This is a genomic window from Streptomyces sp. NPDC048278, assembly GCF_040652195.1.
Lineage (GTDB): Bacteria > Actinomycetota > Actinomycetes > Streptomycetales > Streptomycetaceae > Streptomyces.
Map to the genome: position 1 here is coordinate 169,346 of NZ_JBEZLP010000002.1, position 115,343 is coordinate 284,688.

Genomic DNA, 115,343 nt, shown 5'->3' on the forward strand with positions numbered 1-115,343 from the left:
GCGTCCTGGAACCACTGCGCCAGGAGGTGGCGGCGGCAAGAGCCATCGCCTCCCCCCACTGATCACTTTCCCTGATCACTTGGCCTGATCACTTAGCCTGATCACTTCCACCGGCCAGTTCCACCGGTCACTGCCGTCACACGCCGATGTCGCACCCGTCCTTGCGCCACACGGCGACGACGGCGGGCCGCACGATCCTGCCGGGTCCGTCGGGCCAGGTGCTCGCGGGGTTCTCCACGCTCGCGCCCGTGATCTCACCGGGGTGCTGCACGGCCACCAGCACCCGCCGGTCCTGCACCAGCGGACCGCAGGTCTCGGCGCCGGTCGGCACGGTCAGGAACTGCTTCAGCTCACCGCGCCTGGACCCCGTGGTCGCCACGCCGAACAGGCCGTCGTGCGAGCCGAGCTGGTTGCCGTCGGTGGAGATCCACAGGTTGCCGTGCGGGTCGAAGGCGACGTTGTCCGGGCAGGAGATCGGGCTGACGTCGTCCTTGGGGAAGCCGGCGAAGTAGGTCGCGGGGTCCTCCGGGTCACCGGCGACGAGGAAGAGCGTCCAGGCGAACCCGGTGCTGTCGGCGCGGTTCCAGCGCTCGGTCAGCTCCAGGATGTGCCCGTGCTTGTTGGCGTTGCGGGGGTTGGCCTCGTCGGCGGCGGCGTTCGCGCCGACCCCCCGGTTGGTGTTGTTGGTGAGGGCGACGTACACCTTGCCGGTGCGCGGGCTGGGCTCGATGTCCTCGGGCCGGTCCATCTTCGTCGCGCCGACCTTGTCACCGGCGAGCCGCGTGAAGACGTACACCTCCTCGGCGCTCATCCCCTCGACGTGCGAGACGGCACCGCCCGCGGTCGCCGTGGCCAGCGGAATCCACTCCCCGCTCCCGTCGAACTCCCCGTCCGCGGGCAGCTTCCCGGTCCCGTCGATCTCGATGGCGGGCGAGTCCCCGGTGAGCCGGGCGACGTACAGCGTCCCCTCGTCGAGCAGGGTGGCGTTGTGCTCCCGCACGCCCCGCCCGTTGCCCCGCTTCATCTTCTTGCTGCCGACGAACTTGTAGAAGTAGTCGAACCGTTCGTCGTCACCGGAGTACACGACGGGCCGCCCGTCGTCGGTCATGCGCACGGTCGCGCCCTCGTGCTTGAACCGGCCGAGCGCGGTCCGCTTGCGCGGCGTGGACTCCGGGTCGTACGGGTCCAGCTCCACCACGTACCCGAACCGGTGCGACTCGTTCGGCTCCTGGGCCACGTCGAACCGCTTGTCGAAGCGTTCCCACTTCCGCTCGGTGGCCCCGGTCCCGAGCCCGTACCGCTTGTCCGTGGCCCGCGTGCCGTTCGCGAAGTACTGGTTGAAGTTCTCCTCGCCGTGCAGGGTCGTCCCCCACGGGGTGGTCCCGCCGGAGCAGTTGTTGAGCGTCCCGAGGACCTTGCGACCGCTCGGGTCGGCGGAGGTCCGGAGCAGACCGCTGCCCGCGGCCGGCCCGGTGAGCCGGAACTCGGTGGTGGCGGTGACCCGCCGGTTGAGCGCGTGCCGTGCCACGGCGGTCAGCGCCCCGGTCCTCCGGTCCTCCTCCACGACCACCACCCCGAGCCCGTGCGCGGCCCAGGCCACCTCGACCTGGTTCCGGGTCGGGTTGGCGGCGTCGTACCCGCGGAACATCAGCACTTCGTCGGTGTACTCGTGGTTGGCGACGAGGATCTGCCGACGCGGCTCGCCGGGCAGCGGCAGCAGCGCGAGGAAGTCGTTGTTGTACCCGAACTGCCCCGCCTGGGAGGCCGCCGTCTGGTTCTCGGGGTCGAACCTGGGCGCCCCGCGCAGGATGGGCTCGCCCCACCGCACGACGACGTTCTGCCCGTAGCCGTCCGGAACGGTGACGGTGTCGGCGGTGTTGGGAGCGACGGACCCGAACCGGAGCCCCCGGGCCCCGGCAACGGGTTTGGAAGCACCGCCGCCGGTCGCGGCGGCGGCGGACGCCGCACCCACACCGCCCACACCGCCCACCGCGACGGCCACGACCGCCGCGGCCCGGACCACGCTCCGACGGCTCACGGCGTCGGCGATGACGTCGCCGACGTAGGCGTTGGAGCTGGTGTTGGGCACCTCGTGGAAGCAGGCGTCACCGCACCGGAACCGGCAGGTGAGGGCGGACCGCCCGCCCGGATGCGAGTGGGCGGGTGTTCCTACGATCGGCAGCAGCTTGCGCACTTTACTCTCCCCTTGCGAACTCTTGGTGTGAGCGTGACGGTAGGGGCGTGGTTGTGCACGCGAACAGCCGCCGAATGAACGGGAGATGAACTGACCTATGCCGACAGGTACTTGGAAACAGTCTGGGACTCGACCGCCGCACGCCCGACAGGAGTCATCGACCCTCCCCAAGATCGCAACCTGGGGCCGCTAACCTTACGTGTCCGTCCTGGCCAGCGATTGACGGGTATCAACTCACGCGAAGGGTTGCGCACATGGGCATTCTCACTCTCCTGCGGAACGCATTCGGCAGGTCGCGAAAGCCGCGCCCTGCCGAGGCAGAGGGTGCGGACCAGCTCCCTTCGCAGTCGAAGCAGCAGGCACCGAAGCCGGAACCGGAAGCCCCGGCGGCAGTCCCGGAGCCCCGCCCTGCATCGACCGACGAACACGATCTGGTCTCAGCAGCTTTCGACAACGTAACGGTTCCGAAGCAGGCAACCCGCCTGATCGAACCTGAAGTAGAAATCCAGCCGGACCCCAAGCCTGCGGCCGAAGCCAAGCCGACGCCCAAGCCTGCGGCAGAGGCCGAGCCGACAACCGAGCCCGAGCCTGCGGCTGAAGCCAAGCCGACGCCCGAGCCTGCGGCTGAGGCCGAGCCTGCGGCTGAGCCGGAGACCCCGGAGCCGGTGGCCGAGGCCGAGCCGGTCATCAAGGTCGAGGCCGAAGTGACGGTGGAGCCGGTCGAGCCGGCGTCGGAAGCCGAGGTTCAGGTCGAGGCTGAGGCTGAGCCCGAAGCGGCAGCCGAGCCAGAGCCGACGACGGCAGCCCCCGAGGAGACGGCTTCTGAGCCGACGGCCACGGCCGAGGCAGAGCCGACGGCGGAGCCGGAGACCGAGCCGACGGCGGCGACCGAGCCCGCGTCCGTGACCGAGCCGGAGGCGGAGCCCGAGCCCGCGACCGAGCCGGAGCCGGTGACCGAGCCGGAGCCGGAGCCGGTGACCGAGCCCGCGTCCGCGACCGAGCCGGAGGCGGCGTCGGAGCCCGCGTCTGTCACCGAGCCGGAGGCGGAGCCCGATTCCGAGCCGGAGCCGGTGGCCGAGGCGGAGCCCGCAGCCGAAGCGGCAGCCGTGCCGGAACCGGTAGCCGAAGCGGCAGTCGAACCGGAGCCCGCAGCCGAAGCCGCTGCCGAACCGGAACTCGCAGCCGAGGCGGCTGCCGAACCGGAGGCCGAAGCCGCCGCAACGCCCGAGCCCGAGCCCGAGCCCGAGTCCGAGCCGGCAGCCGAACCCACCCCGGAACCTGCCGCAGCCACCGCAGCCGCCGCAGCCACCCCTGTCGCCGCAGCCGCCGACGGCGAATCCGCCCCGCAGGGGCCACCCGCACCCGACGACGAAACTGTCACGGGTGGTGCGGGTGGGAACACGGAGGCCGAAGGCGAAGCCGAGGCCACGGCGCCCGGAGACGCCGCGTCCGCCGCCCTCGCGAAGGCCGACCTCACCGGCACCCACGCCGCCACCTACCTCGTCCTCGACCGCTCCGCGAGCATGCGCCCGTACTACAAGGACGGCTCCGCCGCGGCCCTCGCCGACCAGACCCTCGCCCTCGCCACCCGCCTCACCCCGGCCGGCGAGACCCCCACCGTCCACGTCGTCTTCTTCTCGACCGAGGTCGACGGCACCACCGACCTCACCCCCGCCTCCCCCGAGAACGCGATCGACGAGGCGCACGCCGGCCTCGGCCGCATGGGCCGTACCAGCTACCACGCCGCCGTCGAAGCCGTACTCGCGCACTACGACGAGAACGCCGGCGCCAAGGCCCCCGGCACCCCCGCCCTGGTCGTCTTCCAGACGGACGGCGCCCCGGACGCGAAGACCCCGGCCACCCAGTCCCTCACGGACGCGGCGAAGTCCCACCCCACCCTCTTCTTCTCGTTCGTCGCGTTCGGCGAGCACGAGAACAAGGCCTTCGACTACCTCCGCAAGCTGAAGACCGGCAACGCGGCCTTCTTCCACGCGGGCCCGACCCCCCTGGAGCTCACGGACGCCGAGCTCTACGACGGCCTCCTGATCGACTGGCGCCCGTAAGCCCCACCGGCACACCCCCACCGCCCCACCCCATGCCGCCCGCTTCTCACCCAATAAAACGGGAAGCGGGCGGCATACACATGTCGGCTACGATTTCAAGGTTCGCAATAGCAGCAACAGACCGACCTGGGAGCAGCCCCCGATGGCTCGACACCTCATCACCAGCGCCCTTCCGTACATCAACGGGATCAAGCACCTGGGCAACATGGTGGGGTCCATGCTCCCGGCGGACGTGTACTCCCGGTACCTCCGCCAGCGCGGCCACGAGGTCCTCTACATCTGCGCGACGGACGAGCACGGCACCCCCGCCGAGCTCGCGGCGAAGGAGCAGGGCATCCCCGTAGCGGACTTCTGCGCCCAGGCGCACGACGCGCAGAAGGCGGTCTACGACGGCTTCGCGCTCGCGTTCGACTACTTCGGCCGGAGCTCCTCCGCCGAGAACCGCGAGATCACCCAGCACTTCGCCCGCCGCCTGAACGAGAACGGCTTCATCGAGGAGCGGGCGATCCGCCAGGTGTACAGCCCGGTGGACGGCCGTTTCCTCCCGGACCGCTACGTCGAGGGCACCTGCCCGCACTGCGGCTACGACAAGGCCCGCGGCGACCAGTGCGAGAACTGCACCCGCGTCCTGGACCCGACCGACCTGATCAACCCGCGCTCGGCGATCTCCGGCTCCACGGACCTGGAGATCCGCGAGACCAAGCACCTCTTCCTGCTCCAGTCCAAGCTGGAGAACGAGGTCCGCGAGTGGGTCTCGAAGCACGACAAGGACTGGCCGCAGCTGGCCTCCTCCATCGCCCACAAGTGGCTGACCGAGGGCCTGCACGACCGCGCGATCACCCGCGACCTGGACTGGGGCGTGCCCGTCCCGGCCGACACCTGGCCGGAGCTGGCGGCCGAGGGCAAGGTCTTCTACGTCTGGTTCGACGCCCCGATCGAGTACATCGGCGCGACGAAGGAGTGGGCGGACGCGGCGCCCGACGGGGAGACCCGCGACTGGAAGTCGTGGTGGTACGACGTCGACACCGACGTCCGCTACACGGAGTTCATGGCGAAGGACAACGTCCCCTTCCACACGGTGATGTTCCCGGCCACCGAACTCGGCGTCCGCGAGCCGTGGAAGAAGGTCGACTTCGTCAAGGCCTTCAACTGGCTGACGTACTACGGCGGCAAGTTCTCCACCTCGCAGAAGCGCGGCGTCTTCACCGACCAGGCCCTCGACATCCTCCCCGCCGACTACTGGCGCTACTTCCTCATCGCCAACGCCCCGGAGTCGGACGACTCGTCCTTCACCTGGGAGCACTTCACGGCGACGGTGAACAAGGACCTGGCCGACACCCTGGGCAACTTCGTCAACCGCGTCCTGTCCTTCTCCAGGAAGCGCTTCGGCGACGACGTCCCGGCCGGCGGCACCCCCGGCGAGGCGGAGGCGAAGCTCGGCACGGAGATCGCCGCGCTCCTCGCCGAGTACGAGTCCCACATGGAGTCCCTCCAGTTCCGCAAGGCCGCCGCGGCCCTGCGCGCCCTGTGGTCGGCCGGCAACTCCTACCTGGAGGAGAAGGCCCCCTGGCTGGAGATCAAGACGGACAAGGACGGCGCGGCGCTCACCCTCCGCACGGCGATGAACCTGATCCACCTCTACTCGGTGGTCTCGGAGCCCTTCATCCCGGCGACGGCGAAGACGATGCGCGAGGCGTTCGCCCTCGCCGAGGACACCGCGACCTGGGTCACCGCCGACGAGGCGAAGGCGCTGACCGCCGTCCCGGCCGGCACCCCCTTCACCGTGCCCCCGGTCCTGTTCGCGAAGCTCACGGACGAGGACCTGGAGACGTACAAGACCCGCTTCGGCGGCGAGACCACCGCGTAGAGGCACCCCCCGAAGGGCCGGCCGGAGGAGACCCCCTCCGGCCGGCCCTTCGGCGTATGTGAGCCATCTCCCAGGTAAGAGACCGACCAGTCTCTTACTTCTCCTTCACTCTGCGTTTACCTCCGGGATAAGGTGCCGTTCGTGAAACGAATCCTGATCCGCTCCGGGAAGAGCCCGTTCCGTGTCGCCACTCCGGCGGAGTTCATCCACCAGGACCTGATCGGGACCAACACCGGGAACCTGATCTTCAGCGACTCGGCGCACAAGATGCTGACCGCCCCGGACACCGAGGTGACGTCCAACGGCATCCGCACCGACCCCTCGGCCGCCCGCGCCGCGGAGATCAACGAGCGGTACGACGTGTTCGTCGTACCGCTCGCCAACGCCTTCCGCCCGACCTTCCAGGCCTCCCTGGACCGGCTGACGAAGCTGATCGAGCAGCTCACCATCCCGGTCGTGGTGTTCGGCGTCGGCGCCCAGGCCCCCGCGGACTACGACACCGCGTGGCTGAACCCGATGGCCGACTCGGTCCGCCGCTTCGCCCGCGCGGTCCTGGACCGCTCCGCCTCCATCGGCGTACGCGGCGAGCTGACCTCGGACTACCTCAGGAGCCTCGGCTTCCACGACGTCGACATCATCGGCTGCCCGTCGATGTTCCTGTACGGCGACACCTTCCCGGAGATCCGGGCCACGGAGCTGACCGCCGACTCCCGCATCGCCCTGAACCTGTCCCCGGACGCGATACCCGTCGGCGACATATCGGGCATCGCCCGGCACGCCTGGGAGCGGTACCCCCACCTCACCTACTACGCGCAGAACACCGTCGACGCGGAGCTGCTGCTGTGGGGCGACACCTCCCCGGAGTCCGGCCACACCGACCCCTTCCCGCTCCAGCTCAGCCACGCCCTGCTCCAGGAGAACAAGGTCCGCATGCCGCTGGACCCGGCCACCTGGATCGACGAGCTGCGCGGCTACGACTTCGCGTACGGCACCCGGATCCACGGCAACGTCGCCGCCCTGCTGGCCGGCACCCCGAGCGTCGTCCTCACCCACGACTCGCGCACCCTCGAACTGTGCCGCTACTTCGACATCCCGCACCGCCCGATCACCGAGCTGGACGCCGGCACCGACCCGCGTGACCTGTACGAGGACGCCGACTTCTCCGCCATGGTCAAGGGACACGGCGAGCGCTTCGAGCGCATCATCGCCTTCCTCGACCGCAACGACCTGGAGAACACCTACACCCACGGCGACGGCGGCGCCGCCTTCGACGCCCGGCTGGCCGGCCTCGGCCTGCCGGCGTCGATGCCCGTCTGGGACGGCGGCGACGACGGCCAGCTGCGCTACCGGTTCAGCCGGCTCCGCGAACGGATCACCGCGGCGGACGCGAAGGCCGACCGGCACGCCAAGGAGAACAGGGAGCTGCGCACCCGGCTGACCACCGCCGAGAAGCGCGCCGCCGAGACCACCCGCCAGCTCGAAGCCCTCCGCAAGGAGCTGAAGGCCACCACCCAGCACCTGTCCGCGATGGAGCGCCGCGTCACCGGCATCGACAAACGCCTCCTGGTCCGCCTCGGCCCGGCCCTGCGCCGCCGCGTCCGCCGCTCGAAGCCCCCGACCCCGCAGAACTGAGCCCCGACGGATCCTCAGCTCACCAGCCCCACCGCTCCGGCGGCCTTGGCCAGCCCGAGCGGTGTCCACCAGGCCCGCGCCACCCGGTAGTGGGTCAGCGCCTTGACGATCCACTCGGCCCGCTCAGCACCACGGCGACGACGTCATGGGCGATACGCATGAGAGGCTCCCCTCACCACAAGGTGTCGGACACCTCTCCGACGCGTACGCCGCGGTGTGACAGAGGCAGCAAAGATCGCGCCGACCCCCAGCCTTTTGCCCAGCCCTGAGAGGTCCCAGCACATAGCGCGCACGCTGGGTTTCACCACCCATTCCACACATAGACTCTTACGAACGTAGAGAGCAGCCAGTGGCAGCTGGGGGGACGAGCGTGACGGTCATGCAGCCGACAAGCCCGGAAAACATCAGTGCGCAAGTACCCGCACCGGGCCAACGCGTGACCGTACGGAACCGCCCCTGGGTGGTCACCGACGTCCTCCGTTCGACCGCGGCCAGCGACGACCCGGCACGTGCAGCGGAGGCCGCCCCCAGCCACCTGATCACACTGTCCTCGCTGGAGAGCGACGGACGTGACGAAGAGCTGCGGGTCGTCTGGGAGCTGGAGCAGGCAACGGACGTCCACGACCAGTACGAGCTTCCCTCGCCCCGTGACGGCTTCGACGAACCCGGACGGTTGGACGCCTTCCTGGACGCCGTCCGCTGGGGTGCCATCGCCTCCGCCGACAAGACGGCCCTCCAGGCGCCGTTCCGCTCAGGCGTCGAGATCCAGGACTACCAGCTGGACCCCGTGGTCCGCGCCCTGTCCATGCCCCGTACGAACCTGCTGATCGCGGACGACGTCGGTCTCGGCAAGACGGTCGAGGCCGGTCTGGTGATGCAGGAGCTGATGCTGCGCCACCGCGCCCGTTCCATGCTGATCGTCTGCCCGGCCGGTCTGACGCTTCAGTGGCGGGACGAGATGCGGGACAAGTTCGGCCTGGACTTCCGGATCGTGAACACCAGGATGCTGCGTGATCTGCGCAGGTCGGCCGGACTGTACGCCAACCCGTGGACCCACCACCCCCGGCTGATCGTCTCCATCGACTGGCTGAAGCGCGAGCGCCCGCTACGGATGCTGCGCGAGCTGCTGCCGCCGGTGCCGGAGTACCCGCGCGCCTTCGACCTGCTGGTGGTGGACGAGGTGCACACGTGCGCGCCGTCCGGCACCGGCAGGTATGCGACGGACTCGAACCGCACCCGCGCCGTGAAGCTGCTCGCCCCGCACTGCGAGCACCGTCTCTTCCTCTCCGCGACCCCGCACAACGGCTACCTGGAGTCCTTCACCGCGCTCCTGGAACTCCTCGACGACCACCGGTTCGCTCGTGGCGTCAAGCCGTCCGAGGAGCAGTTGCGCCGGGTGATGGTGCGCCGTATGAAGTCGGACCTGCCACCGCTGTGGAACGGCAAGTCGCGCTTCCCCAAGCGGGTGCCGCACCCCCTGGAGGTCGAGTACAACGACGCGATGCGGGAGGCGTACGCCAAGCTGGCGGAGTACGCGCGCTCGCGCGGCGACGGCCAGGGCGACGGGAAGTCCGGCCGGACGGCCTCCGACTTCGTGACGACCCTGCTCAAGAAGCGTTTCCTGTCGTCGCCGAAGGCGTTCGCGGAGACCATCAGCACCCATCTGAAGACGATGACGACCCGGCCCGCCGACCCCGAGGAGGAGCCGGCCCCGAGCGTCCGAGTGCTGCGCCCCCTGATCGACGGGATCGAGGAGGCCGAGGAGGAGGACGAGCAGGAGCAGGCCGAGGCGGCGACCCGGGCCTTCACCGCCGCGCGCCAGGCCATGCGTCCGCTCTCCGACCGCGAGCACACGCTCCTCAAGGAGTTGGACGCCTGGGCCGTGGACGCGGGCAAGCGGCCGGAGGCCAAGTTCGCCCGTTTCCGGGAGTGGCTGGACGACATCGTCTGCCCGGACGGCCCCCTGGGCGACTGGGAGCCGGAGCGGGTCATCGTCTTCACGGAGTACCGCGACACCCAGCGCTGGCTGTACGGGCAGCTGATCGCCGCCGGCTACCCGGCGGAGCGGATCACTCAGCTGTACGGCGGCCAGGACCCGGAGGAGCGCGAGCGGGTCAAGCAGGTGTTCCAGGAGAGCCCCGACCTGTCTCCGGTCCGCATCCTGCTGGGCACCGACGCGGCCAGCGAGGGCATCAACCTCCAGGCGTACTGCCACCGCGTGCTGCACTGGGAGATCCCCTGGAACCCGAACCGCCTGGAGCAGCGCAACGGCCGTGTGGACCGGCACGGGCAGAAGGCCGAGCAGGTGGACGTGTTCCACTTCGTGCCGAAGGGCTGGCAGGGCTTCGACCCGGCGCACGACCACCAGACGGACTCGGGCTACGAGGACGGCGCGCTGGAGGACGAGATGTACTTCCTCGCCGTGGCCGCCCGCAAGACCGAGCGCATCCGCGAGGACCTGGGCAGCGCGGGCGAGGTGATCGCCGCGCAGGTCGAGCAGAAGATGCTGGGCCGCCGTTCGAACTGGACCACCGCCGACGCCGAGATCACCAAGCGGTCCGGGAAGGCCGTCCTCAAGGTCGAGCGCGACCTGGCCCGCGACCTGGAACGCCTGGTGGACGCCCTGGCCGACAGCCGCCAGCAGCTGCACCTCCACCCGGAGACCGTCGAACGGGTCGTCCGCACAGGCCTGCTGCTGGCGCACCGCAAGGACCTCACAGAAGTCCCCGACCCCAGGCCGGACCGGGCCGCCCGCTGCTTCAAGCTCCCGGAGCTGCCGGGCGCGTGGGCACGGGCCCGCAACGACGGCCTGCGGCACCCGCTCACCGGCAAGGAGCGCCCGGTCGTCTTCGACGAGGCGGAGGCTCGCGACCGTACGGACGTGGTGCACATGCACCTGGGCCATCGCCTGGTGCAGATGTGCCTGCGGCTGCTGCGCGCCGAACTGTGGTCGAGTGGCCCGGGAGCCCACCTCTCCCGGGTGACGGCCCGGGTGGTCCCGGACGGTGTGCTGCGGCAGCCCGCCCTGGTCGCGCACGGCCGGGTCGTCATCACCGGCAGCGGCGGCACCCGGCTGCACGAGGAGGTGATCACCGCGGGCGGCCTCATCGAGGGCGGCAAGTTCGTCGCCGCGAAGATGGAGGAGGTCGACGGCTGGCTGGCCGAGACGACGGAGGAGTTGCCGGCCGATGCCGTACTCGCCGAGTTGACCGCCCTCTGGCCCCAGCTGGAGGATCGCCTGGCCCGCGCCCTGAACACCCGCGCGAACCGGCGCTTCCGTTCCCTGGAGACGCTGCTCGCCGAACGCTGCGAGCAGGAGGTCGACGGCATGCGCGCGATCCTGGAGGACCTGGGCCGCTCGATCCAGGACCGGCTCGACGACACGGGACACTGGCAGCAGGAGTCCCTCTTCGACATCGACGACGAGCGCCGCCAGCTGCGCGCGGACCGGGAAGGGCTGCTGGAGCGGCTCCGCCGGCTCCCGGAGGTGACGGAGACGGAGACGGCCGCGCTGCGCCGCCGCTGGGCCGACCCGTCCCCACGCTGGTTCCCGGTCGCCGTGACCTTCCTCGTCCCCCGTTCCCTCTCGCCCGCCGCAGCCACCGCCGGGACCACCGCCCACCAGGAGCACCGCTGATGCCGCCCGCCACCCGCACCGCCAGGAAGGTCCCGCCGAAGGGCTCGGTCCCCACCCCCACCGAGCAGCACGAGGACTGGCTGCGGCTGCTGCGCCCCGACGGCCCCTTCGTGTCGCTGCCGGTGCTCGTCGGAGCATTCTCGACGGGCCTCGACACGATCCCGCCGGAGACCTGGTCGAGGCTGCGCCAGGCATGGGCCGAGGTTCAGGAAGACCCGGCGCTGCTGCGTCCGGCGTGGGAGAAGTTCGTCCTGACCGAGCTGATCGGCTGGCGGGCGCCCGGTCTGCGCGACGGCGGGCAGATCCCCGAGTCACTCCACGCCGGCGCGAACACACCCGACGCGGTCCTGCTGGGCCCCGGCCGCTCCGGCGGTCTGGCCCCGCGCGCCCTGTTCTTCCGTACGGACGACTGGGCGGCCCCCCTCAACCGCCCGCGCGGCGAACAGCCCGGCCTCGCCGACCGCGCCGCCGACCTCTGCCGCGCCCGCGACGTCCCGCTGGCCCTGCTCACCAACGGCCGCCAATGGGCCCTGGTCCACGCCCGCCCGAAGGAAGCGACGACCATCGCCGTCTTCGACGCGGACCTGTGGACCGAGGAACCGATCCTCGCCCGCGCCTTCGCGAGCCTGCTCACCGCGAGCCGGGTGATCCGCCCTCCGCTGGACGCGCAGGGCAAGCCGACGGACTCGACGGCGGGCCTGTTCGCCCGCACCGCCGAATCCCAGTCCGAAGTCACCGACACCCTCGGCCGCCAGGTGCGCGAGGCGGTGTCGCTGCTGGTCGCGGAGCTGTCCCGCCTGGACCGCGAATCACGCGGCGAACTGCTCCGTGACGTCCCCGCCAAGCAGGTCTACGAGGGCGCGCTCACGGTCATGATGCGCCTGGTCTTCCTCCTCTACGCGGAGGAACAGCGCCTGCTGCCCGCAGGGGACGAGCTGTACGACGCCTCGTACGCCGTCGGCCCTCTGCACGACGAACTGGCCACCGCCCAGAGTCTGCACGGCGACGAACTGGGCGACCGGGTCGAGGCGACCTGGCCCCGTCTGCTTGCCGTCTTCGCCGCGATCCACGGCGGCAGCACCCACGACCGCCTGTGGATCCCGCCGTACGGCGGCTCGCTCTTCGACCCGTCCCGCTTCCCCTGGCTGGTCCCCGCCAAGGTGACGGACCGCGTGGTGTACGAGATCCTCGACGCGCTCCTGACCCTGCGCGCCCGCAAGGGCTTCAAGGGCAAGGAGCGCCTGTCGTACAAGGGCCTGGACGTCGAGCAGATCGGGCACGTCTACGAGGGTCTTCTGGAGTACGGCTGCCACTGGGCGGAGGAGCCGTACGTCGGGGTCTCCTTCGGCCGGGACAAGAAGCAGGAGGCAGTGCTGCCGCTGGCCCGCCTTGAGGAGTGGGCAGCGGCAGGCACGCTCGCGGAGCAGGTCGCGGAGGCGGCGGGCACGAAGCCGGCGACGGTGGAGGCGGCGCAGGCCAAGTCCTCCGGCGCGGTGACGGTCGAGCTGGAGACGGCCTGCGGCAACGACACGGCTCTGGTGGAGCGGGCGGCAGCTTTCTCCGGCCTGTACGGCCTCGACCTGCGCGGCGAGCCGAAGGTCTGGCCGGCGGGCTCGGTCATCGTCGTCCGCTCGGGCAACCGCCGGGACACTGGCACGCACTACACGCCGAAGGCGCTGGCAGAGGAGGTCGTGGAGCACACTCTGGCTCCGCTGTGCTTCTCGCCGGGCCCGGCGGAGGGTGCGGCGCCGGGCGTCTGGCAGCCGAAGAAAGCCGAGGAGCTGCTGAAGCTGCGGATCCTGGACCCGGCGATGGGCTCCGGGGCGTTCCTGGTCTCGGCGTGCCGATACCTCTCGGACCGGGTGGTGGAGGCATGGCTCCGGGAGCCCGACCTCCCGCCGGAGATCGCGCGTGACGTGGACCGCGACGACCACGAGCAACTGCACCAGATCGCACGGCGGTTGGTGGCCGACCAGTGCCTGTACGGCGTCGACCGCGACCCCATGGCCGTGGAGCTGGCCAAGCTGTCGCTGTGGCTGGTCACGCTGGCGAAGGGGCGGCCGTTCTCGTTCCTGGACCATGCGTTGCGGTGCGGGGACTCGCTGATCGGGGTCATCGACGTCCGGCAGGTCAGGCAGTTCCATCTGGACTGGCAGGACCGGCAGCTGAGCGAGGACGTCGAGCGGGCACTGGAGAACACGGAGACGTTGCTGTCACAGGCGGCCGAGCTGCGGCGACAGATCGAGTCGACGGCGGTCACGGACATCCGCGTCGTGCGCGACAAGGCGGAACTCCTGGCGAAGGCGGAAGCGCTGAGCGGCAAGCTGCGGCTCGCCGCGGATGCCGTGGTGGGGGCCGCGCTGGCCGCCGAGGGCATCTCCGACGAGGAAGCGTCCGAGATCTCCGGCGAGGAGAAGGTGGGCGGGGCTCGGGGGGCTGCGCGGTTCCGAGATGCCAAGGAGGACGCGAAGAGCCGGGCGTATCGGTACCGGCTGGAGGCTGTGGCGGGGCTGGTCGCTACGGCTTTGGGGGAGGGTGCAGAGGCCGAGGAGGCGGGTGTTCGGGCTCGGGGGATTGTGGAGGGGTGGCTGAAGGGGCCCCGGGCGGAGGCGGTTCGGCCGTTGCATTGGCCGTTGGAGTTTCCTGAGGTTATGGGGGTGGGGGGCTCAAAGGGGTTTGATGTGGTGGTGGGGAATCCGCCGTTCCTTGGCGGGAAGAAGCTGACGGGTGCGCTGGGCCAAGATTATCGGGAGTACCTGGTTAATCGGCTGGCGGGCGAGACGCGGGGGCACGCGGACCTGTGTGCTTACTTCTTGTTGCGGAACTTGTCGATTGCGCCGGGGCGTCGTACGGGAATCATCGCTACGAACACGATCGCCCAGGGTGACACTCGGGAGGTCGGGCTCGATCGGGCTGCCGCGGATGGCTGGAACGTGTACCGGGCCATCAAATCGCAGCCGTGGCCGGGGACGGCGGCACTGGAGGTTGCACTGCTTTGGCTGGGCGGACGGGTCGGCGAAGGCGAAACTCCCGTATTGGACGGGCGGGAGGTTCACGGGATTACGGCGAACCTGGACCCAAAGTCGCGGATTACAGGCAATCCCTACCATCTGGCAGAAAACGAGGGGCAGTCGTTCGTCGGATCGTACGTGCTGGGCAAAGGTTTCCTCCTTACCCCGGAGGAAGCGCGGGCCCTCATCGCCAAGGATCCCAAGAACGCAGATGTGCTGTTCCCGTACCTCAACGGCGAGGATCTGAATCAGCGCCCTGGAGCAAAGGCCAGCCGCTGGGCGATCAATTTCCACGATTGGCCGGAGGCGCAGGCAGAGCAATACTCAGATGTTTTCGTTATCGCTGAGAGCAAGGTCAAACCTGAACGGCAACGGACGAAACCCGATGGGACGTACGTTCTGCGGAAGCCTCTGCCAGAGCGATGGTGGCAGTACGCCGATAAGCGTCCTGCTCTGGTTGCGGAAATCGCAGAGCTGGAACAGACAATCACACTTGTCCTCCACACGAAGCAGCTCATGCCGATGATGCAACAGACAGGCCAGGTCTTCTCCCACGGACTTTGCGTGATTGCCAGCCAATCCAAGGCGCAACTTGCCACCCTTTCCAGCGCCATGCACGTCGGGTGGACATTGCAGCGGGGTTCCACCTTGGAGACTCGCATCCGTTACACACCCTCGGATGTTTACGAGACCTTTCCCCGCCCCACTGAAACGACCCGCCTCCTCAGTGCTGGCGAATCCTTGGAAACTGCTCGACATGGAGTTATGTCAGGTCACGTCAATCTGGGTCTGACCGATATCTACAATCTCGTGCACTCCGAGTCCGAAACCGGCCTCAATATCGAGACGCTCCGGCAAGCCCACATCGAAGTGGACGAGGCCGTAGCCGATGCCTACGGCTGGACTGATCTCGACCTCAGGCACGGCTTCCACGCCACGCCCCAGGGCGAGCGGTTCACCATCGCCCCTGACGTCCAGACCGAGATCCTGGACCGTCTCCTAGAGTTGAACCACGCTCGCTACAAGGAAGAGGCGGAAAAGGGCCTGCACACCCCAGAAGCCAAGCGCCGCCGTGCTGCTGCCCGCAAGGCCAAGGCGAAGGCTTGGGCTGCTGCGCACACTCCGCAGAGCGACAACAGGCCGGCGGCCTTTGACGACGGGCTCTTCCCTCAGCCGGACGCCCTGTTCTGAGCCGTACAACAACGCCCCGCCCGGTAACAAGCGGGCGGGGCTGTAGGCAGTCGAGGAGTCAGCTCCCCGACGCGTACGCCACGAAGCCCGCCCATACCTCCGGCGCCAGCGCGAAGCGCGGACTGTCATCCCGGTACTTCGAGTCGCGGACATGGATGGCGCCGGGAGCTATCGCAATTTCGACGCAGGACTCGCCGTCGGTGCCACCGCTGTAGCTGCTCTTGAACCACGCCAGTTCGGAGGTGTCCCCGGCGGAGGCCTTGCGGATCATGTTTCTCCCAGCAGTTGCTCGATGAAGGCCAGCGACTCCCGCGATGAGAGAGCCTGCGCCCGGATGGTGCCATACCGCAGCTCAAGGATGCGCAAGTGTTTCGGATCGGTGATCGGCCGCCCGTTGAACGCGCCGTCAGAGCGGCCTGCGGCCGTACCGTCAGGGAACTTCAGCAACTCGATCCTGCCGTCCAGCCCAGGATGGGCCTCAGTGTTCGTCGGCATGACCTGAAGGGTGACGTAGTGCAATCGCCCCACCTCCAGCAGACGATCGAGCTGCCGCCGCCACACCATTGTGCCCCCGACCTGTCGACGCAGCGGCGCCTCTTCCAGGACGAAGTGGATTGACGGAGCTGGGTCGCGGTCGAAGACCGACTGTCGAGCCAGACGGGCCGCCACCATCCGCTCCACGTCGTCGAGCGAGTAAGGCGGCTGCGCTGCTTTGATGACGGCCCGGGCATGGTCAGGTGTCTGCAACAGCCCAGCGATGATGTTGCACTCATACACCCCGATCTCGGCCGCCTTGGCCTCCATCTCCGCCAAGGCCCGCACCTTCTTTGGATACCGGACCTTCTCCACGTCCTCCTTCATCGCGCGGATCAGCCCACCCGCCCCCAACACCTCGTCCGCCCTGTCCAGATACTCAGGCCGGGGGATCCGCTTCCCGCCCTCGATCTTGTACACCAGGTCCTCGCCGTACCCCACCGCCTTCCCGAACTCGCCGGCGCGCATGCCCACCGCCTCCCGCCGCAGCTTCAACTGCCGCCCCACGGTGGTCACAACAGCCACGCCCCACTCGTCGTCCGGATCCACCTCCCACCCCGGCTCGTCCGCCTCGGTAATGAGTCGCTCTGCCTCACCATCCACCGACATGCGCGCCGCCGCCCCTCCGCCGTACCGCCACGTACCGCGACGCCCCTACCCGCACGCACCGCCCCGACAAGCCCGGACACCACCGGACAACGTCAGGACAGTCACCGTACGCAACCGCGTCGTCACTCCCCACGGTAGGCAGATCTGGCCACGCTGAGTGACGTGAATCCGAAATTCGCCGCGCCCACCACCACGCCCGCCCAACCCGACTGCCACATCCGCAACTTCGACGTCTTGCTGTCCCCCAGCCCACGCGGCGCCCGACTCGCCCGCCTGCTCGCCACCGAACAACTGCGCGCCTGGGGATTGCCGCTGGACCCGGCGGCACACATCGTCGCCGAACTCGCGAACAACGCCGCCACCCACGGCCGCGTCCGCGGCCGGAACTTCCAGCTCCTGCTCTACGTTGTCGGCGACACCCTCCGTATCGAGGTCACCGACACCCGCGCCGACCGACTACCGCACCCCCGCCCCTCCATCACCCCCGACAGCGAAACCGGCCGCGGCCTGCTCCTCCTGGACGCCCTCGCCGACCGCTGGGGAGTGAGCCGGGGCCTGCCACCCCGCAAGACGGTCTGGGCCGAACTCGTACGCCCCGCAACGGAATCACCGAAGCCCGACCCTCCACGCTCCGGTCAGACCTGCGCTCCCTATGCACCACCCACCAGGGAGAAAGCACCCCACCAAACCCCACCCCTCCCTCCCGCCGGGCAAACTCACTCCCGCGAGTGAATATGTCCAACTCGGCTGGATTCGGGACCGGTTGCCTGCCTTACGCTCAGCGCAGCGCGGCACAACCCCAGACATGCGACGGCCCCCGCCGGGAGTAGCAATCCCAGTGCGGGGGCCTGACCACCGAGGAAGTTAGGCCCTTCCTGATGGACACCGAAAACACTAGCGCGCCCTCGCGCGCCCAGTCCCGAATCCCGGGCAAAAACCACCCTCACGCGCGGCCGCACTCCGGCGTCGTTCACGACAACGCCCGCCACACCGAGAACTTCGTGGTGATCGGCAACCACCTCGCGCAACACCCGGAGCTGTCGCTGCTCGCCATCGGGCTGGCCACCTACATCCAGTCGGTACGACGGGGCACCGCCGTCGACATCAAGACCCTCGCCGACCGCTTCCCCGAGGGCCCCACCCGTATCGCCGCCGCCCTGAACGAGCTCGAAACCCACGGCTACCTCCGCCGTACCCGCGAGCGCACGTCCACCGGCCGCATCGTCACCCGCACGGTCTCCTGCAACAGGCCGGGGCACCGGTCCACCCCGACCGAACCCCGCACCGCGACCGCCCGACGCGCGGCCACCACGGACAAGCCCCCTCCCCGCAAGCGCCTCCCCGCCGTACCGCAGCCCTCGATCACCTCCCCCGCCCTCCTCCAGGCAGCCCTCGACGTCCTCACCGGCCTCCGTCGCCGCGACCCCCGCCTGCTCCTCTCCGCCACCGACGCCGAACACCTCGCGCCCGGCGTCGCCGCCTGGCTGGAGCGCGACGTCGCCCCGACAGCCTTAGGCCACGTGCTCAGCGAGAACCTGCCGAACGAGCCGCTGATCCGCCCGGCCGCCTTCCTGGCCCACCGCCTGGCCGCACAACTCCCACCGCCGCCCCCGTTTCACGCACCCGCCCAGCCACCGTCCGTCCGCCACCCGCTCCAGAACTGCGACGAATGCGACCACGCCTTCAGGGCTCCGCAGCCGGGCAAGTGCCGGGCGTGCAGTGCGGCGGACGGCCGAATGTCGAGAACTCACGGCTTCAAGAAGACGGACCCGGCAGGATGACCCGCACGGCATTGCGAGGGGACCGCGCACCCACCGCAACGCCCTGCACCACAACGGCATACATCCGTACCCGACAGGACTTCATGTGTTGCCTTCCTTCGCCTTGAATGGATTCCTTCCGCTGGGCCGGTACTCCGTCTCCTTCGACGAGGCGGAGGCCATGCTGGTGAGCGCGCCGGAGTTCCATGCCTCCGACACGCGTACGGGGCTGTGGGACGGGTTGCACGACTATCTGGACCGCTTCTTCACGCTGGAGGACGCGTGCGCGGACGTCATGGACGGGCACACGCTCATCCACAGGCTGTGGCTTGGTGGCAGCTTCGTGAGCATGAAGACCGATCCAGGAAACATCGACGCGACTCTCCTGATCGACATGCGAGCCGAGCGGGCCGTGCGCGGCAGGCCCGGCTCCAAATGGCTGACCACAGCTTTCCAGAGTCGGGACAACATGCTGCGCAGGTTCGGAGTCTCACCGGTCAGAGTCGGGTACCAGCCCGTCAGCCATGTCTTCCGGCCGGAGCGCTTCACCGCCGAGGAGCGGACATACTTCATGGAACGGGGTGTGTGGGACGACTGGTGGCAGCGCTGCCGTCTACCTGGGCAGACAGACCGTTCCCCGTCACAAGAGAGTGCCACCCCGGCACGCGGATACTTGGAGGTGCGACTGTGACGACCGGCGACAGCTGGCGTGAGCGCAGGCGCGCGCTGCTCAGGGATGATCCGGGAGCCGTCGAGATCGCTGCACGCCTGCTCGACGAAATGGGTACAGAAGAGCGGGACGACGACGAGATCGAGGCCGAGCACCGGGCGAGCCGCCTCGCGGCGGTACGCGCGTACGAGCCGGACGCCCGCCTCGACGAGGAGCTGCAGCTCCGCCTGACAGGACCGGACACCGAAGGGGGCGCCCTGCGCTTCCAATGGGGCGACGCTCTACTGAACCCGGTGGAGAACGCGATCTCCATCGCCGCGGGGACTCCGGTTCAGCTTGAGCTCACGGGCATCTCGGCCGGCAGCACCTTGGTGCACGCGCGTCCCGTGCCGTCCGTCGCTGCCTCAGAGCCCCAGGCCATGGATGCTCCCGCTACATCGGCCACGAGCACTGGCATGCAGATGCTCACCAGACTGCTGGCCGCTCTGGAGGCCGAACAGGACGTTCGCGAATGGTCGCGCCTCTTCGACGCGGTGGACACCCTGGCCAGGGCGCTGAGCAAGTACGAGCTCGACTTGGGAGTGACCTGGTACGGCGCCGACGGCGATATGCGCAGGGCCCAGCTCACGGAGCGCGGCAGACGTTATGTCGAGCGGCTTCGTGAGACGAGCCCCCGTGACCAGGAGATCACCATCTCGGGCCGCATCACCGAGCTCCGCGAAAGCGGCTGGGTGAAGGTCAAGACGGGCACAGCCAGGAACGCGCCGGCCTACGACGTCCACTTCGAGGAACCGGAGGCACTCCTCCGCATGCGCCCCGGCCTCGGCGACAACGTGCACTTCCGGGTCCGCTTCCGGCAGCATCTGGACGCGGTGGGAAGCGCCAGGTCGACCGAGTACACGTATCTGGGACCGGCGGCAGAACAGCCTTCACTGCCGCTTGAATCGTGATCAGGGCGCCCGAAGGGCACGATGAACGCTGAGGTCGGACCCGAATGGGAGCTGATCCGCCGCCCTGAGCAGACTCCTGACGCCCTGCGAGCGACTCTCGCCGTCGTGGCCCGGGTCGGGGCCCCGACCCGGTCAACTGCCAGGGCTGCTGCGAAGTCCGACAACCGACGGCTACGGCGGCTTGACGAGCCGACCAGGCCCCAACGCCGTTGAAGATCGGCTCGCCGCGCTGTCCGCGATCACTCACGCCAGGCATCCGGACGCCGGGGCCATACTCAAGTCAATGACGACCGCTCTGCGGGAGACCCCGCAGAGCATCGCCGATCCGATCATCGAACTCATCGCACAAGGCCTGGGCAAGCACCCAGCCGCACAACTGTGGAGGAAACTGGTGGCCGTGGACCTCTCCTTCTACAAGTCATACATCTCCGAGGAAATCCGCGACGAGGGCCGGGCTCAGCGCGCCATCGAGGACATCCTGGACATCCTGGAAGTGCGTGGCATCGACGTCCCTGAAGCGGTCCGGGAACGCATCACCGGCTGTGGCGACCTCGGGATCCTGCGCCGCTGGCACCGGCGGGCCGTCACAGCCCCGACAGCCGAAGACGTCTTCACGGACGAGTAGGCCCCAGACCGTGACCTACAGGCCGACCCGGTACGCGGGTCGGCCTCGGAAGGCAGGACGGTGGACGGCGAGAGCTACCGGGAGCGCAGGCGGGCGCTGCTGAGAGACGACCCGGCGGCTGCCGACAGGGCCGCACGTCTTCTCGCCGAGCCGGGCACGGAGGAACGCGACGACACGGAGATCGAAGCGGAGCACTCGGCGGTCCTTTTCGCCGCGGTACGCGAGTACACCGGTCAGGGACAGGAGCTGATCCCTCGCCCCGAACATTGAGTTCCGCTACTCCGGCTGCACCACGAACACGCTCACCCCTCGCATCCGCACCCCCGTGCCACGCGGCTCCAGGTCCCCGGTCACCGACACCTCCAGGCCGCGCCGCCAGGCATCGGTGGCCTTGTCGAGGTCCTCCGGGCGAAGCTCCACCCGGACGCGGCGCTGCCGTGAGGTGTCCTCGTGCACGAGGTAGCCGTAGATCGTGGCCTCACGGGGGTTCACATCGCGGTGCAGTTTCATCACCACCCCGTGCAGGACCGCCCCCTCCTCCCGCCCCAACCGCTCACGGAGATCCTTCGCCACCGCGTCCAGCGCCACCGCGTGGCGACGGCTGAAGCCGACCGGTGGCGAGGGCTGCTCGACCGGCAGTTCGGACGACCACGCGAAGGACAGCGAGAAGTCCCGGGACTCCTCGCCCGCGATCCTCACCAGCGACTCACAGAGATTCGCGGACAGGCCAGCCCCGGACATGTGCTCGACGTGGGGCACGGAGTCGTCGGCGAGCGTCTGCTCGGCCGCCGCCTGCGCGCAGGTCACTCCCGCATACAGCATGCGGGAGACCCGACGGGCGAAGGGTTCGGACGGCTGGAGGTCCAGCATGCGGCGCCTGACCAGGTCGGTCTCGTGGAAGAGGGACCCCTGTCCCCTGCGGTCGTATCCGCCGTACGGGCCCTCGGGGAGCGGGGTGTGGGCGGCGACGACATAACTGCCGACGCGGGTCTGGTCCAGCCGCACCGCCGCCACATGGTCCTTCACGACCTGCGGCTTCTGCGCGGGCTGCACCGCCAGCGGATTGAGCGCCGAGGACGCCGCCGCGGTGTGCAGATCCTTCAGGCCGGTCAGCGCCGAGACCAGGTCCAGGAGGGGAGCCGTACCGGAAGGGCCCGGGGGTACGAGGCGCAGGAACTGCCAGTCAACCGGCGGCAGCAGCATCTCCCGCAGGATGGCACTGGGGGACCGCGCCTCGACCACGGCCAAGGTCTCCAGGATGTCTGCGACCCGGCCGGCGTAGTCCCGGCGGCGCTGCACCGGTACCAGCAGTTCGTACGGCGGGCCCGGCTCATCCCCGGGACGCCACTCCCACAACTCGGAGCCGGACAGATCGCGTTCCGCGCTCCACCCCTTGCCGCTCAGATAACGGCGTACGACTGCGGGAGCGACGGTCGCGGCCTCCGCGAACTCGGCGTCCGTGATCACCGTCATGACGCTCCCACCAGCTCCCGGTAGTCCTCGGCGAACAGGTCGTGCAAGGAGTCGACGGTCAGCAGATTGGCACGCGGGATGTGGATCGTACGAGTGCCCGTGCTCGACCGGTTGTCCGGCGGAAGGGTCTCGCGATCGTGCAGGCACAACCAGTAGGCGGCATGGCTCAGGCGCAGGTGGTCCTCTTTCGCGTACGACCATGCAAAGGGGTCGGCCGGGGCCAGGACGAGGAACAGGAAGCGGGGCATCTCGTAGTCCGGGCCGGCGAGCTGGTTGTAGTTCTTCAGCTTGAGCGGGTAGCGGATGTGGTCGTCATGGATGTCGGGGGACGACGTGCACTTGACCTGTGCCTCGATGGCCGGAAATCTGCGGGTTCCGCGGCGGCCCGCATACCCCAGCTGCCAGTCCACGCCGACCCGGTCACGCTCCTTGCGGGTCACGTCGAGGTTGGCCGCCGTGGCCAGCATGCGGATGAACTCCTCGCCGAACGCGCCCCGGTGCCCGTTGTCCCCGAAGCCCTTGGAGTCGTTCACCCAACCCGGCGTGTGCTGGGGGCCGGTCGGCGGAACGCCGTTGAGCTGGTGGGGCACGGGAGTCGCAGAGTTCCCGCCGCTCGATGGCTGCTGTGGAACGCCGCCGGTTGCGCTGTCTGTCATCTGCCCCCGCTCACCCTTCGAGCCCCCGCGCGAGAACGCGCTTACAGCTCCCCGTGCGCGTGTCGTACCCCTCGGGCAACGCACCGTAACGAAGGTCAAACCCTCAGCCAAAGCCCTGATCGGAATCAGGCCGAAAGCAGATCGTCGGACGGCGTGGAACAGGCGGCAGGTAGGGCGGTTGATCCGATTCCGCACAGAAGTCCGTGCCGACTGTCAGTGCGCCCGCCTACTCTGAGCCCGTGACCCAGCAGCCTCTCGCCAGTCCAGGTTCCGAGCCGGACCCCGCCCTCGGCGGAACTGTGCTGTCCGCGCCCACTCCACAGGAGCTGCGCGACAAACTCGCCGAGCTTGTCGTCCGCGATCTCCTGGGGCCCACGGGGGATGAGCTGGAGGAACTGGCCGGCAACCCCTTGGACCATTACATCATCGGGCGGCTCGCCCCCGGTGGTGTACGGGACGAGGACGGTGCTCCCCTGCGGACCGTCGGCAAGGTGGTCGAGCCCGAGACGCTGGAAGAGCCGGGCATGGCACCCGAGCAGGAGTCGGAGGCCGGAGATCCCGAGCCTTCCGCACCCGCCATGCCGAGTCTCCACCCGTCGACGCTGGGCCTGACCCTGAGGGTGGAGCGAGAGGTTCCGGAGCTGACGGTCGACTGCGCCTGGGCCCGGTACGAGCGCGGGGAATCGGAGATCGAGGGGAACCCTAAGCGGGTGTGGCACCGGGTGCCCTGCTCGGGCACGGTCAGCGTGAAGCTGGTGGAAGGGAAGCTGGCCGCCCAGCCGGTGCATGCCCGCGACTTCCCGAACATCGCGGTGCGAGGCCGGGCCCGTCTGCACGAGGGGTCATGGCTGGTGTCCCTGTTCCTCGTCAACGGGCAGGAGAACAAGCCGGGTTCCACCCACTGGATGTTCCAGGCCACGATGAGCGTGGCGGGCGCCCCGGACACCGCTCCCTTCCTGCCGCGTCGTTCCGTCGAGCAGCCCGGAAGCGATCAGGACGAGCGGCGCTCGCTTGCCATGACGTACCGCTTCCACCCCGAGTTCGCCGTGGGTCACGGCACCGGTGTGCACGCGGACACCGATCCGGCGAATCCCAGGCGTGCCGTGCGCCTTTCCGCCTCGGCCACACCTTCGTACGAGATCCCGCATACGGACGTGCCCGACCCGCGCCGCGACCGACGGGACTCGGACCTGCCGGAGCTCGCGGAACTCGTGCTGGACATGAGTGAGCTGAGCAGGCTTGAGATCGCTCCGCTGCGGGCCGCGTTGCTGCCGCTCGTGGACGGTTACCGCTCGTGGATCGAGCGGCAGAGGCAATCGGTCGACGATCCGGCCGCCGGGCTCGACGCCTACCGCGCGGAAGCCCTGGAGAACATGCGTCTCGCCGGTGTGGCCGCCAAACGCATCCAGGCCGGCATCGACCTGCTGCAGGACGACCCCGACGCCCTCGACGCCTTCCGGTTCGCCAACCGCGCCATGTGGCACCAGCGCGTGCACACCATCGCCGCGGGCAGTCGCCGCCGCTCTCCCACCATGCCGCTAGAAGAAGCCGTCCAGGCGGTCGACCTGCCGGAGAACCGCAGCTGGCGCCCCTTCCAGCTGGCCTTCCTCCTGCTCAACCTGCCCTCGATCGCCGATCCTGCCCACCACGAGCGGGCCGACGACCAAAGCGCGCTGGCCGATCTTCTGTGGTTCCCCACCGGTGGTGGCAAGACCGAGGCGTACCTCGGCTTGACTGCGTTCACCCTCGCCATCCGACGACGCAAGCCTCACCTCGGCGGCCTCGACGCCGAGCACGGCGTCGCCGTCATCATGCGGTACACGCTGCGTCTGCTCACCATCCAGCAGTTCCAGCGCGCCGCCGCACTGATCTGCGCCTGCGAGGTGATCCGCCGCGAGGAGCCCGACCGCTGGGGCCAGAACCCGTTCCGTATCGGCCTGTGGGTGGGTGGCCGGGTCACCCCGAACACCACCGACCAGGCCTACGACTGGGTCAAGGAACGCAAGAAGGACAAGGGCTTCAGCGGCTTCGGCCGTACGGGCTCGCCCCATCAGCTCACCAGCTGTCCCTGGTGCGGCGCAAAGATGGAGGCAGGGCGTGACATCGCCGTAGAGCCCACTCTGCGCCGGACTCTGATCACCTGCCCCGATGCCTATGAATGCCCGTTCGGCGCCGCCGCCTTCGGTCTGCCCGCCGGCGAGCAGGGACTGCCGATCCTCGTCGTGGACGAGGAGATCTACCGCTACCCGCCCAGCCTCGTCATCGCCACCGTCGACAAGTTCGCTCAGCTGCCGTGGAAGGGCGAGACCCAGGCGCTGTTCGGCCATGTATCCCGCCGCTGCACCCGGCACGGATACGTCACTCCGTCCGCGGTCGACTCCGACTGGGAGTCGTCCAGCCACCCGGCGGGCAACGGCCATGAGGCCGCTTCGACCGTGGATGCGGTACGGGTGCGCCCTCCGGACCTGATCGTCCAGGACGAGTTGCACCTCATCTCCGGTCCCCTCGGCTCCCTCACCGGACTGTACGAGACCGCCGTGGACCGGCTCTCCACCTGGGAACCCGAGCCCGGCCGGACCGTGCGGCCGAAGGTCATCGCCTCCACAGCCACCGTCCGCCGCGCCAACCGGCAGATCCACGACCTGTTCGCGCGCAGAACAGCGGTCTTCCCGCCGCCTGGACTGAGCGCCGACGACACGTTCTTCGCCCGACGCCGGGACCCCGAGGAGACTCCCGGTCGCCGGTACGTGGGCATCTGTGCACAGGGCGTGCGCACCAAGTCCGTGGCCATCCGGGTGTTCGTCGCCCAGCTCGCAGCCGCCCAGTACCTCTACGAGACCTACGGGGCGAGCGAGCTGACCGACCCCTACATGACGCTCGTCGGCTACTTCAACAGCCTGCGCGACCTGGGCGGTATGCGACGGCTCGTGGAGGACGACGTGTCGGCGAGGCTGGTCCGGGCGGACCGCCGGGGTCTCGCGGCACGGCGGATCGGCGAACCCGCCGAGCTGACCAGCCGAATGGCCTCCGATGCCATCCCCGACATCCTGGCCAAGCTCGACATCACCTTCGGCCGCCGGCCCAAGGGATCGCCCCGGCCCATCGACGTCCTGCTCGCCACGAACATGATCGCCGTCGGTGTGGACGTCTCCCGGCTGGGCGTCATGGTGGTCAACAACCAGCCCAAATCGACCGCCGAGTACATCCAGGCCACCAGCCGCGTCGGCCGCCGCGCGCCCGGCCTGGTCTTCACCGTTCTCAACTGGGCCCGTCCGCGGGACCTTTCGCACTACGAGACCTTCGAGTCCTTCCACGCCACCATCTACCAGCACGTCGAAGCACTGTCGGTCACACCGTTCGCGGACCGTGCGGTGGACAGAGGCTTGACCGGGGTCCTGGCATCTCTGGTACGCAACCTCAAGCCGGACTACAACCCCAACCGCGGTGCCCAGTGGGTGGACCGCCGCGGTGAGGTCGTCAGTCACGCGGTGCGCTCTCTTGAGCTGCGCGCCCGCGATGTCCTTGACGACCGGCACGCCGTCGACGAGGTACGTACCCGACTTGACGCCCGCCTCGACTACTGGGAACAGAAGCGCAGGGCCCCCGGAGCCGTCCTCGGCTACCGCGCGGCCCGGCGCCAAGGCGATGTCGCCCCCCTGCTGCTGGAGCCGGACAGCGGACCCTGGCGGCTGATGACCTGTCCGACATCCCTGCGGGAGGTCGAGCCACCGATCAGGCTGATTTTCTCGGGGACGACAGGGCCCGACCCCGCCGACGAGCCGCCCTACGTTCCACGCCCGCAGGACGACGACAGCGCCCCGGCCACAGACGAAGATCCCTGGGAGAGGACATGAGCAGCCCCACCACCGACGCACTGCGCGTGGGCGAACTGCGGCCCAGTCAGCTCCTGCACACCTACGGCATCGGCGCCGTCACCGACCTGCCGAACCTGTCCACCATGGTCATGGGACTCGACGAGTGGGACCCGGTCCGCGCCCGCGTCCTGACCGAGGACCGCCTCCTGGCAGCCGTGCGCCGACGCCTCGGCGGCCAGGTCACCGCGCTGCGCACCCCACCCCACCTGCCGGAGAACCCCGCGGACCCGTACGGGGACTGGACGAGGACAGGCGTACCGGTCGGCTTGTTCCCGCGCTGGCTGCGCTGCTCACGCGAGCGATGCAACCAACTGGCCCCCGCCTCCAGCGGTCTGTTCCAGCTGCGACCGAACCTGTATCGCCCGGAGAAGACCAAGTACGTCCACACCAACTGCGGTGGCCCCGGCAAGGGTCAGCCGACCGCACTGCCCGCCCGGTTCCTGGTCGCCTGTAAAGACGGGCACATGGACGACTTCCCCTGGGTCTACTTCGTACACAGCGGCGGTACGCCGTGCGCGAACCCCACCCTGAGCCTGACCGAGTCGGGCACCACGGGCGAAGCGGCCAATGTCTACGTGCGCTGCACGTGCGGGGTTGTCCGATCCATGGCGGACGCCATCGGCCAGGCCGGGGAGCGGAACCTGCCGGCCTGCCGCGGCCATCACCCGCATCTCGGTACCTTCGCACCGAACGGATGCAGGGAGCACGCACGCGCCATGGTGCTGGGCGCCACCAACAGCTGGTTCGCATCACAACTGAAGGTGTTCAGCATCCCGCGAGCTGAAGAGCCGCTCGCTCAGGCAGTCAAGGAGCACTGGAGCCTGCTGTCTCCGCTGGCCGCCGTACCCGCCGACGCGGCGAAGATGCTGCTTCCCACACAGGCGTGCTGGCCCGAGTTGGAGCAGTACGGGGCGGAGGCGGTCTGGGCGGCAGTCGTCAGGGAGGCTCAGACGGCAGCGGGTGAACAGCACGACGAGGACGAGGAGTTCGACCTCATCACCCCGGAGTGGCGGGCCTTCACACATCCTCGTGACCACACACTGCCGGACTTCACGACCGTACGTGAGCGACGTGTACCCGACGGCACTGCCGAATGGCTCGACAGCGTCGTCCTGGTCCACCGGCTGCGCGAGGTGTCGGCGCTCACCGGCTTCACACGGATCGAGGCACCCGAGTGGCTGCCGGACGAAGAGGTACGAACCCTCTCGGGGGCACCTCTCAGCCGAAACGACCCGACATGGGTTCCGTGTGCCGAACTACGCGGCGAAGGCGTGTTCCTGGCTCTGAAGGAGCGGCAGCTCTCCGAGTGGGAAAGCCGGGAAGCGGTAATCGCCCGCGAGCAGAAACTGAAGTCCGCGCACCGGGACTGGTGCATGGCCCGTGGCGTGGAGCCCCGCTGGCCCGGGATCCGGTACGTGCTGCTGCACACCCTGGCCCACGTGCTCATCCGTCAGTTCGCCCTGGAATGCGGCTATGGCGCCTCGGGCATAGCGGAGCGTATCTACGCCCGGTCCGGTCCCGACCCCATGTCTGGAATCCTGCTCTACACCGCTGCCCCCGACAGCGAGGGAACTCTGGGCGGACTGGTCTCGCTCGGCCGTGGCGACCGACTGGGACCTGCCATCGCCCAGGCCCTTGAGGAAGCCCGGCTGTGCAGCTCCGACCCGATGTGTGCCGAGCACGATCCACGCATCCACGCCCGGCTGCACGGCGCGGCCTGCCATGCGTGCCTGTTCGCCGCGGAGACCTCCTGCGAGCGGGGCAACCACTACCTGGACCGGGCCCTGCTGGTGGAGACGCTGGCCGAGGACAAGTGCGCGTTCCGGCCGTGAACCGGCCAGACGGAGACAGAGGAGGGCCGGGCGGACTGGAGAAGAAGTCCTCCCATACGGCGGACCTGCCCGCAGCCCGGAGTTCCGCCCTCGCGAACCGCCTGCCCCGGCTTCTGGCCGCACTGTGCGATCGGCTGCCTGAGGACCGTCTCACTATCGTGGAGCAAGTTCTCGCTGCGACCGCCAATCCCCAGGACCCCTTGCTGAGCCGCTTCATAGCAGATCAGCCCGCAGCCGGCTTGGCTCCACAGCTCTCGGAGATCATGCGCGCCTGGAGCGCCGAGGCACCGCTCATGACCGGGCAGGGCATAGCCCTCGCTCTTGCCACTGCCCGGTCGTTCCCCCGGCCCAGGCCCGCACAGGTCGCTGTGAGCGGACCGATGAGTGCGTCCACACCGGCACGACTGACGAGTGGCGTCGCCGTCGAGGTCATCCGCTCGGCACGTACCTCACTGCTGATCGCCAGCTTCGCCGCGCACGGTGCTCGGAACGTCGTCGCAGAAATTGAGCGAGCGGTCGACCGAGGGGTGCGCGTGGACCTGCTGCTCGAAGAGTCCACTCAGGCCTCGACGGCGTTCGCCGCGCTTCCCGACCATGTCCACATCTGGCATCGGACCGGGACCGCCGGTGTCCTGCACGCGAAGCTGATCGCCGCCGACCGGCACACGGCGCTTCTGGGGAGCGCCAACCTGACCGACCGGGCCTTGTCCGACAACATCGAACTCGGTGTGGTGCTCCGTGATCCACACGTGGTGGAATCCCTCGTGGACCATTTCCGATGGCTTCTGGTCCCCGAGAACCAGATAATGCGGCCCGCGTGAATCGCCCTGGAGCACACGGCTCCTTGCAATTGCGGACCGGGGGAAGAGCGTACGCCCGAGTCACCGCTGCCCCCGGTCGACAGTCCGCTCAGCTCGCGGTCAGCACCCCCGCCCCCGCCGTCTTCGCCAGCTCCGCCGGCAGGTTCTTCGCGCTGGACTCCAGGCCCGCGGTCAGGGTCGGGCTCCAGTTCACCGTCGTCTTGATCTTCTTGGAGTTCGCGGCGTTGTAGGCGGCGACGAGGTCGGTCGTCGTGCCGTTGACGAGGTTGCCGCTGCCGGCGACCGAGCCGGTGCCGTCGCCGCTGAGGAGCTTGGAGACCTTGATGGAGGCGGGCACGGTCCAGTAGTTGTTCTGCGCCACGACCTGGGCCTTGGCGCGGGAGTTGATGCTGTACTGGAGGCTGTAGCCGTTCAGCGGCGTCACGTCGTAGACGTTGTTGTAGAGGTGCACCTGGCCGACGCGGGTGAGCGGGGCGCGCTGGACGATGCCCTTCCAGACGTTGTGGTGCAGGGTGACGCGCAGCTTGCCGCCGGGCTCGCTGTCGCTGCTGCCGATCAGCATCGTCTTGTCGTGGCTGGTGAACCGGTTCTGCTCGACGGTCACCAGGTCCGAGCTCTTGGTGATGTCGAGTTCGCCGTCGTGGACCTGGTACTCGCGGCCGTAGTACTTGGGGTTGGCGCTGTCGAAGTGCCCGGCGTCGCTGAACGTGTTGTGGTCGGCCCAGACGTGCGTGGCGCCGCGCAGGGTGACCGAGTCGTACTCGGAGTTCCAGTTGCCGCTGTCGCCGTCGGTCGGGTCCCACTGCGGGAAGCAGTCCTCGGTGTCGGAGAACGTCAGGTTGCGCACGATGACGTTGTCGACCTTCTGGATCTGCAGCATGCCGCCGGTGATCCCGGCCTTGGTGCCGGGGACACCGACGATCGTCGTGTTGGCCGGCACCTTGAAGACGACGTTCGCCGCCTGCTTCTTCTGCGCGGCGGCCCGGGCCGACTCCTGGGTGCCGGAGGGCAGCTTGGAACGGCCGTACGTCGACGGGTCGAAGGCCTTCAGGTACGAGGTGAGCGAGTAGCCCGTGCCCGCCGCGTAGTCCGCGCAGGTCAGCTTCTTGCCGCTGTCGTCGGTGTTGGCGTCGATGGTGCCCTTGACCTTGATGATGCGCGCAGCGGTGTCGCTCGCCGACCCCAGCGCCTTCACCAGCTGGGCGCGGGTGGACACCGTGAAGGTGTGCGCGGAGTCGGCCTTCGCACCCCCGGTCGTACCGGAACCGGACGACGCCCAGCCGTCCTTCGCGGCGAGCGTCTGGTGATAGAGGTCGGTACCGGACGCGTTCGCGCTCAGCACGAGCGCCCCGGCCCCGACCCCCGCCGCCACCACGGCAGCGGAGACGACGAGGGCACGACGCTTGCGAAGGGACCGACGGTGAGAGGCAGAGGCCACGGGGGAGTCCTTACGTACTTCCGAAGTGCTGGGGACGGCCCGCCGGGGGCGGGCTTCACTCCTCTGTGGTTGTGGAGATCCGAAAGGTTGCCGTGAATTTTTCCGCCGTACGGTGTCCGTCTCGCGGGCGGGCGGCGAAAGTTGACCCGGGCAGCCGTTCCTGCCGGACAGACCGGAGGCACCGAGCCGCCCCCGATTCCTCCATGCCCACGACACATCCGTATGGTTTCGCCATGGCACCCCCTGAGCTCATCCCGATCGCCTACGAGCCCCACGGCCGTACCGAGGCCATCGGTCACTACACCGGCGGTCAGTTCCTGGCGTCGGTCACCTACGCGTTCCCCGAGGGGTTCCGGCTCGACGAGGGCTGGGAGGAGCAGAAACGGCTCTACGCGGTGCTCCATCTCTTCGACGCCGAGGGCCGCTACCGCGACTCGCAGATCTGGTGCGCGGGCAGCTGGGCCGAGCAGCAACTCGACCCGGAGGGCACCGGTTCGGTGCTGGCACGGGCCCGCGCACACCTGGCGGGCATGCTGCGCAGCCTGCCCCGGCGGACGTACACGGACATAGCGATCCGCCCGTTCCAGCTCACCGTGGACGGTGTGTTCTTCGGGCTGGTGGCGAAGGAGGACGAGGACGGGGGATGGGCCGAGCTCTACCCGGACCACCTGGGCTTCGGCGAGCCCTGGGACGGCCGGTACGACACCTGACGCACCGGCCGTCCCCCGGGGATCAGCTCGCCGAGGCCGACGGTGAGGCCGAGGTGGACGGGGCCGGGCCGCCGCCGTCCTCGCCGTCGTTGGTGGCGTCGGAGTCCACGGTCATGGTGATGGAGCCCAGGACGCCCTTGGCGATGTCGTCCTTGCGGTAGCGGAGCTTGAGGAGACCGCCCTGGGTGCCGGACTGGTCGTAGATCGTGTCCTCGGTGAGCGTGGTGCGCTCGGTGGTGTTGGTGACGTACGGGTCGAGGGTGGTGGTCGCGATGACCGACTCCTCGTCGAAGAAGAACTGGCCGGTGTGGCAGGTGTGGCCGCCCTCGTACCCCGCGTCCGTCCACTCGCCGTCCACGTGCACCTTGACGTGGACGTGCACGCAGCGGCCCCGGTACCAGCCCGGGAAGACGGTCTTGAAGGTGACATGGCCGTGCCGGTCGGTGCGCCAGGTGCCGCGCAGGTAGCGCTTGTCGTCGGTGGGGTCCTGGTGGCCGCCGCCACCGCCGGGCGGGGGTCCGGTCGGGGCGTCCGTGGGCGTACCGGTCGGGGAGCCGGTCGGCGCGGGTCCGCCACCGCCGCCGCCTCCGCTGGACGCCTCGTAGCCCGAGTAGTAGCCGATCGCGTCGCAGTGCCAGATGTCCACCGCCGCGTTGCGCACCGGGCGGCAGGTCTCGGTGTCGATCACCCGCAGCGCGAGGGTCAGCGGGATGCCCGTCCGGTCCTCGGTGATGTCCTGGCGGATCTTGTCCGCGTCGATGTAGTAGGGACCCTCGGTGGTCTCCGAGGTCAGCTGGTAGCAGTCCGCCGGCGGTTCCGGCCGGGGCCCGTGCCCCGGGCCCTTTCTCTCCCCGGCGGCGGCGTTCACGGCGAACGCCCCGCCCAGACCCACGGCCGCGACCGTGCCCGCGCCCACGACGACGACCTTGCGGCGGGTCGGGTCGTCCGGACGCCGCTCATCGAGCTGTTCGTTGTCTGTCATGCGGCTGGAAGCTAGGTAGGAAAGCTGGGAACGAGCTGAGAAAGAGGTGCTCTTTTTCCAGCACGGGGAATTACGGCCGGAAACCACCGCCCGCCCCGTCGGACATGTCTCCGAAAAGCAGCGGAAAAGGCGCCGTAACCGCCGTAACCGAGTACGGCGCCTTTCCGTGAGCCGGGAGCGGTGGGTCAGCCGGACGTGGCCGACGCGGAGGCGCCCGGCTGGACCGAGTCGTCCGTGCCGTCGTGCGTCGCGTCGGGCTCGACGCCGACCGTGAGGGACGCGCGGACGCCCTTCGCGATGTCCTTCTTGTGGTATTCCAGCTTGAGGAGACCGCCCTGGGTGCCGGACTGGTCGTAGATCGTGTCCTCGGTGAGCGTGGTGCGCTCGGTGGTGCTGGTGGAGTACGGCGTGACGGCGGCCGAGGCGATGACCGCCTCCTCCGCGAAGAAGAACTGACCGGTGTGGCAGGTGTGCCCGCCCTCGTAGCCGGCGTCCGTCCACTTGCCGTCGACGTGCACCTTGACGTGGATGTGCACGCAGCGGCCCCGGTACCAGCCGGGGAAGACGGTCTTGAAGCTCACCCGGCCGTGCTGGTCGGTCTTCCAGGTGCCGCGCAGGTAGCGGGTGTCGCTGGTGGGGTCCTCGTGCTGGCCGCCACCGCCGGTGCCGCCGGAGGGCGCGCCGGACGGGGGTTCACCGGTGGGGGTGTCCGTGGGGGTGCCGGAGGGGGCGTCCGAGGGGGCCGAGCCGCCGCCCGTGGACAGGCTCTCGTAGCCCGAGTAGATGCCGAGGGCGTCGCAGTGCCAGATGTCCACCGCCGCGTTGCGCACCGGGCGGCAGGTCTCGGAGTCGATCACCCGCAGGCTCAGGGTGAGCGGGATGCCCTCCTTGTCCTCGGTGATGTCCCGGCGGATCTTGTCCGCGTCGATGTAGTAGGGACCCTCGGTGGTCTCCGAGGTCAGCTTGTAGCAGGTCTCCGCCGCGCTGCCGGTCGCGGTGGCGGTCGTCGTCGTCTCGTCCGCGAAGGCGCTGGCGGCGAGGGTGCCGCCGACGCCCGCGACCGCCACGGCCGCGCCGCCCGCCACGACCACCTTGCGCCGCGTGAGATCCCGTTTGTGTGCCGGCTTCTGTGTTCCCGTCATGACCGGGACGCTAGGTAAGAACACTGTCCGGGCGATGGGAATGACCTGTGGCAGACCAAGAAATCTGAGGACACCGGCGGGCACAAAAGAAGAGGGCCGGAAATCTACGGCGATTTCCGGCCCTCCTCCATAATGCGGCTTACTTCGGCTGCGGCTTCCGGATCGAAAGGTGCAGCTCGCGCAGGCGGGTCTCGTCCAGCTCGGTCGGGGCGCCCATCATCAGGTCCTGGGCGTTGCCGTTGAGCGGGAAGGCGATGGTCTCGCGGATGTTCGGCTCGTCGGCGAGGAGCATGACGATGCGGTCCACGCCCGGGGCGATGCCGCCGTGCGGCGGGGCGCCGAAGCGGAAGGCTCGGAGCATGCCGGCGAACTCGCGCTCGACGGTCTCCTCGTCGTAGCCCGCGATGCCGAAGGCCTTGAGCATGATGTCGGGCTCGTGGTTCCGGATGGCGCCGGAGGACAGCTCGACGCCGTTGCAGACGATGTCGTACTGCCAGGCGAGGATGTCCAGCGGGTCCTGGGTCTCCAGGGCCGCCATGCCGCCCTGGGGCATCGAGAACGGGTTGTGCGAGAAGTCGATCTTCCCGGTCTCCTCGTCCTTCTCGAACATCGGGAAGTCGACGATCCAGCAGAACCGGAAGACGTTCTCCTCGAAGTGCCCGGCGCGCTTGGCGGCCTCGACCCGCACCGCGCCCATGATCTTGGAGACCTCGTCGAACTCGCCGGCGCCGAAGAACACCGCGTGCCCGGCGGCCAGCTGGAGCCGCTTGGTGAGCTCGGCGACGTTGTCCTCGGTGAGGAACTTGGCGATCGGACCGGTCAGCGAGCCGTCCTCGCCGACGCGCACCCAGGCCAGGCCCTTGGCGCCCTGCGAGACGGCGTAGTCGCCGAGCTGGTCGAAGAACTTGCGGGGCTGGTCCTGGACGGCCGGGACCGGCAGCGCGCGCACGTGCTTGCCGGCGAAGGCCTTGAACTCCGAGCCCTCGAAGATGTCGGTGATGTCGACGAGCTCCAGCTGGGCCCGGAGGTCCGGCTTGTCGGAGCCGTACTTCAGCATCGCCTCGCGGAACGGGATCCGCGGGAACGGGGACGTCACGTGCCGGCCGTTGCCGAACTCCTCGAAGAGCTCGGTCATCAGCTGCTCGATCGGGCGGAAGACGTCCTCCTGCTCGACGAAGCTCATCTCGACGTCGAGCTGGTAGAACTCGCCCGGCGAGCGGTCGGCGCGGGCGTCCTCGTCGCGGAAGCAGGGCGCGATCTGGAAGTAGCGGTCGAAGCCGGAGATCATCAGCAGCTGCTTGAACTGCTGCGGGGCCTGCGGCAGGGCGTAGAACTTGCCCGCGTTCAGGCGGGAGGGGACCACGAAGTCACGGGCGCCCTCGGGGGAGGTCGCGGTGAGGATCGGGGTGGCCATCTCGTTGAAGCCGAGGGCGACCATCTTGTGGCGGATGGCGGAGATCACGGCCGTGCGCAGCATGATGTTGCGGTGCATGCGCTCGCGGCGCAGGTCCAGGAAGCGGTACTCCAGACGCCGCTCCTCGTTGACCCCGTCCTCGGTGTTGATCGTGAACGGCAGCGGGGCCGCCGCGCCGAGCAGCTCGACCTCGCCCACCTCGACCTCGACCTCGCCGGTGGGCAGGTCGGCGTTGATGTTCTCGGTTCCACGTGAAACAACGCGGCCGTCGACGCGGACCGTGGACTCCTTGGAGAGCTTGTCCAGGGCCTCGTACGCGGGGGTGCCGGGGCGGGCGACGAGCTGCGTGATGCCGTAGTGGTCGCGCAGATCGATGAAGAGGATGCCGCCCAGGTCGCGCCGATTGTGCAGCCAGCCGCTCAGCCGGACGTCGGTGCCGACGTCAGAGGCGCGGAGCTGGCCGCAGGTGTGGGACCTGTACCGATGCATCGTCGTTCATCGTCCTTCGAGAGAGGTGGTGACTGCCGGGTCTGCCGGCCCGGCGAGAACGGGCACGGGGCCCGGACCCGTCAAGGGTACCGGGCAGGCAAAGATCGGCTCCCCACCATTTATCCCTCCCGAAACAGTGGCAGTCTCCGATCTCATCTTCTTAAAGTGGGGCAATGCGAACTGGCGAGCCCCTGCCCGCCGTGGAGGACGTCCTCGCCGCCCTCGCGACCGGGCTGTGGCACTGGGACACCGCCACCGGGCTGGTCACCGCGGACGCGGAGGCGGCCCGGCTGATCGGGCTGCCGGCCGAACCGTCCGTCCTGTCGGAGGCCCTGGTCCGGTCCCGTTTCCACCCCGTGGACTGGAACGAGAACACCAGCATCACCCGGCTGGCCGCGGTCGAGGGCACCCTCGGGGAGGTCCGGCTGCGGGTCATGGACGAGCGGGGCCGGCTGATCCGGACCGTGCGCAGCCGTTTCCGACCGGTGTACGACTCCGAGGAGCGCGTGTACCGGGTGACCGGCACCATCCAGGAGGTCTCCGAACCCTCCCCCGGCACCGCCGTGCAGCATCCGGTCACCGGTGACTGGCGGCGCTCACGGGAGGCGTTCCTGCTGGACGCGGGCCGGGCGCTGGCCGAGGCACGGTCCACGGAGGAGGTGCTGCGGGTCGCCGCGGGTCTGTCGATGCCGGGGTTCTCCCCGGACGGGCTGGTCGTCTTCGGGGTCAAGGGCGACCGGCTGATGATGATCGGCCACCACGGCCAGGACATCGACGAGAACAGCCCCTTCACCAGCATGCCGCTGGACACGGACTACCCGGCGGCCGAGGTGGCCCGGACCGGCCGGGCGGTCTACCTCTCCTCGGCCGAGCAGTACAGGTCCCGCTACCCGGTGACCTGGCCGCTCGCCGAGCGCTTCGGCCGGCAGTCCTGGGCCTTCCTGCCGCTGACGGTGGCCGGGCGGACCATGGGCGCCTGGATGGCGGGCTTCACCTACCAGGTGTCGTTCACCCCCGACGAGCGGTCCGTGCTCACCACGGTGGCCCGGATGCTGGCGCAGGCCCTGTCCCGGGCCGGGATCGCCGACTCGGAGCGGGAGCTGACGGACGGCCTCCAGCGCTCCATGCTGCCGACGCTGGGCCCCGACATACCCGGCATGGAAACGGCCGCCCGCTACATACCGACCGGCGGCGGGCTCCAGGTGGGCGGCGACTGGTACGACATGATCCCGCTGCCGTCCGGCCGGCACGCCCTGGTCATCGGCGACGTCCAGGGCCATGACGTACGGGCCGCGGGGCTGATGGGCCAGCTGCGGATCGCGCTGCGCGCCTACGCCTCCGAGGGCCACCGCCCGGACGCGGTGCTCTCCCGGGCCTCCCGTTTCCTGCACGGGATCACCTACGCCGAGGACGACGCCGACCTGCGCTTCGCGACCTGCCTGTACGTCGAGGCGGATCCGGCGACGGGGGTGCTGGAGATCGCCCGTGCGGGCCACCTGGACCCGACGATCCGGATGGCCGACGGCACGGTGCTGCGGCGGCCGACGGCGGGCGGGCTGCCGCTCGGCATCGACCCGGACGCCGACTACCCGACGACGCGGTTCGCCCTCGAACCCGGCGAGACCATGATGATCTGCACCGACGGTCTGATCGAGACCGGCGGCCACGACATCGAGAGCGGCTGGCAGCGGATCCGGACGATCATGGAGGAGCACGGCGACGGCAACCTGGAGAAGCTGGCCGACGGGCTGGTCCAGGCCGTGCACGGGCCCTCCTCGCACCACACCACCGGGCCGCTGGCCGACCGCCGCGAGGACGACATAGCGGTGCTGCTGATGTCCCGGCCGGGCGTCGGCCGGGGCGACGAGCCGCTGGCGGTACGGCCGCGGATCCGGCGCACCCTGCTGTCGGTGGCGCAGGACGAGCCCGAGCGGGTCGCCGAGGCCCGCCAGCACGTGCGCGAGCTGCTGCACGACTGGGGCTCGCCCGACCAGGTCGACTCGGCGGTGCTGCTGGTCTCCGAGATGCTCACGAACGTCCTCGTCCACACCGACGCGGACGCGCTGCTGCTCGCCGAGGTCTCCGGCCAGGCCCCCGAACGGCGGCTGCGGGTCGAGGTCACGGACGCGGGCGACGACCTCCCGCACAAGCGCCGCCCGGGCGAGCTGGCCTCCTCCGGCCGCGGCCTGGTCCTGACCGAGATCCTGGCGGACGCCTGGGGCGTCGACCCGCGCGGGCAGGGCAAGAGCATCTGGTTCGAGCTGTACGAGGCCGGCAAGCCGTAGCGGGGGGCTGTGCGGTCGCCGGTGTCAGCCGGTGGTGTACCGGGCGCGCAGTTCGTGGACGACCCCGAAGGCCGCCGCGGTGAGCGGTACCGCCAGCAGCATGCCCAGGATCCCGGCGACGGAGGCACCGGCCGTGATGGTCAGCATCACCACCGCCGGATGCATCTGCACGGTCCGGCTCTGGATCACGGGCTGCAGCACGTGCCCCTCCAGCACCTGCACGGCGAGTACGACGCCCAGCGCCCACAGCGCGATGACGAAGCCGCGGTCGGCGAGGGCGACCAGGACGGCGACGGCGCCGGAGATGAAGGCGCCGAGGTAGGGGATGTAGGCGCCGACGAGGACGAGCGCGCCGAGCCCGACGGCGCCCGGTACGCGCAGGACCAGCAGGCCCACGGTGATGCAGACGGCGTCGATGAACGCGATCACGGTGGTGCCGCGCATGAAGCCCTCGATGCCCTCGAAGGCCCTGCGGGCCATGGCCTCGACCATGTCGGCGCTGGAGCCGGGCGCGACGGACCGGAGGGTGGAGACGACCCGGTCCCCGTCGCGCAGGAAGAAGAAGACGAGCAGCAGCGCGAGAACGGCCATGGCGATGCCCTCGCCGACCACGCTGACTCCGCTGATGACGTTGGAGGCGGCCGTGCCGCCGAACTTCGCGAGCAGTTCCTTGGCGCTGCCGGCCAGGTCGCCGACCGAGGTTCCGGCGGCCCCGAAGTGCTCGGCGACGGACTTCGCGGCGTGCTTGAGGGAGGCGACGATCTCGTCGCCGGTGTCGACGAGGGCCGCGACGACGATGTAGACGGCACCGCCGGCGACGGCGACGACCGCGACGCAGGTGAGCCCGGCGGCGAGGGAGCGGTGCACGCCGACCCGCACGAGTCGTCGGTACAGCGGGCCGAGCAGGGCGGTGCCGAGCAGGGCGAGCAGGACCGGGGTCACCGCGGTGCGGAACTCGGAGCAGAGCCGGATGCCGACGTAGCCGACCCCGGAGGCCAGCAGCAGCACGGCACACCACGCCGCGAAACGGCGCACGGGCTCGGGCAACAGCTGCACGAGTCCAGCGCATCACGCGGGCGCTGCCGATGCCGTACCGGAATCCACCGGCAGGGTGACGCCGGCCAGGAGCGGAGTGGGCGGGTGAGGACCTCCGAAAGGCGGCCGCCGCCGGTCGGCCCGCCCCTAGGATGACGCGCATGGCTATCGACGGGACGCAAACGGCTCCGCTCGTGGTGGAGGACGTGTTCGAGGGGCTCGCCACGGGCATCGAGGTGGAGGACACCGGCGAGGACACGACAAAGATCCAGCGGCCGTGGAACCCGGACCAGATCCGGGTGAACACCAGCCAGTTCTCCCTGCGCAACATCCTCGACCAGATCGACGAGGGATCCATCGAGCTGGCGCCGGACTTCCAGCGACTGCGGGTGTGGCGCGCCGACCAGAAGTCCCTGCTCGTCGAGTCCCTGCTGCTCCAGATCCCGCTGCCCGCGTTCTACTTCGCCGAGGACGCGGACGGCTCGTTCCGAGTGGTAGACGGCCTGCAACGGCTGTCCACGCTCCACGCGTTCGTCCGCGGCGGGGTGGACGGCTTCCCGCTGGGAAAGCTGGAGCACCTGAACAACCTCAAGGATCTGCGCTTCAGTGACCTCCCCATGCCGTTTCAGCGTCGCATCAACAACACGCAGCTGATCGTCAACGTGATCGATCCGACAACCCCGCGTGGGGTGACGTACGAGATCTTCAAGCGGATCAACACAGGTGGCACTCCGCTCAATGCCCAGGAGATCCGGCATTGCATGAGCAGCCCGCGCAGCCGGGACGTCCTGCACCGGATGACCCATACCGCCGCTTTCGCCAAGGCCACGGGGGGCGGGCTCACCGACCATATCCGGATGAACGACCGCGAGATGGCCCTGCGGTTCGCCGCGTTCTGGCTCAAGGGCGTCGAGGCCTACCACGAGCGACCGGTCATGGAGCAGTTCCTGATGGATACCACCGAGATGCTCGACTCGCCGAAGGCCGTCCCGGCCGAGCGGGTGGAGGATCTGGAAGAGGCCTTCGAACGGGCGATGGCCCATGCCTTCCTCGTCTTCGGTGAGCATGCCTTCCGCAAGTGGCCGAAAGGCGACGACTACCGCCGCCCGATCAACCGCGCCCTGTTCGAAACGTGGTCGATGGCCCTGGCCGACCCCCACCACTCCACCGCTGACCTGCGCAGCCGCCGCACGGCGATCGTCGCTGCGGCTCGTGAGCGGATGACTACCGACGTGGGCTATCTCAACGCCATCACGTCCTCGACCGCCGACCGGGGCCGGGTCGACTACCGCTTCAAGGCCGCCAGGGCAGACGCCGGAGCTGGCAAGTGATCACCTCCCTGGAAATCCGGGGCTTCAAGCGATTCGAGTCGGAGTCGTTCGAACTGCGCCCGCTCACCGTGCTGACCGGGGTGAACGGCGGCGGCAAGAGCACCATGATCCAGTCTCTGCTGCTGGCGAGGCTCGCCGAGACCACGCGTGGCACGGCCGGTGACGCGATCCGGCTGAACGGTCCGCTGGGACTGGCTCTCGGCGAGGCCCGGGACGTGCTGAACTGGACGACCGACGCGCGGGAGATCACGGTACGGCTGGGTGGGCCGAACGGTGAGTCCTGGGTGTACGTGCTCGGCCTGCCCGACTCGGAACTGGCACTGCATCTGGAAGCGCGGCGGCGGCCGGTGCAGTCCGTGCCGGGAATCGGGCGGGACGTCAGGGATCCCGCATTCACCTATCTGTGCGCTGAACGGCTCGGCCCGCGGGACACCCTCGAGGTCTCCGCGGAGGAGCCCGACCGGATCGGAGTTGGTGTCCAGGGCGAGTTCACCGCGCAGGTCCTGGCGCTGCGCGACACCCGCGCGGTGACCAGCCGCCGGGCTGTTCGTGAGCCGCTGCGGCATCCCGAGGCCGCCGGGCCCCAACTCAGGCTCCAGGCCGAGGCCTGGGCCTCGCAGATCATCCGTCCGCTGCGGATCACGGCACGAGTGGCCGTCGGCATCCTGGCCGGAACCATCCGGTTCGGCGAGGCCGGGCTGAGCGGCGAGGAGGTCCGCCCGGCCAACACCGGCTTCGGAGTCTCCTACGCACTCCCGGTCATCGTCGCCGGTCTGCTGACGGAGCCCGGCGATCTGCTGATCGTGGAGAACCCGGAGGCCCATCTGCACCCGGCGGGACAGTCCCGGCTCGGCCGCTTCCTCGCACAGGTGGCGGGTAGCGGGGTGCAGGTTCTGGTGGAGACCCACAGCGATCACGTGCTCAACGGGGCCCGGCTCGCCGTGGCGCAGGACCGCTCCCTGGCGGCGAAGGACATGCTCGTGCACTACTTCGATCACGACCGCTCCCTGCCCATCGCCATCGACGACAGGGGCGAACTCAGCCATTGGCCGAGCGGTTTCTTCGACCAGATCGAGACCGACCTGGGGAGGCTGGCCCGTGCCCGACGACGCAGCAGGTGAAGACGACTACCGCGTCGTCGTCGGTGAGGAGTGCTTCGACTGGCGGCAGCTGCCGGACTCCGGGCTGGCCGAGGCCCTCGACACGCTCGCCGAGTTGCTGGAGCCCTTGGCCGACGGCCATCGAGCGGCCTTTCTGGACGCCGCCTACGACACGGAGTGCCGCCCGTCCGTCACCTTGCTCGACGCCCTCTACACCCCGGACGCCGGTCTGCCGACAGACGAGCGCCGTCTCCTGCAACAGCTTCTGCAGAAGTGCCGGATCGTGTCTCCGGGGGAGGCGGATCTCCCGTGTCCGGTCCGTAGAGCCGACGCCCCGGACAGCGACTGGCGGGAATCGTCCTGGGGGATGGCGCATGCCCTCGCGCGCGCCGCGGCCGGCCGGGCCACCTCTTGCCTGTGGCCGTCGTACGCCTCCGCCGCGCAGGACTGGCCCTCCGGCTGGATCACTGTCGCACGGCGCACAGAGGCCGGAGAGGACGCGGTGCGGCTGCATCTCTTACGTCTCCCCGGAGAGACCCCAGGATTCTGGCGTGCGATCTTCACCGCCGAGAGCGTCCCGGCCGAGCGTTTCTTCGACCTCACCCCGGACGCCTTCCCCGACCTGCTGTTCGCGGAGTCTCTCCGGCTGAACCACTTCAAGGGTGCCTACGTCGACGTACTGCCCTGGCTCGTGGCGCTGCTCGGCGCTCTGAACGACCAGTTCACGCAGGCTCTGTCCGCATGCGCGGGCGATCAGAAGCAGGTCATCGCCCGCTTCGCCGCGATGGGTCTGGACATCTCCCCGGAGAGCCCGAACACAAAGCGCAACGCGAAAGCCTGGGAGCAACGCAACGTCGCCTACGAGGACGGCGTCGAGTACCGCTGCGAATGGCACGGCAAGCGCCTGTGGGACCGGGACCGGGTCCACTTCTCGTTGCCGATCCCGGCGCAGGGCAATCGCGTGTTGATCGGGATCTTCGCCGACCATCTGGACACCTGACGGAACGAAATCCCCGGCCTGGGACCATTCCCAGGCCGGGGAGGATTTCCCGGTTTATCCCGTTACGACTGGGGGCCGGTCTCTGTCATGCCGTGGACGGCCGGGATGGTGCCGAGGCGGCCCTTCTGGAAGTCCTCGAAGGCCTGCATGAGCTCGTCCTTGGTGTTCATGACGAACGGGCCGTAGTGGGCCATGGGCTCACGGATCGGCTGCCCGCCGAGCAGCACGACCTCCAGGTCCGGCGTGTTCGAGTCCTGCTTCTCGTCCGCGCGGACGGTGAGCGAGGAGCCCGCGCCGAAGACGGCCGTCTGGCCCAGGTGGATCGGACGGTGCTCGGCGCCCACCGAACCCTTGCCGGCCAGCACGTACGCCAGGCCGTTGAAGTCCTCGCGCCAGGGCAGCGTGACCTCGGCGCCCGGGGCGACGGTCGCGTGGATCATCGTGATCGGGGTGTGGGTGATGCCGGGGCCTGCGTGGCCGTCCAGCTCGCCCGCGATGACGCGCAGCAGCGCACCGCCGTCGGGGGTCGTCAGCAGCTGCACCTGGCCGCCGCGGATGTCCTGGTACCTCGGCGCCATCATCTTGTCCTTGGCCGGCAGGTTCACCCACAGCTGGAGGCCGTGGAAGAGACCGCCGGACACCACGAGGGACTCCGGCGGAGCCTCGATGTGGAGGAGACCGGAGCCGGCCGTCATCCACTGGGTGTCGCCGTTGGTGATGGTGCCGCCGCCGCCCTGGCTGTCCTGGTGGTCGAAGATGCCGTCGATGATGTAGGTGACGGTCTCGAAGCCGCGGTGCGGGTGCCAGGGGGTGCCCTTGGGCTCGCCCGGCGCGTACTCCACCTCACCCATCTGGTCCATCATGATGAACGGGTCGAGGTGGCGGTAGTTGATCCCCGCGAACGCCCGGCGCACCGGGAAACCCTCGCCCTCGAAACCGCTCGGCGCGGTCGTGACGGCGAGCACGGGACGGGCCACGGCGTCGGCCGGTGCGGCCACCCGAGGCAGGGTGAGCGGGTTCTCGACAGTCACTGCAGGCATGTTGGCTCCTCCTTGTGCGCCCACTTTAGTTGAGCGTTGAACTTTCTGCCACCCCTAACGGAGAAGGCCCGGAGGACATTCCCTCCGGGCCCGGTCGTTCTCCGATCGGTGATCGGTGGATCAGTTGCTGAAGTAGAGGTACTTCCACCCGCCGTACGTGGTGGAGTTCACGGTGTCCCCGGACGAGCCGTTGACGTACACCGAGCGCACCCGCGCCCGGATCCCGGACTCACCCGGCGCCCCGATCCGCACGGCCGACTTGCCGTTCGAGGAGACCGGGAAGTACTCGGAGTCCGCGGAGTACCAGGTGCCCTGGTAGTAGACCTGCAGGTCGAGGCGCTGCTGGCGGCCCGGGTAGTAGGTCATCGTCGTGGTGACGACCGGGTCGGTGTTCTTGTGGAACCAGTAGTACGACGTCGAGCCGATCTTCGCCGTCTTGTAGTGCTTGGTGACCGCGGTGGAGATCTTGACCCGCGCGTACGCCGTGGCCTTCACCGTCTTCGGCGCGTAGCGGGCGTCCCCGTCGAAGACCGCGGAGACGGCCGTGTCGCGGGTCATGTCCACCCACGCGGCGATGTTCCCGTGGGAGTCCACCTTGCCGGTCTTGATCAGCTTCTTGCCCTTGTCACCGCCGAAGGGGTCCGCGTAGATCTTGACCGAGCGGTTCTTGTACGTGGTCCCCAGGTGCGCGGTGAACTTCACGTCGGTGCCGTAGTTGTACAGCTTGCCGTTGTTGTTCAGGCTCAGGCTCGTACCCGCGCGGGAGACCGCGACCTTGTCGGAGGCGGTGGCCGTGGTGTGGTCGGCGTCGCCCGCGTAGGTGACCGTGCCGCCGGCCGGCGGGGTGTCGGCGAAGGAGTAGGTGCCGTCCGCCTTGACGGTGACGGCGGCCAGCGCCTTGCCGTTCGGGGACTCCAGGTCGGTCCGGGTGACCGACAGCCGGGTACCCGCCGGGAACGGGACGCCGGCCGTGATCTTTCCGGTGACGGTGAGCTTCTTGGCACGGGACGCGGACGCCGGCGCGTTGACGGTGAGGGTCGGCGCGCTCAGCGCCGGGGACGCGAACGCCTTCAGGGTGTACGTGTTGTCGTAGTTGCCGGCCAGGGCGAACACCCGGGAGGAGTCCGGAGCCCAGGCCGCCGCACCCATGGTGGAGTTGCCGGCGTCGAAGCGGCGCACCGGAGTGTCGGAGCCCGCCTTGTAGATGTTCAGGTGGCGGTCGTAGACCTGGGCGATCAGGCCGTCCGGCGAGACGTCGGCGTACCAGCCGTACTCACTGAGGCTCGTGCCGTCCGTGAAGGCGCCGTCGGCGTAGCCCAGCTTCTGGTGGCCGCTCCACAGCACCTCGGAGGTGCCGGGCACGAGGTCGACGTCGTTGCCGTAGCGCCCGTCGTCCGTCTTGGCGACCAGCTGCGGGGTGGCGCCGGAGACGTCGAGGAGGTTGATCGCGCCCGGGGTGGTCCCGCTGTCGGTGTAGGTCAGCAGGCCGGGGGCGGCCGTGTTCGCGTCGAGCACACCCGAGTTGTAGTAGGGGGCGACCCCCGCCGGCAGCTGCCCCAGGGTCACCGCGGTCGCCGGATCGGCGGCGGCCGGGTCCACGGAGCCCAGGTTGCCGTGCATGCCGTCCGCGTCGTCCGTCCGGTACGAGAACCAGACCCGGCCGCCCGCGAACGCGACCTCGCGCGGGGTGGCCCCGGCGCCGATGTCGTAGGTGGCCTTGATGTCCAGGGTGGCCGCGTCCAGCGCGAGGATCGCGTGACCGGTCGCCTGGGCCGCGTACAGGGTGGCGCCGTCGTCCGACAGGGCCAGGCCGCTGACGTCGCCGAGGCCGGTGTGCACGTCGACGACGGTGCCGTTGTAGTCGGTGGCCACGATGCGGCCGTCGGCCTCGTCGGAGACGAAGACACGCTTCACGGCACCGTCCACGACCAGACCGACGGGCGTGGTGAGAACGGCCGAGGCGGCCGAAGCGGTGCCGGCCGTGGCGAGGCCCAGGGCCGTCGAGCCGAGTACGACCGCGAGCGCCGTCGCGACCGAAGTGCTGCGCATACGCACAGTGCTGAAACCCCCAGTGAGAACCCGGGTTCGCCGGGCGGATGAGAGCGCCGCGCGGCACCCGGACACAACCGCTGAAAAGCGGTTACGCGCGGGGCGCGGCTGCCAGACCGAACCCTATGGCATGCCTGTGACAACCGGGGAGTGAGTTTTCGGGGTGTGAGTTTTCAGCGGCCCGCAGTACAGCGCCCCGCAAGGGGCTCTGGGGGGGTACCCCCGGCCGGAGGCTGGGGGAGGAACTGCGCGACCAGCCCCCACCGGCCCGCAGCCGACACTCGACAGACCGCAGACCACGGCGCTCCCAGCGGAGCGTTACCCGTACATCCGCCGCATCGCGAACTCCACCATCTGCTCGACGGCCTTCGCGTCGAAGACCATCCGGTGCTCGCCCTCCATGTCCAGGACGAATCCGTAACCGGTCGGAAGAAGGTCGATGACCTCCGCGCCGGTGATCACGAAGTACTTGGACTCCTTGCCCGCGTACCGGCGCAGCTCCTTCAGCGAGGTGAACATCGGGATCACCGGCTGCTGGGTGTTGTGCAGGGCCAGGAACCCGGGGTTGTCACCCCGCGGGCAGTACACCTTGGACGTGGCGAAGACCTGCTGGAAGTCCTCGGCGGTCAGCTGACCGGTGGTGAACGCGCGCACCGCGTCCGCCAGCGAGGGCGGCGACGGCTCGGGGTAGAGCGGCGGCTGCTGGCCGTACCCGCCGAGGCCGCCGGCCATCTGCTGCTGCGACGACGCGTACTGCTGCTGCGCGGCCCCACCGTCCATGGGCTGGCCGTATCCATACATGCGCGCAAGCCTACCGAGACACGCGGCGTCCGCGAGAAGGTAGACCCTTCTCACACTTCACCGATGGGGGTTGCGTCTTATTACCGACGGGTAGCATCATCGGAGCTACTCGTTGGTATGTGAAAGCTTGCGCGAGGATTCAGTGCCTCGCCGATCCGGATACGGAGCCGTCACCATGGGGCACTACAAGTCCAACCTCCGCGACATCGAATTCAACCTGTTCGAAGTGCTCGGGCGCGACAAGCTGTACGGCACCGGTCCCTTCGCCGAGATGGACACCGACACCGCGAAGAGCGTCCTGGCGGAGCTGACCCGGCTCGCCGAGAACGAGCTCGCGGAGTCCTTCGCCGACGCCGACCGCAACCCCCCGGTCTTCGACCCGGAGACCAACACCGCCCCGGTCCCCGCGTCCTTCAGGAAGAGCTACAAGGCCTTCATGGACTCGGAGTACTGGCGCCTGGGCCTCCCGGAGGAGATCGGCGGCACCACCGCTCCCCCGTCGCTGATCTGGTCGTACGCGGAGCTGGTGCTCGGCGCCAACCCGGCCGTGTGGATGTACTCCTCCGGCCCGGCGTTCGCCCGGATCCTCTTCGACGAGGGCACCGAGGAGCAGAAGAAGTGGGCGCAGCTCGCCGTGGACCGGACCTGGGGTTCGACCATGGTGCTCACCGAGCCCGACGCGGGTTCGGACGTCGGCGCCGGCCGTACCAAGGCGGTCCGGCAGGAGGACGGCTCCTGGCACATCGAGGGCGTCAAGCGCTTCATCACCTCGGGTGAGCACGACATGGAGGAGAACATCCTCCACTACGTGCTGGCGCGGCCGGAGGGTGCCGGTCCCGGCACCAAGGGCCTGTCCCTCTTCCTCGTCCCGAAGTACCTGTTCGACTTCGAGACCGGCGAGCTGGGCGAGCGCAACGGCGTCTACGCGACCAACGTCGAGCACAAGATGGGCCTCAAGGCCTCCAACACCTGCGAGATGACCTTCGGCGACCGCCACCCGGCCAAGGGCTGGCTGATCGGCGACAAGCACGAGGGCATCCGCCAGATGTTCCGGATCATCGAGTTCGCCCGCATGATGGTCGGCACGAAGGCCATCTCGACGCTGTCCACCGGCTATCTGAACGCCCTGGAGTACGCCAAGGAGCGCGTCCAGGGTCCGGACCTCGCCAACTTCCTGGACAAGTCCGCGCCCAAGGTCACCATCACCCACCACCCCGACGTCCGCCGCTCGCTGATGACGCAGAAGGCGTACGCCGAGGGCATGCGCGCCCTGGTCCTCTACACCGCCTCGGTCCAGGACGCGATCACGGTCAAGGAGGCGAACGGCGAGGACCCGAAGGCCGAGCACGCGCTCAACGACCTGCTCCTGCCGATCGTCAAGGGCTACGGCTCCGAGAAGGGCTACGAGCAGCTCGCCCAGTCGCTGCAGACCTTCGGCGGCTCCGGCTTCCTGCAGGAGTACCCGATCGAGCAGTACATCCGCGACGCCAAGATCGACACCCTGTACGAGGGCACCACCGCCATCCAGGGCCAGGACTTCTTCTTCCGGAAGATCGTCCGCAACCAGGGCGCGGCGCTGAACTCCCTCGCCGAGGACATCAAGAAGTTCCTGGCGCTCGGCACCGGCGGCGAGGAGCTGGCGGGCGCCCGCGAGCACCTCGCGAAGGCCGCCGTCGAGCTGGAGGCGATCGTCGGCCTGATGCTGACCGACCTCGCGGCGACCGAGCAGGACGTCAAGAACATCTACAAGGTGGGCCTCAACACCACCCGCCTGCTGCTCGCCTCCGGCGACGTGATCGTCGGCTACCTGCTCCTCAAGGGCGCCGCGGTCGCCGCCGAGAAGCTGGAGACGGCCTCCGCGAAGGACGTCCCCTTCTACACCGGCAAGATCGCGGCAGCGAAGTTCTTCGCGGCCAACGTGCTGCCGGGTGTCACCCTGGCCCGCAAGATCGCGGCCGACGTCGAACTCGACCTGATGGAGCTGGACGAGGCCGCTTTCTGACCGTTCCTGCCGACCGGTTCCGCCACGGTGGCCCGCTCCCTCTCCGGGGAGCGGGCCACCGAACGTCGTTAAGGTGAAGCACATGAGCGAACCCTCCCGCTTCGATCGCGGTCACACCGACGACCTGATGTCCTTCCTCGCGGCCGGTCCCACGCCGTACCACGCCGTGGCGAACGCCGGCGCCCGCCTGGAGAAGGCCGGTTTCCGGCAGATCGCCGAGACGGACGCCTGGGACGGCACCTCGGGCGGCCGGTACGTGCTGCGCGGTGGCGCGATCATCGCCTGGTACGTCCCGGAGGGCGCCGCGCCGCACACGCCGTTCCGGATCGTCGGCGCCCACACCGACTCCCCGAACCTGCGGGTCAAGCCCCGTCCGGACACCGGGGCGCACGGCTTCCGCCAGGTCGCCGTGGAGATCTACGGCGGACCGCTCATGAACTCCTGGCTCGACCGGGACCTGGGCCTGGCCGGCCGGCTCAGCCTGCGCGACGGCTCCACCCGCCTCGTCGACGTGGACCGGCCGCTGCTGCGGGTGCCCCAGCTCGCCATCCACCTGGACCGTTCGGTCAGCGGCGAGGGCCTCAAGCTGGACAAGCAGCGCCACCTCCAGCCGATCTGGGGCCTCGGCGACGACGTCCGCGACGGCGACCTGATCGCCTTCCTGGAGCAGGAGTCGGGCCTGCCGGCCGGCTCCGTCACCGGCTGGGACCTGATGACCTACGCCGTCGAACCGCCCGCCTACCTGGGCCGCGACCAGGAGCTGATGGCCGGCCCCCGGCTGGACAACCTGCTCTCCGTGCACGCCGGTACGGCAGCGCTGGCGGCCGTGGCGGCGGGCGGCGCCGAGCTGCCGTACATCCCCGTCCTCGCCGCCTTCGACCACGAGGAGACCGGCTCCCAGTCCGACACCGGCGCGGACGGTCCGCTGCTCGGCAGCGTGCTGGAGCGCTCCGTGCTGACCCGCGGCGGGTCGCACGAGGACCGGGCGAGAGCCCTGGCGGGCACCGTCTGTCTCTCCTCCGACATGGGTCACGCCGTCCACCCGAACTACGCCGAGCGCCACGACCCGACGCACCACCCCCGCGCCAACGGCGGCCCGATCCTCAAGGTCAACGTCAACAACCGGTACGCCACGGACGGTTCGGGCCGCGCGGTCTTCGCCGCCGCCTGCGAGAAGGCCGGGGTCCCCTTCCAGACCTTCGTCTCCAACAACTCCATGCCCTGCGGCACCACGATCGGCCCGATCACCGCGGCCCGCCACGGCATCCGGACCGTCGACATCGGCGCGGCCATCCTCTCCATGCACAGCGCCCGCGAACTGTGCGGCGCCGACGACCCGTTCCTGCTGGCCAACGCGTTGGCGGCGTTCCTGGAGGGGTAGTTGCACATGACCCGTCCGACCCTGGGTACCCGACGTGGACCAAAGCCACCGAACCTGAAGGGGAGGCAACGCTCATGGGGCTCGGCGGGTGCATCATCCTCATCGCCGTGGGGGCCATCCTCGCGTTCGCGACCGACTGGCACATGCAGGGCGTCAACCTCGACGTCGTCGGCCTGATCCTGATGGCCGTCGGCATCATCGGGGTCGCCACATTCAGCAGCATCGCCGGCCGCCGGCGGGTCATGGTGCCACCGACGACCGTGGTCGAGGAGGACCGGCACCATCACCACCGTGACGGATACGGCGACGGGTACGGCGCCTGACCGTTTGGCATGTAACGGACACAGCAGCCAGAGCGGTCAGAGCGGTACCCACAGGGTCATCACAGGCAACCGTGAACAATCTGTTACTGCGTTCAACTACCGGAGTTGTACAGATTTCGTGAAGACTCTGGATCACGACGGGTCCGGAACATCGGCTTCCGGACCCACCGAGATCTTCACGACAGGGGGTACCGAGCCGTGCGCCGTCACGCCACGCGCCGTGCCCACGCCGCGCCCGAGGAACCGGGCGACAGACCCAGACTCGCCGTCCTGATCCCGGCCCACAACGAGCAGGAACGTATCTCCGCCGCGATCGACGGCCTCTGGGAGCAGACCCGCCGTCCCGACCTGATCGTCGTCGTCACCGACAACTGCACCGACGACACGGCCGGCGTCGCCACCGCCCACGGCGCCCAGGTCTTCCCGACCCAGGGCAACACCCACAAGAAGGCCGGCGCCCTCAACCAGGCCATCGCATGGGTGCTGCCGCACCTCGACGACCGGGACCTGCTGCTCGTCCAGGACGCCGACACCGTCCTCAACCCCTGGTTCGTCGAGACCGCGCTCGCCACCTTCAACCGCAAGGTCGGCGCGGTCGGCGGCGTCTTCTACGGCGAGGACGGCGGCGGTTTCCTCGGCCTGCTCCAGCGCATGGAGTTCCACCGCTACGCCTGGGAACTGTCCCGCACCGGCGGCCGGGCACAGGTCCTCACCGGCACCGGCACGATGTTCCGCGCCCGCGTGCTGCGCGAGGTCCGCGCGGCCCGCCGCACCGGCGAGCTCGGCGGCGGCACCGGCTACTACAGCCTCGCCTCGCTGACCGAGGACGACGAGATGACCAAGGCGGTCAAGACCCTCGGCTACCGGGCCATGTCCCCGGCGGGCTGCGCGGTCACCACCGAGGTCATGCCGACGCTCCCCAAACTCTGGCACCAGCGGCTGCGCTGGCAGCGCGGTGCGCTGGAGAACCTCCGCGACTACGGCTGGACCCGCGTCACCGCCCGCTACTTCATGCAGCAGTTCCTCATGGGCTTCGGCGCGCTCTCCTTCCTGGTCTACCTGACCTACATGGCCGCGTACACCTCGCTGTACGGCTGGCCGGGCCTGTCCCCGTTCTGGACGGCGATCGGCCTGATCTTCGTCGTCGAGAAGACCGTCTCCGTACGGCGGGCGGGGCCGAAGGCCGTCCTGGTCGCCGCGCTGATGGTCCCGGAGATGCTCTACGACCTCTTCCAGCACGCCGTCTACTTCACCTCGCTGTGGGGGCTGGTGCGCCGCAGCGAGGAGAAGTGGGTGGCCACGTGAGCCCGTTGCCGGGCACCCTCACCGACCCCACCCCCCATATGGCGACCACCCTCAGAGGAGAAGCACGATGTACGGACGAGTGATCGGTGCGGGCACGGCGGGCGCGGGCGGTGCGACGCTGGCCGCCACCGGGCTCTGGATCAACAGCATGGCGATGGTGGTGGCGGCCACGACGCTGGTGGCGGCCGGGGTCGCGGTGTTCAAGCTGGTGCCGCGGAGGCGGTAGCCGGTCCGGCCGTGTTGTGACTGCGGGTGCGTGGGGGCTGGTCGCGCAGTTCCTCCCCCAGCCTCCGGCCGGGGGTACCCCCAGCGCCCCTTTCAGGGGCGCTGATCCATACCGGCGAGGATGAGCGGAAGCCGGTCCGCCCCGCCCTCCGTGATCCGTACCGGAACTCCCCAGTCCTGCTGGTGCACATGGCAGGCCGGGTACTCGTTGGCCTCGTCGTCGTCACAGCTGGCGGCCATCGCCGAGACGTGCAGGACGCCCTCGGTGATCGCCGGGTTCAGGTCCAGCTCCCTCGACAGGTCGGTGTCGGCCCCGTCGCCCTTGAGGAGCAGGTCCGGCGGGGTGGAGGAGACCAGGAGCCGGGTCGACGGGCCGTAGCGGGTGTCCAGCTTCTGGCCGGCCGGGGCCTGGAAGACCACGTCCAGCCGGAGCCTGCCCGGGGCGACCTCGGTCGCCGCGCGCTGGGTGCGGTGGGCGACCGACGCCACCCGGACCGCCTCCTCGGGCAGCCGCAGCCGGGTCAGCCGGTGGCGGGCCGACTCGACGACCACGATCTCGTCGCCGGCCAGCACCGCGTCGCTCGGCTCCCGCAGGTCCGTCGCCAGCGTGGTGACCTCGCCGGTCGCGGGGTCGTAGCGGCGCAGCGCGTGGTTGTAGGTGTCGGAGACCGCGACCGAGCCGTCGGGCAGGGCCGTGACGCCCAGCGGGTGCTGCAGGAGGGCCTGGCCGGCGGCGCCGTCCCGGTGGCCGAAGTCGAAGAGGCCGGTGCCGACGGCCGTGTGGACGTGCCCGTCCGGGTCGACCCAGCGCAGGGCGCTGGTCTCGGAGTCGGCGACCCAGAGACGGTCGGCGGTGGCCGCGAGGCCGGACGGCTGCGCGAACCAGGCCTCGGCCGCGGGCCCGTCGACCAGTCCCTCGTTGGTGGTTCCGGCGGCGACGGCGACCGTCCCGCTCTCCGGGTCGTAGGTCCACAGCTGGTGCACGCCGGCCATGGCGATCCACACCCGGCCGCCGAAGACGGCCACGTCCCAGGGCGAGGACAGGTCGATCCCGCGGGCCGGACCGGAGGTCGGGGAGCCCTGCCACCACTGGCGGCCGGTGCCGGCGAGCGTGCTCACCTCACCGGTGGCCGGGTCGAGCCGCCGCAGCGCGTGGTTGACGGTGTCGGCGACGACCACCGAGCCGTCGTCGAGGAGCGCGAGGCCCTGCGGCTCGTTGAAGGCGGCGGTGTCCGCCGTGCCGTCGGTGAAACCGCGGGTGCCGGAGCCGATCCGCCGTACGACCGTCTCCGCGTCCTCGGCCAGCTCCACCAGCTGGTGCCGGGTGGTGTCGCTGACCAGGAAGTTCCCCGAGGGCAGCAGCAGCGCCTTGCCGGGGAAGCGCAGGGCGGTCGGCTCGGGCTCCGGCGGCACGTACGGCCCGTCGCCGCGACGCAGGGTGCCCTTCGCCTCGTGCTCCGCCTCCAGCTCCTCGACCAGCCGCGCGATGGCATGCGCATGGCCCTCGCCGGCGTGCTGCGCGACGACGTACCCCTCGGGGTCGATCACGACCAGCGTCGGCCAGGCCCGCACCGCGTACTGCTTCCAGGTGGCGAGCTCCGGGTCGTCCAGCACCGGGTGCTCCACGCCGTACCGTTCCACCGCGTCGACGACCGCCCGGTGGTCCGCCTCGTGCACGAACTTCGGCGAGTGCACCCCGACGATCACCACCGTGTCCCGGTGCCGCTCCTCCAGCTCCCGCAGCTCGTCGAGGACGTGCAGACAGTTGATGCAGCAGAAGGTCCAGAAGTCCAGGACGACAATGCGTCCTCGCAGGTCAGCAAGGGTGTACTGCTTGTCACCTGTGTTCAGCCAGCCGCCCTTGCCGACCAGCTCGGGGGCCCGGACACGTACGCGTTTTGCCATGGTTCAAGCCAACCACACGCACCGCCGGCGCTATTCCGTGCGTCCGGTGACAGGTGCGCTGCACCCCCTCGGACCACCGGCGGCGTTTCGGGCCGGTGGGGCGGGAAGGGGTACTGGCATGAGATTCCTGGTACGCGACCGGCTCCTCGGCTTCGGGGAGGACTACTGGATCGAGGACGAGCACGGCGACAAGGTGTTCCTCGTCGACGGCAAGGCGATGCGGCTGCGGGACACGTTCGAGCTGAAGGACCGGCACGGGCGGGTGCTCGTCGACTTCCACCAGAAGATGTTCGCCCTGCGCGACACGATGGTGATCGAACGCGAGGGCGAGCCGCTGGCCACCATCAGGCGCAAGCGGCTGTCGCTGCTGCGCAACCACTACCGGGTGCGCCTGGCCGAGGGCACCGAACTGGACGTCAGCGGGAAGATCCTCGACCGGGAGTTCGCCGTCGAGTACGACGGTGAGCTGCTGGCCGTGGTCTCCCGGCGCTGGCTGCACGTGCGGGAGACCTACGGCCTTGACGTGGTACGGGACGACGCGGACCCGGCGCTGCTGATCGCGGTGGCGGTGTGCGTGATCCACCTCGCCGACCGGGAGCGGGACGGGGACTAGGGAGCGGAGGGCTAGCGGTGGGGCGGCGGGTCCAGGCCGAGCAGGCGGTCCTTGAGGGCCGGGAACTGTTCGCGGGTGGCGGCGACCTTGGCCGGGTCGAGGTCGACGGTGAGGATCTCCTCGCCGGAGCCGGCCTCGGCCAGCACCTCGCCCCACGGATCGACCACGATCGAGTGACCGGCCTGCGGAACTCCGGCATGCGTCCCGGCCGTTCCACAGGCGAGCACGAACGCCTGGTTCTCGACCGCCCGTGCCTGGGCCAGCAGCGTCCAGTGCGCGCGTCGCCGCTCGGGCCAGCCCGCCGAGAGCACCAGCGTCTCGGCTCCGGCGTCGACGAGTCCGCGGAAGAGTTCGGGGAAACGGAGGTCGTAGCAGGTGGCCAGGCCGAGCGTGGTCTCCGGGAGCCGGACGGTCACCAGTTCCTGCCCGGCGCCCATCAGCACCGCCTCGCCCTTGTCGAAGCCGAAGCGGTGGATCTTGCGGTAGGCCACGGCCAGCTCACCGGAGGGGGAGAAGACGAGCGCCGTGTTGTAGAGGGGGCCGTCCGGGTCGCGCTCGGGGATCGAGCCGGCGTGCAGCCAGACGCCCGCGTCACTCGCCGCCTTCGCCATCGCCTCGTACGTCGGGCCTTCGAGCGGTTCGGCCTCCGCGGCGAACTCCTCGTAGGCGAACGCGCCCGTCGTCCACAGCTCGGGGAGGACGACGAGGTCGGCGTCCGTCTGCTCGCGTACCAGTCCGGTCACGCGTTGCCGACGAGATTCGACCGATTCGCCCTCGTTTACATCGATCTGGAGGAGTGAGGCGCGCACAGTACCACCGTCCTGGCATTCGAGTCGTCCACACGGGCCTACGATCGTCACACGAAAGCACTGCCGGGGTGCCTCACAGCAGCGTAACTTAGCGTTTCAAGACACCCGCCGACAGCAGCCACCTCCCGCTGGCAGCGCCGCCATCACCTGCCCGAGTACCGACCGCCGAGGGGTCCCGTTCCGTGAGTCTGCATCCCACCCTCCAGCCCTACGCCGACGCGTGGACCCACTCCATCGAAGCGATATCCGAGCTGGTGACGCCGCTTGTCGAGGGCGAGTGGAACCGGCGGACACCGTGCCCGGGCTGGTCGGTGCGGGACGTGGTCTCCCATGTCATCGGCCTGGACTGCGAGATGCTCGGCGACCCGCGGCCCATCCACACCCTGCCGCGCGACCTCTACCACGTCACCAACGAGCAACAGCGCTACACGGAGATGCAGGTCGACGTACGACGCCACCACACAGCGCCGGAGATGACCTCGGAGCTGGAGTACACGGTCATCCGCCGCAACCGCCAGCTGCGCAACGAGTCGCGGGAGCCGGGGCACCTGGTGCGCGGGCCGATGGGCAAGGAGATCCCGCTCGAAGAGGCCATGCGCAACCACGCGTTCAACGTGTGGGTGCACGAGCAGGACCTGCGGGCGGCGCTGGGCCGGCCCGGCAGCCTCGACTCGCCGGGCGCGCAGGTCGCCCGGGACGTGCTGCTCGGCGCGCTGCCCAAGGTGGTCGCCGGTGACGCGGACGCGCCGCGCAGTTCGGCGGTCATCTTCGACGTGCACGGGCCGGTCGAGTTCCTGCGCACGATCCGGATCGACATCCAGGGCCGCGGCACCCTGGAGACCACGCCTGCCCTCGGCCCCGCCGCCGTCTTCACCCTCGACTGGGAGACCTACGTCCGCCTGGCCTGTGGCCGCACCACCCCGGACGCGGTCGCGGACCGGGTGAAGGCGGAGGGCGACCCCGAACTGACGGCGGCGATCCTGCGGAACTTCGCGGTCACGCCGTAGGAAGCGGCAGCAAGAACCGGTAAGAATCCGTGCGGGAAGCGGTGAGAGCGGGGCGCCGGTAATTCGGTGGGCGACGGTCGCCGTCGGGACCTACCGTGCCCGCCATGACTGTCGCCCCCGCACCGCAGGACGAGCTCCCGCCCCGGCTCACCCGTCTCACCTTCCACGGCCCTCTCTCCGAGGCCCGCGCGACCGGCATGGTCCGGCGCCTCGCCGCGACCCGCCCGGCCACCGTCCTGGACATCGGCTGCGGCTGGGGCGAGCTGCTGCTCCGGCTGCTGGACGCCGTGCCGGCGGCACAGGGGGTCGGGGTGGATCTGCGCGAGGAGGACCTGCGGCGCGGGCGGCGGAACGCGAGGACGCGAGGGCTCACGGACCGCGCGCGGTTCGTGCGGGAGTCGGCGGCGGGGACCCGGCGCGGCCCGGCCGACGTGGTGCTGTGCCTGGGCGCGAGCCAGGCGCTGGGCGACGATCCGGAGACGGTCCTGCGGGAACTGCGGCGGCTGGTGACCGACGGCGGGCGGGTCCTGCTCGGCGAGGGCTTCTGGCAGCGGACCCCGACGGAGGCGGAGCTGGCCCGGATGTGGCCGGACGCCTCGGTCACCGACCACCGCGACCTGGCGGGCCTGGTCGACCTCGCGGTGGCCGCGGGCTTCCGCCCGGAGTGGACCGAGACGGCGAACCTCGACGAGTGGGAGGAGTTCGAGTCGGCCTACCAGGCGGACACCGAGACATGGCTGGCGGCCAACCCCACCCACCCCATGGCCCCGGAAACCCGATCCCGCCTGGACACCCACCGCACAGCCTGGCTCACCTACCGCAACCTCCTCGGCCTCGCCTACCTGACCCTCGTCCCTACGGCGCCTTGACCCGAGGCAGGCAGGACCACGCACGGAACCCCGCCGACGGCGCCCGCCCCCACAGGTCGCCGAGCCTCTCCACCAACGGTGAACGGGCGGTGCGCGGGTGGGAAAAAACCGGACCACGCACGGAAACCCGCCCACGGCGCCCGCCCCCACAGGTCGCCGAGCCTCTCCACCAACGGTGAACGGGCGGTGCGCGGGTGGGAGAAAAAGTCACGCAGGGACGTGCACCGTCTCCACCCGGCTGGCCACCAACCGTTCCCGCTCCCGCCGAACCGCCCGCCCCCGCAACCGCAGGATCTGACTCACCCCCACCCCCTGCAGCACGAACACGCACGAGAAGGCCACCGCGTAGTTGTCACCGGTGGCATCCAGCAGCACCCCCACCACGAACAACGTCGTCATCGACGCCACGAAACCACCCATGTTGGTGATCCCCGACGCGGTCCCCTGCCGCTCGGGCGGATTCGCGGGCCGCGCAAAGTCGAAGCCGATCATCGACGCCGGCCCGCACGCGCCCAGCACCGCGCACAGCACCACCAGCAGCCACATCGGCGCATGGTCGGCCGGATACACCAGCGTCGCCGCCCACACCACGGCCGTCGCCCCCACCGTGCCCAGCGCCAGCGGCAACCGCGCCGTGTGGTGCCGGCCGACGATCTGGCCGTAGACGAGGCCGACCACCATGTTGGAAAGGACCACCAGGGTCAGCAGCTCACCGGCCGTGGCACGGGACAGCCCCTGCGCCTGGACCAGGAACGGCAGCCCCCACAGCAGCAGGAACACCATCGCCGGGAACTGGGTGGTGAAGTGCACCCACAGACCCAGCCGGGTCCCCGGCTCCCGCCAGGACGCGGCGATCTGCTTCCGTACGTAAGCCGCCCCCTGGTGCGGGAACGGCGCCGGCTCCTGCCCCTCGGGATGGTCCTTCAGGAACAGGACCACGAGGACCAGGACGACCACCCCGGCCAGCGCGCTGCCCGCGAACGCCGGCGTCCAGCCGATGCCGTGCAGCAGCCGGGCCAGGACCAGCGTGGAGACGAGGTTGCCGGCCATGCCGACGAGACCGGCGAGCTGGGCGACGAGCGGGCCGCGCCGGGCCGGGAACCAGCGGGTGCCGAGCCGCAGCACGCTGATGAACGTCATCGCGTCACCACAGCCGAGCAGCGCGCGCGAGGCGAGCGCGGTGCCGTACGACGGGGAGAAGGCGAAACCCAGCTGCCCGGCGGTGAACAGCACGGCGCCGATGGACAGCATCCTCTTCGTGCCGAGGCGGTCGACCAGCAGGCCGACGGGTATCTGCATGCCGGCGTAGACCAGCAGCTGGAGTATCGAGAACGTGGACAGGGCCGAGGCGCCGACGTGGAAGCGGTCGGCCGCGTCGAGGCCGGCCACCCCGAGGGACGTGCGGAAGATGACGGCGACGAAGTAGACCGAGACGCCTGTGCCCCAGATCAGCACGGCCCGGCGACCGCCCGGGGGTGCCCCCTTCGGGGGAAGATCACCGGGCAGGGACGCGCTGCCGCGGCTCATCGGACCTCACCCCGCGCCAGGTGCGCGAACCAGTCGACGTGCCGGTGCACCAGCTCGACCGCGCGCTCGGCGTCCCCGGCGCGAAGCGCGTCCAGGATCTCCTCGTGCTCGGTCAGCGACTTGGCGATGCGGTCGGGGTGCGCGTTCATGATCGCGACGCCCATCCGCAGCTGGCGGTCGCGCAGCTGGTCGTAGAGGCGGGAGAGGATCTCGTTGCCGCCGTCGCGGACGATCGCGGCGTGGAAGCAGCGGTCGGTGACGGCCGCGGCGGCGAGGTCACCCGCGGCGGCCTCGGCCTTCTGCCGGTCGAGCAGTTCCTGGAGCCGGGCCACCAGCCCCGCGGACGCCGGTACCGCCTTGCGCATCGCGTGTTCCTCGACCAGCATCCGGGTCTCCACCACGTCGGCGATCTCCTGCGCGGAGACGGGCAGCACCATGGCGCCCTTCTTCGGGTAGAGCTTGATCAGCCCTTCGGCTTCGAGACGCAGCAGTGCTTCCCGTACCGGGGTGCGGGATACTCCCACGGCCTCGGCCAGCTCGCCCTCGGTGAGGAGCGCGCCGCCTTCGTAGTGACGGTCCAGGACGCCTTGCTTGACATGGGAGTAGACGCGGTCGGCGGCGGGGGGCTGCTTGACGGCCAGGCTCATGCCCACAGCTTAGATACAACACGTACGCAAGGGCACGCGCGTCCACCATCCGGACGTGACATAAATCGCCCTCAGCAACCGCACAACCATCTGTGCTACTTACGTGTCACACACGTGCGGCCCCATTCGCTTCGGCACCCCCAACTCGGCCGCACGCCAGGGGCATTACGACTCGACTCGACTCGGGGTATTTCAGTTGATTACCGGTATTAAGGGCACTCGCCTCCGCAAGGCCGCCGCCGTCGCCGTCACGTCCGGCGCGCTGCTGGCGACCGGGGCCCTCACCGCGGCGCCCGCGCAGGCCGTCACGACGCCCAGCATCACCGCCAAGGGCGGATTCCTGATGAACAGCGCCAACGGCAAGACCCTCTTCACCAAGGCCGCCGACACGAAGCGGCTCACGGCCTCCACCACGAAGGTCATGACCGCGAAGGTCGTCCTCTCCCAGTCGAACCTGAACCTGGACACCAAGGTCACGGTCAAGCAGGCGGTCAGCGACTACATCGTCTCCACGGGTGCCTCGTCGGCCGGCCTGATCGTCGGCGACAAGATCAAGGTCCGCGACCTGCTCTACGGGATGATGCTGCCGTCCGGCTGCGACGCAGCGATGGTACTGGCCGACAAGTTCGGCTCAGGATCGACGGTCTCGGCCCGCACCAAGAACTTCATCTCCAAGATGAACACCATGGCCAAGAGCCTGGGCATGACAAACACGCACTTCGATTCCTTCGACGGAATCAGCAACGGCTCCAACTACTCGACCCCGCGCGACCTGACGAAGGTCGCCCAGAGTGTGATGAAGAACTCCACGTTCAAGACCGTCGTGAAGACCAAGTCGTACGCGGCGAAGACGATCACGAAGACCGGCTCCACCCGCACGATGAAGACCTGGACGAACACCAATACGCTGCTCGGCTGGAACGGCACGCTCGGTATCAAGACCGGTTCCGGCACTGAGGCCAAGTACTGCCTCGTCTTTGCCGCCACGAAGAACGGCGAGTCGGTGATCGGCGCCGTCATGACCGCCGCCAACGCGACCAACCGCACGGCAGACGTGAAGAAGCTCATCAACTACGGCTACGCGAAGATCAGCTAACGCACCGCGCACACAGCCGCCGAGGCCCGCCGCTGCTGCGGCGGGCCTTCGCCACTTTCGGGTCTTCGAACCTGATGGGGGTATGGCGGTGACGGGCGGGCCGGACCCTTATGCAGCGCGAAGCGGTTGAGGAACGGGCGCCCCGGACACGAGGAGCCCGCGAGTCTTCTCCATGGTGGCAACGCGGAGCGTCGCGGTGTGGGTCCGGGGAGCCGGATGGTGCAGGACTCAGGTGACATCTCGTACGTATGTTCCTGGCGACAATGGGTGTTCGGGCTCTCTAGCGTGTTCGCCATGCAGCTCCGGTACGCGTTCAGGCTCTACCCGAATACCAGTCAGCGCGCGGCGCTGGCCAGGGCGTTCGGGTGTGCCCGAGTGGTGTTCAACGACGCGGTCCGTGCCCGTGAGGACGCCCTCAAGGCCGGGCAGCCGTTCCCCACGGCCGGGCGCCTCTCCCGGGAGTTGATCACCGAGGCGAAGCGGACCAAGGAGCGATCCTGGCTCGGTGAGGTGTCCGCGGTGGTCCTCCAGCAGTCCCTGCGGGACGCCGAGAGCGCGTACCGCAACTTCTTCGCCTCCCTCAAGGGCACCCGCAAGGGACCAAAAACGAGAGCACCACGGCTCAAGTCCCGCAAGGATGCCCGGCAGTCAATCCGGTTCACCGCCAATGCCCGCTGGAACATCACCGGCAGCGGCCAGCTGAGCCTGCCGAAGATCGGCGCGGTGAAGGTGAAGTGGTCCCGCACCCTTCCAGCCACCCCCACCTCCGTCACCGTCGTCAGGGACGCGGCCGGGAGATATTTCGCCTCCTTCGTCATCGATACCGACCCCGCCAACGACCAGGCGCGGATGCCCCAAACCGACCGCACCATCGGCATCGATCTCGGTCTTACGCATTTCGCGGTCCTCTCGGACGGCACGAAGATCGACTCCCCACGCATTCTGCGGCGCGCGGAGAAGAAACTGAAGAAGGCTCAGCGGGAACTGTCCCGCAAACAGAAGGGATCCAACAACCGAGCCAAGGCCCGCCTCAAAGTTGCCCGCGCCCACGCCAAAGTTGCCGACGCACGCCGTAACTTCCACCACCAGCTCTCCTCAAAGCTGATCTCCGAGAACCAAGGGATCGCCGTGGAGGACCTGCCGGTGGTAAGCCTGGCACGCACGAAGCTGGCCAAGTCCGTTCACGACGCCGGATGGTCCTCGTTCATCAACATGCTGGAATACAAGGCCGAACGGTACGGCCGCACCCTGGTCAAGATCGGCCGGTTCACACCGACCTCCCAGACGTGCTCCACCTGCGGCGCGGTGGACGGCCCCAAACCCCTGAACGTGAGGGAGTGGACTTGTAGCGCCTGCGGCACCGTCCACGACCGGGACCACAACGCCGCGATCAACGTCAAACAGGCCGCCGGACTGGCGGTGTCGGCCTGCGGAGCGCCGGTAAGACCAGGAGTAATCCCGGCACAGCGCGAAGAAACAGGAAGCCACGGATTCTCGACCGGAAACCAGGCCGCGTAGCGGCACACCAATAGGTCGAGAAGGCCAGAATCCTCGGGCTTCATCGCGGGGAGCAAGTCAAGTCATGAACAACGCGAAGATGCTGTACACGAAGGCGGCGGATACCAAGCTGTCCACCGGCTCCACCACGAAGGTCATGACCGCCAAGGTCGTGCTCGCGCAGTCGAACCTGAACCTCGACAAGAAGGTCACGATCCAGTAGGCGTACTGCGATTACGTCGTCGCCAACTTCATCGCCATGATGAACACCGACGCGAAGAGCCTGGGTCTGCCCGACACCCACTTCGACGCCTTCGACGGCGACGGCAACAACTACTCGACGCCGCGCGGTCGTCAAGACGAAGAAGTACACGGCGAAGACGATCACCATGACCGGTTCCCCCCGCACCACGGTAACTGGACCAACATCAACATGCTGCTCAGCAGCTACAGCGACGCCATCAGTATCAAGACCGGCTCCCGCCCCGAGGACAAGTAGTGCCTGGTCTTCGCCATGAACCGCAGCGCCAAGACGGTGATCGGCACCGTCTTCGCTGGATCGCCCAGCACGCGACGAACGCGACAAAGCTCCCGAACTACGGCTTCGCGACCATCTGGCCCGCCTCGAACCAAGCCCACAAGGGCCTGCCGGAACCCGTGTGGCAAGCCTTCGCTACGGCCGCCCCGACCACCCGCAACGCCTGCTCCACGACACCGTGACCCCTGATGTGACGGTCGGTCCACTCCATCCGGCAACTCCCCGCGCTGGCCTGGAGGGGCGAGAAAGTGACTGGAGGTCACGCTCTCGCCCCTCTGTCTGTGCTCGGCAGGGCTCAGCCCCAGGTGATCAACCGCTTCGGCTGCTCCAGGATCGCCGCGATGTCTGCCAGGACCTTGGAGCCCAGCTCGCCGTCGACCAGGCGGTGGTCGAAGGACAGGGCCAGGGTGGTGACCTGACGCGGCTTCACCTTGCCCTTGTGGACCCAGGGCTGGAGCTTGATCGCGCCGACGGCGAGGATCGCCGCCTCGCCCGGGTTGAGGATCGGCGTGCCGGTGTCGATGCCGAAGACGCCGACGTTGGTGATGGTCACCGTGCCGCCCTGCATGGCGCCGGGCGAGGTCTTGCCGTCCCGGGCCGTGGACACCAGCTCGCCGAGGGACTCGGCCAGCTGCGGCAGCGTCTTCGCGTGGGCGTCCTTGATGTTCGGGACGATGAGGCCGCGCGGGGTGGCCGCGGCGATGCCCAGGTTGACGTAGTGCTTGAGCACGATCTCCTGGTTCGCCTCGTCCCAGGACGCGTTGATGTCCGGGTTGCGCTTGATGGCGACCAGCAGCGCCTTGGCGATGAGGAGGAGGGGGTTGACCCGGAGGCCCTGCAGCTCCTTGTCCTGCTTCAGCTCCTCGACCAGCTTCATCGTGCGGGTCACGTCCACCGTCACGAACTCGGTGACGTGGGGTGCGGTGAACGCGGAGCCGACCATCGCCGCCGCCGTCGCCTTGCGCACGCCCTTGATGGGGACGCGGGTCTCGCGCGCGGTGTCGTACGAGGCGACGGGAGCCGCGGCAGGGGCCACCGGTACGGCCGCCGCCACCGGCTCGGGCACGGCAAGCGCCGGCACCGCCGCGTGCACGTCCTCGCGCGTGATGACGCCGTCCGGGCCGGACGGGATCACCGTGGCCAGGTCGACGCCCAGGTCCTTCGCCAGCTTGCGCACCGGCGGCTTCGCCAGCGGGCGGGCGCGCTCCTCCTCCGCGGCCGGGGCGGGAGCGGGGGCGGGGACAGGTGCCGGGCCGTGGCCGTTGAGCTCCTGCTGGACCGCCGCCTGGACCGTCACCTCGGCGGCCGTGGTCTCCGGGCCCTTGCGCGGACGGCGCTTGGTGGAGGAGGCAGCCACGCCGTAGCCGACGAGGACCGGCTGGCGGCCCTCCGGCTTCTTCTCCGGCTCCGGGGAAGGAGACAGGGCCGGGGCCGCGGTCGCGGCGGGCTCCGCGGCCGGCGCGCCGCCCGCCACGTCCACCGCGATGATCGCCGTGCCCACGTCCACCGTGGTGCCCTCGGCGAAGCGCAGCTCGCGGACCACGCCGTCGTAGGGGATCGGGAGTTCGACGGCCGCCTTGGCCGTCTCGACCTCGCACACCACCTGGCCGTCGGTGACCGTGTCGCCGGGCTGGACGTACCACTTGAGGATCTCGGCCTCGGTGAGCCCCTCGCCCACGTCCGGCATCCTGAACTCGCGTACGGACGCTTCCGTCATCGTCGTCACGACCCTCTCCTCAGTACGCCAGGGCACGGTCGACGGCGTCGAGCACCCGGTCAAGGCCCGGAAGGTACTCCTCCTCCAGGCGGGCCGGCGGGTAGGGGGCGTGGTAGCCGCCGACCCTGAGGACCGGGGCCTCCAGGTGGTAGAAGCAGCGCTCGGTGATGCGGGCGGCGATCTCCGCGCCCGAACCGAAGAACACCGGTGCCTCGTGGACCACGACCAGGCGGCGGGTCTTCTCGACCGAGGCCTGGATCGAGTCGAAGTCCAGCGGGGAGACGGACCGCAGGTCCAGGACCTCCAGGGACTTGCCCTCCTCGGCAGCCGCGTCGGCGGCCTCCTGGCAGAGCTTCACCATCGGGCCGTAGGCGGCGAGGGTCAGGTCCGTGCCCTCGCGGACCACGCGGGCCTTGTGCAGCGGACCGGGGATGGCCTCGGCGTTGACCTCGCCCTTGTCCCAGTACCGCCGCTTGGGCTCGAAGAAGATCACCGGGTCGTCGCTCTGGATGGCCTGCTGCATCATCCAGTACGCGTCGGAGGGGTTGGACGGGCTGACGATCTTCAGGCCCGCCACGTGCGCGAAGAGCGACTCGGGGGACTCGGAGTGGTGCTCGACCGCGCCGATGCCGCCGCCGTAGGGGATGCGGACGACGACCGGCATCTTGACCTTGCCCAGCGAGCGGGCGTGCATCTTCGCGAGCTGGGTGACGATCTGGTCGTACGCCGGGAAGACGAAGCCGTCGAACTGGATCTCCACCACCGGGCGGTAGCCGCGCAGCGCGAGGCCGATCGCGGTGCCGACGATGCCGGACTCGGCGAGGGGGGTGTCGATGACGCGGCTCTCGCCGAAGTCCTTCTGCAGGCCGTCGGTGACCCGGAAGACGCCGCCGAGCTTGCCGACGTCCTCGCCCATGACGAGGACCTTGGGGTCCGACTCCAGCGCGCGGCGCAGCGACTCGTTGATCGCCTTGGCGAGTGCCATCTTCTCCGCCATCTCAGTTACCCCCCTCTACGTCCGCGAACGACGCCTGGTAGGCGGCGAACTGGGCTCGCTCCTCGTCGACGAGCGCGTGCCCGTCGGCGTACACGTTCTCGAAGATGGCGAAGTTGTCCGGGTCCGGCATGGCCCGTACCGCTTCGCGCACTCGCCTGCCCAACGCCTCGGACTCGGTCTCGAGTTCCGCGAAAAATCCCTCGTCCGCGTGGTTTGCGGACTCCAGGTAGCGGCGCAGGCGCAGGATCGGGTCCTTGGCCTCCCAGGCCTCGCGCTCCTCGTCGGCCCGGTACTTGGTCGGGTCGTCGGAGGTGGTGTGGGCGCCCATCCGGTAGGTGTACGCCTCGACGAGCGTCGGGCCCTCGCCGCTGCGGGCGCGCTCCAGCGCCCACTTGGTGACCGCGAGGCAGGCCAGCACGTCGTTGCCGTCGACGCGGACGCCGGGGAAGCCGAAGCCCTGGGCACGCTGGTAGAGCGGGACGCGGGTCTGCTTCTCGGTCGGCTCGGAGATCGCCCACTGGTTGTTCTGGCAGAAGAACACCACCGGGGCGTTGTAGACCGCGGCGAAGGTGAACGATTCGGCGACGTCGCCCTGGCTGGAGGCGCCGTCGCCGAAGTAGGCGATGACCGCCGAGTCCGCGCCGTCCTTGGCGACGCCCATCGCGTAGCCGGTGGCGTGCAGCGTCTGGGAGCCGATGACGATCGTGTAGAGGTGGAAGTTGTTGCTGTTGGGGTCCCAGCCGCCGTGGTTGACGCCGCGGAACATGCCCAGCAGGTTGGTCGGGTCGACCCCGCGGCACCAGGCGACGCCGTGCTCGCGGTAGGTCGGGAAGACGTAGTCGTCCTCGCGGGTGGCACGCCCGGAGCCGATCTGGGCGGCCTCCTGGCCGAGCAGGGACGCCCACAGGCCCAGTTCGCCCTGCCGCTGCAGGGCGGTGGCCTCGGCGTCGAAGCGACGGGTGAGCACCATGTCGCGGTAGAGACCGCGCAGCTCCTCGGGGGTGATCCCGGCGACGTACGCGTCGTACTCGGCGTTCTTGACCCGCTTGCCCTCGGGGGTCAGCAACTGCACGAGCTCGGGCTCGGTGCTCTTCTTCGCGGTGGTGCGGCTGGTGGTGCGGCTTGTGGTGCGCTTGGTGCCGGTCTTGCTGCCGGTGGTACCGGCCTTGCCTGCGGCGCTGCGTCGCGGTGTGCCCGCGGCACTGCTGTCCACGCTCACGTGTGCTCCTCCGTCGGTCCGGCCCCCGGGGTTGCCGGGTGAACCAGTGCGGCTCACCTGTTTCCGACACCCGTGACACGGGGTGGGTGCCACTCGGCCGGGAACAGGCGTGACAGGTGCCCCGGCGAGCGCCCTGCAACATGCACGTTACCCAGTGCCCCACATTTCTGTGAAACCCCTCCTGACCTGCGTTTTTGCTTGGAAATCCAAGTACTTTTTGCTTGGGTTTCCTAGTAAATGGACGCGGGCCGGAAGGTTGCTGGTCAGAGCCTTGCAGGAGGCCGGAGCAACGGCACGTTATCCCGCCGCCCGGGCCCACGGGAAGACGTCTCGTGGTCCGGTCTGCTCGCCGAAGCGCGGGCGTACGCCGCGCGCGGCGCGACGACCCTACGCCCCGGGCGCCGTCCAGGGGGAGCGTCTTTCGTACTTGCATTCGCTGCAACCCATCGCGTGACCGAAAGCGACCGTCGATGACTATGTGTGATAATCCGCAGCTCACAGGGTTGGCGTTTGCCCTACCATCTGCCGCGTGCCGCGCTCATGTTTACCCCCTCTCGTGCCCCACGCGCCCCCTCTGGGCGCCCTGCTCCGGCAGTACGCCGCCGGCTCCGCACTCGCCTGCGAGCCCGTCGAACAAGGTCTGCTCAACCGTGGCTACCGCCTCTGCACCACCCGCGGCAGCTACTTCCTGAAGCACCACTTCGACCCCGACACCGCCGACCCGGCCGCCATCGAACGGCGTCATCTGGCCACCCAGCGGCTGGCCGCCCTCGGCGTCCCGGTCGCCCCGCCCCTCGCCGGCCGCGACGGCCGTACGGTCGCCGTCGTCGGCGACCACGCCTACGCGCTGCATCCCTGGATCGACGGCCGGCACCGGCACGGCGGACAGCTCACGCGCGGGGAGTGCGCGCGGCTCGGCGCGCTCCTCGGCGCCGTGCACGCCTGCCTGGAGCGCGTGATGCCCCCCAAGGGGCGTACCCGCCCGGCGACCAGCCCCCACCCGGTCGAGAGCGCCGACCCCGCCGACACCTTCGCACTCATCGACGACCTGCTCGCCCACGTCAGCCGGCACCGCCCCGCCGACGCCTTCGACGAACTCGCCCGCCACCGGCTGCTCGAACGCCGTGCGCTCCTGGAGCAGCACACCTCCCGGCGCCCCCCGCGCGGCGCCTCGGTGGGCTGGGTGCACGGCGACTTCCACCCGTTCAACCTGCTCTACAAGGGCGACGCGCCCGCCGCGATCGTCGACTGGGACCGGCTCGGGGTGCAGCCCCGCGCGGAGGAGGCCGTACGCGCCGCCGCGATCTTCTTCGTGCGCCCGGCGGGAGCGCTCGACCTGCGCAAGGTGCGGGCGTACGCGCGCGCGTACCGGCGCGCGGCCGGCGCCACGCCCTCGGAACTCGCGGCGGCCGTGCACCGCGTGTGGTGGGAGCGGCTCAACGACTTCTGGATGCTGCGCTGGCACTACGAGCGCGGCGACACCCGCGCGGACCCCCAGTTCCCGGCCGCCTCGGCGCTCGCCGTGTGGTGGACCAGGGAGTACGACGCGGTGTGCGACGCGTTCGTGCAGTAGCGGCGGGTCAGCGGCGGCCGGCCGGCAGAGGCCGACCGGCGGCGGCCGGTCAGCCGAAGGGTGTCGGTGTCCTTCAACCGCCGCCGACACCGGTGCCGGCGATCGAGTTGCCGCCGTCGGCCCCGCCGTCGTCGCCCGTGCCGGTCGTGTCGGAGGGCTGCGTGTCAGGCGAGCTCGCCGTGTCCGTGGGCTGCGAGGCGCTCGCCGTGTCGCTCGGCTCGTCGCTCGGCTCGCTGCTCTGCGTCTGGGACTGGGTGTACGACGGGGTCTGGGACGGCGTGTACCCGTTGTCGTTGCCGGTGCCCGAGCCGCTGTCGTCGGTCGACGTGTCCGTGGCCGTGTCGCTGGCCTCGTCCGACGGGCTGGCGCTGGGCGTCTCGTCCTTGGTGGTCTGCGAGACGCTCGGCGACGGCGAGTTGTCGGTGCCACCGCTGTCGCCGCCACCGCCGTTGTTGAGCGCCAGGGCGACGCCCGCCGCGATGGCGATCACCGCGAGGACGGCCAGGATCCACAGCTTGCCGCGACCGCTGCCCCGGTTGCCGTGCCCCTCGAAACCGCCGTCGTCGCCGCCTCCGTAGCCGCCCGGCAGGATCGGCTGCGGGATCTGGGTGGTCCCGGCGGCGGCCGTCGGGTGCGGCATCACGGTCGTACCGGCGAAACCGCCCGCCGGGGTGTGCCGGCCGTCGGGCACGGTGACCGGGCCGGTGTTCCAGGTGCCGGTGTGGCTGCCCTGGTCGTACAGCATCTGGAGGCCGTACTGGACCAGGCCGCGCATCTCCTCGGCGGTCTGGAAGCGGTCGTCGGGCTCCTTGGCGAGCGAGCGCATCACCAGGCCGTCCAGCTCCGGCGGGGCGACGCCCTCGGAGGTCTGGGACGGCGGCACCGGGATGTCCTGGACGTGCTGGTAGACCACCGCCAGCGGGGTCTCGCCGATGAACGGCGGTCGCAGCGAGAGGAGTTCGTAGAGCAGGCAGCCGGTGGCGTACAGGTCGGAGCGGTGGTCGACGGCCTTGCCGAGCGCCTGCTCGGGGGAGAGGTACTGGGGCGTGCCCATGACCATGCCGGTCTGCGTCATCGTCGTGGACGCGCCGTGCAGGGCGCGGGCGATGCCGAAGTCCATCACCTTGACGGAACCGGTCTGGGTGATGATGACGTTGGCCGGCTTGATGTCGCGGTGCACGATGCCGTGCTGGTGCGAGTAGGCGAGCGCGTCCAGCACCCCGGAGACGATGATCAGGGCCTGCTCGGGGCCCGGCGCCTCGGCGTTGATCAGCAGGTCGCGGATGGTGCGGCCCTCGACCAGCTCCATCACGATGTACGGCACGGACTGGCCGCCGACCACGTCCTCGCCGGAGTCGTACACCGCCACGATCGCGTGGTGGTTGAGCCCGGCGACCGACTGCGCCTCACGCGTGAAGCGGGCCTTGGAGACCGGGTCCTCGGCGAGGTCGGCACGGAGCAGCTTCACGGCCACGGTGCGGCCGAGCCGTACGTCCTCGGCCGCGAACACCTCGGCCATACCGCCCCGCCCGAGCCGGTGGGTCAACCGGTACCGGCCGTCGCCGACCAGGCCGTGGTTGCCCCACATCTCCGGCGCGTCTGACATGCCGCCGCCAGTCGCCTCGGGGTCGGACGGGCCCTGGGCGCTGTGCGTCTGTGCCATCGGTCCTCGCCGTCGTTTCTGCCCGCGGTGCGCGCGGTGTTGTCACGGTCTCCGTCGGCCACGCTACAGCCTCCGCGCAACCCGTCGGTCCGGGATCCGGCCCGTGGACGGACCGGCCATCAAACCCGTACCACGCACCGCCGTGCAAATTCTGTGTACCGGACGTAGGGCCGCTGTAACGCTTCCGCGGCTGTTCTTTCGCGTACGGTCACGGAACGGGCACCGCGCTTGACGTGTCGGTGCCCTCCGGCAGACTTGGCCGGGAATGAGACATTCGATCAACAAGGGTGCCTGAGTACCCAACGGGGGACGGGGAAAATGAGCCAGGACGGCGCACACGGCCGTTATACGGGGCGTGCTCTGGCCGGTGGCCGCTACCAGCTGCGCGACCTGCTCGGCGAGGGCGGCATGGCCTCCGTGCACCTGGCGTACGACTCGGTCCTGGACCGGCAGGTCGCGATCAAGACCCTGCACACCGAACTCGGCCGGGAACAGGCCTTCCGCGAGCGCTTCCGCCGCGAGGCCCAGGCAGTGGCCAAGCTCACGCACACCAATATCGTCTCCGTCTTCGACACCGGCGAGGACGCGCTCGACGGCTCCACGATGCCGTACATCGTCATGGAGTACGTCGAGGGCCGCCCGCTCGGCTCGGTCCTGGACGAGGACATACGGCAGTACGGCGCGATGCCCGCCGACAAGGCGCTGAAGATCACCGCCGACGTGCTGGCCGCGCTGGAGATCAGCCACGAGATGGGCCTCGTCCACCGCGACATCAAGCCCGGCAACGTGATGACGACCAAGCGCGGCGTCGTGAAGGTGATGGACTTCGGGATCGCCCGCGCCATGCAGTCCGGGGTCACCTCCATGACCCAGACCGGCATGGTCGTCGGCACCCCGCAGTACCTCTCCCCGGAGCAGGCGCTCGGCCGGGGCGTGGACGCGCGGTCCGACCTCTACTCGGTCGGCATCATGCTGTTCCAGCTGGTCACCGGGCGGCTGCCGTTCGACGCGGACTCCCCGCTGGCGATCGCCTACGCACACGTCCAGGAGGAGCCGGTCGCTCCCTCCTCGGTCAACCGGGCCCTGCCCCCGGCCGTGGACGCGCTGGTCGCCCGAGCGCTGAAGAAGAACCCGAACGAGCGCTTCCCGACCGCCGAGTCCATGCGCGACGAGTGCCTGCGGGTCGCCGCCTCGCTCCACCCGGCCGCGCCCAGCATCGTCCCGGGCATCCCGCCGACGCAGAGCGGCTCCGGGGTCGGCTCCGCGGTCTTCCCGCCGGTCGGCCAGGCGACACCGGCGCCTCCGGGCCCGGTGCAGACGCCGTACCAGCCGGCACCGGCACCGAATCCCTACGGGGGCACGGGGCCCGCACCCGGCTACGGCTATCCGCAGCAGGCGGGCTACCAGACCCCGGCCGGGTACGCCCCACCGGCGGGGGCTGCGTCGACGCCGCCGCCGTACAACATCACGCCGCAGGGGCCGCCCACAGGGGGCGTCGGTGGCAGCGGTGGCGGTGGCGTCGGTGGTGGCGGTGGCGGGAAGAGCAACCGGCCGGTGGTCATCGGGTCGATCGCGGTGTCGCTGGTCGCGGTGATCGGCCTGGTCGTGGCGCTGGCGCTGAACAACGGCGGCGGTGACGACACCGGCGGCAGCGGTGGTGGCGGGGGCGGCGGCAGCACCGCGAGCACCGCCGCCTCGCACGCCTCGGGCTACCGCGGGCCCGACACCTCGAAGACGGTCGAGAAGACCGAGTGCACCGAACCGCAGGAGTCCTACGACGACCCGGACAAGATCCAGGTCCCGGACTTCAAGTTCAAGTACATCAAGTCGGTCAAGGAGTGCTTCCAGGCCGCCGGCTGGAAGATGAAGATCACCGACGTCGACGAGAACACGTACGGCGACGGCACGATCATGGACCAGTTCCCGACCTCGGGCACGGATGTCGACCCGAAGGACGTGCCGACCATCGAGCTCAAGGTGTCGACGGGCAACCCGGCGACCGGCTGAGGCGGACGCAGCAGAAAGGGCCCGGCGGTCGTCCGCCGGGCCCTTCGACGTCTCGGAGGTCCTGCCTCGGGAGGCCCGCCTCGGTCGGGAGGCCCGCCTCGGGAGGCCTACAGGTACGGCCCGCCGGAGCGGCCGGCCGGGCCGTGCTCCTCGCCCTCGTGGCCGACGCCCGGGGGCAGCGCGCGCCGCATCTGCTCCAGCTGGGCGCGGGCGGCCATCTGCTGGGCGAACAGGGTGGTCTGGATCCCGTGGAACAGCCCCTCCAGCCAGCCCACCAGCTGGGCCTGCGCGATGCGCAGCTCGGCGTCGGAGGGCGTGGAGTTCTCGGTGAACGGCAACGAGAGCCGCTCCAGCTCCTCCACCAGCTCGGGGGCCAGGCCGTCCTCCAGCTCCTTCACGGAGCTGGCGTGGATCTCCTTGAGCCGGACCCGGCTGGCCTCGTCGAGGGGAGCCGCACGCACCTCCTCCAGGAGCTGCTTGATCATGCTGCCGATCCGCATGACCTTGGCGGGCTGTTCCACCATCTCCGTCACCGGGATCTCGCGGGAGTCCTCGTCCCCGTTGCCGCCGCCGAGTGCCATCCCGTCCTGGCCCACGACCAGGATCTGTGGATTCTCGGGCGACCGTTCGTTCCTCGGCATCTCCATGCCGCCATTCTCTCGCACCCGTACACCTCACCACCGTGGTGCCCCCCATGAGGGCTGATCCACCACTCTGAACGGCTCCGGACCTGCCGTAGCCCCTTCGGCCGAGTAAGAAGTGCCGGGTTTGCGGGTGAATGTGAGGCTGGTGATCGTCTGCCCTGACGACGACCGTGCTCCAGGAGGTCACCGCCGTGACTCCAAGGCTGCGACTCCCCTTCACCCGCGTCCGGCCGCCCTCGGCCCACGAGCGGTCGCTGCGCCGGGTACGGCTCGCGCTCGCCCGTCGGCTGTCCCTACGCCTGCTGCTCGTCCTCGCGGCGGTCCTGCTGCCGTGCGGCGCTGCCGTCGGGTTCGCCCCCCGGCCGGTGCCCTCGGACTCCACCCGTGCCTCGGCCACCCCCGAGCCGTCGCTGGCCGGCACCGTCGCGGGCGAGGGCCGGATGCGGCCGGGGCGGCCCCAGGGACCGGCGACGAAGATCGAGGGCCAGGATCCCGACGACCCCGACGAGCCCTACGAGGCTGACGAACCCTACGAGGCTGACGACTCCGCCGCCCCCGGCACCTCGGACGCCCCCGCCGCCTCGGACGCCTCGGACGCCTCTGCCGACTCTGACGGTCTCGGCGAAGGAGCGGTGACGGAGCCCGCGGGGAGCGTTGCCGGGAGCTCGGCGGCCGACTCCGCGGAGCCGCCCCGCGAGCCCGTCCTCGCTCCCACCTCGCCCCAGCCGCACCCGACGGACCAGACGGGCCAGACGGGCCAGGCGATGGGTTCCGGCCAGGAGGACGACGCCGAGCCCATGCTGCACGTCCTTCCGCTCGGCAGCGGCCTGGTCCTGATCGGCCTCGGGCTCGGCCTCGCCTTCGTCGGCCTGCGGGTACGGCGGGGCTGAGGCGTTACGGGGCGACCAGCACGACCTTGCCGATGTGCTCACTGGCCTCGACCACCCGATGGGCCTGCGCCGCGTCCGCCATCGGCAGCTCCCGGTCGACGACCGGACGGACATGTCCCTGCGCGATCAGCGGCCACACGTGCTCCTGCACCGCCGCGGTGATCGCCGCCTTCTCGGCGAGCGGACGGGCGCGCAGCGAGGTCGCGCTGATCGCGGCCCGCTTGCCCAGCAGCGCGGCGATGTTCAGCTCGCCCTTGACGCCGCCCTGCATGCCGATGATCGCGAGCCGCCCGTTGACCGCGAGCGCCTGCACGTTCCGGTCCAGGTACTTGGCGCCCATGTTGTCCAGGATGACGTCGGCCCCCGCGCCGTCGGTGGCCTGCTTCACCTCGGCGACGAAGTCCTGCTCGCGGTAGTTGACGAGGATGTCCGCGCCGAGCTCGGCACAGAAGTCCAGCTTCTCCTTCGTGCCCGCGGTGACCGCGACCTTGGCGCCGACCGCCTTGCCCAGCTGGATCGCCATGGTCCCGATACCGCTGGAGCCGCCGTGCACGAGGAGGGTCTCGCCGGGGCGCAGGTGGGAGATCATGAAGACGTTCGACCAGACCGTGCACGCCACCTCGGGCAGCGCCGCGGCCTGCTTCAGGTCCAGGCCCGCGGGCACCGGCAGCAGCTGCCCGGCCGGCACGGCGACCTTCTCGGCGTACCCGCCGCCCGCGAGCAGCGCGCACACCTCGTCGCCGACCGACCAGCCGGAGACACCCGGGCCGAGCGCGACGATCCGCCCGGAGCACTCCAGACCGGGGTACGGGGAGGCCCCCGGCGGCGGGTCGTAGAAGCCCTGCCGCTGCATGATGTCGGCGCGGTTGACGGCACCGGCCACCACCTCGACCAGTACCTCGCCGTCACCGGGCACGGGATCGGGAACCTCCTCCCACACCAGCGCCTCGGGCCCACCAGGTTCGGGAATCGTGATCGCATACATGCGGCCGACGCTACTCCCCGCCCGTCCGGCCCCGGCCGGTGACGTCACCGGCGGCTCGCCCGGTCAGGCGCGGGGCAGCGGTCGTACGTCCGGCGTGACCTGGTTGCCCGGTGAGGCCCGCACGATCGTGATCAGCCGGTCCGTCGCCTCGATGGTGCCGACGGCCGGGTCGTCGTACCCGAGCACCCGGTGTCCGCGTACGACGCTCACCACCAGGTCCGCCGTCTCGCGCGGTGTCCTGCCGACCTCGGCCTTGACCGCGGGGCGTTCCACGAGGTCCAGTCCGCTGCCCTGCTGGATGAGGTCCTCCATGACCATGCCGGCGGCCGGGCTGAGCACGGACAGCCCGAGCAGTCGGCCGGCGGCGCTGGCGCTGGTGATGACGGCGTCGGCGCCGGACTGCTTGAGCAGCGGCGCGTTCTCCTCCTCGCGGACCGCCGCCACGATCTTTGCGGCCTTGTTGAGCTGCCGGGCCGTCAGGGTCACCAGCACGGCCGTGTCATCGCGCTGGGTCGCGATGATGATCTGCCGCGCCCGCTGCACCTCGGCCCGCTTCAGCACCTCGCTGCGGGTCGCATCGCCGATGACCCCCGCGTATCCGTCGGCGGTGGCCGCCTCGATCGCCTTGGAGCTCGGGTCGACCACGACCACCTGTTCCGCCTTCAGCCCGGTCACACAGACGGTCTGGATCGCCGACCGGCCCTTCGTCCCGAACCCGACGACGACGGTGTGATCCCGCAAGGCGGACCTCCAGCGGTTCAGGCGCCATTCCTCCCGGGTGCGTTCGGTGAGGACTTCGAGCGTGGTGCCGACCAGGATGATCAGGAACAGCACTCGCAGAGGCGTGATGACGAAGATGTTGGTGAGCCGCGCACCGTCGCTGACGGGGGTGATGTCGCCGTAGCCGGTGGTGGAGAGGGTGACGGTCGCGTAGTAGAAGGCGTCGAGCAGGTCGACGGAACCGTCGGAGTTGTCGGTATAGCCGTCACGGTCGACGTAGACGATCAACGCGGTGGCCACCAGCACCAGCAGGGCCATGGCGAGCCGCTTGGTGACCTGGCGGATCGGGCGGTCCACCACCTTCGTCGGGAGTTTCACCCGCTGGGTCACCAGGTGTTCGTCCGCCTGGCGGGCGATGGCGTCATGGCCGGGAAGTTTCACGTGAAACAGACTCCGATGCCGGCAGCCGCCCACGGCAGGTCGAGGAGTTCCGTCTCCTCCCCTTGCCGTGCTCCGCCCGGCGCCACGACCGCGAGCGCGTCGGCGGCGGCGATGCCCCGGAGCATGGCCGGGCCGTTGTAGTGCAGCGGGACCGCGGCGTCACCGCGCAGGACGACCGGGATGAGCCGGGTGTCGTACGGGTGCCCGTGCGTCGCCTCCGCCAGGGGCAGGGTGTACGGCTCGGGGGCCGGGTGGGCGGCGAGGGTGCGCAGCAGAGGCTCGGCGAGGGTGAGCAGGCCGGAGACGGCGGCCAGGGGGTTGCCGGGGAGGCCGACGAGGTGCTGGTTCTCCTTGATGCGGGCCAGCAGCATGGGGTGTCCGGGGCGCACCTTGACGCCGTCGACGAGGAGTTCGGCGCCGATGCGTTCCAGGGTGGGGTGGATGTGGTCGACCGGGCCGGAGGCGGTGCCGCCCGTGGTGACCACGAGGTCGGCCGTCGACGAGGTGATCGCCTTGTACACGGCCTTGGCGTCGTCACCGAGCCGGCGCACGGCGGTGACCTCGGCGCCGAGGGCCCGCAGCCAGGGTGGCAGCATCGGGCCGAGCGCGTCCCGGATGAGGCCGTCGTGCGGGAGTCCTTCGGTGAGCAACTCATCGCCCAGGATCAGGACTTCGGCGCGGGGGCGGGGGACGACGGTGACGGTGTCGTATCCGGCGGCTGCGGCGAGGCCGAGGACGGCCGGGGTGACCAGGGTGCCCAGCGGCAGCAACTGGTCGCCGGTGCGGCACTCCTGGCCGCGCGGACGGATGTCCTGGCCGTGGACCACCTCACGGGTGGGGTGCAGCCGGCTCTGGGCGTCGAGACGGCCGTGCTCGCTGCGCAGCACGGCGGTGGTGTCCGCCGGGATCCGGGCGCCGGTGGCGATACGGACCGCCTCGCCGTCGGTGAGCGGCTCGGGCTGCCCGTGCCCGGCCAGTACGCCTTCCTCGCGGACGTCCCAGGGGCCGGGGCCGGCGACCGCCCAGCCGTCCATCGCCGAGGTGTCGAAGGAGGGCAGGTCGGTGAGTGCGTCCAGCGGGGCGGCGAGGGTCAGTCCGAGAGCGTCGGTCAGCGGTACGGAGACGGGGGCGCGACGGGCCCCGGAACGGGCGGCGGACCGGGCGGCGCGGGCGGCTGTCTCACGGGCCTGGGGCCAGGGGGTGGCGCGGTGGCGGTGGGCCGAGTGACCGCCGTGCGCGCCGCGTTCGCCGGGCGCGCTGTGTCCGCCGTGGTCGCCGTGTCCGCCGTGGAGGGTGGGCGCTGCGCTCGCGTCCTGCCGGGGGTCCCTGGGCTCTCTCACGAGGGCGAGCGCCTCCTCGACGTCGAGATCGTCGTCGGTGTCCGCGGCGGCGGGGGTACCGGACCGGGTGCCGGGGGCGGTCACCGGCCGGGCCCGGGGGCGGGGTTGCCGGGGGTGGGGTCGCCGGGGGTGGGGTCGCCGGGGGCGGCATCGGCTTCTTCCGCCCAGCGCTGGGCCAGCGCGGCGGCCTTGCGGGCCGCCTCGGCGACCGCCTCGGGGCCACCCTTGCCCTGTGCGGCGGCGTAGCCGACGAGGAAGGTGGTCAGCGGGGCGGCAGGGCGGTCCACGCCGTGCGCGGCGTCCCTGGCCAGGTCGAGCAGAAGGCGGATGTCGACGTCCAGGTCGATGCCCAGTTCGTCCTTGACTGCGGAGATCCATTCGTCCAACACGTGCCCATGCTCCCTGATGCGTGCCCTGGCGTCGGCGATGTCGTCCCAGGTGTCGCAGTCGAAGGACGCGAGGGGGTCCGGGACGCGGGTGAGGTTCAGTGCGGCGGTCAGGCGCCGCAGGGGGAGGCCGGTGAGGCCGCGGTCGCCCGCGGCGAGGTCCGACAGCGCGTGGCGCAGCGCCGCCGTCCGGTAGGCCGCCACGAGGGGTTGGTCCCTGCCGTCGGCATCGGTGAGCAGCGCGGCGTCCGCGCCGGTCGTGTGCAGGACCGACAACAGGCGCTCCACGGTTGCCTCTTCGAGGAACGGGAGGTCGGCGGAGAGCACGAGTGCGCAGTCGGCGGCGGTGTGGCGCAGGCCGGCGTCGAGGGCGGCGACCGGGCCGCCGCCCGGGGGGTCCTCGCGGGTCCAGCGGACCGGGCGGGAGGTGGGACGCGGAGCTGCCACGACGACGGTCCGGCGGGCGCCGGCGCAGGCCGCGAGGACGCGGTCGAGGAGGGGGCGTCCGCCGACCCTGACGGACGGCTTGTCGGCCCCGCCGAGGCGCCTCGCGGCGCCGCCGGCCAACACGATCGCGTCGTAGGGCGGGGGCTCGGTGGCGGTCACCTTTCGAGTATGGGGGGCGTTCTGATCACGGGGAACCGATGGGGGGCGTGGGATGTGCAGGGTGTGGTTGCGTGCGCCCAAGGGGCGGGGGCAGGACGTCCGTGCGCGAGTGCGGGTTGTGTTTGGTTGATCGCGCAGTTCCTCCCCCAGCCTTCGGCTGGGGGTACCCCCAGCGCCCCTGACGGGGCGCTGCGGCTAGAGCGTCCTGAGAAGTACCGTCGGATTCTCCACGCAGTCGGCCACGTAGCGCAGGAAGCCGCCCGCTGTGCCGCCGTCGCAGACCCGGTGGTCGAAGGTGAGGGAGAGCTGGACGACCTGGCGGACCGCCAGCTCGCCCTCGTGGACCCAGGGTTTCGGGACGATGCGGCCCACGCCGAGCATGGCCGCCTCGGGGTGGTTGATGATCGGCGTGGAGCCGTCGACGCCGAAGACGCCGTAGTTGTTGAGGGTGAAGGTGCCGCCGGTGAGGTCGGTGGGGGTGAGGGTGCCGGCGTGGGCCGACTCGGTGAGGCGGGCGAACTCCGCGGTGAGTGACTCGGCGTTGCGGATGTGGGCGTCGCGGACGACGGGGACGACCAGGCCGCGGTCGGTCTGGGCGGCGAAGCCCAGGTGGACGTGGTCGAGCCGGACGATCTCGCGGGCCTCGACGTCGACGTAGGAGTTCAGCTCGGGGTGGCGGGCCAGGGCGGCGGTGCAGATCCGGGCGAGGAGGGCGAGGAGGGAGATCCGCGGCCCCGCCGCCGCGTTCATCGCGGTGCGGGCACGCATCAGTTCGGTCGCGTCGGCGTCCACCCAGCAGGTCGCGTCGGGGATCTCCCGGCGGCTTCGGGAGAGCTTGTCGGCGACCGCGCCCCGGATGCCCTTGAGGGGCGTGCGGGTGCCGGAGGGGGCGTGCGTGGTGGTGGGCGGGGTCTTGGGAGCGGTGGCGCGGGCCGCGCTGACCCGCAGGGCGTCCTCGACGTCGGCGCGCAGGATCAGGCCGTCGGGGCCCGAGCCGGACAGCCCGCGCAGGTCCAGGTCGTTCTGCCGGGCGAGGCGGCGGACCAGGGGGGAGATCACCGGGACGGGTCCCTCGGTGAGCGGCGCGGGCGCTCGGGGCACGTGCGCGTGGGTGGCCGTCGCGGCTTCCGGGAGGGCGGCGTACGGCGCGGGTTCCGGGGCGGTGCCCTGGTCCGCGCTGCCCCGGTCGGCCGAGCCGTTGGCCCGTTCCGGGACGGCGTTGCGGACCCTGCGGCGGCGCGCCGGAGGCGTCCCCGTGCCGTAGCCCACCAGGACGTTGCCGGAGCCCTCCGGCTCGGGGACGGTGGTCGCCTCGCCGACGGCGACCGTCAGGAGCGGGGCGCCGACGGGCAGTTCGGCGCCCTCCTCGCCGAAGCGGGCGGTGACCACACCGCCGTAGGGGCAGGGGACCTCGACCATCGCCTTGGCCGTCTCGACCTCGACGACCGGTTGGTCGATCGCGACGACCTCGCCGACCTGGACCAGCCAGGTCACGATCACCGCCTCGGTGAGTCCCTCCCCGAGGTCGGGCAGTTTGAACTCCAGCACCTGTGCCATCAGCCCTCGGCCTCCCACTGCAGACGCGCCACCGCGTCCAGGATGCGGTCGACGCCGGGCAGGTGGTGGCGCTCCAGCATCGGCGGCGGGTAGGGGATGTCGAACCCGGCCACGCGCAGCACCGGCGCCTCCAGGTGGTGGAAGCAGCGCTCGGTCACGCGTGCCGCGATCTCCCCTCCCGGTCCGCCGAACCCGCCCGACTCGTGTACGACGACCGCTCGCCCGGTGCGCCGTACGGAGGCGCAGACCGTCTCGTCGTCGAACGGCACCAGGGAGCGCAGGTCGACGACTTCCAGGTCCCAGCCCTCCGCCTGGGCGGCCTCGGCGGCTTCGAGGCAGACCGGTACGGACGGGCCGTAGGTGACGAGCGTGGCGCTGCGCCCGGTTCGGCGCACCACCGCGCGGCCGATGGGTTCAACGTCCGTCGGATGCTCGGGGTTCCAGGTGTCCTTGGACCAGTACAGGCGCTTGGGTTCGAGGAAGACGACCGGGTCGTCGGAGGCGATGGACCGGCGCAGCAGGCCGTAGGCGTCGGCGACGGTGGCAGGGGTGACGACGTGCAGGCCGGGGGTGGCCATGTAGTAGGCCTCGGAGGAGTCGCTGTGGTGCTCGACGCCGCCGATGCCGCCGCCGTAGGGGATGCGGACGGTGATCGGGAGGGGCATCCGGCCGCGGGTGCGGTTGCGCATCCGGGAGACGTGGCTGATGAGCTGCTCGAAGGCGGGGTAGGCGAAGGCGTCGAACTGCATCTCCACGACCGGGCGCAGCCCGTACATGGCCATGCCGACGGCGGCGCCGAGGATGCCGGCCTCCGCGAGGGGGGTGTCGGTGCAGCGGGCCTCGCCGAACTCCTTGGTGAGGCCGTCGGTGACCCGGAAGACGCCGCCGAGGGTGCCGACATCCTCGCCCATGACGTGCACGGCGGGGTCGGCGGTCATGGCGTCCCGCAGTGCGCGGGTGAGCGCCTGCGCCATGGTGGCGGGCTTGACGGCGACGGTCGTCATCGCGGCTCGCCTTCCTGCTCCTGCTGCTCGGCCTCCAGCTCGGCGCGGAGCAGGGCGCGCTGTTCGCGCAGCTGTGTGGTGGTCTCGGCGTACACCTGGTCGAAGAGGTGCATGGGGTCGAGTTCGGGGTCGCGGTTCATGCGCTCGCGCAGGTCGGCGGCCATGGTCTCGGCGTCCTCGCGGGCGCGCCTCACGGTGTCCTCGTCGAGCAGGCCGCGGTCGGTCAACTCGCGTTCGAGCAGCAGGATCGGGTCGTGGTCGCGCCAGGCGTCGACCTCGGTGTCGCCGCGGTAGCGGGTGGCGTCGTCGGCGTTGGTGTGGGCGTCGATCCGGTAGGTGACCGCCTCGACCAGGGTCGGGCCGCCGCCCTCGCGCGCGTGCCGTACGGCGCCGGCAAGGACCTCGTGCACGGCAGCCGCGTCGTTGCCGTCGACCAGGCGGCCGGGCATGCCGTATCCGACGGCCTTGTGGGCCAGGGAGGGCGCGGCGGTCTGCTTGGCGAGCGGGACGGAGATGGCGAAGCCGTTGTTCTGGACCAGGAAGACGACCGGGGCCTGCCAGACGGCGGCGAAGTTCAGGGCCTCGTGGAAGTCGCCCTCGCTGGTGCCGCCGTCGCCGACCATGGCGAGCGCGACCACGTCGTCGCCCTTGAGGCGGGCCGCGTGGGCGAGGCCGACGGCGTGCGGGAGCTGGGTGGCGAGGGGGGTGGAGAGGGGGGCGACGCGGTGGGCGTACGGGTCGTAGCCGGTGTGCCAGTCGCCGCGCAGCAGGGTGAGCGCCTCGACGGGGTCCACGCCCCGGGCGATCACCGCGAGGGTGTCGCGGTAGCTGGGGAAGAGCCAGTCGCGTTCTTCCAGGGCGAGGGCTGCGGCTACCTCGCAGGCCTCCTGGCCGGTGCTGGAGGGGTAGACGGCGAGGCGGCCCTGCTTGGTGAGGGCGGTCGCCTGTGCGTTGTACCTTCGGCCGCGGACGAGCTGGGTGTACAGCCGGCGCAGCAGCTCGGGGTCGGCCTTGGCGGCCTTCTCCGTCCCGAGAACGCGGTACGGGCGCTCGTCGGGCAGCAGCGGCGCGGGGTCCGTCCGGGGCTGCCAGGCGGGCGGCGGCGACGGCCGGTATGCGCCGCGCTGCTCCATGACCGTCATGACGGCACCTCCTCGTGGGGGTGGCTACGGGAGACGGATCGCCTGTGACCCGTCCCACCTACCGATTGTTCGGTCGTCGGCACATTTTGGCTACAGGCACCTCCAGGCTGTGGACAAACGGTTCTCCACAACCTGGAATGAACGCAGTACGTCCATGGTAGGGAGGTGGGGGGACATGGCACCTGAACAAATGGCCGAGGGCCCGCAGGATCGCGCGTCGCTGCCGCCCGCGCGCCCGCTGGACGCCATAGATCAGGACATCCTGCAGATCCTGCAGGCGGACGGCAGGGCGTCGATACGGTCGGTCGCCGAACGCGTCCATGTCTCGCGTGCCAACGCCTACGCACGGATCAACCGGCTCGTCGAGGACGGGGTGATCCGCGGTTTCGGCGCCCGGGTGGACCACGAGCGGGCCGGCCAGGGCACCTCGGCGTACATCACCCTGAAGATCGTCCAGAACAGCTGGCGGACCGTGCGCGAGCAGCTGCGGCAGCTGCCCGGCGCCTCCCACATCGCCCTGGTGGGCGGGGACTTCGACGTCCTGCTCCTGGTCCACACGCCCGACAACCGGGCGCTGCGCGAGCTGGTGCTGACCCGGCTCCAGGCCATCCCCGAGGTGCTCAGCACCCGCACCCTGCTGGTGTTCGAGGAGGAGGACCTGGAGCCGGAGGACGGCTGAGGGCGACCGGCGTCAGTGCGCGCGCAGGCCCGAGAAGACCAGCCGGACGACCGCGTCGGAGACCTCGCGCTCGCTCGCGCCGCGGCCGTCCGGGCGGTACCACTCCACGATCGAGTTGACCATGCCGAAGACCAGCCGGGTCGCGAGGCGGACCTCGACGTCTCCGCGTATGTCGCCCTCGGCGGCTGCCGCCTTCAGCAGGTCGGCCACCCGGTGGTCGAAGTCCCGGCGCCGCTCCAGCGCCCACCGCTCGGTGTCGGTGTTGCCACGCACCCGCAGCAGCAGCGTCACGTAGGGCAGTTCGGTGATCAGCACCTCGACCATGCGCCGTACGACGTGTTCCAGGCGGTCGGCGGCGGGGCCCACGCGCGCGTGCTCCTCGTCGAGGATCGCGAACAGGCCCTCCAGGGCCCGGCTGACCGCGCGGCGCAGCAGCTCCTCCTTGCCGGCGACGTGGTGGTAGATCGACGACTTGGAGATGCCGGCCGCCTTGGAGAGGTGCTCCATGGAGGTGCCGTCGTAGCCGCGCTCGTTGAAGACCTGGACGGCCACCGAGAGCAGGGTCTCGGGGGTGTAGGTGTCGCGCTTCGCGGTGGTCATGAGGCGCCCTCCCGCTTCTCGGTGGCGTAGGCGTGCCGGTACAGCGCGAGGGAGGGCGCGTAACGGCCGCTCGGGTCGCGCAGGTGCAGGTCGTCGAGGAGGTCGTAGGCGAAGTCGCGGCCGAGGCGGCGGCTCCACTCGAAAGGGCCGAGCGGGTAGTTGACGCCCAGCCGCATCGCGGTGTCGATGTCCTCCTCGGTGGCGACGCCCTTGGCGACGGCGTCGTGCGCGAGGTCGATGACCCTGGCCACCGTGCGGGCGACGATCATGCCGGGCACGTCGCCGATGACGCTGACCTGCTTGCCGAGCGCCTGGAAGAGGCCGATGGCCTCGCTGAGGGTCTTGGGCAGGGTGTCGTGGCCCGCGGAGAGGGCGATGCGGGTGGCGCGGCGGTAGTCGAGGGCGAGGTCGAAGTAGACGACGTCCCGGAACTCCACCGAGGTCTGGCCGTCGGCGAGGACCAGCTGGCCGCCGCTGGGCAGGACCAGGCGGGTGCCGTGGTCCTCGTCCTCCTCGCGGACCTGGATGCCGGCCTCGCGGATCATCGCGAGCAGGTCGGCCGCGGGGCCCAGGGTGCCCTCGGCGACGACGTAGGCCGGCCGGTCGGCGGGCTCGGCGGTGTGCGGTTCGGCAGGCTCGGCGTCGTCCGCGTAGTCGTACCAGCCGTGCCCGGTCTTGCGGCCGAGCCTGCCGGACTCGACCAGCCGGCGCTGGGCCAGGGAGGGCGCGAAGCGGACGTCCTGGAAGAACGACTGCCACACGGAGTGCGTGACGGATTCGTTGACGTCCTGGCCGATCAGGTCGGTCAGCTCGAAGGCGCCCATCCGGAAGCCGCCGCACTCGCGCAGCACCGCGTCGATGGTGGCCGGGTCGGCGGCCTGCGCCTCGTGGACCGCGAACGCCTCGGCGTAGAAGGGCCGCGCGATGCGGTTGACGATGAAGCCCGGGGTGTCCGCGCAGGCGACCGGCGTCTTGCCCCAGGAGCGTGCGGTCTCGTACGCGCGCGTGGCCGAGGTGACGTCGGTGGCGAACCCGGAGACGACCTCCACCAGCGGCAGCAGCGGAGCCGGGTTGAAGAAGTGCAGGCCGACCAGGCGGGAGGCGCTGCGCAGGGCGCCGCCGATGGCGGTCACCGACAGGGAGGAGGTGTTGGTGGCGAGCAGACAGTCCTCGCCGACGATGTCCTCCAGGGCCCGGAACAGCTCCTGCTTGGCCTCCAGCCGCTCCAGCACGGCCTCCACGACCAGCGTGCAGTCGGCCAACCCGGTGAGCTCGTCGGTGGGCAGCAGCCGGGCGCGGGCGGCGTCCCGGGCGGCGGCCGTCATCCGGTCCTTCTCGACGAGCCGGTCGAGGCGCGCGACGATCGCCGCGGCGGCCTCCCGGGCCCGCCCGGGGACGGTGTCGTACAGCCGGACGGGGTGGCCCGCGACGAGTGCGACCTGGGCGATGCCCTGGCCCATGGTGCCGGTGCCGACGACGCCCACGGTGCTGCTGAGGTCGAGTGCTGTCATGTGCGCGATCCTCCCGCACGGGGTTTTCCACAGATGCGGCAGGCCCCCTTGTCCCGACCGATCGTTCGGTTACTCTAACTCTGTCCGGTCGTTTCCGCCCAGGTCATGAGCTTCAAGGGGAAGCTCATCAGACGAGGAGTTGGTCCCGCATGACCGCCGAACTCACCGCGCACGAGCTGATCGCCAAGCACCGGCCCACGCTTGACCAGGCGCTGGAGGCGATCCGCACGCGTGCGTACTGGTCCCCCCACCCCGAGCACCCCAAGGCCTACGGCGAGCACGGCAGCCTGGACGCGGCGGCGGGCAAGGCCGCCTTCGACGCCCTCCTCGGCACCCGCGTCGACCTCGGCCAGCCCGGCACCGACGACTGGACCGGCGGCGAGGTCTCCCCGTACGGCATCGAGTTGGGCGTGACCTACCCGCATGCCGACGTCGACACACTGCTGCCGGCGATGCGGGCCGGGCAGCGCGCGTGGCGCGACGCGGGCGCGGAGGCGCGCGCGGTGGTCTGTCTGGAGATCCTCAAGCGGATCAGCGACCGGACGCACGAGTTCGCGCACGCGGTCATGCACACCAGCGGCCAGGCCTTCATGATGGCGTTCCAGGCGGGCGGCCCGCACGCCCAGGACCGCGGCCTGGAGGCGGTGGCCTACGCCTACGCGGAGCAGGTCCGCACCCCCGGCACGGCCGAGTGGACCAAGCCGCAGGGCAAGCGCGACCCGCTCGCGCTGACGAAGACGTTCACGGCGGTCCCGCGCGGCATCGCGCTGGTCATCGGCTGCAACACGTTCCCGACGTGGAACGGCTACCCGGGCCTGTTCGCCTCCCTCGCCACCGGCAACGCGGTCCTGGTGAAGCCGCACCCGCGCGCGGTGCTCCCGCTCGCCCTGACCGTGCAGGTCGCCCGCCAGGTCCTCACCGAGGCCGGCTTCGACCCGAACCTGGTGGCGCTGACCACGGAACACCCCGGCGAGGGCATCGCCAAGACGCTCGCGACCCGCCCCGAGATCAGGATCATCGACTACACCGGCTCGACCGCCTTCGGCGACTGGCTGGAGGCCAACGCCCGGCAGGCGCAGGTGTACACCGAGAAGGCCGGCGTCAACACGGTCCTGGTCGAGTCGACCGGCGACTACAAGGGCATGCTCTCCAACCTGGCCTTCTCGCTCTCCCTCTACAGCGGCCAGATGTGCACCACCCCGCAGAACCTGCTGATCCCCCGCGACGGCATCCGCACCGACGAGGGCCCGAAGACGTACGACGAGGTGGTCGCCGACATCGCCCGCGCGGTCGACGGCCTGCTGGGCGACGACGCCCGCGCGAACGCTCTGCTCGGCGCCATCGTCAACCCCGACGTCAAGGCCCGCCTGGAGGCCGCGGCCGGACTCGGCGAGGTCGCTCTCGCCTCCCGCGAGATCGCCAACCCGGAGTTCCCGGGCGCGGTCGTGCGCACGCCGGTGATCGTGAAGCTGGACGGCGCCAAGCCGGACGACGAGGCCGCCTACATGAGCGAGTGCTTCGGCCCGGTGTCCTTCGCCGTCGCCGTCGACTCCGCCGCCGACGCGGTGGACCTGCTGCGGCGGACGGTCCGCGACAAGGGAGCGATGACGGTCGGCGCGTACACGGTCGACGCCGACGTGGAGCGTGCGGTGGAGGAGGTCTGCCTGGAGGAGGCGGCCCAGCTGTCGCTGAACCTGGTGGGCGGGGTGTATGTCAACCAGACCGCCGCCTTCTCCGACTTCCACGGCTCGGGCGGCAACCCGGCGGCGAACGCCGCGCTGTGCGACGGGGCGTTCGTGGCGAACCGGTTCCGGGTGATCGAGGTGCGCAGGGAGGCGTAGGCGCGCGGTTCCTCCCCCGGCCTTCGGCCGGGGGTACCCCCAGCGCCCCCTACGGGGCGCTCCAGTGGAACAGGGTCATGGCCACGCTCGTCGCCAGGTTGTAGCTGCTGACCTGGGGGCGCATCGGCAGGCGCAGCAAGTGGTCGGCTCGCGCGCGTAGGTCGGCCGAGAGGCCCGTCCGCTCGGAGCCGAAGGCGAGGATCGCGTCGTCGGGGAGTTTCGTCGCCCTGATGTCCTCGCCCTCGGGGTCCAGGGCGAACACGGGCCCCGGCGGCAGCTCGGGCACCGGCATCCGCTCCACCGCCGTGGCGAAGTGGAGTCCCGCGCCGCCGCGGACGACCGTCGGGTGCCAGGGGTCGAGGGGGCCGGTCGTGATCACGCCGGTCACGCCGAAGCCCGCCGCGAGGCGGATCACCGCGCCCGCGTTGCCCAGGTTGCGCGGCTCGTCGAGGACGACGATCGGGGCGGTGCGCGGGACGCGGGCCAGCTCGCGCAGGTTGGCCTCGCGGGACGGCCGTACGGCCAGGGCGGCCACGGCCGTGGGGTGCGGGCGCGGGACGAGGGACGCGTACGTCTGCGCGGGCACCTCCGTCAGCAGGGCGGCCAGCGCCTCCCGTACGTCCGGCGCCAGTTCCCCGGCCAGGGCCAGCGCCGCCGCCCGGTCCGCCGTGACCGCCACCGGCACCGTTGCGCCGAAGCGCAGCGCGTGCTTGAGGGCGTGGAAGCCGTCCAGGAGCACGGCGGAGCCGGCCAGCCGCGCCCAGTGGTCCAGGGGGTCGGTCATGCCCCGAAGCCTACGCGGGGCTGTTCGTCGGGCTCCGGCGAGCGTTGCGCGGGCAGCTTCGGGGCCGTCCGGCGGAAAATCCCGTCACGCGCGCGTGCCGCCCAGCCGCCGACCCGGTGCAGGAAGGGTGTCGGCAGGAAGACGGAGTCCGCCGCGATCATGGCCAGCGAGAAGAAGGGCAGCCCGAGGACGACCGCGATCACCGCGTGCTCGGTCATCATCACGGCCAGCAGCACGTTCTTGACCCGCCGGTTGAACAGCGTGAACGGGAAGGCGACCTGCACGACGACCGTCCCGTAGGTCACCAGCATCACCATCGTGCCGCTGGCGGACAGCAGGTCGGCGAGGGCCGGCCAGGGCGAGAAGTAGTCCAGGTGGAGCGGGTAGTAGACGGCGGTGCCGTCCTGCCAGCGGGAGCCCTGGATCTTGTACCAGCCGGCGGTGGCGTAGATCAGGCAGGCCTCGGCCATGATCACGAACAGGGCACCGTTGTGCAGGATGTTCGCGACGACGTCGAGCAGGATCCTGGGCTCGGACGTGCGCGCCCGACGGCCGGCCGCCCACCACAGGGCGCTGCCCGCCCAGGTCGCCCACAACACGGCCGGGACCAGCCAGCCGCCGCCGGTGCGGCCGGTGAGGGCCGCCACGAGCAGGACGAGACCGGACACCGCCCACAGGACGAGGCCCGCCAGGTCGGGAGCCACGCGTTCGCCACGCGCGCGTGCGGCGTTCGCGCGGGCCGCCCGGCGCGCGTCCAGGGACCACACCTGCCCGCAGCGCGTGAACACCAGGTAGAAGGACATCAGGTGCAGCACGTTGTCGCCGCCGTCGCCCACGAAGACGCTGCGGTTCTGCAGGGACAGCACGCCGATCATGAAGAACACGGCGGTGGCCCGGGTCCGCCAGCCCACCAGCAGCAGGGCGCTGGAGACGACGGCGAGGAAGTAGAAGACCTCGAAGAAGGCCGGGCTGTCGGAGGCCATCAGTGCCGTGAAGGCGTGGTTGTCGGCGGTCAGCTGCTGGGCGAGGTCGAAGCTCCAGGTGGCGTGCGGGCCGTACAGCTCCTGGCGGTGCGGGTACTCGCGCAGCAGGAACAGCAGCCAGGTGGCGGCGAAGCCGATGCGGATGACGGCCGTCTGGTACGGGCCGAGCGCCGCCTCGGTGACCCGGGCGATGGCACGGGACAGGCACAGGGCGAGACGGTTCACCGGACACCGCCGTTCGCTTCGTCCTGCGTGACCGTCCACCAGGGCAGCACCCGGTAGACGGGCGTGTCGGAGACCTTCTCGCCGCTCCAGTCCGGCGGGTTCACGTTGGTGGTGGCGGAGCGGACCTGCACGCGCTCGATGGTGCCCTTCTCGCTCGTGGCGTCCCCCTTGTACATGCGCATCACGACGATCCGCCGCAGGTACTGCTCGGACAGGGAGCCGCGCAGGCCGATCGGGCGGTTGTCGGTGCCGTGCGTGGAGGTGAAGAAGTCCCAGGCCCGGCGGAGCTCGTTCTGCACGGTGTGACTGGGCACCAGGCTGCCGTCGATGGCCCTGCCGTCCTGTGCGGACAGGTCGTTCCAGCCGGTGGTGGTCGTGGTGCCGTCCGGCATCAGCACCTCGGCGCGCACCTGCACGGCGATGTTCTGCTGCAGCGGGTTCGGCGCGAAGAGCTTCCAGTTCTGTTCGAACTCCGGGTACACCCAGTCCTCGATCGCCTTGCCGTGCTGCTTGGTCACCGTGTTCGCCGGCGCCAGGCTCAGGAACACCATCCCGAGGTGCACGCAGGCCGTGACCGCGATCAGGGCGAGGGCGAGGGCCGCACCGACCTGGTAGCGCGGGGACAGGGCGGCGACGCCGGTACGAGGGAGGGCGGGGCTCTGCGCCGTCGGGGCCGGCGGGCCGGGCGGCGGCTGCTCCGGGGGAGCCGGACGGTCCGGACCGTCCGGTGGGGCGGGTTCAGGTTCCGCACGCGTCCCGCTCGGGGCGTCCGGCCCGTGCCGGGCGTCCACGCCCTCGTCGTACGCGTCGTCCATGCCGCCCCGTTCCCCGATTCCGCCGCGTCGTCCGGGCGGACACCGATCGGGCGCCGCACGGTGTGCCGCTGCCCGGCACTCGCACGGAACGGTACTCAGCACCGGCCACCGGGCGCAGCCCCGGGGACCAGGCCGACGGCGTGGCCATCACCACTCCGGGCACAACCGTCGGCCCTTCCGATCCGCGGCACCCGCGCCCGCCGCCCGGGATCACCCCAGGTCATGTGGCGTCCGAGCGCACCTGCCGACCACGTTTCCGCAGGTTTTCCACAGGTGACGGCGGAGGTTTTCCACAGGGGTTGATCGTCGGCGCGGGCACCGCGACCATGGGATTGGCCGGAACCGAACGATCGGACGGGGCTCCGGCCGGCCCTGCCCCGGGGTCAGGCGTTCGCGGCCCGGGCGCGGAGCATGCGGCGGACGGCGTCCGCGCGTTCCAGAAGGGTGTTGCGGACGACGGGGGCCGCTTCACCGGCCACCTGACGTGCCTTCTCGAGGTACGCGGCATCGACGGCGTACGGCGGGAAGAGGTGGGAGGCGTAGGTCATCGCCGGGATCATGCCGCCCTGGTTCAGTTCGGGGACCGCGGCCAGGTAGCGCTCGGCGTAGGGGGCGAGCAGGGCGTCCTGGCCGGGGCGCCAGAAGGCGGCGGCCACCGCGGAGACCGCGGCGACGGGCACCTCGCGGTCCACGACCAGCCGCCGCCAGACCTCGGCCTTCGCGGCCGGGTCGGGGAGGGCGGCCCGGACGGTGAGGGCGCGGACCCAGGCGTCGGGGTCGGCGTCGCGTCCGAGCAGGACAGTGGACTCGGCGGTGACGTCGCCGCCGAGTTCGGCCTCGCGGACGAGGGCACGCCAGCGCAGGTCGACGTCGTCGCCGGCCTGCTCGCGGAGCCAGGCCAGGTCCTCGGCGCCGGTCGCGGTGCGGGCGAGGCCGCGCAGGGCGACCTGGCGGCGGCCGGGGTAGGCGGCGAGTCGCCGGCAGGTCGCGGCCACGGCCTCGGCCAGCGCCGGGCGTTCGGCGGGCGGGGCCCAGAGCTCGGCGATGTTGATGACGAGCGTGAGGTAGGGCTCGATCACGGCGTCGGACGTCTCGGCCGCGAGAACCGCGGTGAGGCAGTGGCCGGCCTCGGCCGCCGTGGCCTCACCGGCCGTGAGCATGTCCCAGACGGTGGCGGCGGCCACGCCCCGCGCGATGGCGGTGGGCAGCTCTGCCGCCGCGCGGAAGAGGGTGTCCCGGGTGGTGGGGTCCGGGCGGGTGGTGGCGAAGGTGAGGTCGTCGTCGTTGACCAGAAGGAGGTCGGACGTGGTGGGAAGGCCGGTGACCGGGGTGCGGGCCTCGGTGACCTCGACGCGGACCAGCGCGGTGCGTTCCAGGGCGTCGCCCGCGCGGTCGTACGCGCCGACCGCGAGGACCTGGGGGCGCGGGCTGCCGTCGGCGACCAGGGTGACGGTGTCGCCGTCGTGCTCCAGGGTGAAGCGGTCGGTGCCGGCGCTCTCCAGCCAGGCCTTGCGCCAGCCGGTCAGGTCGCGGCCACTGGCCTCGGCGAGGGCGTCGATCAGGTCCTGGAGGGTGGTGGTGCCCCAGGCGTGCCGGGCGAAGTAGGCGGCCATGCCGGTGCGGAAGCGGTCCTCGCCGACGTAGGTCATCAGCTGGAGGAGGACGGAGGCGCCCTTGGGGTAGGTGATGTTGTCGAAGATCGACGCGGCTTGGGCGACGTCGTGGATGGGCTGGTGGATCGGGTGCGAGACCGGGCCCTGGTCGGAGAGGTACGCCCGGACCTTGCCACCGAGGAGGTGGCCGGCCCAGGCGTCGGTGTAGCGGGTGGCGCCCTCGGCGGCCCAGTGGCAGGCGAACTCGGCGAAGGCCTCGTTCAGCCAGAGGTCGTCCCACCAGCGCATGGTGACGATGTTGCCGAACCACATGTGCGCCATCTCGTGCAGCAGCACCACCGCGAGCAGCTCGCGCTCGGCGGGCGTCGGCTCGGCGCGCCGCAGGAAGGCGTCCGACCAGGTCACGCAGCCGTAGTTCTCCATCGCGCCGCCGAACTCGGGCATGAAGACCTGGTCGTACCTGCGCTGCGGGAAGGGCATCGCGAAGGCCTCGGCGTAGAAGGCGAGGCCCTGCCGGGTGAGGGTGAAGATTTCGTCGGCGTCGCGTTCCAGGACCTCGGCGAGCGAGCGGCGCGCGTAGATGCCGAGGTCGTGGCCGTCGGCCTCGCGGCGGATCCCGTGGAAGGGGCCGGCGTTGACGACGGTGTTGTACACGGACAGCGGCGGGGTGTCCGGGAAGCTCCAGCGGCGGGCCGCGCCCTGCTCCTCGATCCGCGGGTCGCCGGAGTTGCTGAGGACGGTCCAGGCGGCCGGGGCCGTGACGGTGAAGGCGTGCGGGGCCTTGAGGTCGGGCTGGTCGAAGCAGGCCCAGACGAACCGGGCCTCGTCGGGTTCGAAGCTCGTCCACACGTACACCTCGCCGTCGGCGGGGTCGACGGCCTTGTGCACGCCCTCGCCGGCGAGGGTGTCGGCCTGGACGCTCTCGACGCGCAGCACGTTGTGCGCGGCCAGGCCGGGCAGCGGGATCCGGCCGTCGCCGGAGGGGGTGAGGGGGGTGCCGTTCAGGGTGGCGGCACGGACCTCGGCCGCGCAGTCGACGAACGTCTCCGCGCCCGGCTCGGAGCAGCTGAAGGTGACCGTGGAGACGGAGCGGAGCTCTGGTCCGTCGGCGAGTGCGGTGAGGTCGATGTCCACGTCGTACCGCTCGACCGTGATCAGTGCGGCCCTGCGCTCGGCCTCGGTACGGGTCAGGCTGCGGATCCCCATGTGTCCTCCCTCGTGTGTCCGTCCCCCATCGGCGGACAGCGGCCGTCAGCCTACGACGGGCGGAGCCGGTGATCGCATTGGTTTTGGGTTCCCTTCTTCTAGAACCTGTTCTATCTTGACGGACCGTCAGATCAGCGGATACCCGCCGGGAGGACAGGACCGTGGACTTCACCTTCACCGAGGAGCAGTTGGCGGCGGCCGAGGCGGCGCGCGGGGTGTTCGCCGGGGTGGCGCCGGACGCCGTGCCGAGCCCGGCGCTGACCACCGGTGCCGTGGCCGAGTGCTTCGACCGGGAACTGTGGGACAGGCTGGCCGGCGCGGATCTGCTGAGTCTGCTGCTGGGCGAGGAGTACGGCGGCGCCGGTCTGGACGCCATCGCACTGTGCCTGGCGCTGCGGGAGTCGGCGAAGGTACTGGCGAGGGTGCCGCTGCTGGAGCACAGCGCGGCCCTGGCGGCCCTGCAGCGGTACGGGACGCCGGAGGTGCGGGACCGGCTGGCGGCGCGGGCCGGGCGGGGCGAGCTGGTGCTGACCGTCGCCGCGAGCGGACGCACCGGGCACGACCCCGCCGAGCTGGCGGTGACCGCGCGGCGGGACGGTGACGGGTGGGTGCTGGACGGGGTGCAGACGGCGGTGCCGTGGGCGTACGACGCCGGTCTCGTCCTCGTACCGGCGCGCACCGAGGCGGACCGGAGCGTGCTGGCGCTGGTGGCACCGGGTGGCGAGGGAGACGCGTCCGGCGTCGCGGCCGGGGCCACTGCCGGGGTCACGGTCGCCGAGCAGGTGTCGACCAGCGGGGAGCGGCTCGGGGAGCTGCGGCTGGCGTCGGCGCGGGTCGCGGGGCGCGACGTGGTGACGGCGGAGGGCGCCTGGGAGTGGCTGCGGGAGCTGCTGGTGACCGGGACGTGTGCGCTGGCGCTCGGCCTGGGTGAGCGGGTGCTGCGGATGACCGGCGAGTACGCCGGGAAGCGGGAGCAGTTCGGACATCCCATCGCCACGTTCCAGGCGGTGGCCGTGCAGGCCGCCGACCGGTACATCGACCTGCGGGCCATGGAGGCGACGCTGTGGCAGGCCGCGTGGCGGATCGCGTCGGGTGCGGCCGGGGCGCTGCCGGCGGCCGGGGACGTGGCGGTGGCGAAGATCTGGGCGGCCGAGGGGGTGCGGCGGGTGGTGCAGACCGCGCAGCACCTGCACGGGGGGTTCGGGGCCGACACCGAGTACGTGCTGCACCGGTATCACGCGTGGGCGAAGCAGGTCGAGCTGGCGCTCGGGGGAGCCGGGGTTCATGAGGAGGCGTTGGGGGAACTGCTGGCCACGCATCCGCTGGGGTAGGGGATGCGGAGCAGGCGATGAGGAGCAGGGCGCACTCGGTCGTGGGTGGTCTGCGGGTCGGTGGGGGCTGGTCGCGCAGTTCCCCGCGCCCCTGACGGGGCGCTTCAGGACCGGCGAGACCGGCGCTACCAGGGTTGCCGTCAGACGACGAAGCCCGGTTCTCCCCCGTCCGTGACGACCTCGCGGCCCGCTGCCTGCCAGACCTGCATGCCGCCGTCGACGTTCACGGCGTCGATGCCCTGCTGGACCAGGTACATGGTGACCTGGGCCGAACGGCCGCCGGAGCGGCAGATGACGTGGACGCGGGCGTCCTGGGGTGCCGCCTCGGTGAGTTCGCCGTAGCGGGCCACGAACTCGCTGATCGGGATGTGCAGGGCGCCGGCGGCGTGGCCCGCCTGCCACTCGTCGTCCTCGCGGACGTCCAGCAGGAAGTCGCCGTCCTTGAGGTCCGCGACCTCGACCGTGGGCACACGCGCTGCGAAGTTCATGTCCCCGACGCTACCCGACCGGAGCGGAGGGCTACTCCTGGGTCAGCAGGGCCGCCAGTTCCGCCTCGCGCTCGGTCACGTCCTTGCGGAGCCGCTCGGCGATCTCGTCTAGGAGGGCGTCCGGGTCGTCGGGGGCGAGCCGGAGCAGGCCGGCGATGGGACCGTTCTCCAGCTCCTTGGCGACCAGGCCGAGCAGTTCCTTGCGCTCGGAGAGCCATTCCAGGCGGGCGTACAGCTCCTCGGCCCGGCTCGGCCTGCGCTCCGGCGGGACCGGGCCGGCCGCCCACTCCTCGGCCAGCTCGCGCAGCAGGGCCTCGTCGCCGCGGGCGTAGGCCGCGTTGACCCGGCTGAGGAACTCCTCGCGCCGCTGCTGCTCGGCCTCGTCCTGCACCAGGTCGGGGTGGGCCTTGCGGGCCAGCTCGCGGTAGAGCCGGCGGGCCTCCTCGCTGGGGCGGACCCGCTGCGGCGGCCGGACCTCCTGCTCGGTGAGCATCGCGACGGCCTCCGGGAACAGGCCGTCGCCGTCCATCCAGCCGTTCAGCAGCTCCTCGACGCCGGGGATGGGCAGGACCCGGGCCCGGGCCTCCTCGGCGGCACGGATGTCCTCGGGGTCGCCGGTGCGGGCGGCCTTGGCCTCGGCGATGCGCGCGTCCAGCTCCTCGATGCGGAAGTAGAGGGGGCCGAGTTTCTGTTCGTGCAGGCGGGAGAAATTCTCCACCTCGACACGGAAGGTCTCGACCGCGATCTCGTACTCGATCAACGCCTGCTCGGCGGCCCGAACGGCCTGCTCCAGCCGTTCCTCGGGCCGCGGTGCCTGGGACTGCTCAGCTTCCGGGGTCGTCACCCGACCAGCCTAGGGCCTGTCGTCGTCATCGGTGGCCGGGACCCACTCGGCGACCAGATCGGTGCAGGCCACGACGAGGGTGCCGGGACGGCAGGCCAGCTCGTGGGTGCAGCCGCCGGGGTGCGGCAGGATCTCGTCGAGGATCACCTCGCCGAGCGAGGTGAGGTCGCAGGCGCCCAGGATGTCCGTCTGGAAGCGGGAGACGCCCGTGTAGCGGACGATCAGGTCCTCGTCGTGCTTGTGGCAGTCGTGGCCGAAGCGGATCTCGATGTCGGCGGGGGCCGTGCGGCGCATGTCCAGCGGGCGCAGGTCCTTCACACAGCGTCGGCCGCCGAACTCGTAGTGGCGCGGATCGGTGGCGAAGGCGCGGGCGCCGGGCGGCAGGCCGACGGCGAGTTCCGGCAGCCGCGCCAGGTAGGGGCCGGGGTCGATGCAGACCGCGGCCGTCCCCTCGTCCGTCGCGTCCTCGGCTATTTCGACGTACTTCACATCAGCACCTCTCGGGACACCGGAGGCCGGAAGCCGGAGAGCACACGGATTACCTGGAGCACGCGGGTCACCCGGATCACCTGGATCACCCGGGTCACACCCCGAGCTCCGCCGCTATCCGTCCCGCCCGCACCGCGGTGACCAGTTCCTCGTGGTCCGCTTCCGTGCGGTCGGCGTAGGTCACCGCGAACGCGGCGATCGCCTCGTCCAGTTCCTCGCTCTTGCCGCAGTACCCGGCGATCAGGCGCGGGTCGGCACTGTGCGAGTGGGCGCGGGCCAGCAGGGCACCGGTCATCCGGCCGTAGTCGTCGATCTGGTCGGGTGACAGCGCGGCCGGGTCGACGCTGCCCTTGCGGTTGCGGAACTGGCGGACCTGGAAGGGACGCCCCTCCACCGTGGTCCAGCCGAGCAGGATGTCGCTGACCACCTGCATCCGCTTCTGGCCGAGGACCACCCGGCGGCCCTCGTGGTCGACGGCCGGTGTCTCGAAGCCGGCCGTGGCGAGATGGGGGACGAGCGCGGACGGGCGGGCCTCCTTGACCTGGAGGATCAGCGGCTCGCCGCGGTGGTCGAGGAGGAGGACGACGTAGGAACGGGTGCCGACGCTGCCGGTGCCGACGATGCGGAAGGCGACGTCGTGCGGGGTGTGCCGGGCGAGCAGCGGGTGGCGGTCCTCGGAGAGCGTGGTCACGTAGTGCTCCAGGGCGGCGGTGACCGCCTCCGCCTCCGCGTCCGGGACCCGGCGCAGCACCGGCACGGCGTCCACGAAGCGGCGACCGCCGTCCTCGGTGGGCTCGGTGGAGCGGGCCGCGAACCGGCCGCTGGTGTTGGCGCGGGCCTTCTCCGAGACCCGGCGCAGGGTGCCGACCATGTCGTGGGCGTCGGAGTGGGAGACCAGCTCCTCGTCCGCGATCGCGTTCCACGCGTCCAGGACCGGGAGCTTGGCCAGCAGGCGCATGGTGCGGCGGTAGGCGCCGGCCGCGTCGCCCGCCGCCTTGCGGCACATGTCCTCGTCGGCGCCCGCCTCCCGGCCGGCCAGCACCAGGGAGGCCGCGAGCCGCTTGAGGTCCCACTCCCAGGGGCCGAGCACCGTCTCGTCGAAGTCGTTCAGGTCGATGACGAGGTCGCCGCGCGGGTCGCCGTACAGGCCGAAGTTGGCCGCGTGGGCGTCGCCGCAGATCTGGGTGGCGATCCTGGTCATCGGGGTGCGGGCCAGGTCGTGCGCCATCAGGCCGGCCGAGCCGCGCAGGAACGCGAACGGGCTCGCCGCCATCCTGCCGACCCTTATCGGGATCAGCTCCGGGATGCGGTCGCGGTTGGACTCCTCGACCGCGCGGACCGCGTCGGGACGGGAGCCGTCCAGGTCCAGGGCGTCATGGCCGCGGCGCGGCACCGCCGAACGCAGCGCCTTGCCCTCCTCCTTGGGCGAGCCCTGCGAAGGCCACTGCGCAAAACCCCTGGGCGCGGGCAGCTTGCGCCCGCCGGCCGCCGTCGGCTCTTCCACTCCGGTCACGTCGACCGCCTCCCCCGTACTCCCCGCACGCACACGCACGAACATCAACTCGTGGAGACGGTACAGGTGGGGGCCGAAAGCCGTCAGACCCTGTGGATAACTTCGGGGTTGTTCGCGCAGTTCCCCGCGCCCCCAGGAAAGCGGGTCCACTGGTCCCACCCGAAAAGGGGCGCGGGGAACTGCGCGACCAGCTCCCACGCATCCGCGGCCGAAAACGCCACGGAGGACCCCGAAAAAGGAGAACCCCGAAAAGGAGGACTCCGAAAAGGGGGTCACGCCCTCAAATACGCCAGCACGGCCAGCACCCGTCGATGCGAGTCCTCCGTCGGCGGCAGGTCCAGCTTCGCCAGGATCCCCCCGATGTGCTTCCCGACCGCCGCCTCCGAGACCACCAGTTCCCTCGCGATCGCCCCGTTCGACTTCCCCTCCGCGACCAGCGCCAGCACCTCCCGCTCGCGCGGCGACAGCCGCCCCAGCGGATCCCGGCGCCGGCGCAGCAGTTGCCGTACCACCTCGGGGTCGACCACCGTCCCCCCGCCGGCCACCTCCCCCAACGCCGCGACGAACTCCGCCACCTGCCCCACCCGGTCCTTGAGCAGGTACCCGACGCCCGAGCCGTCCCCGGAGTCGAGGAGTTCGGCGACGTAACTGCGCTGCACGTACTGGCTGAGGACCAGGATCGGCAACGCCGGCCGGGCCGCGCGCAGCCGCACCGCCGCGTGCAGCCCCTCGTCGTGGAAGCCCGGCGGCATCCGCACGTCCGTCACGACGACGTCGGGCGCGTGCTCCTCGACCGCCGCGAGCAGCGCCTCGGCGTCCCCCACCGCGGCGACCACCTCGTGACCGAACCGGGCCAGCAGCCCCGCGATCCCCTCCCGCAGCAGCACGCCGTCCTCGGCCAGGACTACGCGCAGAGGTCGATCGGCTCGCACGGCAACTCCACACGCAGCAGGGTCGGTCCGCCCGGCGGGCTGGACAGGGAGAGTCTGCCATCGAGGACGGACACTCGGTCCGCGAGTCCGGTGAGACCGCTGCCCGCCCCGGCGTCCGCGCCGCCCCGGCCGTCGTCGCGCACCTCCAGGTGCAGCCGGCCGTCCCGGTGCCCGCCGGTCACCTCGGCGCGGCCCGCGCCGCTGTGCCGGTCGACGTTGGCGAGCGCCTCGCGCACCACGAAGTACGCCGCCGCCTCGACCGGTTCCGGCAGCCGCACGGGCAACCGGAAACCGACGTCCACAGGAACGGCCGTTCGATCCGCCGCGTCCGTCACCGCCGCCTCCAGGCCATGGTCGGCCAGCACCTTCGGATGGATCCCGTGCACGGTCTCCCGCAGCTCGGCGAGCGCGTCGCCCGCCTCCCGCTGGGCCTTGGCGAGCTGGTCGGCGAGCGGTCCGGGCGGGGCGTCCAGCCGGGCCAGGCCCAGGGTCACCGACAGGGCGACCAGCCGCTGCTGGGCACCGTCGTGCAGATCGCGCTCGATGCGCCGCCGTTCCGCCTCGAAGGCGTCCACCAACCGCGCACGGGACCGCGCCAGTTCGACCACCCTGTCCCCCAACTCGGCCTCGCGCGGCGCGATCAGCAGCCGGGTCAGTCCCGCCCGCGCACCGGCCGCCACGCCCAGCGCATAGCCGCCGAGAGCCAGCAGCGCCACCCCGGCCAGCGCCATGCCGAAGGCGGCCGGCCAGCCGGTGACCGTCCACACCTTCAGCACCTTCGTCTCCCGGCCGCCGCCGGCCGTGGCGAGCAGCAGCGGGGCGGCGGCCATCGACAGCGGGCAGAGCAGCGCCAGCGTCACGGCGAGCGCGTCCACCGGCCACAACAGGCCCGCGAACAGCAGCGCGTGGCCGAGTTCGCGCCAGGTCGCCCGCTCCCGCAGCCGGGTCGCGAGCCACGCCCGCAGTCCCGGGGCGGACGGCCGGACATGGGGGTCGTACACCCGCTCCCGGTCGACCAGCCGCAACCGGCGCCGCTCGAACCAGGCCACCGGAAGGCCCGCGAGCGCCGTGAGGAACAGCAGCGGCAGCCCGACGAGTACGACGGCGAGCACCCCGCCGACCACGGCCGCGGTCACCAGCCCCACCAGGAGTACGGCCCCGCTCACCGCTCCGGTCAGCAGGTAACCGGCGGCCCGCAGGGGCCAGGAGGAGAGCAGGAAGCCGGGCCCGGCCATGGCCTGCCAGACGCTGCGGGGACGGGGCTGCATGCGGTCACGGTAGGCGGCGGTCGGGGGACGCGGCCATCCGTCCAGCCGCCGTAACGGGGGTATGCCTGGCCCTACCCCGGGTCTCGGTCCTGCCGCAGTGCGCCGCCCCGCCCCCGGACGGTTTCGTGGCCGTACCGCCGCCGTCGAACCGACATGTGAGGACCCGAGGACCCATGGCCGCCGTCAACCTGCGCTCCGTCAGCCGGCGTCACGGCTCCGGAGACCGCGCCGTCACCGCGCTCGACGAAGTCTCCCTGGACTTTCCGAGCGGAACGTTCACCGCCGTCATGGGGCCGTCCGGCTCCGGCAAGTCGACCCTGCTGCAGTGCGCGGCGGGCCTGGACCGGCCGTCCTCCGGGTCGGTGGTTCTGGGCGGGACCGAGCTGACCGGGCTGAGCGAGACGAAGCTGACCCTGTTGCGCCGGGAGCGCGTCGGCTTCGTCTTCCAGGCGTTCAACCTGCTGCCCTCGCTCACCGCCGAGCAGAACGTGGCGCTGCCGCTGCGGCTGGCGGGGCACCGTCCCCCGAGGGCCCGGGTCCGCGAGGCCCTCGACCGGGTCGGCCTCGCCGACCGCGCCCGGCACCGGCCGGGCGAGCTGTCCGGCGGGCAGCAGCAGCGCGTCGCGCTCGCCCGTGCCCTGATCACCCGCCCCGACGTCCTGTTCGGCGACGAGCCGACCGGCGCCCTGGACTCACGGTCCGGCCACGCGGTACTGACGCTGCTGCGCGCCATGGTGGACGACGAGGGCCGGACGACCGTCATGGTCACCCACGACCCGGTCGCCGCCTCCTACGCCGACCGCGTCGTCTTCCTCGTCGACGGCCGCGTCACCAGCGAACTGACCGGCGCACCCGCCACCGACATCGCCACCCACCTGACCGACCTGAAAGCCCCACCACCCAAGCCACAGCCACAGCCACGGCCACAGCCATCCAAGCCGCAGCCCCAGCCCCAGCCCCAGCCATCCAGGCACCAGACACAAACGCCCAGGCCACAGCCCCAGCCGCACAAACCGCAGCCCCAGCCACCCACGCCGCAGGCCCAGCCATGCTGAGCGTCGCCCTGCAAGCCCTGCACACCCTGCGCGCCCGCCGGACCACCCTCGTCGGCAGTTTCACCGCCCTCGCGCTCGGCGTGGCCCTGCTCACCGTGATGGGCCTGGCGCTCGCGTCCTCGCTGGAGGCGCCGCCGCGCGCCCCGGAGCGGTTCGTCGCCGCCCCGGTCGTCGTCAAGGGTGCCGACACCCTGCGCGTCTCCACCCCGATCGGCACCCGCACCCAGCCGCTCGCCCGGCCGCGTGCCGTACCCGCCGCCGTCGTCACGGAGTTGAGGCAGCTCGGCAGGGTCACCCTCGACCGCACCTTCCCCGTGCGGGCGGAGAACGCGCCCGGCGATCTCGTCGGACACCCCTGGCCGGTCGCCGCCTTCGCCTCGTACGAGATCGCCTCGGGCCGCGCACCGCGCACCGACCGCGAGGTCGTCGTCACCGGGAGCTGGGCGGAGCCCGGCCGCACCCTCCGCACGGAGCACGGCGACGTCACCGTCGTCGGCACGGTCGCCGACCGCGGCTTCGAGCACGCCGTCTTCTACACCGCCGCGCGGGCGGCCCGGCTGGCACCCCGCAGCACCCAGCTGGTCGTGGCCGCGCGACCGGCGGCCGTACGGAACGCGGTGCGGGGCGTCCCGGGCGTCCAGGTCCTCACCGGCGACGGCAGGCGGCTCGCCGACCCGGACCCGGACCGCGACCGCGAGGCACTGACCGCGCTGAACGCCCTGTTCGGCACCGCCGGCGGGGTCACCGCCTTCGTGTCGGTCTTCGTGGTGGCGTCCACCTTCGCCTTCGCGGTCGCCCAGCGCCGCCGCGAGTTCGGCCTGCTGCGCACCGCCGGCGCGACACCGGGACAGCTCCGCGGGACGGTGCTGGCCGAGGCCCTGCTGGTCGGGGCGCTCGCCTCGGCGGCGGGCTGTGCGCTCGGCGGGTACGGCGCACCCCGCCTCGCCCGCTGGACCGTGGACGGCGGACTCGCCCCGGGCTGGTTCCGGATCGGCGCCCGCACCTGGCCGTACGGTGCGGCCTTCTCGGCCGGTCTCCTCGTCGCCCTGCTGGGGGCAGCCGCCGCGTCCTGGCGGGCGGGCCGGACCGGGCCGGCGGAGGCGTTGCGCGAGGCCGACGTGGACAGCAGGCCCATGACGCGGGGGCGCCGGCTGTGCGGTGCGGGCCTGTTGGTGACCGCGGCCGTGCTGCCGCTCCTGGACGACCCCGGCGACCTGCTGCACCGCAAGACCTACGTGAGCCGGCCGATGGTGCTGATCACGGCCGTCGCCCTGCTCTCGCCCGTCCTGGTCCGTCCGCTGGTCGGGCTGCTCACCAGGGCCCCGGCCGCCCGGCTCCCCGGCGCCACCTGGCTGCTGGTGCGCGAGCACGCGGTCGCCGGGGTCCGCCGTACGGCGGCCGTCGCGGCGCCCGTGCTGGTGACCGTCGCCCTCACCGGCTCGCTGCTCGGTGCCACCGCCACCCTGAACGCGGCCCGGGCCGCCGAGACCCGCGACCGGACCACCGCCGCCTTCGTCCTCACGCCCCCGGACGACGCAGGGTTCGACGCGGCGACGCTCCGCGCGGCGCGCGCGGTGCCCGGCGCGGAGGTGTCGGGGACCTCGGCGAGCGCGGTGTACGTGCTGGAGGACGGGGTCGCCCTGGTCAGATCCGAGGCCCGGGCCGCGGACCCGGCCGCGCTGGCGGCCACCGCCCGCCTGCCGCTCGCCGCCGGCAGGACCGCGGACCTCGACGACGGCTCGATCATCGTCAACGAGGAGTGGGAGCGGCACACCGTCGGGCAGCGGGTCCGGGTGTGGCTGGGCGACGGCACCCGCAGGACGTTGCGGGTCGCCGCCGTGCTGCGGACGGGCACCGGCGACAACGGCGTGTACATCACGCCCGCCAACGCCTCGGGCGCGGCCGTCGACCGGGTCGACGTGGCCCTGCGGGACGGCGCGGACGCGGGCGCGGTGGCCGCCGGGCTGCGCAAGGCGGTCCGGGCGAGCGGCGGGCGGGTGCGCACCGCGGACCAGTGGGTCGCGGCGGCCCACCCGCAGAGCGACCGGACCACCCGGCTCGGCCTCCTGCTGGTCCTCGGCATCGCGCTCGTCTACACCGGGATCTCCCTGGTCAACACCACGGTGATGGCGACCGCCGACCGGGTGCGCGAGCTGGCCGCGCTGCGGCTGGCCGGGGCCACCCGGGCGCAGGTGCTGCGGCTGGTCGGCACCGAGGCGGTGACGGTGGTCGCGGTCGGGGCGCTGCTGGGGCTGCTGGTCGCGGTGGTCGAACTCGCGGGAATGCGGCAGGCCCTGCGGCTGCTGTCGGCGCCGGACCCGGTCCGGCTGCCGTGGCCGGCCCTGGGCGCGGCCACCGGGGCCTGCGCGGTCCTCGCCGCGACCGCCGCCGTCGCCACCGCGTGGCCCGCCGTGCGCCGCGGTGCGGCGGAACTCGCGGGGTTGCGGCAGTGAGCCGGAAACCGCACCACCGATGCCCCGTCCCGGCCCGTGAGCTATCTCACGGGCCGGCCCCTACTGTCGTCCGCACAACGAGAAACGGACCCTCACCGTGACTTCCGTCACCGGTGAGAGCCCGTTCCGTCGGTTTCTCTCTGTGCGCGAGGGGGGAGTTGAACCCCCACGCCCTTGCGGGCACTGGAACCTGAATCCAGCGCGTCTGCCTATTCCGCCACCCGCGCATTGGGTGTGTCTTCCGGCTTCGGCCCCGTTGTTTCCTTGGGTCCGGCCCCTTCCGACATCGAGAACACTAGCACGTGGGACAGGGTGGGTTCACATGCCTTGTCCGGGGGCAGCGCTCTCCTGGTGATCACGTACCGGGCGGTCGGCGTTCACGTATCAACCTCGTACCGGTCGAGCCCATCTATGCAGGAGACGGATCGGGTCCACAGTCAGGTGCGGGACACTGGTCGTGGGCCACCTCTACGATCCTGGGAAGAAGTAGCGCCGATCCTTGACAGGAGAAGCGAGCCGATCGGTTCGAAGGGGGGCCGCTCGGGGAACCGGCTGATTGCCGGACGCGTAGATACGATCAGTGAGCGGTAACGGCAACGGCAGGCAGTACGGGCAAGGCGACAGAGGAGGTGCCCTGTGGGAGTCCTGAAGAAGTTCGAGCAGCGTCTCGAAGGTCTGGTCAACGGCACCTTCGCCAAGGTGTTCAAGTCCGAGGTCCAGCCCGTGGAGATCGCCGGCGCGCTGCAGCGCGAGTGCGACAACAACGCGACCATCTGGAACCGCGACCGGACCGTCGTACCCAATGACTTCATCGTGGAGCTGAGCGCGCCCGACTTCGAGCGGCTCAGCCCCTACTCCGGGCAGCTCGGCGACGAGCTCGCCGGGATGGTCCGCGACTACGCCAAGCAGCAGCGCTACACCTTCATGGGGCCGATCAAGGTCACCCTGGAGAAGGCCGACGACCTGGACACCGGCCTGTACCGGGTGCGCAGCCGCACGCTCGCGTCCTCCAGCAACCAGCAGGCCCCCGAGCGCGCCCCCGCGGGCGGTGCGCCGCAGCGCCCGGGCGGCTACGGCTACCCGCAGGCCGGCGGCGCAGCAGCCCCGCCGATGCCGAGCGCCCCGCCGCCCGGTGCCCGCCCCGGCGGGTACGGGTACCCGCAGCCGACCCAGCCGGCCGCCCAGCGACCGCCCTCGGGTCCCGTCGGCGCCTCGGCGCCCGGCGCCCGCACCCGCTACTGGATCGAGATCAACGGCACCCGCCATCAGATCTCCCGCGCGACGCTCGTGCTGGGCCGCAGCACCGAGGCCGACGTGCGGATCGACGACCCCGGCGTCTCCCGCCGGCACTGCGAGATCCGGACCGGAACGCCCTCGACGATCCAGGATCTCGGATCCACCAACGGCATCGTGGTGGACGGGCAGCACACCACCCGCGCTACGCTCCGCGACGGCTCGCGGATCGTCGTGGGCAGCACCACCATCATTTACCGGCAAGCCGAAGGGTGAAGCGGGGGCAATGTCAGAGCTGACCCTCACGGTCATGCGGCTGGGTTTCCTGGCCGTACTGTGGCTGTTCGTGATCGTGGCCGTGCAGGTCATCCGCAGCGACCTGTTCGGTACGCGCGTCACCCAGCGCGGATCGCGTAGGGAAGAAGGACGCCGGCAGCAGCCCGCCGCCCGGCAGCAGGCCGCGCCCCCGCAGCAGCGCGGCCAGCAGCCCGCGGCCGGTGGCCGCCAGCGCCGTAACGCCCCGACCAAGTTGGTCGTCTCCGAGGGCACCCTCACCGGTACGACGGTCGCCCTCCAGGGCCAGACCATCACCCTCGGCCGCGCCCACGACTCGACGATCGTGCTGGACGACGACTACGCCTCCAGCCGTCATGCCAGGATCTACCCGGACCGCGACGGCCAGTGGATCGTCGAGGACCTCGGCTCGACCAACGGCACCTACCTGGACCGGTCCCGGCTGACGACTCCCACGCCGATCCCGCTGGGCGCGCCGATCCGCATCGGCAAAACCGTCATCGAGCTGCGGAAGTAGTGCTACATCATGGATAGGCGCGAGCGGAGCGAGCACGCAGCGGCGGACCGGACGCCGGTCCCCGGCGCGCTCCCGACCGGAGGGTGGGCACCGTGCGGATGTACCCGGAGCCGACGGGCGAGGTGCGCATGAGTCTGTCGCTGCGCTTCGCCGCCGGATCGCACAAAGGCATGATCCGGGAGGGCAACGAGGACTCCGGTTACGCCGGTCCCCGCCTGCTCGCCATCGCCGACGGCATGGGCGGCCAGGCCGCCGGCGAGGTCGCCTCCTCCGAGGTGATCTCCACCCTGGTCACGCTCGACGACGACGTGCCGGGCTCCGACATCCTCACCTCCCTCGGCCACGCCGTGCAGCGCGCCAACGACCAGCTGCGCGCCATGGTGGAGGAGGACCCGCAGCTGGAGGGCATGGGGACCACCCTCACCGCCCTGCTGTGGACCGGGCAGCGGCTCGGCCTCGTGCACGTCGGCGACTCCCGTGCGTACCTGCTCCGTGACGGCGTGCTCACGCAGATCACCCAGGACCACACCTGGGTGCAGCGGCTCGTCGACGAGGGCCGGATCACCGAGGAAGAGGCCACCACCCACCCGCAGCGCTCCCTGCTGATGCGCGCGCTCGGCAGCGGCGAACACGTCGAGCCGGACCTGTCGATCCGCGAGGTGCGCGCGGGTGACCGTTATCTCATCTGCTCCGACGGGCTCTCCGGGGTCGTCTCCCACCAGACCCTGGAGGAGACCCTCGCCAGCTACCAGGGCCCGCAGGAGACCGTGCAGGAGCTGATCCAGCTCGCGCTGCGCGGCGGCGGCCCGGACAACATCACGGTCATCATCGCGGACGTCCTCGACCTGGACACCGGTGACACCCTCGCGGGCCAGCTCTCCGACACCCCGGTGGTGGTCGGCGCGGTCGCCGAGAACCAGCACCACCTGCACGACAACGGCTACATGCAGACCCCGGCGGGCCGCGCCGCCAACCTCGGCAGGCAGGGCCACGGCGGGGGCGGCGAGTTCGGCCCGCCCGGCTCCGGCGACACCACCGGCTACGTCCCCACCGACAGCTTCGGCGACTACACGGACGACGACTTCGTCAAGCCCCGCAAGGGCCGCAGGTGGCTGAAGAGATCCTTCTTCGGCATCCTCGCCCTCGCCGTGATCGGCGGGGGCCTGTACGGCGGCTACCGCTGGACGCAGACGCAGTACTACGTCGGCTCCAACGGCGAGCACGTCGCGCTCTACCAGGGCATCAGCCAGGACCTGGCGTGGGTGTCGCTGTCGAAGGTGGAGACGGACCACCCCGAGATCGAACTCAAGTACCTGCCGCCCTACCAGCAGAAGCAGGTCAAGGCCACCATCGCCGAGGGCGGCCTCAAGGACGCCCAGTCGAAGGTCCAGGAACTGGCCGTGCAGGCCTCCGCCTGCAAGAAGGAGTCGGAGCGCACCGCCGCCGAGTCCAAGACCAGCTCCAAGACCGGCCAGGGCGAGGCCGGAGGCACCACGGGAACCACCAAGACCTCTCTCACGTCCAAGGCCTCGCCCACACCGTCGAACTCGGCGTCCTCCACGGCGTCACCGTCCCCGTCCCACTCAGCGACCCCCAGCCCCGGCCCCACCCTCTCGGAGGATGAGCAGAAGGTCGTCTCGCTGTGCGGTAAGCAGTAGCTGGCAAGCCGTGAGAGGCCCCGTCACACGATGAGCAGTACTACCAACACGTCGACGAACCACACGTCCACGATCGGCTCCATCGGCACGCCGAGCCGGCGCAACACCGAGCTCGCGCTCCTGGTGTTCGCCGTCGCCATCCCGGTGTTCGCCTACGCCAACGTGGGCCTGGCCATCAACGACAAGGTCCCCGCCGGACTGCTGAGCTACGGCCTGGGCCTCGGCCTCCTCGCCGCCGTCGCCCACCTCGCCGTCCGCAAGTTCGCCCCCTACGCGGACCCGCTGCTGCTGCCGCTGGCCACCCTGCTCAACGGCCTCGGTCTGGTCGTCATCTGGAGACTGGACCAGTCCAAGCTGCTCCAGTCGATCCACGTCTCGGGCGGCAAGGCCACCAACCAGCTGCTGTACACCGCGATGGGCATCGCGCTGTTCATCGTCGTCCTGATCTTCCTGAAGGACCACAGAGCACTCCAGCGCTACACCTACATCTCCATGGTGGCCGCGCTCTTCCTGCTGCTGCTCCCGCTGGTCCCGGGCCTCGGCCTGAACGTCTACGGCGCCAAGATCTGGATCTCCATCGGCGGCTTCACCATCCAGCCCGGTGAGTTCGCGAAGATCGTCCTCGCGGTGTTCTTCGCCGGCTACCTGATGGTCAAGCGGGACGCCCTCGCGCTCGCCAGCCGCCGCTTCATGGGGCTGTACCTGCCGCGTGGCCGCGACCTGGGCCCGATCCTGGTCGTCTGGTTCATCTCGATCCTCATCCTGGTGTTCGAGACCGACCTCGGTACCTCGCTGCTGTTCTTCGGAATGTTCATCATCATGCTGTACGTCGCCACCGAGCGGACCAGCTGGATCGTCTTCGGTCTGCTGATGTCGGCGGCCGGCGCGGTCGGCGTGGCCAGCTTCGAACCGCACGTCCAGCAGCGCGTCCAGGCGTGGATGGACCCGATGAAGGAGTACACGCTCTCCCGGCAGGGCGTCGCCGGCCACTCCGAGCAGGCGATGCAGGCCCTGTGGGCGTTCGGCTCCGGCGGCACCCTCGGCACCGGCCTCGGCCAGGGCCACTCGGACCTCATCCGGTTCGCCGCCAACTCCGACTTCATCCTCGCCACCTTCGGCGAGGAGCTCGGCCTCGCCGGCATCATGGCGATCCTGCTCATCTACGGCCTGATCGTGGAGCGCGGCGTGCGCACCTCGCTCGCCGCCCGCGACCCGTTCGGCAAGCTGCTCGCCGTCGGCCTCTCCGGCGCCTTCGCCCTCCAGGTCTTCGTCGTCGCCGGCGGTGTGATGGGTCTCATCCCGCTCACCGGCATGACGATGCCGTTCCTCGCGTACGGCGGTTCCTCCGTGATCGCCAACTGGGCCCTCATCGGCGTGCTGATCCGCATCAGCGACACCGCGCGCCGCCCCGCCCCGGCCCCCGCCGCCAACCCCGACGCCGAGATGACCCAGGTGGTCCGCCCCTCATGAACAAGCCCCTGCGCCGGATCGCCCTCTTCTGCGGCCTCCTCGTCCTGACCCTGCTGCTGCGCGACAACTGGCTCCAGTACGTCAAGGCCGACACCCTCCGCGAGGACCCCGCCAACCGCCGCGTCACCATCGCCCGCTACTCCACCCCGCGCGGCGACATCATCGTGGACGGCAACCCGATCACCGGCTCCACCGCGTCCGGCTCCTCCGGTCTCAACGACCTGAAGTACAAGCGCACCTACAAGAACGGCCCCATGTGGTCGCCGGTCACCGGCTACGCCTCCCAGGCCTTCGGCGCCAACCAGCTGGAGAGCCTCGAGGACGGCATCCTCACCGGCAACGACGACCGGCTCTTCTTCCGCAACACCCTCGACATGATCACCGGCAAGCAGAAGTCCGGCGGCAACGTCGTCACCACCCTCAACGCGGCGGCCCAGAGCGCCGCCTACGACGGGCTGAAGAAGCAGGGCGGCAAGGGCGCGGTCGTCGCCCTGGACCCGTCCACGGGCAAGATCCTGGCCCTGGCGAGCTACCCGTCGTACGACCCCTCGGCCTTCGCCGGCACCTCGGACACCGACGCCGAGGCGTGGAAGAAGCTGCAGAAGAAGTACAACCCGAACGACCCGATGCTGAACCGGGCGCTGCGCGAGACCTACCCGCCGGGCTCCACCTTCAAGGTGGTCACCGCCGCCGCCGCGCTGCAGAACGGGCTGTACACCTCCGCGGACGAGGCCACGAAGTCGCCGCTGCCGTACATCATGCCGGGCACCACGACCGAGCTGAAGAACGAGGGCAGCATCCCCTGCAAGAACGCGACCATGCGGATCGCGCTGCGGTACTCCTGCAACACCGTCTTCGGCAAGATCGGCGCGGACCTCGGCAACGACAAGATGCTCGCCGAGGCGAAGAAGTTCGGCTTCGACGAGGAGCAGTTCACCCCGGTCCGCTCCAGCGCCTCGGTCTTCTCCGACAACATGAACCAGTCGCAGACCGCGCTGTCCTCGATCGGCCAGTTCAACACCGCCGCCACCCCGCTCCAGATGGCCATGGTCGCCTCCGCGGTCGCCAACGACGGCAAGCTGATGAAGCCGTACATGATCGACAAGCTGCAGTCCTCGAACCTGGACACGATCTCCCAGACCGACCCCGAGGAACTGAGCCAGCCGCTGTCCTCCTCCAACGCCCAGATCCTCCAGTCGATGATGGAGACGGTCGTCAAGCAGGGCACCGGAACCAACGCGCAGATCAACGGCGTCACCGTGGGCGGCAAGACCGGTACCGCCCAGCACGGCGTGGAGAACAGCGAGAACCCCTACGCCTGGTTCATCTCGTACGCCAAGCTCCCCGACGGCAGCAAGCCGGTCGCCGTCGCCGTGGTGATCGAGGACGACCAGGCCAACCGTGACGACATCTCCGGCGGCGGCCTCGCGGCCCCGATCGCGAAGAGCGTGATGGAGGCGGTCATCAACTCCAAGAAGTGACCCCGCTCACGTCCCCTTCACATCGGTGCACGTTGACATACCGGTCCTGTATCGGGTTACGGGCTTGGCCAGGTCACACAAACACAGCCGGGTACGGTAGGCCCGGACGGCAGCCTCCGACCGCACACCCGTGCCGGTCGGGACCGACGGAGAGGGCTGGTAGGGAACTATGGAAGAGCCGCGTCGCCTCGGCGGCCGGTACGAGCTGGGCCACGTGCTCGGCCGTGGTGGCATGGCGGAGGTCTACCTCGCCCATGACACGCGGCTCGGCCGCACGGTGGCGGTGAAGACGCTGCGCGCGGACCTCGCGCGCGACCCGTCCTTCCAGGCCCGGTTCCGCCGGGAGGCCCAGTCGGCCGCCTCGCTCAACCATCCCGCGATCGTCGCGGTCTACGACACGGGCGAGGACTACATCGACGGGGTCTCGATCCCGTACATCGTCATGGAGTACGTGGACGGCTCGACGCTGCGGGAACTCCTGCACTCCGGCCGCAAGCTGCTGCCCGAGCGCGCGATGGAGATGACCATCGGCATCCTCCAGGGCCTGGAGTACGCGCACCGCAGCGGCATCGTCCACCGTGACATCAAGCCGGCGAACGTCATGCTGACGCGCAACGGCCAGGTCAAGGTCATGGACTTCGGCATCGCCCGCGCCATGGGCGACTCCGGCATGACCATGACCCAGACGGCGGCCGTCATCGGCACCGCCCAGTACCTCTCCCCGGAGCAGGCGAAGGGCGAGCAGGTCGACGCCCGCTCGGACCTCTACTCGACGGGTTGCCTCCTCTACGAGCTGCTGACGGTACGGCCGCCCTTCGTGGGCGACAGCCCGGTCGCGGTCGCCTACCAGCACGTCCGCGAGGAACCCCAGCCGCCGTCGGTCTTCGACCCCGAGATCACGCCCGAGATGGACGCCATCGTCCTCAAGGCCCTGGTCAAGGACCCGAACTACCGGTACCAGTCGGCCGACGAGATGCGCGCCGACATCGAGGCCTGCCTCGACGGCCAGCCGGTCGCGGCCACCGCGGCCATGGGCTCCGTCGGCTACGGCGGCTACCCGGACGACATGCCGACCACGGCCATGCGCTCCGACGCCGGCGCCACCACCATGCTCCCCCCGATGAACCCGGACGACGGCGGCTACGGCTACGACGAGCGCCCGGACCGCCGCCGCCAGCAGAAAAAGAAGAACAACACCTCCACGATCCTGCTCGTGGTCGCCGGCATCCTCGTCCTGGTCGGCTCGATCCTGATCGGGAAATGGGTGGTCAGCGGGGGCGGGACGGAGACCTTCAAGGCCCCGAACTTCGTCGGCCAGACCTACGCCGACGCGCAGAAGATGGCCGTCAACTCCAGCCTGAAGCTGGGCACGCCGACCCGGAAGACCTGCAACAACGCGCCCAAGGGCAGCGTCTGCTCCCAGGACCCGGCGGCGAACTCGGACGTGAAGAAGGGCGACACGATCAACCTGGTGGTGTCGACGGGCGCGCCGAAGGTGGTCGTACCCAGCGTCGTCGGCCAGAACATCGACGATGCCAAGACCACGCTTGAGGGCGACAAGTACAAGTTCGTCGTCAAGACGAAGCAGCAGACGTCCGGTGAGGACCCGGGCACCGTCCTGGACCAGGATCCGGCCCTCGGCGCGGAAGTCCAGAAGGGCTCCACGATCACCCTCACGATCGCCAAGGCCCAGGAGAAGTCCACGGTCCCCGACGTCAGCGGCAAGAGCTGTGACGAGGCCAAGGCGCAGATGCAGGCGAACAACCTCACCGGCACCTGCTCCGAGGTGGAGACCGACGACGCCAACCTGGTCGGCAAGGTCGTCTCGACCGACCCGCAGGCCAACACCCAGGTCGACAAGAACTCCACGGTGAACATCCAGATCGGCAAGGCCAAGCAGCAGACCGCCGTGCCGAGCGTGCTGGGGCAGACCGTGAGCCAGGCCAAGCAGACCCTGCAGGCGGCCGGCTTCACCAACATCCAGTTCAACGGTGACTCCAGCGACAACGCGCTCGTCACCAACCAGGACCCGCAGGCCACCACCGGCGTCAACGACCCCGGCAGCACGACGATCACCCTCACCACGGTGAGCACGGGCAACGGCAACAACAACGGCGGGAACAACGGCGGTACCAACTTCTTCGGCGGCACCTTCGGGTAGCCGACACCGGAAGTGAGAAGTGGCCCTGCCGGTCGGTCCGGCAGGGCCACTCCTTGTTTCCGGCCTCTTGTTTCCGGCCGGGATCACGTCCCGCGCTGTCTCAGCGCAGTTCCTTCGGCGGGGTCCGCTCGCTGTCGACCTTCTGCACGCGGACCAGCTCGCCCCAGACCACGTAGCGGTAGCGGCTCGTGTAGACCGGGGTGCAGGTCGTCAGGGTGATGTAGTGGCCCGGCTTGGTCTTGCCGGACTCCGTGGGGACCTGGGAGAGGACCTTGACGTTGTACTTCGAGGTCTCGGGGAGGACGTCGTAGACCTTGTAGACGTACCAGTTGTCGCGGGTCTCGAAGACGACCGGGTCGCCGACCTTCACCTTGTCGATGTTGTGGAACTTGGCGCCGTGGCCGTCGCGGTGGGCGGCGAGGGTGAAGTTGCCGGTCTTGCCGGTGGTGGGGAGGGTGGCCTTGGCCGGGTCGGTGTAGTAGCCGGCCACGCCGTTGTTCAGGACGTCCGTCGACGTGCCCTTCTCGACCAGGACCTCGCCGTTCTTCATGGACGGCACGTGCAGGAAGCCGATGCCGTTCTTCGTGTCCAGCGCGCCGGGACCGGTGTCCGGCTGGGCCCAGGTCTCCCGGACCTTGTCCCCGGCCCGGTCCGCCTTGCGGTCCGCTATCACGTTCGTCCACCACAGCGAGTAGACGACGAACAGGCCGAGCACCAGGCCCGCCGTGATCAGGAGTTCACCGAAGACGCTCACCGCCATGGCGATCCGGCCGATCGGCCGCCGCCCCGGCACGGACGCCGCGTCCGGCGCGTCGGTCTGCTCTTCGGTGTCGTCGGCGGTCGCTGCCACTGTTCCTCTGCCCCTACTCGACGAGCGCGTCTGGCTTGCCCTTGCTGCGCGGGCGTTCCTCGACCATCTTGCCCCACACGATCAACCGGTACTTGCTGGTGAACTCCGGCGTGCAGGTGGTGAGCGTGATGTACCGGCCCGGCTTGGTGAAACCCGAACCCTTCGGCACCGGGTCCAGCACGCTCACGTTGCTCGGTGCCGTCACCGGCAGCATCGACGTCACCTTGTACACGAAGTACTCGTCCTGCGTCTCGACGACGACCGCGTCACCGGCCACGAGCTTGTTGATGTACCGGAACGGCTCACCGTGCGTGTTGCGGTGCGCGGCCAGACCGAAGTTGCCGGTCTTGTCCTGCGGCATCGCCGTCTTCAGCGCACCCTCGCCGTAGTGCCCGACCATCCCCTTGTCGAGGACCTTCTTGTTGCTGACGCCCTCGGCGATCGGCGCCACCACGTCCAGCTTCGGGATGTGCAGGATGGCGAAGCCCTGCCCGGGCGCGAAGACGCCGGGGGCGCGCTTGCCGCTAGCCCAGTCCTTCTGGAGACTGCTGGCCTCGCTGCCGGCCTGGGCGTGGGCGCGCACGTTGGTCCACCACAGCTGGTACGTGACGAACAGCAGCATGAGCACGCCGGTGGTGATGAACACCTCGCCTATCGCCCGGCTCGCCATGACGGCCGGGCTGGGCTTGCGCAACCGCTGCTGCCGACGGGCCTCGACCCGGGAGAGCGGCCGGCCCGCCGAGGTGCTCGGCACGGTGTTCAGCGCGGTGCCCGCCGCGGTGTTCTCCTGCGGCGCCGGCTCCGGTGCGCTGCCATGCCGCCCGCCACGCCGCTTGGCGGCCTTTCTGCGGGCCGCTCGGCCGCCTCCTGGGGTTCCAGTGCCGGAAGGGACCGCTGTGCCCGCAGAAGCCGATATGGGCGGCGGATCGGGGATCCGCAGCGCGACGGTCTCCTCGTCGATCGGCGGGAGAGGCGGGAGTGGCGGTAGTGGCGGGAGAAACGCCGTCTCCCCGAGCGCGCCCGCGCCTGACCCCTCGTACGGCTGATCCCCGTACGAGGCACCGGTCTTGCGCTCGGGGCGCAGCGCGGTCACGCCGTGGCCCTGCCCACCACCGGGGCGAGCCCCGCCGACCTCGCCACGGCCCCCTGGTCACCGCACTCCACCAGCCAGTTGGCCAGCATCCGGTGCCCGTGCTCGGTCAGCACCGACTCGGGGTGGAACTGCACGCCCTCCACCGGGAGTTCCCGGTGCCGGAGCCCCATGATGATCCCGTCGTGGGTGCGGGCGGTCACCTCAAGCTCGGCCGGCACCGTGGCCGGCTCGGCGGCCAGCGAGTGGTACCGGGTCGCCGTGAAGGGCGAGGGCAGGCCCGCGAAGACCCCCTTGCCGCCGTGCTCGACCAGTGAGGTCTTGCCGTGCAGCAGCTCCGGTGCCCGGTCCACCACGCCGCCGTACGCCACCTGCATCGACTGCATGCCGAGGCAGACACCGAAGACCGGGACGCCGGTCGCGGCGCAGTGCCGGACCATGTCCACGCAGACGCCCGCCTCCTCCGGTGTCCCGGGACCCGGTGAGAGCAGCACCCCGTCGAAGCCGTCCTGGGCGTGCGCCGTCGACACCTCGTCGTTGCGCAGCACCTCGCACTCGGCGCCCAGCTGGTACAGGTACTGGACCAGGTTGAAGACGAAGCTGTCGTAGTTGTCGACGACGAGAATCCGCGCGCTCACTGGTTGTCCACCGTCACATCGTTGAAGGGCAGCAGTGGTTCGGCCCAGGGGAAGACGTACTGGAAGAGGACGTAGACCGCGACCAGGACCAGCAGGAGTGAGATCAGCGCCCTCACCCACGCGTTGCCCGGCAGATGCCGCCAGATCCAGCCGTACATGCCGTCCCTTCCGTTCCACCACGGCACCAGAAACCCGCCGTACTGCACCAGACTAACGGCGCAGCGCCTTGGGTCTGCCTGACTCCACGGGCTGTGTGGAGTCCAAGTGCGCCCAGACGATCAGCCGATGGCTGTGCCCCCATTCCGGATCGCACGTGGTCAGCGTGAGATAGCGCCCCGGACGCTTGTACCCCGACTTACGTGGCACAGGGTCAATCACTTCAACGTCCGTCGGAACTGTTTTGTATGGGCCTTTGTCGATCCGATACGTGAACCAGGTCGTCCCGTCCGTCAGGACGATCGCATCGCCCACGCGCAGCTTCGGGAAGTCGAGGAACGGGTCGCCGTACGTGCGCCGGTGGCCGGCGACCGCGAAGTTGCCCACCTGGCCGAGCCGGGCGGTCCGGGCGTAGTGGGCGAGGCCCTTCTTCAGCACATCGGTGCCGGTGCCCTCCAGGACCGGCTTGTTCCACGTGAAACCGAACCGGGGGATGTACATGATCGCGAAAGGCTTGCCGTAGTGGTAGGCGGCGGGTGTCACGGGTGCGGCGGTCGCCGTCGCCGTGGGGTGCACCGTGGCCTTGGCCGACCACTGGCTCTGTAACTGGTCGATCTGGTCGTGCATCTCACTGTCGGCCTTCACGCCGGTCCAGAACAGGACGTACGCGACGAAGAGCACGATGAGCGTGCCGACGGTGATGCAGAGCTCGCTGACGGTTCTGACGATCACGCGCACCGGCGGCTCCAGAAAGTGACGAGCTGCTTACCCCACGTGCTTACTCCGCATGCCTAGTCCCACGTGCTTAGTCCACGGGCTTCGCGTAGTGCAGATCCACTGTGCCCGAGTAGCCCGGCAGAGTCACCGTCCCGTCCTCGGTCACTTTCCAGCCGAGGCCGTACACGTTCACGTACACCATGTAGTTCTGGATGGCCTCGGAGTCCGCGAGCGACTTCTGCAGCTTCGCCGGGTCGCCGATCGCCTGGATCTTGTACGGCGGCGAGTAGACCCGGCCCTGGAGGATCAGGGTGTTGCCGACGCAGCGCACGGCGCTGGTGGAGATCAGCCGCTGGTCCATGACCTTGATGCCCTGGGCGCCGCCCTGCCACAGCGCGTTCACCACGGCCTGCAGGTCCTGCTGGTGGATGACCAGGTAGTCGGGCTGCGGCTCGGGGTAGCCCGGGAGCTTGGCGGTGGCGTTCGGCGGGGCGTCGTTGAGCGTGACGGTGATGGCCTTGCCGGTCAGCTTCTGGGTGCCCGCGTCCTTCTCCAGCCCCGTGAGCTGGTCGTCCTGGGCCTTGGTGGAGCCGTCGTCGCGCTTGGCGAGCTTCTCGTTCCGGTCGCGGGTGCTCGCGTTGGACTCGTCCAGCTCCTTGTTCTTGCGGCTGTGCTCCTGGATCAGGTCGGAGAGCTTGAGCAGGTTGTCGTCCGAGCGGATGTCGGTGCCCTTGGCCGTGTTGAAGCTGGTGAAGAAGAGCAGACCGGCCAGGGCGAAGACGCCCACGGTGAGAATCCGCACCGGACGGAAGCCCGGCCGGAAGCGCGACCGGGGGCCGGGCCGGGAGCCGTCCTCATCGGCCGGGCCGGAACCCGTTGATCCGGTCGCGTTGGAGTCGGCAGAATTGCTCAACGTACCCTTATCTCCTTCAGCGCCACGGAAGCACTACGCTAACGGACGCCCGGGGGAGCGCTCAGTCTGCCCTTACTGTCCCCTTGTACGCTGCCCCGAGCCCGACCCAGTTACCTGCGCGGCCACGCAGCGCATCGACAGGAGAGACCCTCGTGCCGAAGTCACGTATCCGCAAGAAGGCCGACTACACGCCGCCCCCGGCGAAGCAGGCGACCGCCATCAAGCTCAACAGTCGCGCCTGGGTCGCGCCGGTGATGCTGGCCATGTTCCTCATCGGGCTGGCCTGGATCGTCGTCTTCTACGTGACCGACGGTTCACTGCCGATCGACAGCCTCGACAACTGGAACATCGTCGTGGGCTTCGGCTTCATCGCGGCCGGCTTCGGCGTCTCCACGCAGTGGAAGTAGCTCTGCCCAGGGTTATCCGCTGAGTTATCCACAGGCCTGTGCATGGACCTGGGGAAAAGAAGACGATCTGTGGATAACCAGTCGGGTGTTGACGCCGGTACGACTACCACAACACCCACTGCACTACCGCTCGCCCCCTCCCTGACCTGCGACAACGCAGGTGAGTCGGAGGGGGCGCAGTTGTGCACGCACGTTGTGCACAAGATCCGCCACCGACTGTGGACAACGGTTCGGTATCGGTGCGGTGCGCCGCCGTGATCAGGCGCGGGCGCGGGCC

Annotated in this window: 91 protein-coding genes, 1 tRNA gene and 2 pseudogenes (1 of these 94 cut by a window edge); 46 read left to right on the forward strand and 48 right to left on the reverse strand. The window is 70.5% G+C overall.

Features of this window, described 5'->3' with window-relative positions:
* Window positions 1-62 carry the 3' portion of an FUSC family protein gene (locus AB0D74_RS04355; RefSeq protein WP_362580443.1) on the forward strand. The gene continues 1,894 nt to the left of window position 1, outside the view, so only the last 62 of its 1,956 coding nucleotides appear in the window; the start codon falls outside the window, past its left edge; its stop codon occupies window positions 60-62.
* 74 nt (window positions 63-136) lie between these two features.
* Here AB0D74_RS04355 and AB0D74_RS04360 read toward each other — a convergent pair whose 3' ends face one another.
* Entirely contained in the window at window positions 137-2,194 is a 2,058-nt protein-coding gene (locus tag AB0D74_RS04360; protein ID WP_362580445.1) for a PhoX family protein, read from the reverse strand.
* A 254-nt stretch (window positions 2,195-2,448) separates the two neighbouring features.
* Here AB0D74_RS04360 and AB0D74_RS04365 point away from each other — a divergent pair, with 254 nt between their 5' ends.
* From AB0D74_RS04365 to AB0D74_RS04385, 5 genes are all read left to right on the forward strand, one after another.
* Window positions 2,449-4,257, forward strand: coding sequence for a VWA domain-containing protein (locus AB0D74_RS04365; protein WP_362580447.1), 1,809 nt, complete (start codon window positions 2,449-2,451; stop codon window positions 4,255-4,257).
* 142 nt (window positions 4,258-4,399) lie between these two features.
* Window positions 4,400-6,124, forward strand: coding sequence for a methionine--tRNA ligase (metG, locus tag AB0D74_RS04370; RefSeq protein ID WP_362580449.1), 1,725 nt, complete (start codon window positions 4,400-4,402; stop codon window positions 6,122-6,124).
* A 141-nt stretch (window positions 6,125-6,265) separates the two neighbouring features.
* Window positions 6,266-7,756 carry a polysaccharide pyruvyl transferase family protein gene (locus AB0D74_RS04375; protein WP_362580451.1) on the forward strand — a complete coding sequence of 497 codons (1,491 nt, stop codon included), beginning with the start codon at window positions 6,266-6,268 and terminating at the stop codon, window positions 7,754-7,756.
* A gap of 379 nt (window positions 7,757-8,135) precedes the next feature.
* Complete coding sequence (drmD, locus tag AB0D74_RS04380; RefSeq protein WP_362580453.1) at window positions 8,136-11,393, forward strand: DISARM system SNF2-like helicase DrmD; 3,258 nt, start codon at window positions 8,136-8,138, stop codon at window positions 11,391-11,393.
* Window positions 11,393-15,595, forward strand: coding sequence for a type IIL restriction-modification enzyme MmeI (locus AB0D74_RS04385; RefSeq protein WP_362580456.1), 4,203 nt, complete (start codon window positions 11,393-11,395; stop codon window positions 15,593-15,595). Before drmD ends, AB0D74_RS04385 begins: the two co-directional genes overlap by 1 nt.
* A gap of 58 nt (window positions 15,596-15,653) precedes the next feature.
* Here the strand turns inward: AB0D74_RS04385 and AB0D74_RS04390 are convergent, their stop codons facing one another.
* Window positions 15,654-15,866, reverse strand: a complete 213-nt coding sequence (locus AB0D74_RS04390) for a DUF397 domain-containing protein (RefSeq protein ID WP_362580458.1) — start codon at window positions 15,864-15,866, stop codon at window positions 15,654-15,656.
* Window positions 15,863-16,738 (reverse strand): helix-turn-helix transcriptional regulator, encoded by an 876-nt coding sequence (locus AB0D74_RS04395; protein ID WP_362580459.1) that lies wholly within the window; start codon window positions 16,736-16,738, stop codon window positions 15,863-15,865. The genes AB0D74_RS04390 and AB0D74_RS04395 overlap by 4 nt, the downstream gene beginning before the upstream one ends.
* A gap of 216 nt (window positions 16,739-16,954) precedes the next feature.
* Between AB0D74_RS04395 and AB0D74_RS04400 the strand changes: the two genes are divergently transcribed.
* The 6 genes and pseudogenes from AB0D74_RS04400 (at window position 16,955) to AB0D74_RS04425 (ending at window position 21,013) form a co-directional block, all read left to right on the forward strand.
* Window positions 16,955-17,470 (forward strand): ATP-binding protein, encoded by a 516-nt coding sequence (locus AB0D74_RS04400; protein ID WP_362580991.1) that lies wholly within the window; start codon window positions 16,955-16,957, stop codon window positions 17,468-17,470.
* 146 nt (window positions 17,471-17,616) lie between these two features.
* The gene (locus tag AB0D74_RS04405; protein WP_362580461.1) at window positions 17,617-18,519 is read left to right on the forward strand and encodes a helix-turn-helix domain-containing protein; all 903 of its coding nucleotides are present in this window, start codon (window positions 17,617-17,619) and stop codon (window positions 18,517-18,519) included.
* An 85-nt stretch (window positions 18,520-18,604) separates the two neighbouring features.
* Window positions 18,605-19,189: a hypothetical protein gene (locus tag AB0D74_RS04410; protein ID WP_362580463.1), complete on the forward strand. Its 585-nt coding sequence runs from the start codon at window positions 18,605-18,607 to the stop codon at window positions 19,187-19,189.
* The gene (locus AB0D74_RS04415) at window positions 19,186-20,118 is read left to right on the forward strand and encodes a hypothetical protein (protein WP_362580465.1); all 933 of its coding nucleotides are present in this window, start codon (window positions 19,186-19,188) and stop codon (window positions 20,116-20,118) included. The genes AB0D74_RS04410 and AB0D74_RS04415 overlap by 4 nt, the downstream gene beginning before the upstream one ends.
* 220 nt (window positions 20,119-20,338) lie before the next feature.
* Window positions 20,339-20,743 (forward strand): annotated as a pseudogene (locus tag AB0D74_RS04420) (hypothetical protein); the annotation flags it as partial.
* Between the two features lie 60 nt (window positions 20,744-20,803).
* Window positions 20,804-21,013, forward strand: a complete 210-nt coding sequence (locus tag AB0D74_RS04425) for a hypothetical protein (RefSeq protein WP_362580467.1) — start codon at window positions 20,804-20,806, stop codon at window positions 21,011-21,013.
* A gap of 6 nt (window positions 21,014-21,019) precedes the next feature.
* Here the strand turns inward: AB0D74_RS04425 and AB0D74_RS04430 are convergent, their stop codons facing one another.
* Both AB0D74_RS04430 and AB0D74_RS04435 read right to left on the reverse strand, forming a co-directional pair.
* Window positions 21,020-22,216, reverse strand: a complete 1,197-nt coding sequence (locus AB0D74_RS04430) for a hypothetical protein (protein WP_362580469.1) — start codon at window positions 22,214-22,216, stop codon at window positions 21,020-21,022.
* Window positions 22,213-22,749, reverse strand: a complete 537-nt coding sequence (locus tag AB0D74_RS04435) for a DUF4365 domain-containing protein (RefSeq protein ID WP_362580471.1) — start codon at window positions 22,747-22,749, stop codon at window positions 22,213-22,215. Before AB0D74_RS04435 ends, AB0D74_RS04430 begins: the two co-directional genes overlap by 4 nt.
* 362 nt (window positions 22,750-23,111) lie before the next feature.
* Between AB0D74_RS04435 and drmA the strand changes: the two genes are divergently transcribed.
* The 3 genes from drmA to drmC are packed head-to-tail and all read left to right on the forward strand — an operon-like array spanning window position 23,112 to window position 29,400.
* The gene (gene drmA / locus AB0D74_RS04440; protein ID WP_362580473.1) at window positions 23,112-26,726 is read left to right on the forward strand and encodes a DISARM system helicase DrmA; all 3,615 of its coding nucleotides are present in this window, start codon (window positions 23,112-23,114) and stop codon (window positions 26,724-26,726) included.
* A complete protein-coding gene (locus AB0D74_RS04445; RefSeq protein ID WP_362580475.1) occupies window positions 26,723-28,579 on the forward strand; it encodes a DUF1998 domain-containing protein in 1,857 nt (618 codons plus the stop codon). The genes drmA and AB0D74_RS04445 overlap by 4 nt, the downstream gene beginning before the upstream one ends.
* Window positions 28,576-29,400, forward strand: coding sequence for a DISARM system phospholipase D-like protein DrmC (drmC, locus tag AB0D74_RS04450; RefSeq protein ID WP_362580477.1), 825 nt, complete (start codon window positions 28,576-28,578; stop codon window positions 29,398-29,400). The genes AB0D74_RS04445 and drmC overlap by 4 nt, the downstream gene beginning before the upstream one ends.
* An 88-nt stretch (window positions 29,401-29,488) precedes the next feature.
* On the opposite strand, the gene AB0D74_RS04455 is transcribed toward drmC, so the two are convergent.
* Complete coding sequence (locus AB0D74_RS04455) at window positions 29,489-30,838, reverse strand: polysaccharide lyase family 1 protein (protein ID WP_362580479.1); 1,350 nt, start codon at window positions 30,836-30,838, stop codon at window positions 29,489-29,491.
* Between the two features lie 233 nt (window positions 30,839-31,071).
* Between AB0D74_RS04455 and AB0D74_RS04460 the strand changes: the two genes are divergently transcribed.
* A complete protein-coding gene (locus AB0D74_RS04460) occupies window positions 31,072-31,548 on the forward strand; it encodes a hypothetical protein (RefSeq protein WP_362580481.1) in 477 nt (158 codons plus the stop codon).
* 22 nt (window positions 31,549-31,570) lie between these two features.
* Here the strand turns inward: AB0D74_RS04460 and AB0D74_RS04465 are convergent, their stop codons facing one another.
* The 3 genes from AB0D74_RS04465 to aspS form a co-directional block, all read right to left on the reverse strand.
* Window positions 31,571-32,530 (reverse strand): dioxygenase, encoded by a 960-nt coding sequence (locus AB0D74_RS04465; protein ID WP_362580483.1) that lies wholly within the window; start codon window positions 32,528-32,530, stop codon window positions 31,571-31,573.
* A 185-nt stretch (window positions 32,531-32,715) separates the two neighbouring features.
* Window positions 32,716-33,672, reverse strand: a complete 957-nt coding sequence (locus AB0D74_RS04470) for an intradiol ring-cleavage dioxygenase (RefSeq protein ID WP_362580485.1) — start codon at window positions 33,670-33,672, stop codon at window positions 32,716-32,718.
* A 139-nt stretch (window positions 33,673-33,811) separates the two neighbouring features.
* The gene (gene aspS, locus AB0D74_RS04475; protein WP_362580487.1) at window positions 33,812-35,575 is read right to left on the reverse strand and encodes an aspartate--tRNA ligase; all 1,764 of its coding nucleotides are present in this window, start codon (window positions 35,573-35,575) and stop codon (window positions 33,812-33,814) included.
* Between the two features lie 173 nt (window positions 35,576-35,748).
* Here aspS and AB0D74_RS04480 point away from each other — a divergent pair, with 173 nt between their 5' ends.
* Complete coding sequence (locus AB0D74_RS04480; RefSeq protein WP_362580489.1) at window positions 35,749-37,860, forward strand: SpoIIE family protein phosphatase; 2,112 nt, start codon at window positions 35,749-35,751, stop codon at window positions 37,858-37,860.
* 24 nt (window positions 37,861-37,884) lie between these two features.
* On the opposite strand, the gene AB0D74_RS04485 is transcribed toward AB0D74_RS04480, so the two are convergent.
* Window positions 37,885-38,916, reverse strand: coding sequence for an AI-2E family transporter (locus tag AB0D74_RS04485; protein ID WP_362580491.1), 1,032 nt, complete (start codon window positions 38,914-38,916; stop codon window positions 37,885-37,887).
* A 140-nt stretch (window positions 38,917-39,056) separates the two neighbouring features.
* Here AB0D74_RS04485 and AB0D74_RS04490 point away from each other — a divergent pair, with 140 nt between their 5' ends.
* From AB0D74_RS04490 to AB0D74_RS04500, 3 genes are read left to right on the forward strand one after another with little or no spacing between them, the layout of a single operon-like run.
* Window positions 39,057-40,226 (forward strand): DUF262 domain-containing protein, encoded by a 1,170-nt coding sequence (locus tag AB0D74_RS04490; protein ID WP_362580493.1) that lies wholly within the window; start codon window positions 39,057-39,059, stop codon window positions 40,224-40,226.
* Window positions 40,223-41,347, forward strand: coding sequence for a DUF3696 domain-containing protein (locus AB0D74_RS04495; RefSeq protein ID WP_362580495.1), 1,125 nt, complete (start codon window positions 40,223-40,225; stop codon window positions 41,345-41,347). The genes AB0D74_RS04490 and AB0D74_RS04495 overlap by 4 nt, the downstream gene beginning before the upstream one ends.
* A complete protein-coding gene (locus AB0D74_RS04500; protein WP_362580497.1) occupies window positions 41,325-42,326 on the forward strand; it encodes a hypothetical protein in 1,002 nt (333 codons plus the stop codon). Before AB0D74_RS04495 ends, AB0D74_RS04500 begins: the two co-directional genes overlap by 23 nt.
* 62 nt (window positions 42,327-42,388) lie before the next feature.
* On the opposite strand, the gene AB0D74_RS04505 is transcribed toward AB0D74_RS04500, so the two are convergent.
* From AB0D74_RS04505 to AB0D74_RS04515, 3 genes are all read right to left on the reverse strand, one after another.
* Window positions 42,389-43,366, reverse strand: coding sequence for a pirin family protein (locus tag AB0D74_RS04505; RefSeq protein WP_362580499.1), 978 nt, complete (start codon window positions 43,364-43,366; stop codon window positions 42,389-42,391).
* 120 nt (window positions 43,367-43,486) lie between these two features.
* Window positions 43,487-45,415, reverse strand: a complete 1,929-nt coding sequence (locus tag AB0D74_RS04510; protein WP_362580501.1) for an Ig-like domain repeat protein — start codon at window positions 45,413-45,415, stop codon at window positions 43,487-43,489.
* Between the two features lie 318 nt (window positions 45,416-45,733).
* Window positions 45,734-46,216, reverse strand: a complete 483-nt coding sequence (locus AB0D74_RS04515; protein ID WP_351486434.1) for an SseB family protein — start codon at window positions 46,214-46,216, stop codon at window positions 45,734-45,736.
* A gap of 175 nt (window positions 46,217-46,391) precedes the next feature.
* Here AB0D74_RS04515 and AB0D74_RS04520 point away from each other — a divergent pair, with 175 nt between their 5' ends.
* From AB0D74_RS04520 to AB0D74_RS04540, 5 genes are all read left to right on the forward strand, one after another.
* Complete coding sequence (locus AB0D74_RS04520; protein WP_362580503.1) at window positions 46,392-48,218, forward strand: acyl-CoA dehydrogenase; 1,827 nt, start codon at window positions 46,392-46,394, stop codon at window positions 48,216-48,218.
* Window positions 48,219-48,300: 82 nt separating this feature from the next.
* Window positions 48,301-49,599 carry a M18 family aminopeptidase gene (locus AB0D74_RS04525; protein WP_362580505.1) on the forward strand — a complete coding sequence of 433 codons (1,299 nt, stop codon included), beginning with the start codon at window positions 48,301-48,303 and terminating at the stop codon, window positions 49,597-49,599.
* 74 nt (window positions 49,600-49,673) lie between these two features.
* Window positions 49,674-49,922, forward strand: a complete 249-nt coding sequence (locus AB0D74_RS04530; protein WP_362580507.1) for a DUF6458 family protein — start codon at window positions 49,674-49,676, stop codon at window positions 49,920-49,922.
* A 198-nt stretch (window positions 49,923-50,120) separates the two neighbouring features.
* A complete protein-coding gene (locus AB0D74_RS04535; RefSeq protein WP_362580509.1) occupies window positions 50,121-51,227 on the forward strand; it encodes a glycosyltransferase family 2 protein in 1,107 nt (368 codons plus the stop codon).
* A 67-nt stretch (window positions 51,228-51,294) separates the two neighbouring features.
* Complete coding sequence (locus tag AB0D74_RS04540) at window positions 51,295-51,453, forward strand: hypothetical protein (RefSeq protein WP_294008171.1); 159 nt, start codon at window positions 51,295-51,297, stop codon at window positions 51,451-51,453.
* Window positions 51,454-51,545: 92 nt separating this feature from the next.
* Here the strand turns inward: AB0D74_RS04540 and AB0D74_RS04545 are convergent, their stop codons facing one another.
* Window positions 51,546-53,357 carry an NHL domain-containing thioredoxin family protein gene (locus AB0D74_RS04545; RefSeq protein WP_362580511.1) on the reverse strand — a complete coding sequence of 604 codons (1,812 nt, stop codon included), beginning with the start codon at window positions 53,355-53,357 and terminating at the stop codon, window positions 51,546-51,548.
* 118 nt (window positions 53,358-53,475) lie between these two features.
* On the opposite strand from AB0D74_RS04545, the gene AB0D74_RS04550 reads away from it, so the two are divergent.
* A complete protein-coding gene (locus AB0D74_RS04550) occupies window positions 53,476-53,970 on the forward strand; it encodes an LURP-one-related family protein (RefSeq protein ID WP_362580513.1) in 495 nt (164 codons plus the stop codon).
* Window positions 53,971-53,981: 11 nt separating this feature from the next.
* On the opposite strand, the gene AB0D74_RS04555 is transcribed toward AB0D74_RS04550, so the two are convergent.
* Window positions 53,982-54,779: a carbon-nitrogen family hydrolase gene (locus AB0D74_RS04555; protein ID WP_362580515.1), complete on the reverse strand. Its 798-nt coding sequence runs from the start codon at window positions 54,777-54,779 to the stop codon at window positions 53,982-53,984.
* 182 nt (window positions 54,780-54,961) lie between these two features.
* Between AB0D74_RS04555 and AB0D74_RS04560 the strand changes: the two genes are divergently transcribed.
* Both AB0D74_RS04560 and AB0D74_RS04565 read left to right on the forward strand, forming a co-directional pair.
* The gene (locus tag AB0D74_RS04560) at window positions 54,962-55,786 is read left to right on the forward strand and encodes a maleylpyruvate isomerase family mycothiol-dependent enzyme (RefSeq protein WP_362580517.1); all 825 of its coding nucleotides are present in this window, start codon (window positions 54,962-54,964) and stop codon (window positions 55,784-55,786) included.
* Between the two features lie 104 nt (window positions 55,787-55,890).
* Window positions 55,891-56,655 (forward strand): class I SAM-dependent methyltransferase, encoded by a 765-nt coding sequence (locus AB0D74_RS04565; RefSeq protein WP_362580519.1) that lies wholly within the window; start codon window positions 55,891-55,893, stop codon window positions 56,653-56,655.
* 207 nt (window positions 56,656-56,862) lie between these two features.
* Here AB0D74_RS04565 and AB0D74_RS04570 read toward each other — a convergent pair whose 3' ends face one another.
* Both AB0D74_RS04570 and AB0D74_RS04575 read right to left on the reverse strand, forming a co-directional pair.
* Window positions 56,863-58,182 (reverse strand): MFS transporter, encoded by a 1,320-nt coding sequence (locus tag AB0D74_RS04570; RefSeq protein ID WP_362580521.1) that lies wholly within the window; start codon window positions 58,180-58,182, stop codon window positions 56,863-56,865.
* Window positions 58,179-58,829 carry a GntR family transcriptional regulator gene (locus AB0D74_RS04575; protein ID WP_362580523.1) on the reverse strand — a complete coding sequence of 217 codons (651 nt, stop codon included), beginning with the start codon at window positions 58,827-58,829 and terminating at the stop codon, window positions 58,179-58,181. Before AB0D74_RS04575 ends, AB0D74_RS04570 begins: the two co-directional genes overlap by 4 nt.
* A gap of 196 nt (window positions 58,830-59,025) precedes the next feature.
* Here AB0D74_RS04575 and AB0D74_RS04580 point away from each other — a divergent pair, with 196 nt between their 5' ends.
* The 3 genes and pseudogenes from AB0D74_RS04580 to AB0D74_RS04590 form a co-directional block, all read left to right on the forward strand.
* Entirely contained in the window at window positions 59,026-59,925 is a 900-nt protein-coding gene (locus tag AB0D74_RS04580; RefSeq protein WP_362580525.1) for a serine hydrolase, read from the forward strand.
* 294 nt (window positions 59,926-60,219) lie between these two features.
* Window positions 60,220-61,443: an RNA-guided endonuclease TnpB family protein gene (locus AB0D74_RS04585; protein WP_362580993.1), complete on the forward strand. Its 1,224-nt coding sequence runs from the start codon at window positions 60,220-60,222 to the stop codon at window positions 61,441-61,443.
* Between the two features lie 64 nt (window positions 61,444-61,507).
* Window positions 61,508-62,037 (forward strand): annotated as a pseudogene (locus tag AB0D74_RS04590) (D-alanyl-D-alanine carboxypeptidase); the annotation flags it as partial.
* A 218-nt stretch (window positions 62,038-62,255) separates the two neighbouring features.
* Here the strand turns inward: AB0D74_RS04590 and AB0D74_RS04595 are convergent.
* Genes AB0D74_RS04595 through pdhA (AB0D74_RS04605) form a run of 3 tightly spaced genes read right to left on the reverse strand, consistent with a single transcriptional unit; the run spans window position 62,256 to window position 65,893 of the window.
* Entirely contained in the window at window positions 62,256-63,686 is a 1,431-nt protein-coding gene (locus AB0D74_RS04595) for a dihydrolipoamide acetyltransferase family protein (protein ID WP_362580527.1), read from the reverse strand.
* Between the two features lie 10 nt (window positions 63,687-63,696).
* Entirely contained in the window at window positions 63,697-64,674 is a 978-nt protein-coding gene (locus AB0D74_RS04600) for an alpha-ketoacid dehydrogenase subunit beta (RefSeq protein ID WP_362580529.1), read from the reverse strand.
* A 1-nt stretch (window position 64,675) separates the two neighbouring features.
* Entirely contained in the window at window positions 64,676-65,893 is a 1,218-nt protein-coding gene (gene pdhA / locus AB0D74_RS04605; protein ID WP_362580531.1) for a pyruvate dehydrogenase (acetyl-transferring) E1 component subunit alpha, read from the reverse strand.
* 556 nt (window positions 65,894-66,449) lie between these two features.
* Between pdhA (AB0D74_RS04605) and AB0D74_RS04610 the strand changes: the two genes are divergently transcribed.
* On the forward strand, window positions 66,450-67,466 hold the full coding sequence (locus tag AB0D74_RS04610) for a phosphotransferase (RefSeq protein WP_362580533.1): 1,017 nt from the start codon (window positions 66,450-66,452) through the stop codon (window positions 67,464-67,466).
* Window positions 67,467-67,539: 73 nt separating this feature from the next.
* Here the strand turns inward: AB0D74_RS04610 and AB0D74_RS04615 are convergent, their stop codons facing one another.
* The gene (locus AB0D74_RS04615; protein WP_362580535.1) at window positions 67,540-69,129 is read right to left on the reverse strand and encodes a protein kinase; all 1,590 of its coding nucleotides are present in this window, start codon (window positions 69,127-69,129) and stop codon (window positions 67,540-67,542) included.
* Window positions 69,130-69,447: 318 nt separating this feature from the next.
* Between AB0D74_RS04615 and AB0D74_RS04620 the strand changes: the two genes are divergently transcribed.
* Window positions 69,448-71,136, forward strand: a complete 1,689-nt coding sequence (locus AB0D74_RS04620) for a protein kinase (protein WP_362580537.1) — start codon at window positions 69,448-69,450, stop codon at window positions 71,134-71,136.
* A 107-nt stretch (window positions 71,137-71,243) separates the two neighbouring features.
* Here the strand turns inward: AB0D74_RS04620 and AB0D74_RS04625 are convergent, their stop codons facing one another.
* Window positions 71,244-71,783, reverse strand: coding sequence for a bacterial proteasome activator family protein (locus AB0D74_RS04625; RefSeq protein WP_181808180.1), 540 nt, complete (start codon window positions 71,781-71,783; stop codon window positions 71,244-71,246).
* A gap of 188 nt (window positions 71,784-71,971) precedes the next feature.
* Here AB0D74_RS04625 and AB0D74_RS04630 point away from each other — a divergent pair, with 188 nt between their 5' ends.
* A complete protein-coding gene (locus AB0D74_RS04630) occupies window positions 71,972-72,670 on the forward strand; it encodes a hypothetical protein (RefSeq protein WP_362580539.1) in 699 nt (232 codons plus the stop codon).
* A gap of 4 nt (window positions 72,671-72,674) precedes the next feature.
* On the opposite strand, the gene AB0D74_RS04635 is transcribed toward AB0D74_RS04630, so the two are convergent.
* From AB0D74_RS04635 to pdhA (AB0D74_RS04665), 7 genes are all read right to left on the reverse strand, one after another.
* Window positions 72,675-73,655 carry an NAD(P)H-quinone oxidoreductase gene (locus AB0D74_RS04635; protein ID WP_362580541.1) on the reverse strand — a complete coding sequence of 327 codons (981 nt, stop codon included), beginning with the start codon at window positions 73,653-73,655 and terminating at the stop codon, window positions 72,675-72,677.
* Between the two features lie 63 nt (window positions 73,656-73,718).
* Window positions 73,719-74,816, reverse strand: coding sequence for a potassium channel family protein (locus AB0D74_RS04640; RefSeq protein ID WP_362580543.1), 1,098 nt, complete (start codon window positions 74,814-74,816; stop codon window positions 73,719-73,721).
* On the reverse strand, window positions 74,813-76,240 hold the full coding sequence (locus tag AB0D74_RS04645; protein ID WP_362580545.1) for a molybdopterin molybdotransferase MoeA: 1,428 nt from the start codon (window positions 76,238-76,240) through the stop codon (window positions 74,813-74,815). Before AB0D74_RS04645 ends, AB0D74_RS04640 begins: the two co-directional genes overlap by 4 nt.
* A complete protein-coding gene (locus tag AB0D74_RS04650; RefSeq protein WP_362580547.1) occupies window positions 76,237-77,148 on the reverse strand; it encodes an NTP transferase domain-containing protein in 912 nt (303 codons plus the stop codon). Before AB0D74_RS04650 ends, AB0D74_RS04645 begins: the two co-directional genes overlap by 4 nt.
* Window positions 77,149-77,343: 195 nt before the next feature.
* Window positions 77,344-78,705, reverse strand: a complete 1,362-nt coding sequence (locus tag AB0D74_RS04655) for a dihydrolipoamide acetyltransferase family protein (protein WP_362580549.1) — start codon at window positions 78,703-78,705, stop codon at window positions 77,344-77,346.
* Window positions 78,705-79,709, reverse strand: a complete 1,005-nt coding sequence (locus AB0D74_RS04660; protein WP_362580551.1) for an alpha-ketoacid dehydrogenase subunit beta — start codon at window positions 79,707-79,709, stop codon at window positions 78,705-78,707. Before AB0D74_RS04660 ends, AB0D74_RS04655 begins: the two co-directional genes overlap by 1 nt.
* The gene (pdhA, locus tag AB0D74_RS04665; RefSeq protein ID WP_362580553.1) at window positions 79,706-80,851 is read right to left on the reverse strand and encodes a pyruvate dehydrogenase (acetyl-transferring) E1 component subunit alpha; all 1,146 of its coding nucleotides are present in this window, start codon (window positions 80,849-80,851) and stop codon (window positions 79,706-79,708) included. The genes AB0D74_RS04660 and pdhA (AB0D74_RS04665) overlap by 4 nt, the downstream gene beginning before the upstream one ends.
* Before the next feature lie 190 nt (window positions 80,852-81,041).
* On the opposite strand from pdhA (AB0D74_RS04665), the gene AB0D74_RS04670 reads away from it, so the two are divergent.
* On the forward strand, window positions 81,042-81,530 hold the full coding sequence (locus AB0D74_RS04670; protein WP_362580995.1) for an Lrp/AsnC family transcriptional regulator: 489 nt from the start codon (window positions 81,042-81,044) through the stop codon (window positions 81,528-81,530).
* A 12-nt stretch (window positions 81,531-81,542) separates the two neighbouring features.
* On the opposite strand, the gene AB0D74_RS04675 is transcribed toward AB0D74_RS04670, so the two are convergent.
* Together AB0D74_RS04675 and AB0D74_RS04680 are read right to left on the reverse strand one after the other, a co-directional pair.
* Window positions 81,543-82,130: a TetR/AcrR family transcriptional regulator gene (locus AB0D74_RS04675; RefSeq protein ID WP_362580555.1), complete on the reverse strand. Its 588-nt coding sequence runs from the start codon at window positions 82,128-82,130 to the stop codon at window positions 81,543-81,545.
* Complete coding sequence (locus tag AB0D74_RS04680) at window positions 82,127-83,641, reverse strand: 3-hydroxyacyl-CoA dehydrogenase (RefSeq protein ID WP_362580557.1); 1,515 nt, start codon at window positions 83,639-83,641, stop codon at window positions 82,127-82,129. The genes AB0D74_RS04675 and AB0D74_RS04680 overlap by 4 nt, the downstream gene beginning before the upstream one ends.
* A gap of 149 nt (window positions 83,642-83,790) precedes the next feature.
* Here AB0D74_RS04680 and paaN point away from each other — a divergent pair, with 149 nt between their 5' ends.
* Entirely contained in the window at window positions 83,791-85,482 is a 1,692-nt protein-coding gene (paaN, locus tag AB0D74_RS04685; RefSeq protein WP_362580559.1) for a phenylacetic acid degradation protein PaaN, read from the forward strand.
* A 49-nt stretch (window positions 85,483-85,531) separates the two neighbouring features.
* Here the strand turns inward: paaN and AB0D74_RS04690 are convergent, their stop codons facing one another.
* The 4 genes from AB0D74_RS04690 to pepN all read right to left on the reverse strand — a co-directional run bounded on the left by AB0D74_RS04690 (window position 85,532) and on the right by pepN (window position 91,108).
* The gene (locus AB0D74_RS04690) at window positions 85,532-86,266 is read right to left on the reverse strand and encodes a TrmH family RNA methyltransferase (RefSeq protein WP_362580561.1); all 735 of its coding nucleotides are present in this window, start codon (window positions 86,264-86,266) and stop codon (window positions 85,532-85,534) included.
* Window positions 86,263-87,474, reverse strand: a complete 1,212-nt coding sequence (locus tag AB0D74_RS04695) for an HTTM domain-containing protein (RefSeq protein ID WP_362580562.1) — start codon at window positions 87,472-87,474, stop codon at window positions 86,263-86,265. Before AB0D74_RS04695 ends, AB0D74_RS04690 begins: the two co-directional genes overlap by 4 nt.
* Window positions 87,471-88,289 carry a DUF5819 family protein gene (locus tag AB0D74_RS04700; protein ID WP_362580564.1) on the reverse strand — a complete coding sequence of 273 codons (819 nt, stop codon included), beginning with the start codon at window positions 88,287-88,289 and terminating at the stop codon, window positions 87,471-87,473. The genes AB0D74_RS04695 and AB0D74_RS04700 overlap by 4 nt, the downstream gene beginning before the upstream one ends.
* A 383-nt stretch (window positions 88,290-88,672) precedes the next feature.
* A complete protein-coding gene (pepN, locus tag AB0D74_RS04705) occupies window positions 88,673-91,108 on the reverse strand; it encodes an aminopeptidase N (RefSeq protein WP_362580566.1) in 2,436 nt (811 codons plus the stop codon).
* A 161-nt stretch (window positions 91,109-91,269) separates the two neighbouring features.
* On the opposite strand from pepN, the gene AB0D74_RS04710 reads away from it, so the two are divergent.
* Window positions 91,270-92,439 carry an acyl-CoA dehydrogenase family protein gene (locus AB0D74_RS04710; protein WP_362580568.1) on the forward strand — a complete coding sequence of 390 codons (1,170 nt, stop codon included), beginning with the start codon at window positions 91,270-91,272 and terminating at the stop codon, window positions 92,437-92,439.
* A 140-nt stretch (window positions 92,440-92,579) separates the two neighbouring features.
* Here AB0D74_RS04710 and AB0D74_RS04715 read toward each other — a convergent pair whose 3' ends face one another.
* From AB0D74_RS04715 to AB0D74_RS04740, 6 genes are all read right to left on the reverse strand, one after another.
* Window positions 92,580-92,909, reverse strand: coding sequence for a rhodanese-like domain-containing protein (locus tag AB0D74_RS04715; RefSeq protein ID WP_351486505.1), 330 nt, complete (start codon window positions 92,907-92,909; stop codon window positions 92,580-92,582).
* 49 nt (window positions 92,910-92,958) lie between these two features.
* Complete coding sequence (locus tag AB0D74_RS04720) at window positions 92,959-93,771, reverse strand: hypothetical protein (protein ID WP_362580570.1); 813 nt, start codon at window positions 93,769-93,771, stop codon at window positions 92,959-92,961.
* 9 nt (window positions 93,772-93,780) lie between these two features.
* Complete coding sequence (locus tag AB0D74_RS04725) at window positions 93,781-94,260, reverse strand: hypothetical protein (protein WP_362580572.1); 480 nt, start codon at window positions 94,258-94,260, stop codon at window positions 93,781-93,783.
* 94 nt (window positions 94,261-94,354) lie between these two features.
* A complete protein-coding gene (locus AB0D74_RS04730) occupies window positions 94,355-95,818 on the reverse strand; it encodes a DUF2252 domain-containing protein (protein WP_362580574.1) in 1,464 nt (487 codons plus the stop codon).
* 227 nt (window positions 95,819-96,045) lie between these two features.
* Window positions 96,046-96,705, reverse strand: coding sequence for a response regulator transcription factor (locus AB0D74_RS04735; protein ID WP_362580576.1), 660 nt, complete (start codon window positions 96,703-96,705; stop codon window positions 96,046-96,048).
* Window positions 96,678-97,940, reverse strand: coding sequence for a sensor domain-containing protein (locus AB0D74_RS04740; protein WP_362580997.1), 1,263 nt, complete (start codon window positions 97,938-97,940; stop codon window positions 96,678-96,680). Before AB0D74_RS04740 ends, AB0D74_RS04735 begins: the two co-directional genes overlap by 28 nt.
* Window positions 97,941-98,146: 206 nt before the next feature.
* Between AB0D74_RS04740 and AB0D74_RS04745 the strand changes: the two genes are divergently transcribed.
* Together AB0D74_RS04745 and AB0D74_RS04750 are read left to right on the forward strand one after the other, a co-directional pair.
* On the forward strand, window positions 98,147-99,028 hold the full coding sequence (locus AB0D74_RS04745; protein ID WP_362580578.1) for an ABC transporter ATP-binding protein: 882 nt from the start codon (window positions 98,147-98,149) through the stop codon (window positions 99,026-99,028).
* The gene (locus AB0D74_RS04750) at window positions 99,022-101,481 is read left to right on the forward strand and encodes an ABC transporter permease (protein WP_362580580.1); all 2,460 of its coding nucleotides are present in this window, start codon (window positions 99,022-99,024) and stop codon (window positions 101,479-101,481) included. Before AB0D74_RS04745 ends, AB0D74_RS04750 begins: the two co-directional genes overlap by 7 nt.
* Before the next feature lie 143 nt (window positions 101,482-101,624).
* On the opposite strand, the gene AB0D74_RS04755 is transcribed toward AB0D74_RS04750, so the two are convergent.
* Window positions 101,625-101,708: transfer RNA gene (locus tag AB0D74_RS04755), tRNA-Leu, on the reverse strand.
* A gap of 409 nt (window positions 101,709-102,117) precedes the next feature.
* On the opposite strand from AB0D74_RS04755, the gene AB0D74_RS04760 reads away from it, so the two are divergent.
* The 6 genes from AB0D74_RS04760 (at window position 102,118) to pknB (ending at window position 110,295) form a co-directional block, all read left to right on the forward strand.
* A complete protein-coding gene (locus tag AB0D74_RS04760) occupies window positions 102,118-102,990 on the forward strand; it encodes a DUF3662 and FHA domain-containing protein (protein ID WP_362580582.1) in 873 nt (290 codons plus the stop codon).
* A 10-nt stretch (window positions 102,991-103,000) separates the two neighbouring features.
* Entirely contained in the window at window positions 103,001-103,525 is a 525-nt protein-coding gene (locus tag AB0D74_RS04765; protein WP_093500760.1) for an FHA domain-containing protein, read from the forward strand.
* Between the two features lie 98 nt (window positions 103,526-103,623).
* Window positions 103,624-105,183, forward strand: a complete 1,560-nt coding sequence (locus tag AB0D74_RS04770; protein ID WP_362580999.1) for a Stp1/IreP family PP2C-type Ser/Thr phosphatase — start codon at window positions 103,624-103,626, stop codon at window positions 105,181-105,183.
* A gap of 30 nt (window positions 105,184-105,213) precedes the next feature.
* A complete protein-coding gene (locus AB0D74_RS04775) occupies window positions 105,214-106,653 on the forward strand; it encodes an FtsW/RodA/SpoVE family cell cycle protein (RefSeq protein ID WP_362580585.1) in 1,440 nt (479 codons plus the stop codon).
* Window positions 106,650-108,134, forward strand: coding sequence for a penicillin-binding protein 2 (locus tag AB0D74_RS04780; protein WP_362580586.1), 1,485 nt, complete (start codon window positions 106,650-106,652; stop codon window positions 108,132-108,134). Before AB0D74_RS04775 ends, AB0D74_RS04780 begins: the two co-directional genes overlap by 4 nt.
* A gap of 169 nt (window positions 108,135-108,303) precedes the next feature.
* Window positions 108,304-110,295: a Stk1 family PASTA domain-containing Ser/Thr kinase gene (gene pknB, locus AB0D74_RS04785; protein ID WP_362580588.1), complete on the forward strand. Its 1,992-nt coding sequence runs from the start codon at window positions 108,304-108,306 to the stop codon at window positions 110,293-110,295.
* A gap of 100 nt (window positions 110,296-110,395) precedes the next feature.
* Here pknB and AB0D74_RS04790 read toward each other — a convergent pair whose 3' ends face one another.
* From AB0D74_RS04790 to AB0D74_RS04815, 6 genes are all read right to left on the reverse strand, one after another.
* Window positions 110,396-111,145 carry a class E sortase gene (locus tag AB0D74_RS04790; RefSeq protein WP_362580590.1) on the reverse strand — a complete coding sequence of 250 codons (750 nt, stop codon included), beginning with the start codon at window positions 111,143-111,145 and terminating at the stop codon, window positions 110,396-110,398.
* Between the two features lie 13 nt (window positions 111,146-111,158).
* Window positions 111,159-112,238 (reverse strand): class E sortase, encoded by a 1,080-nt coding sequence (locus AB0D74_RS04795; protein WP_362580592.1) that lies wholly within the window; start codon window positions 112,236-112,238, stop codon window positions 111,159-111,161.
* Window positions 112,235-112,873 (reverse strand): aminodeoxychorismate/anthranilate synthase component II, encoded by a 639-nt coding sequence (locus tag AB0D74_RS04800; protein WP_093500774.1) that lies wholly within the window; start codon window positions 112,871-112,873, stop codon window positions 112,235-112,237. Before AB0D74_RS04800 ends, AB0D74_RS04795 begins: the two co-directional genes overlap by 4 nt.
* The gene (locus tag AB0D74_RS04805) at window positions 112,870-113,031 is read right to left on the reverse strand and encodes a hypothetical protein (protein ID WP_362580594.1); all 162 of its coding nucleotides are present in this window, start codon (window positions 113,029-113,031) and stop codon (window positions 112,870-112,872) included. The genes AB0D74_RS04800 and AB0D74_RS04805 overlap by 4 nt, the downstream gene beginning before the upstream one ends.
* A gap of 52 nt (window positions 113,032-113,083) precedes the next feature.
* Window positions 113,084-113,767 (reverse strand): class E sortase, encoded by a 684-nt coding sequence (locus AB0D74_RS04810; RefSeq protein ID WP_362580596.1) that lies wholly within the window; start codon window positions 113,765-113,767, stop codon window positions 113,084-113,086.
* A 67-nt stretch (window positions 113,768-113,834) separates the two neighbouring features.
* A complete protein-coding gene (locus tag AB0D74_RS04815) occupies window positions 113,835-114,659 on the reverse strand; it encodes a DUF881 domain-containing protein (protein ID WP_362580598.1) in 825 nt (274 codons plus the stop codon).
* A gap of 152 nt (window positions 114,660-114,811) precedes the next feature.
* On the opposite strand from AB0D74_RS04815, the gene crgA reads away from it, so the two are divergent.
* Window positions 114,812-115,066 carry a cell division protein CrgA gene (crgA, locus tag AB0D74_RS04820; RefSeq protein WP_046727637.1) on the forward strand — a complete coding sequence of 85 codons (255 nt, stop codon included), beginning with the start codon at window positions 114,812-114,814 and terminating at the stop codon, window positions 115,064-115,066.
* Window positions 115,067-115,343 lie beyond the last annotated feature (277 nt).

Bases quoted from the DNA above. Each gene is read 5' to 3' on its own strand.
- AB0D74_RS04365 (WP_362580447.1), top strand. From the start codon at position 2,449: ATGGGCATTCTCACTCTCCTGCGGAACGCATTCGGCAGGTCGCGAAAG.
- metG (WP_362580449.1), top strand. From the start codon at position 4,400: ATGGCTCGACACCTCATCACCAGCGCCCTTCCGTACATCAACGGGATC.
- drmD (WP_362580453.1), top strand. From the start codon at position 8,136: ATGCAGCCGACAAGCCCGGAAAACATCAGTGCGCAAGTACCCGCACCG.
- AB0D74_RS04385 (WP_362580456.1), top strand. From the start codon at position 11,393: ATGCCGCCCGCCACCCGCACCGCCAGGAAGGTCCCGCCGAAGGGCTCG.
- AB0D74_RS04390 (WP_362580458.1), bottom strand. From the start codon at position 15,866: ATGATCCGCAAGGCCTCCGCCGGGGACACCTCCGAACTGGCGTGGTTC.
- AB0D74_RS04395 (WP_362580459.1), bottom strand. From the start codon at position 16,738: ATGTCGGTGGATGGTGAGGCAGAGCGACTCATTACCGAGGCGGACGAG.
- AB0D74_RS04405 (WP_362580461.1), top strand. From the start codon at position 17,617: ATGGACACCGAAAACACTAGCGCGCCCTCGCGCGCCCAGTCCCGAATC.
- AB0D74_RS04430 (WP_362580469.1), bottom strand. From the start codon at position 22,216: ATGACGGTGATCACGGACGCCGAGTTCGCGGAGGCCGCGACCGTCGCT.
- AB0D74_RS04445 (WP_362580475.1), top strand. From the start codon at position 26,723: ATGAGCAGCCCCACCACCGACGCACTGCGCGTGGGCGAACTGCGGCCC.
- AB0D74_RS04460 (WP_362580481.1), top strand. From the start codon at position 31,072: ATGGCACCCCCTGAGCTCATCCCGATCGCCTACGAGCCCCACGGCCGT.
- AB0D74_RS04465 (WP_362580483.1), bottom strand. From the start codon at position 32,530: ATGACAGACAACGAACAGCTCGATGAGCGGCGTCCGGACGACCCGACC.
- AB0D74_RS04470 (WP_362580485.1), bottom strand. From the start codon at position 33,672: ATGACGGGAACACAGAAGCCGGCACACAAACGGGATCTCACGCGGCGC.
- aspS (WP_362580487.1), bottom strand. From the start codon at position 35,575: ATGCATCGGTACAGGTCCCACACCTGCGGCCAGCTCCGCGCCTCTGAC.
- AB0D74_RS04480 (WP_362580489.1), top strand. From the start codon at position 35,749: ATGCGAACTGGCGAGCCCCTGCCCGCCGTGGAGGACGTCCTCGCCGCC.
- AB0D74_RS04490 (WP_362580493.1), top strand. From the start codon at position 39,057: ATGGCTATCGACGGGACGCAAACGGCTCCGCTCGTGGTGGAGGACGTG.
- AB0D74_RS04505 (WP_362580499.1), bottom strand. From the start codon at position 43,366: ATGCCTGCAGTGACTGTCGAGAACCCGCTCACCCTGCCTCGGGTGGCC.
- AB0D74_RS04510 (WP_362580501.1), bottom strand. From the start codon at position 45,415: ATGCGCAGCACTTCGGTCGCGACGGCGCTCGCGGTCGTACTCGGCTCG.
- AB0D74_RS04515 (WP_351486434.1), bottom strand. From the start codon at position 46,216: ATGTATGGATACGGCCAGCCCATGGACGGTGGGGCCGCGCAGCAGCAG.
- AB0D74_RS04520 (WP_362580503.1), top strand. From the start codon at position 46,392: ATGGGGCACTACAAGTCCAACCTCCGCGACATCGAATTCAACCTGTTC.
- AB0D74_RS04525 (WP_362580505.1), top strand. From the start codon at position 48,301: ATGAGCGAACCCTCCCGCTTCGATCGCGGTCACACCGACGACCTGATG.
- AB0D74_RS04530 (WP_362580507.1), top strand. From the start codon at position 49,674: ATGGGGCTCGGCGGGTGCATCATCCTCATCGCCGTGGGGGCCATCCTC.
- AB0D74_RS04540 (WP_294008171.1), top strand. From the start codon at position 51,295: ATGTACGGACGAGTGATCGGTGCGGGCACGGCGGGCGCGGGCGGTGCG.
- AB0D74_RS04545 (WP_362580511.1), bottom strand. From the start codon at position 53,357: ATGGCAAAACGCGTACGTGTCCGGGCCCCCGAGCTGGTCGGCAAGGGC.
- AB0D74_RS04550 (WP_362580513.1), top strand. From the start codon at position 53,476: ATGAGATTCCTGGTACGCGACCGGCTCCTCGGCTTCGGGGAGGACTAC.
- AB0D74_RS04565 (WP_362580519.1), top strand. From the start codon at position 55,891: ATGACTGTCGCCCCCGCACCGCAGGACGAGCTCCCGCCCCGGCTCACC.
- AB0D74_RS04570 (WP_362580521.1), bottom strand. From the start codon at position 58,182: ATGAGCCGCGGCAGCGCGTCCCTGCCCGGTGATCTTCCCCCGAAGGGG.
- AB0D74_RS04575 (WP_362580523.1), bottom strand. From the start codon at position 58,829: ATGAGCCTGGCCGTCAAGCAGCCCCCCGCCGCCGACCGCGTCTACTCC.
- AB0D74_RS04585 (WP_362580993.1), top strand. From the start codon at position 60,220: ATGCAGCTCCGGTACGCGTTCAGGCTCTACCCGAATACCAGTCAGCGC.
- AB0D74_RS04600 (WP_362580529.1), bottom strand. From the start codon at position 64,674: ATGGCGGAGAAGATGGCACTCGCCAAGGCGATCAACGAGTCGCTGCGC.
- AB0D74_RS04615 (WP_362580535.1), bottom strand. From the start codon at position 69,129: ATGGCACAGACGCACAGCGCCCAGGGCCCGTCCGACCCCGAGGCGACT.
- AB0D74_RS04620 (WP_362580537.1), top strand. From the start codon at position 69,448: ATGAGCCAGGACGGCGCACACGGCCGTTATACGGGGCGTGCTCTGGCC.
- AB0D74_RS04625 (WP_181808180.1), bottom strand. From the start codon at position 71,783: ATGGAGATGCCGAGGAACGAACGGTCGCCCGAGAATCCACAGATCCTG.
- AB0D74_RS04635 (WP_362580541.1), bottom strand. From the start codon at position 73,655: ATGTATGCGATCACGATTCCCGAACCTGGTGGGCCCGAGGCGCTGGTG.
- AB0D74_RS04655 (WP_362580549.1), bottom strand. From the start codon at position 78,705: ATGGCACAGGTGCTGGAGTTCAAACTGCCCGACCTCGGGGAGGGACTC.
- AB0D74_RS04660 (WP_362580551.1), bottom strand. From the start codon at position 79,709: ATGACGACCGTCGCCGTCAAGCCCGCCACCATGGCGCAGGCGCTCACC.
- pdhA (WP_362580553.1), bottom strand. From the start codon at position 80,851: ATGACGGTCATGGAGCAGCGCGGCGCATACCGGCCGTCGCCGCCGCCC.
- AB0D74_RS04670 (WP_362580995.1), top strand. From the start codon at position 81,042: ATGGCCGAGGGCCCGCAGGATCGCGCGTCGCTGCCGCCCGCGCGCCCG.
- AB0D74_RS04675 (WP_362580555.1), bottom strand. From the start codon at position 82,130: ATGACCACCGCGAAGCGCGACACCTACACCCCCGAGACCCTGCTCTCG.
- AB0D74_RS04680 (WP_362580557.1), bottom strand. From the start codon at position 83,641: ATGACAGCACTCGACCTCAGCAGCACCGTGGGCGTCGTCGGCACCGGC.
- paaN (WP_362580559.1), top strand. From the start codon at position 83,791: ATGACCGCCGAACTCACCGCGCACGAGCTGATCGCCAAGCACCGGCCC.
- AB0D74_RS04690 (WP_362580561.1), bottom strand. From the start codon at position 86,266: ATGACCGACCCCCTGGACCACTGGGCGCGGCTGGCCGGCTCCGCCGTG.
- AB0D74_RS04700 (WP_362580564.1), bottom strand. From the start codon at position 88,289: ATGGACGACGCGTACGACGAGGGCGTGGACGCCCGGCACGGGCCGGAC.
- pepN (WP_362580566.1), bottom strand. From the start codon at position 91,108: ATGGGGATCCGCAGCCTGACCCGTACCGAGGCCGAGCGCAGGGCCGCA.
- AB0D74_RS04730 (WP_362580574.1), bottom strand. From the start codon at position 95,818: ATGTTCGTGCGTGTGCGTGCGGGGAGTACGGGGGAGGCGGTCGACGTG.
- AB0D74_RS04740 (WP_362580997.1), bottom strand. From the start codon at position 97,940: ATGGCCGGGCCCGGCTTCCTGCTCTCCTCCTGGCCCCTGCGGGCCGCC.
- AB0D74_RS04745 (WP_362580578.1), top strand. From the start codon at position 98,147: ATGGCCGCCGTCAACCTGCGCTCCGTCAGCCGGCGTCACGGCTCCGGA.
- AB0D74_RS04750 (WP_362580580.1), top strand. From the start codon at position 99,022: ATGCTGAGCGTCGCCCTGCAAGCCCTGCACACCCTGCGCGCCCGCCGG.
- AB0D74_RS04765 (WP_093500760.1), top strand. From the start codon at position 103,001: ATGTCAGAGCTGACCCTCACGGTCATGCGGCTGGGTTTCCTGGCCGTA.
- AB0D74_RS04770 (WP_362580999.1), top strand. From the start codon at position 103,624: ATGTACCCGGAGCCGACGGGCGAGGTGCGCATGAGTCTGTCGCTGCGC.
- AB0D74_RS04775 (WP_362580585.1), top strand. From the start codon at position 105,214: ATGAGCAGTACTACCAACACGTCGACGAACCACACGTCCACGATCGGC.
- AB0D74_RS04780 (WP_362580586.1), top strand. From the start codon at position 106,650: ATGAACAAGCCCCTGCGCCGGATCGCCCTCTTCTGCGGCCTCCTCGTC.
- pknB (WP_362580588.1), top strand. From the start codon at position 108,304: ATGGAAGAGCCGCGTCGCCTCGGCGGCCGGTACGAGCTGGGCCACGTG.
- AB0D74_RS04805 (WP_362580594.1), bottom strand. From the start codon at position 113,031: ATGTACGGCTGGATCTGGCGGCATCTGCCGGGCAACGCGTGGGTGAGG.